Source organism: Streptomyces sp. NBC_00984, assembly GCF_045162475.1.
GTDB lineage: Bacteria > Actinomycetota > Actinomycetes > Streptomycetales > Streptomycetaceae > Streptomyces.
The window spans coordinates 1,433,419-1,548,761 of the sequence record NZ_CP108734.1; the positions used below are offsets into that span (position 1 = coordinate 1,433,419).

Genomic DNA, 115,343 nt, shown 5'->3' on the forward strand with positions numbered 1-115,343 from the left:
GAGGCCCGCCGCAAGGAGCGGACCCGCGAGCGGCGCAGCCGCATCATCACCATCACCGCGTCCGTCGCCGTGGTCGCCGCGCTCGTCGCGGGCGGCGGCTATCTGATGTCCGCCGCCGACGACAAGGAAAAGGCCGAGGTCGAGGCCAAGTCCTCGCCGGTGAAGGGCGAGCGGACCTGGGACAAGCTCACCCAGAACCACGTCGACAAGAAGGTCGACTACCCGATGAACCCGCCGGTCGGCGGCGATCACAACCCGATCTGGATGAACTGCAACGCCGACGTCTACACCAAGGCGATACCGAAGGAGAACGCCGTCCACTCGCTGGAGCACGGAGCGGTCTGGGTCACGTACACGAGCAAGGCGATGCCGGCCGACCTGGAGAAGCTCCGTGAACGGGTCGAATCGACGCCCTACTCGCTGATGAGCCCGGTCGAGGACCAGGCCGCCCCGCTCCTGCTCAGCGCCTGGGGCAAGCAGGTGACGGTGACCGGCGCCGCCGACGCGCGCGTCGGGCAGTTCTTCACCAAGTACGTGCAGGGCCCGCAGACCCCGGAGCCGGGCGCGGCCTGCACGGGCGGGGTCGCCCAGTGACGTCCGCGGTCCGCTCCTCGCGTCCGATGCTGCTGGCCGGCGGTGCGGTGCTGCTGCTGGCGCTGGGCCTGGTCGTGCTCATGCTCGTACGACCGTCCTCGTCCGCGGGCTCCGCCTCCACTGCGGGTTCCGCCTCCGCCGCGGCCGCTCCCTCGGACACATCGGTCGATGTCGGGTTCGCCCGCGACATGTCGATCCACCATCAGCAGGCGGTCGAGATGTCGTTCATCGTCCGGGACCGCACGTCCGACGAGGCGGTGCGCCGACTCGCGTACGACATCATCAACACGCAGGCCAATCAGCGGGGCATGATGCTCGGCTGGCTGGAGATGTGGGGCCGGGCGAAGTCGTCCAGCGCCCCTCCGATGGAGTGGATGGGCCACACCTTCACCCCCAGGGGCGACGGTTCGCTGATGCCCGGCATGGCGACCGACACCGAGCTCGACGCGCTGCGGGCGGCGAAGGGCAAGGACGCCGAGGTGTTGTTCCTGAAGCTGATGACCTCGCACCACCGGGCCGGCGCGGAGATGGCTCAGGCCGCGGCCGGCTCCGCGGACACGGATGCGATCAGGAACCTGGCGGCGGGCATGGTGCGGGGCCAGCAGTCGGAGATCGCGCTCATGGCGGACATGCTGAAGGAGCGCGGCGCGACGGGCTGAGCGCCGGACGTGCCGGCACACGCGCAGGCCGGTGCGCACGCGTGGCCGGCCCGTTCGCGGCGGATTCCGCCGCCGCGAACGGGCCGGCCCCGGTCATGAAACGGCGACCTCCACCCCGCGGGTACCAGCACGGTCCCGCCCGGCAGCCGGAAGTCCAGCGTGATCCGCTGCGCACCGGTCGCCGCCCGGCCGGTCTCGGGCAATGTGCGGGAGTGGTGCGCCGACCGGTTCAGCGCCGACTGGCACGTCGCCGACCGCACGCCGACCCGCGTCGACCCCGTCGGACCGCCGGCCGGCGAGAACCGGGTACTGCGCGGCGGTTCCTACCTGTGCCACAGCTCCTGCTGCACCCGCTACCGGGTCGCGGCCCGCACCTCCAACACCCCGGACAGCACGACGGGCCGAGGCGGATTCCGCTGCGCGCTCCGAGCGGGCCGGGGACACCGCGGAAGGGATCGCACCGGGAGCCGCACAGGGGATCGCATAGGCTCGGCTCCGACATGAAGAGCAACGTCACACCGCTGGGGCCCAAGGCCGACAAGGACACCGTGCGCCGGAGCAACCTCAGCCTGGTGCTGCGGGCCGTCCGCGACGAGGCCGAGGGCGGGGCGACCAGGGCCACGGTCGCCGCGCGGGTGGGACTGACCCGGGCCGCGGTGTCCTCGCTCGTCGAGCAGTTGCTCGGCACCGGATTGCTCACCGAGTCCGGCAAGACCTTCAGCGGACAGGCGGGCCGCCCCGGGACCGCGCTCAAGGTGGCCCGCACCGGGCCCGCCGGGCTCGGCGTGGAGATCAACATCGACTACGTGTCGGTGTGCGTCGTCGACCTGGCGGGCACCGGACGGGTGCGGCTCACCGAGCACCTCGACAACCGCGGCGCACCGCCCGCGGAGGTCCTGGCGCGGGCCGCCGGAATCGCCGCGCGCACCCTGGAGTCGGCGCGCGAGCAGGAACTGTTCCCGGTCGGGGTGGCACTCGCGCTGCCCGGCCTGGTTTCCGGCGGTGCGGTGCGCCAGGCGCCCAACCTGGGCTGGAACCGGGTTCCGGCCGATGAGCTCTTCGCCGCCGCGCTCGCCGCCGAGCGTCCCGGCGGTGCGGCGCTGCCGGTGCGTGCGGAGAACGAGGCCAATCTGGCGGCGCTGGCCGAGCTGTGGTTCGGGGGGCTCGACGCGGTCCGCAGCTTCCTGTACCTCACGGGCGAGATCGGTGTCGGCGGGGCCCTGGTCATCGACGGTGAACTGCTGCGCGGGGCGCATGGCTTCGCCGGCGAGATCGGGCACGTGGTGGTGGACGCCGAGGGGCCGGAGTGCCGGTGCGGCTCGCGCGGTTGTCTGGAGCGGTACGCGGGACAGGCGGCGCTCCTGCGGGCCGCCGGGATCGAGGAGTCGGGCGGCGGAGCCGGCGCGGCCGAGCTGGAACGGCGCGCCCGTGCGGGGGACGAACGGGCGGTGGCCGCCGTCGCGGAGGCGGGCCGGATGCTGGGACGGGTGCTCTCCGGAGCGGTGAATCTGCTCGACCCGGATGCCGTGGTGCTCGGCGGGATCTACCGGAACCTGATGCCGTGGCTCTCGCCGTCCGCCGACGAGGAGCTGACCGGCCGTGTGGTGTCGGGGCTCTGGTCCCCGGGGAGCGGGCGGCTGCGCGCCTCGTCCGTCGCGGGGGACGCGGCACGGGGCGCCGCGGCGCTGGTGTTGACCCGGGTGCTGGCCGACCCGGTGGCGTACGCGGGCCGGCCGACCGGTTCGGCCGGGTGAACGGGTACGGGGCGGCCGGACATCCGGCCGCCCCGTCGCACACCCCTGTGGCGCCATGGCCCCACGGGCCTGTGCCCCGGGCTCAGAGCCTGTCGGGTGACCTCTGACCGGCGGCCACGCCCTGGCACGCACGCTTCCCGCGTTGTCGTCGGTCGCCAACGCTCCGCGCTGACTCCCTCCTCCGCCTTGGAATCGCACGCACCAGACCGCGTCCGCCATCCGATCCGAGGTCACCCGACAGGCTCTCAGCGGACCCCGAGCAGGTGGTCCATCGCCAGCTGGTCCAGGGCTTCGAACGCCATCCCCCGTTCCGCCGCCGCGTCCACGTCGAACTCCTCGAACGCCGACCGGTCGGCCAGCAGCCCCGCCACTCCGTCCTCGGCGGTGGGGCGGGCCAGCTCGTCGAGCCGGGACACGCGCAGCGCCTCCCGCACGGCGGGGTCGGCGCGGAACGCGGCGGCGCGCTCCTTGAGGATCAGATAGTTGCGCATGCAGCCCGCTGCCGACGCCCAGACACCGTCGTGATCCTCGGTCCGCGGTGGCTTGAAGTCGAAGTGCCGCGGGCCCGCGTAGCCGGCCGTCTCCAACAGGTCGACGAGCCAGAACGCCTGGCGCAGATCGCCCGCACCGAAACGCAGGTCCTGGTCGTACTTGATGCCCGACTGACCGTTCAGATCGATGTGGAAGAGCTTGCCCGCCCACAGCGCCTGCGCGATGCCGTGCGGGAAGTTCAGCCCGGCCATCTGCTCGTGCCCGGTCTCCGGGTTGACACCGACCAGTTCCGGTCGTTCCAGTCGCTCGATGAAGGCGAGGGCATGGCCGATGGTCGGCAGCAGGATGTCGCCGCGCGGCTCGTTCGGCTTGGGCTCGATGGCGAACCTCAGGTCGTAGCCCTGCTCGGTGACGTAGTCGCCCAGCAGGTCGAAGGCTTCCTTCATGCGGTCGAGGGCGACCCGGATGTCCTTGGCGGCGCCGGACTCGGAGCCCTCGCGGCCACCCCAGGCGACGTAGGTGGTGGCGCCGAGCTCGACGGCGAGGTCGATGTTGCGGAGGGTCTTGCGCAACGCGTAGCGGCGTACGTCACGGTCGTTGGCGGTGAACGCGCCGTCCTTGAACACCGGGTGGGTGAACAGGTTCGTCGTCGCCATGGGGACGACAAGACCGGCCGCGTCCAGCGCCTGCCGGAACCGCTTCACGATCCCTTCGCGCTCGGTGTCCGTCGAGCCGAACGGAATCAGATCGTCGTCGTGGAAGGTCACACCGTACGCGCCCAGCTCCGCGAGCCGCCGCACGGAGTCGGCCGGGTCGATCGGCGCGCGGGTCGCATCGCCGAACGGGTCGCGCCCCTGCCAGCCCACCGTCCAGAGCCCGAAGGTGAACCGGTCGTCGGGGGTGGGCGTGAAGCGTTCCGTCATCGTCTGGCCGCCTTCGGTGCCGTCGGGCCCAGGACCGATCGAGGCACCCGAGCCTTATTTGTTCAGTGTCATGACTAATGATGCACGGGCCGCGTCCGGCACGTAACCCCTCGCCACGGGCCACTGTCGGGCGGGCACCCGGTGACGTAATTTGTTCTGCGCACGATCAAATCCCGCACCGCACGCAGCACAGGAATGAGGGCGCCATGCAGCCGCGTACCGTCGTCATCGGCGTGGACAGTTCCACCCAGTCCACCAAGGCGGCCTTCGTCGACGCCGCGAGCGGCCGGCTGCTCGCCGTCGGCCGCGCACCGCATGTCGTCAGCGGTACGGCGGGGGCCCGCGAGAGCGACCCGGAGGTGTGGTGGCAGGCGCTGCGCGCCGCCGTCACCGCCGGGCTGAAGGAGTCCGGAGCCGCCGCCTCGGCCGTGACCGGCATCGCGATCGCCGGGCAGCAGCACGGACTGGTCGTCCTCGACCGGTCGGGCCGCCCGCTGCGCCCCGCGATGCTGTGGAACGACACCCGCTCCGCCCCGCAGGCCGCCGCGCTCACCGAGGCGCTCGGCGGCCCGGACGCCTGGACCGCGCGGACCGGATCGGTGCCGGTGGCCGCCGTCACCGCGTCGAAATGGCGCTGGCTGCGGGAGAACGAGCCGGACAACGCCGCCGCGACCGCTGCCGTGCGCCTCCCCCACGACTTCCTGACCGAACGGCTCGCGGGCACCGCCACCACAGACCCCGGCGACGCCTCGGGCACCGGCTGGTACTCCACGGCGTCCGGCGCCTACGACCCCGTGCTCCTCGAACTCCTCGGCCTGGACGCCGCGTTGCTGCCCGAGGTGGCCGGGACCGGCGCGACCCGTGTCGGCTCGCTGACCGCCGAGGCGGCCGACGCGCTCGGCCTGCCCGCCACGATCGCCGTGGCCGCCGGCACCGGGGACAACATGAGCGCCGCCGTCGGCCTCGGACTGGGTGGCGCCGGACTCCTCGACCACCCCGTCCTCAGCCTCGGCACCTCGGGCACGGTCTTCGCAGCCTCCCGGACCCGGCCCGCGTCACCGGCGCTCTCCGGTTTCGCCGCGGCGGACGGTACGTATCTCCCGCTGGCGTGCACCCTCAACTGCACGCTCGCCGTGGACAAGGTCGCCGCACTGCTCGGCCTGGACCGCGACGACACGTCCCCCGGCGGCGAGACGGTGCTCCTCCCCTACCTCGACGGCGAACGCACCCCCGATCTGCCCACCGCCTCCGGACTCCTCACCGGTCTCCGGCACGACACCACGCCCCGGCAACTCCTCGGCGCCGCCTACGAGGGCGCCGTCGTCACCGTACTGCGCGCCCTCGACGAACTGCTGCGGGCCTGCGGCCTCGACCCGGCCGCCCCCGAGGTGGCCGCCCGGCCGCTGCGTCTGATCGGCGGCGGTGCGCAGGGGCGGACCTGGGTGGAGACGGTACGACGGCTCTCCGGCCGCCCCGTGATCGTGCCCGGCAGCGGCGAGCCGGTGGCTCTGGGTGCCGCCGCACTGGCCGCGGCTGCGGCCACCGGCGCCGACCCGGTCGCCGTCGCCGTGGACTGGGGCACCGGCGAGGGCGCCCAACTGCCGCCCGTCCAGCGGGACTCGGCCACCTGGGAACGGGTCGGTTCGGTGCTGGAGCGAGCCTCCGGCCCACTGCTCGGCGGTTTCTGACGGTTCCACGGCCATCCCCGGACCGGTTTGGGGAAGCGAAGCGATCTTCACTACTATCCGGCGATGATCATAAGAAAAAGGCTGACGGTCGGGGTGGGCATCCTGCTCGCCACCCTGACCGCCGGGCTCGGTTCGGCGCTCCCCGCCGCCGCCGACGAAGCCCCCGCCAAAGCCTCCCCCAAGGTCGAGCTGGTGCTCGACGTCAGCGGCTCCATGCGGACCCGTGACATCGACGGCCAGTCCCGGATGACAGCCGCCAAGCAGGCGTTCAACGAGGTCCTGGACGCGGTGCCCGAGCAGGTGGAGCTCGGCATCCGGACGCTCGGCGCCGACTACCCGGGCAACGACCGGAAGGTCGGCTGCAAGGACACCAAGCAGCTCTACCCGGTCGGCCCGCTGGACCGCACCGAGGCGAAGACCGCGGTCGCCACCCTGGCCCCCACCGGCTGGACCCCGATCGGCCCGGCCCTGCTGGGCGCCGCCGACGACCTCGAGGGCGGCGACTCCACCCGCCGGATCGTACTGATCAGTGACGGCGAGGACACCTGCGGGCCGCTCGACCCGTGCGAGGTGGCACGTGACATCGCGGCCCGCGGCATCCACCTCGTCATCGACACCCTGGGCCTGGTGCCCAACGCGAAGATCCGTGAACAGCTGACCTGTATCGCCGAGGCCACCGGCGGCACCTACACCGCGGTCCAGCACACCGATGAACTCTCCGGCCGGGTCAAGCAGTTGGTCGACCGGGCCGCCGAGCCCGTGGTCACCCCCGTGGCGACCGAGGGCGCGGACAGCTGCTCCGACGCACCGCAGCTCAAGGCCGGCCTGTACACCGACCGCGAGAAGTTCGGCGAGCACCGCTGGTACCGCGTCGATGTGCCGCCCGGTCAGGAACTGCGCGCCTCGGTCAGCGTCTTCGCCGACCGTGCCGTGAACAACGACTACGGAGTGCTGCTGCGGGCGCTGACCGTGCACGGCCGGGAAATCGTGCGGGGCTCGGAGTCGGGCACCGGCCGTACGGACGCGATCTCCTCCGGCCTGCGTTACCCGAAGGCCGAGGCGGACGACTCGGACAGCGACGACAAGCCGGCCGCCGAGACCGTGTGCCTCCAGGTCGCCAACTCCTTCTCGGCCCCCGCGTCGGTGAAGACCTCGCCCGGCATGCCGGTCGAGCTGACCGTGGACCTGGTGGACAGCCCGGACGACGCCGCCGATGCCGCCGCGTTCGGTCTCGGCCGCGGCTGGTGGCTGCTGGGCGTGCTGGTCCTCACCGGACTGGTCGCGGGACTGCTCTTCGGCTGGATCTCGCGCTGGCGCGTCGCCGTCTGGAGGACCAACTGATGATGCGTACGACACGTGTACTCGCGGGCGCGCTGCTCGCCGGGCTCGCCCTGCTGACGTCGGCGGGCGCCGCGGCGGCCGACGACCCGTCGGCGAGCCCGAGCCCGAGCGCCTCCGGGGACGGGTCCGGCCCCACCGAGGCCGGCACCACCTTCCGTACGGCGACGGCCGTCCAGCAGAACCAGCGCGCCACCGCCGGGGCGTCCACGGGTGACTACCTGTACTGGGTGTTTCCCGCCGACGCGGGTCAGCGGGCCACCGTCAAGGCGAAGATCACCCTGCCGGAGAGCGCCACCCGGCACGGCGCGTCGACCTGGCAGGTCGATGTGTACGACGGGCTGCGGCGCCGGCAGGCCTGCATGTACGGCCGCCAGACCGGCAAGGCCGGGTCCGACGCGTCGACGGTCGAGCTGACCTGTGTGCTGCGGACCGTCCGTGCCTGGTCCGAGCCGTGGGCCGACGACCCGCTGCCGGGCAGCTACTACGTACGCCTCACGGTCGTCGATCTGCCGTCGGCGGACCTCGGCCTCCCGGTACAGACCGAGGTCGAGATCACAGCGGCCGACCAGGGCGGTGCCGGAGATGTGGACGGCACGCTCGCCAAGCCGTTGGTCCCCGGCGTGTCCTCCGTCGAGCAGGCCTCGGACGGCCCGACGGACGCGGGCGACGACACGACACCGAAGGTCTCGCTCGGCAGTGAGCCCGAGGACGGCTGGGCCTCGGGCTGGTGGACCGACCGCTGGCTGTGGACGGTCGGCGGCGGGGTGCTGGGGTCGCTCGCGGCGCTCTTCGGCTACTCCCTCACCCGCGGCGGCGGCCGCCCGTCCCGGATCCCGCCGGGCGTCTGACCACGCACCTCGCGGGACGGGCTCCGACCAGGGGCCCGGCACACCGCAGGACCCCGCCTGCGGACGGGCCCGGGTTCCGGGCCCGTCCGGAGGCGGCGGACAGTTCCTTCTCCGCCACCCTGCCGCCCGCCCCTGCTCCCCGGACGGCATCGCGCGACTACCCTCGACAACTCACGTACCGCAGAAGGCCGATGACATGTTCCACGGCGGGCGGTACCGCTGAAGTCAGGTCGCCGCGCACCGAATCGGGTGCGCCACAAGGGAGCGGAGACTTTCATGTCCACGGAGACCGGCCAGGCCGTCGATGCCGAGCCGCGGAGCCACAGGATCGTGCCGGGACCGAAGGGGCTGCCGTTCCTCGGGAGCCTGCCGCAGTTCGGGAAGAACCCTCTCGCCTTCTTCGAGCGGCTGCGCTCCCACGGGGACATGGTGGGCTGGCGATTCGGCCCCAACTCCTGTGTGTACATAGCCGATCCGGACTGCATAGGCGAGCTGCTCACCGAGACGGAACGCTCCTTCGACCAGCCGGCCCTGGGTATCGCCTTCCGGACCGTGATGGGCAACGGCGTGGTCGTCGCCCGCGGCACGGACTGGCGACGGAAGCGGTCACTGGTGCAGCCCTCCGTACGGCCCAAGCAGGTGCGGTCGTACGCGGCGACGATGGCGAGCAGCACGGTGGAGCTCGCGGACACCTGGTCGGGTGGTGAACGCATCGACGTCAAGAGGGAGATGGCGGCACTGACGCAGCGGATCGCCGTGCGCACCATCTTCGGCGTCGACACGGCGGCCGACGCGGAGGCTATGGGCCGGGCGATGGATGTGGCGCAGCAGGAGATCGGCAAGGAGTTCGCCGGTATCGGCGCGCTGTTGCCGGACTGGGTGCCGACTCCCGGCCGGGCCAGGATCAAGAAGGCCGCGGCGGTCATCGACGCCGAGGTGGGCCGGGTCGTCGCCCGTCATCGCGACGGCGGGGACGAGCGCCCCGACCTGCTGAGCCGGCTGTTGACCGCGGTGGACGAGACGGGCGCACACCTCACCGACCAGGAGATACGCGACGAGACGGTCACGCTGTACATCGGCGGGCACGAGACGACCAGTTCCACGCTGGTGTGGGCCTGGTATCTGCTGTCCCGCAATCCGCGGGTGCGTGCCGCGCTCACCGAGGAGCTGGACCGGGTGCTCGGTGACCGGGAGCCGGAGTTCGACGACTACGCGCGGCTGACGTACACCCAGTCCGTGGTCAAGGAGACCCTGCGCCTCTACCCGACGATCTGGCTGGTCACCGGTGTCGCGAAGGAGGGTGCGCGGATCGGCGGTGTGCCGATGCCGGAGGGCACCCGGGTGTGGACCAGCCAGTGGGTGACACAACGCGACGCGCGGTGGTTTCCCGAGCCGGAGGAGTTCCGCCCCGAGCGCTGGGATCCGGAGACGGGCGACGACATCGCGGAGTACGCCTGGTTCCCGTTCGGCGGCGGCCCCCGGGTCTGCCTGGGCACCCGGTTCGCCATGGTGGAGGCGGTCCTGATCCTGGCCGTGCTGGCGCGCCGATTCGAGCTGGACGTGGACCCGGGCGTCATCGGTCCGGTGCCGTCGCTGACGCTGCAGCCGGACCGGGAAGTGATGGCGACGATCCGGACACGGTGAGGCACACGGGGCGGGGTGCCGCGCGGTGGGGGCGCCGGTCCCCCCTGGGTCGGGCCCGCGGTCGCGCGAGGCGGGACGGCGCGTCCGGAACCGGGGGACTTTCCCGGGTCCGGACGCGCAACCCGTCCCGGGACCGGACACATGGCCCGTCCCGACACCGGATATGCCGAACCGATATGTCCGATCTGTCGCGGAGATCGGGGCAGGCGGTTCACACTGTCCATGTCGGTCCCACCGGCCGACGGGCCGCCCGGCCGTCTCCGCAGGCTGTCGATCCAACGGGAGAAACACCATGCGTCTCCGCTCCGCTCTCGCCTCCGCGCTCTCCGTCACGGCCACCCTGACACTGACCGGCACCGCGGCGTCGGCAACGACCGGCACCGCGTCCACCGACACCGCGAGCCGCCTCGGAACCTGCCAGGAGAAGGACCTCGACGTGCACGCCGCACCCGGCGGACAGCGGAACGTCGCCCGTATCAGCGTCACCAACAACGGCGACCGGGCCTGTGTGGTGGACCGGGTCCCCACGATCACCTTCAGGGGCCTCGACGGCTCCGCCGAGGCCGTCCCGCCCGCCGGGAGCGGACCCTACGCACTGGCCGGCGGCGAGCGGGCGTACGCCGCCGTGCGCACCGCGGACCCGGCGGCCACCGAAGGCCACGTCGTCGGCAGCCTGTCCGTGGCGGCGGACCCCTCCCATCTGGGCGTCGCCTTCCGCGCGGCCACCGTGGGCATGCCCGAGGGAGTCCACGTATGGGTGCCGGTGACCACCCTGTGGCAGGAATCGCGCGCCGCGGCGGACAGCGCGCTGACGGACGCGCTGGGCTGACGAGCGGGCCCTGCGGACCGGGCGGGTCCTACAGGCCGTAGGACGTGCCGCCGACGGTCCGCCGCGGGTCGGGGGCCGTCGTCGCGCACAGCGGGCCGCCGTCGAAACCGGCGTTGACCAGGGCGGTGGCACGGCCGGCGGAGTCCACCAGCTTCAGGGCGTGCCACCGCGGCAGCCAGAACACCCGTCCGCGGTGCTCCGTGAGCAGTTCCGTGAGGGCTGCCGGAGCATGCGTCCACACCTTCGGCAGGTCCTCGGCGTGGTCGAAGGCGGGGCGCAGCCCGACCCAGCCGTCGGCGCCGACGTCACCGGAGGTGAGCAGGAGTTCCACGGCCTGGCCGGGCTGCTGGTGGCACTTCTTGGCATGGATCCAGTGGACGTGGTGACCGGGGCCGTGGCTGGTGCAGCCGTCATTCTGGATGAGGTGGGGGAGCATGGTTCTCCGCCTTCCCGAGATCATGGACCCCAGGTGCTCTGCCCCGATGGTCCGCTGTTCCCCATACGCCGCGCATGAGGCCGGTCGTCACCCGGAGCACCCGCAGCGGAGCGGGGTGCCGTCCAGTTAGCCGGGGCTGTGCACTGGAACTCATGACCTGCGAGAACTGTATCCCACGAGCGACGGTGCCCGACGGGTGGTCAGTTCTCAGCCGTGCAGCAGGACCGGGAAGGCCGCCATGTCGTTCTGCGTCATCACCGGCAGCCTGCGGACCTGTTCGTCCGCGACGGCCGCCCGCAGCCCGGGGAAGCGCGCGAACAGGGCGGGCAGGGCGATCCCGGCCTCGACCCGGGAGAGCGCCGCCCCGGGGCAGATGTGGGGGCCGTGACCGAAGGTCATGTGGCGGATCGGGGTCGGCCGGGTGATGTCGAAGTCGTCGGCGTCCGTCCCGTGGTGCTCGATGTCACGGCCGATGGCGCGATAGGAGATCACCACTCCTTCGCCCTTCGCGATCACGTCGTCGCCGATCCGGATGTCCTCCGTGGCGAACCGCATCAGCAGATGGGTGGTGGGGGTGTCCCAGCGCAGGGTCTCCTCGATCACCGTCTCCCACGGGATCTCGCCGTCGAGCACCCTGCGCAGTTGGTCGGGGTGGGTGAGCAGGGCGCGTACGGCGTTCAGGATCAGCCCGATGGTGGTCTCGTGACCGGCGGCCACCATCGCCTTGAGATTGCCCACCACCTCTTCCTCGGTGAGCGGTTCGCCGCCCTCCTCGGCGAGGATGAGCGCGCTGGTGAGGTCGTCGGCCGGACGCGCGGTCCTCTCGCGTACGAGAGCGGCGTAGAAGATGTCCAACTCGGCCAGCAGCGCCAGGCGTTCCTCCTGCGGGGTGAGCATGGAGAAGAACGCCTTGTACCGCCGCATCAGCATGGGGTGCTCGGCCTCGTCCACGCCCATCAACATGCCGACGACCCGCATCGGCAGCGGCTGGGCGAACACGGACTTGAGGTCGACCACACCGTTCTCGCTCTTCTCGCCCTGCTCGGCGAGGGCATCGAGCAGTTCCTCGGTGAACTTCTCGATGTCCGGGCGTATCTCCTCCAGCCGGCGCGGCGTGAGTGCCTGGGAGGTCTTGGTGCGCAGCCGCCGGTGCTCGGCACCGTCCACCGTGAACATGGAACGCCCGGCGTCGATCATGCCGATCAGCGGCCACTCGTGCGTGACCTCCCCGCGCTGCCAGAGCCCCCAGGCGTCGAGGTCCTTCACCAGGCGGGGATCGAGGAGCAGTTGACGGGCCAGGGCATGCCGGGTGACGGTCAGGGCCGGAACGCCGAGGAGCTCGATCCTGGCGAGCGGACCGGCGTCACGCAGTCGCGCCGTCTCACCGTCCAGGTCCTGGACCAGCGGATCGATGACGACGGGCCCGCCGCTCGAAGCGGCCTCCCGGGCGGCGGCCTGCGGGCAGTTCAAGACAAGTCTCCTGTCGGGCGTACGGGGGCGAATCGGACGGGCAACGCGGTCATCCCCCGCAGGAAGGCGGACTGGCGCCGGACCAACTCAGGCGCGGGTACGGACAGTTCCAGGTCGGGAAGCCGGTCGAGCAGCACCTCGATCCCGGTGCGGGCGATGATTTCGGCGATCTCCTGCGCGGGGAAGGGGCAGCGGTATTCGCCGTGGCTGAACGCCAGGTGCGCGCTGTTGCCGCGCCGGCCCGACGGTCCTCCCGGTGCGGAGAGATGCTGCCGGATGTGCGGATCGGCGTTGGCGGCGCCCAGGCCCAGCAGCAGCATGTCCCCGGCTCGGATGTTCCGGCCTCCCAGCCGGGTGTCGCGGGCCGCCCAGCGACCGGCGAGGATCTGCGTGGGGCCCTCCTCCCAGAGCACCTCGTTCATGGCTTCGGCGACGCTGTGCCGGCCGCCGGAGAGCGCGACGGCGAACTGGTCGTCGGTGAGCATCAGCCGGAGCGAGTTGCCGATCCAGTCGGCCGTGGTGAGGTGCCCGGCGGCCGTGATGGCCATCAGGTCGAGCACGTACTCCTCGTCGGTGAACTCACCGGGGTACGCCAGCATGCGCGAGGCCACGTCGTTCCCGGGCGCGGCCCGCCGTGCCGCCAGCAGCCGCTGCATGTGTTCGCCGAACCGCAGATGGGCCTCCTGCGCGCCCGGTCCACCGTCGGCCAGATCCCTGAGCACCTCCGCAATCCGCGGCCCGTCCGCATCGGGGAATCCGACCAGACGGGCGAGGACGAGCACCGGCAGCGGCACGGCGAAGTCCGCGATCAGGTCCGCCGTACCGCGGTCGCAGAACCCGTCTACGAGACGGTCGGCCAACTCCTCGCAGGCTGAACGGAGTTCGAAGTGCTCGACCTCCTCCAGCGCGTGCCCGACCATCGCGGCGTGACGCCGGTGCTCGGCCCCGGCGGTGAAGTAGATGGAGGGCATCGGGCGGCCGACCATCGGCAGCAGCGGCCAGTCCTCGGGGATGTTCCCCCACTGGTTCCACAGCCCGACGTCCCTGGGGAACAACTCGCCGTCGCTGGTGACCTGGTGGAGTTCGCGGTAGCCGATGACGAGCCAGGCCGGAATCCCGCCGGGCAGTTCGACGGGTACAACAGGTCCGTGTTCGCTCCGCATGGCGCGGTAGACGACGTGGGGTTCGGTGTGGAACCCGGGCCCGCTGAGCGGCACGGCGGACGTACCGCCACCTGCCGGGCAGCCTCCGGCGGCGGGCGGCGGGGACATGGACTTGCGCTCGGGCACCGCGGATGCGGGCGTCGTCATCGTACGGAATCTCCTGTGACGAAGGCTTCGCTCGTTGCGGTGGTCGGATGATCAACGCGGCTTCACTATAAGGAAATTCAGTGAGCCTTTCGGCACTATTCACGACCAATCTCGCCACTCTTCCGATCTGAAGAGCCCGTTTTCTGAGCATGGCTGATCAAAAGGGCGGGATGCGCCACGCCCCGGTCGCGCAATCCCGCCATGGCGCGGGCGTGCGACACATCGGTGCGGGCAGGCATGGAGCAGCCACCGGAGCGTTGACATGCACCGGTCGCACGGTGAATTCTGATGCGCGAATCTCCCGCATTCCAAGCATGTCTGCGCAGGCATCACCCATTTCACTGTTCGGTACGAACGGAGAACACTCCTTGCGGATCCTTCGGAACAGTCCCAGCCGGACGGCGGTCGGCACGCTGTCGGTGATCGTCCTCGCACTCACCGCCCTGACCGCCCCCGCACCGCAGGCGCACGCCGCGGCCACGCCCTCGGGCACCCTGGACAGCACCACGAAGAACGTGACATGGCAGAGCCCGGTCTACGCCAAGGGGACCGTCGACTCTCCCGCCAAGTGCGGCACGGCCGCCGAGGACCCCGACAACGCGGTCTGCGCCCGGTTCGACCTGACCGTCGACCCGCCCGCGGGTCAGTGGGACGACAACCCCGAGGGCGGCGTCCCCGTCTCCATCCAATGGGAGACGCCCACGGACGACTTCGACATGTACATCTACGACTCGGCCAATAAGCAGGTGGCTTCCAGCGCGGGCACCGCCGACCCCGAGTCCACGGTCATCCCGAAGGCCTCCGGGACCTACCACGTGGTCGTCGTCCCCTACGACGTGCACAACAGCTCCTTCAGCGGAAAGGCCTACCTCCCCGAGGCCACCGAAGCCGGGAACCTCACCGGTTTCAGCGGCTCGCACGGCAGGTACGAGATCGAGGCCGGTGCGCTCAAGGCCCGCGCCGAGTTCTTCACCGACGACACCCTGCGGCTGCAGGCATCCCCGGACGGCGTACTCGCCGACCCGAAGGACAGCCACATGATCCGGCGGCAGCCCACCGCCCAGCCGCACACCAAGTCCTTCGACGCAGGCACCTATTACGGCGTCCGCTCCAAGGGCGTGGTGATGCGCGTCTACAAGAAGCCACTGCGCTTCGGCCTCTACAAGGCCGACAACCGCACGGCCATCTGGCAGGAGGCCGATCCGCTGCGCTGGACCGGCGGCGGCATGCGACAGAGCCTGAAGCGCGGCACCGACGAACAGTTCTTCGGCGGGGGCGAGCAGAACGGCAGCTTCTCGCACCGCGACCAGGTGATGAACGTCGGCAACAGCACCAACTGGAACGAGGGCGGCTACAACAACTCCCAGCCGTTCTACATCTCCACGGCCGGCTACGGCGTCTTCCGCAACACCATGACGCCCGGCATCTACGACTTCGACTCGCCGGTACGGACCGGTCAGCAGGAACGACGCCTGGACGCCTACTACTTCACCGGTGACACCAAGTCGGTCATCGGCAAGTACACCTCCCTGGTGGGCAAGCCGTTCATGCCACCGGTGTACGGTCTGGAGCCCGGCTCCGCCGACTGCTACCTCCACAACGCCAACCGGGGCGAGCGCCACACCCTAGACGCGCTGAAGGTCTCCGACAGCTACGTCGACAACGGGATGCCGCTCGGCTGGATGCTCGTCAACGACGGCTACGGCTGCGGATACGAGAACCTTCCCCAGACGGGTACGGGTCTCAACAAGAACCATGCCCAGCTCGGCCTCTGGACACAGGACGGCCTGCCCGACGAGGCCGAGGAGTCCAAGGCCGGTGTACGCGTCCGCAAGCTGGACGTCGCCTGGGTCGGCGGCGGCTACGGCTTCGCGCTGGACGCCTGCGACCAGGCCAAGGCCGGCATCGAGAACAACAGCGACGCCCGCGGCTTCGTCTGGCTGCCCGTCTCCTGGGCCGGTGCGCAGCGCTGCGGTGTGCTGTGGAGCGGTGACCAGAGCCTGTCCTGGGACTTCATCCGCTGGCAGATCCCGACGTATGCCGGCGCGACGATGTCCGGCATCGCGTACAACACGGGTGACGTCGGCAGCATCTACCGTCACGACCCCAAGATGTACACCCGTGACCTGCAGTGGAAGGCGTTCCTCCCGGCCATCATGACCATGGACGGCTGGGCCAGTGACATCACCACCAAGCAGCCGCACGACCAGCAGCCGTGGCTGGACGGCGAGCCGTACACCTCCATCAACCGCAAGTACCTGCAGCTGAAGGAGCGGCTGCTGCCGTACATGTACACCCTGTCGAAGGAGGCCACGAGGACCGGCGTCGGCGCGGTCCGGCCGCTCTCGCTGGAGTACCCCGACGACCCGGCGACACTCGGCCCGGACGCGAAGTACGAGTTCCTGGCCGGACCCGACTTCCTGGTCGCGCCCGTGTACAGCGACACGGACGTCCGCAACGGCATCTACCTGCCGAAGGGCACCTGGACCGACTACTGGACGGGCAGGACCTACCAGGGCCCGACCACGGTCAACGGGTACAAGGCGCCGCTCGACACCCTGCCGCTCTTCGTCAAGGGCGGGTCGATCGTGCCGATGTGGCCCAAGGGCACCCTGTCCTGGGAGTCCCGGGACAGGACCCGGCTCGGCTACGACATCCACCCGCAGGGCACCACGGACTACACGCTCTACGAGGACGACGGCGTGACGAGGAAGTTCGCGGAGGGGGCCTCGGCCACCCAGCACGTAGAGGTCCAGGCGCCCACCCACGGCAGGAAGGGCAGCACCACCGTCAGGATCGGTGCGAGCGTGGGACGTTACGAGGGCAAGGTGTCCGCCCGCTCGTACGACCTCACCGTGCACGGCGGGAGCGCCCCGTCACAGGTGGTCATGGACCACAGCCGTCTGCACCGGCTGAACTCGGCGGCGGAGCTCGCCGCGGCCGGCTCCGGCTGGTTCACCGACCCGGCGACCGGGGTCACGGAGATCAGGACACCGTCCGTCTCCACCGGGCGCGGCTTCACCGTCGAACTGCGGAAGTAGGCAGCGAGCGCAGCCCAAGCATGCGCAACGGCACATGGCCGGGGGCCGTCTCCGGACGGCCCCCGGTCCGTGCGCCCGGCACGCTACGGCTTGCGCGCGACCGCACCGTAGATCGGCACCGGCTGCGTCTCCACCGGAAGATCGCCGAGGCTGAGTTCCGGATGCCAGTCGACGACCTGGACGAGGCCCGGCTCCACCACTTCCAGCCCGTCGAAGAACCGGCTGACGCCGCGGCGCGACCTCGGTACGAGCGTCACACCGCCCGCCGCGTACGAGGCCACGCCCTTCTCCACACTCTCGGGGTCGAAGTCGCCGGTGAGCTGCGACAGCACGAGGAAACTCCCGGCGGGAAGCCGCTCCACCAGCCGTTCCACCAGGGCGTACGCCCCCTCGCTCCTCCCCGCCCCCTCGCCGTCGCCGTCGCCGACGCCGTCGCCGACGCCGACGAAGTGCAGCAGGGCGATGAGGGAGAGCGCGACGGGCCGGTCGAAGTCGACCACGTCCGCGGCGAGTTCGAGGATCCTCTCCGGCTCCCGCACATCGGCGTCCAGATACGCCGTCACCCCTTCCACGCTCCCGCTCAACAGCGCTTCGGCGTGGGCCAGGACGATGGGGTCGTTGTCCACGTACACGACCCGTGCGTCGGGAGCCGCGCTCTGGACGATCTGGTGCAGGTTGGGCTCGGTGGGTATACCGGAGCCGATGTCGAGGAACTGGCGTATCCCCGCCTCGCCGGCGAGCCAGCGCATCGCACGGTGCATGAACCACCGGTTGTGGCGCGCGATGCGCTTCGTGTCCGGGGAGAGCCCGGCGATCTGTTTGCCGAGCTCCTCGTCGACGGGATAGTTGTCCTTCCCGCCGAGGAACCAGTCGTACACCCGCGCGGGATGCGGCCTCGTGGTGTCGATGCGGTCCGCGCCGGATCCGTACCCTGTCATATGGCACTCCCCCTGGTACTGATCAGCTTCCTGCCTCAGCATCTTGCAGCAATCGCCCGTCCGGCCGCGCGGACATGCGCAGACCGACCGTCGCAGACCGACATCCGTGGCCCGGCAGCCGCAGTCCGGCAGCCGGCGACGGACATCAGGCTCCGGACATCAGGCACCGGACATCAGGATCCGGGCCGCGTCACTCCTTGACGCCAATGCCCCCGAAGGCGTCGACGTCCGCGGACACGGTCGCGCTGTCGGCGTCGGGCCGCCACTCGCTGAGCCGGACGAAGCCGGGGTCCAGGATCCGCAGCCCGTCGAAGAGCGTGACGATCTCGTCGGGCTCGCGCACGTAGTACGGCACCGCGCCACTCTCGATGTATGCCTTCTCCGCGGCGATCATGCCCTCGCTGGTACGCGTACCGTCGTACACCACGAGGCAGCTGCCGGAGGGCAGCCCCGCCATCAGCCGGCCCACCACCTCACGGGCCTTCGAGAAGTCGCCCGCGTGACCGAGTATGCCGAGCAGCATCAGGGCCACGGGCCGTTCGAAGTCGAGCGTCTTCGCCGCCTCGGCAAGGATGGCGTCCGGCTCGTAGAGGTCGGCGTCGATGTAGTCGGTGACTCCCTCGGGGGAACTGGTCAGCAGCGCACGCGCATGCGTCAGCACGAGCGGATCGTTGTCCACGTACACGATGCGCGACTCGGGCGCGAGGTCCTGGGCCACCTGATGGGTGTTGTCCGCGGTGGGCAGGCCGGTCCCGATGTCCAGGAACTGCCGGACACCGTGGTCCTCCACCAGGTGGCCCACCGAACGCCGCAGGAACTGCCGCCCCGCCACCGCCACGTCGACGAGCCCCGGGAAGAACGTCTTGATCTGGTCACCGATCTCACGGTCGACCTCGTAGTTGTCCTTGCCGCCCACGAAGTAGTTCCAGAAGCGGGCGGAATGAGGCCTCGTGGTGTCGATCCGGTCCGATACCCGCTCGGCGTACGGGGTGGCGGACGACTGCTGCTCGCTCATGGAGACCTCCGAACGCGAAAGTGATCAAACTATGGCCTTAACCTACCTGGGCGTCACGAGAGTTATGGCCGCATACGTCACAGAGCATGTCCCGCCCGGTCGGCCCAGGGTTGTTTCCGGGTTGTCCCCCCACTCGAGTCGGGGTTTATCGGGTCGCTCGGACGACGCCGACTCCGTAGGTTCTGAGGTGGAATCGAAGCATCGTTCCCCAACCCACCTTCCGGAGGTTCGCCGGTGACCGCCCCAACGCGTCGACGGACGCGCGCCTTTCGCCCTCTCCTCACGGCCTTCGTGCGGTTCGTCGTGTGCGGTGGCGGAGTCGGGCTGGCATCGAGCGCGGCGGTCGTGCTGCTCGGCGAGCGGATACCGATGGCCATCGCGAACGCACTGGTCACCGTCGTCTCCACGGTCCTCGCCACCGAGCTGCACCGGCGGATCTCCTTCCGGAGCGAGCGCAGGGGGTGGGGGGTGCATCTGCAGTCCGGAGTGACGGTCGCCGTAAGCTACGCGTTCACCACGGGGGCGCTGCTCTGCCTGTTCGCCGTGCGGTCCGATCCCTCGCCCCTGGTCGCGCAGGCGGTCTATCTTTCGGCATCCGCCCTCGCGGGGATCGGACGGTTCGCGTTGTTGCGGGTCGTCGTCTTCGGCGACCGGACCCGAGTCGCCGCGCACGAGGACACGCTGAACAAGTCCACGGTGGCGATGGCTGTGTGACGCCCCCTTGATGGCCGTGCGGCAGGCGTACTGGTTGACTGTCGTGACCGGTCGCGTGGGGCGGCACGGAGCCCGCGGGCGGGCCGGGGCGGACGAGGGGCGTGCGGATGAGGTACGGGCGGGCCGGGTGGGTGCGGGTGCCGGTGGGGGACGACGCGGCGCGGTGGGCGACCCGGGGCACCTGCCTGCGCGTGCTGGTCGTCGTGCACAACGTGACCGCCGCGACCCGGCTGCTCGATGTGCTGCCACTGTTCGACGACGATCTGCGGGTCCAGCTGCTGGTGACCTGTACGGGCTCCTCGGCGTTCGCGGCCGGCACCGCCGAATTGCTGGCCGACACGGGCATCCCGGTGCTGCCGTGGGAGCAGGCGGCCGAGACGCGGGTGGACCTGGTGATCTCCGCCAGCTTCGGCGGTCAACTGGACCTGTTTTCCGGAAAGTTGGCCGTCCTCTCGCATGGTGTTGGATACACTAAGAGGCTGGCAACACCGGACACCGGACACCGGACACCGGACACCGGATCAGGGGCGGGTGCGGTGCCCGCGCCCGTGTTCGGGCTCGCGCCTGCGTGGCTGCTCTCGCCCCAGGGCACTCCCGTCGCGGACGCGCTCGTGCTGTCCCATCCCGAGCAGTACGAACGGTTGCGCGTCGCCTGCCCCGAGGCGGCGCCGACCGCGGTGCTCGCCGGGGACCCCTGCTACGACCGGATCCTCGCGGCACGGCCCTACCGCGAACGCTTCCGCCGTGCGCTGGGGGTCCGGCCGGGACAGCGGCTCGTCCTGCTCAACTCGACCTGGAGCACCGAGTCGCTCTTCGGTGACGGCGGGAAGGCCCCGGACGGCGGCGATGTCGTCGCCGCCCTGCTGGACCGGGTCGCCGACGAATTCCCCGTGGACGAATACCGGTTCGCGGCCGTACTGCACCCCAACATCTGGCACGGGCACGGCCCCGGTCAGATCCGCGCCTGGCTCGATCGCGCACGGCGCGGCGGGATGGCGCTGATCGATCCGCTGCGGGGATGGCGGCAGGCCCTGCTGGCCGCAGATGCCGTGATCGGGGACCACGGATCCGTCACCTTCTACGCCGCCGCCCTCGGCACCCCCGTGCTCCTGGGAGCCGTGCCGCTCGACGCCCTCGACCCCGACGCGCCGATCTCCGCGTTCATGCGGGAGGCACCGCGGCTCGACCCCGACGCGTCCCTGGCGGCACAGATCGAGGAACTCATCGGCCGTCACCGGCCGTTGCCGGGGCCCGCCGAGTTCACCACCTCCGTGCCGGGCGAGTCCGCGGTCCGGCTCCGGCAGCTCTTCTACTCGATGATGGGTGCGCCGGAGCCCGGCCGGCCCGCATCGCTGGAGCCGCTCCCGCTGCCCGGTCACGAGGCCGCGGCGGCCACTGTCCCGTTGCGGGTCCTGTCGCGGGTGCTCGGGCCGGGAGAGGTCGCGATCAGCCGCTGGGCGGGGTCGCGGCCGGAGGCCGGATCGGATCCCGACGGCGAACTGCACATCGCCGTGCACGAGGACACCCGTGATGTGGACCAGTTGGATCTGGCCGATGTCATCTTCCGGGAGGGCGCACCCGACGATCCGCGCTTCGGCTCCCCTTCGGTCTGGACCGCCGAGGTGCTCCGCCGCCACCGGGGATGTTCCCTGGCGGCCTATGTGACCGGCTCGTCCGCGTGCGTGGTCCGGGTACGTGGCGAGGCGCCGCTCCGCCTGGTGGCGGTGCCCGTCACCGATGCGGAAGCCCCGTCCACTGCGGAGGACATGTCCGCCGCGGAGGACATGTCCGCCGCGGAAGACGTGTCCGCCGCGGACCCCGCCGCGTACGCCTCTGCCTTGCACGCCTGGCTGACCACCGGCGGTCACGATCCGGCCACGGCCGGCCGGCGGCTCGCCCGGACGGTGGCCGGCGGACTCACCGTGCGGACGGGTGCCCGGCTCCACCACGTACGGGTCATTCCTCTGGCACCTCCGGAAACAAAGGGGTGAGTGGGCCGGGAACGGGGGTTCACCCGGTGACGCAGGCCTCCCGCATACGCCGGAGATACCGCAGTTGGTACTCCGCGCTCTGCCCGTCGAGTGTCGTGATCGCCGCCTCGATCAGCGGCAGCGCCGCTTCCGCGTTCTCCTCGTCCAGCCGGCTCTCGGCGAGGTCCGCGAGCGTCCGCGCCGTGTTGTACGTATCGCCGCTCGACCGGAAGTACCGCAGGGCGGTCTCCAGCTTCTCCCGGGCCTCCTCCCGCGGCCCGGAACCGCGCAGCGCCCGTCCGCGATGGCGCTCCAGCAGGGCCCGCGCACGCGGCAGGTCGGCGGTCCCCTCGTCCTGATCGCCCATGGTGTCCAGGATGCCGCCCGCCTCGTCGAAGCACTCGTACGCCTCCGGGTACCGCCACTGGCGCAGTCTCAGCAGCCCGAGGAACTCGACGGCCGAGGCATGGCCCCGCTTGTGGCCGGCCGCCTCCTCGGCCCGTGCCGCTGCCCTCGCCTCCGTCTCCGCCTCGTCCCAGCGCTTCAGCTCGGTGAGGGTATGGGCGAGTTGCGCGTGCAGCGCTCCGGCGTCGGGGCTCGTGGGGCGATGGGTGTCGACCAGACGCGCACCGATGCGGAGCGCCGGCAGCAGCATCTCGTGGTGACCCGCCTTGAGCTGCAGCGGCCACAGGGCGCGGCACAGTCGTACGGCGGTGTCCGGGTCGCCGGACTCCTCGGCACAGCGCACCGCCTCGACCAGGTTGCCCGACTCCGCGAGCAGCGCGTCGAGGGCGGCGCCCCGGTCCTCGTACCTCCGCCCGACGCGTTCCTCGGCGGGCGCGGGGACACGCCAGCTCTCCGGGAGCGCCTGGTGGGCGGCCGATGCCGCCAGATCGGTGTAGGCGCTCAGGGTGCGGGCGAGAGCCGCCGAGCACGCCGCGATTCCGTCCTCCCGGATCGCGGCCGCCTCGGCGTGTGCGCGGACCCCGTGGCGGTAGCGGTAGCGTCCGTTGCCGCTCCCGCCGCGCTCCAGGAGCATCCGGTCGGCGAGGTCCTCCAGGGACTCCACCACGGCCTCAGGGTCCTGGCCGGTGGTCCGTGCGGCAGCGGCGGCGTCGAAGACGGGCCAGGCGCGCAGCGCCATCAGCCGGTACAGCCTGGCGGATTCCGGCGCCAGGAGCCGGTAGTTGTCCTCGGCGGCCCCGCGTACCGGGTCGCCGTCCGCCTCGGCACGGCGTGGCGGAGGCGTGGGTGCGGAGAGCTGGTACGCCGCGGCGCGCAGGGCGTACGGTGACCCGCCGCAGCGCCGGAGCAGCGAGGGCAGCGTGGCACGGGCGGCGGCGACCGTGGACTTGTCGGTGATGTCGGTGAGCAGCCGCACCGCGTCCCGGTCCGAGAGCGGACCCACGGGCACACGCACCGCGTCGATGCCGGGGAAGGGGGCACGGGCGACCAGGATGGTGAACACCCCGGGCGCCGGGGTGAGGAACGGCCGCACCTGCGGGGCGGAGTACGCGTGGTCGAGCACGACCAGGAGTCTGCGGTCCGCCACCCGGTCCCGGAAGAACTCGCCGAGCTCATCGGTCCCGGTCGGCATCTCCTCGTCCGGCACCCGCAGTTGACGCAGCAGCGCCCGCAGTACGGTTCCGGCGTCGCGCGCGCCACCGGCGCCTCCGCCGCCGAGGTCGGCGTAGATCTGCCCGTCCGGGAAGAGGCGGGTCGGCTGTGCTCCGAAGTGCACGGCGAGCGTGCTGGAACCCATTCCGTCCGGACCGTGCACCAGTGCGAGCCGGGGCCGTCCGTCCGGGCGGCGGGACGCCTCTCGCCGGAGTCGCCTCATCGCCTCCTTGCGATCCGTGAAGAACCTTATGGAGGCGGGGAGGTCGGACCGCGCGGCTGGGGCCGGGGCAGGGGTGCGGCGCACCCGTGCCGCGAACACGGCCCAGTGTGCGGCGAGTTGCGGATCGGCGCGGATCCGGTCGTGGACCATGCGGGCCACGTCGTCCCGTTCGTCCGGAGCCACGGGGGCGGGGACCTCACGGCCGACGATTCTCCGTACGACACCGCCGGTGGACTCCCAGGCCCATTTGCCGGCCTCGTTGGCCATCCCCGAGCCGACCGCACCGAGTACCGCCGAAATCGCCGCCACCGAAGTGGGATCCAGCATGTCGCGCACTCCTCGTTCCCGGTGTTCCGCGCGGTGCGCCCTCCCCGGCACCGTCGCTGCCACCGTGCGGATCAACGTTAGCGTCAGACGGGTCGATGTCCTCCGGACATCGCGATGGTGATCAACCGGGCCGGCGCGGACCGGCCGTTCACCTGTCCTGAAATGGACCATTCATCGATGTCCGGGCGGATTCGGTGCGTCGGCGCCGCTGTCCTGTCGCCGAGGCCGTCGAACGGGCGTCGAGAGTGTTCACCGGCCGCCACGTGGTGTTGGATATCCTGGCGGTTGTTCCAGGTCATCACGGCGAGCCCCGTCGGCCGTCGGCGCGCGGGCCGGGGGCCCGTCGAGGGGAGAGACTGTGCAGGGAGCAGCCGCTCGCCGGGGTTCGGCCAAGAAGGCCGAGCAGGCTTGGCAGCAGGCGATGGCCCTGTTGCAGCAGGGCGACGAAGCGGCTGCCGCCGAACGGTTCTCGCTCGCCACCGCGCACGATCCGCTGGCCGCCGACGCCTGGCTGGGGCTGCACGCGACCGGGCAGCGTCAGAAGGAGGCGCTGGACGGCATGGTCCGCTCCGCCGGATCGTTCGGCGCCTTGCGTTCGAAGTTCGGAATGCCGCTCCGCTCCCGGTTCCAGCTCGGCCACTACGTCACCTTCCGGCTCGAAAGCACCCGTGACCTCTGGGTGGCGGCCATGACCTCACTGCTGGACGCCGGGAAGCTCGACGAGGCCTGGGCGGGTCTGTCCACGGCACAACTGGACTGCGACGAGACCCGGTTCGTCTGTACGCGGTACGCCTTCCTCAAGGAGGACTGGTCCCTGGTCCTGCGATTCGCCCCGGGGATCCGTGACGCGTTCCTGCACGACGAGGCGCAGTTGTACGTGGGTGCGGCGCTGTTCGCGCAGGGTGTCTGTCACGAGGCGCTGAACGTGCTGGCGGAGTTGCCGAAGAAGCTGGAGTCCGGAAACCGTTTCGACGCGGAGGTCAAGTACTTCATGGGCCGCTCCCTGGAGTCGCTGGGCCGTTCGGAGGAAGCACTGAAGCGGTACCAGTACGCATTCCGGTGTGCGCCGGGCCTCTTCGACGTGGATGTACGGGCCCAGGCGCGTTCCGCGGCTCCGACGGCTTCGTCCGTGGCCGGGACACCTTCCACGCCCTCCCCCGCCCCTTCCGCCCCGTCGCCTGCGGGGACCCCGGAGGTCCGCACGGCCGCGCCCGCCTCCGCACCCACGGCCCCCGAGGCCGCTTCCGGTCCTCAGGAGGGCGACGGGAACGGGCTGTCGCGGGAGGAGATGGCCCGCCTGCTCACGGAGGCCCAGGAAGCGCTGGACGGCATGATCGGTCTGGAGCCGGTGAAGCGGCAGGTCCTCACCCTGATCGCTCAGCTGCGCATGGCGGCGTTCCGGGAGGAACAGGGGCTGCCCAGCGGCGCCCGGCCCCGGCACTTCGTCTTCGCGGGACCGCCCGGCACCGGGAAGACCACCGTCGCCCGCATCATCGGCAAGGTCTTCGCCGGTCTGGGGCTGCTGCGTTCCGGCCATGTCATCGAGGCCCAGCGCGTCGACCTCGTCGGGCAGCACCTCGGATCCACCGCCATCAAGACCAGCAAGGTCATCGACTCCGCCCTGAACGGTGTGCTGTTCATCGACGAGGCGTACGCCCTGTCCAACAGCGGGTACAGCGGTGGCGACGCGTTCGGCGACGAGGCGCTCCAGGTGCTCCTGAAGCGGGCCGAGGACGACCGGGACCGGCTCGTGGTCGTCCTCGCCGGATATCGCGAGGAAATGACCGGTCTGCTCGCCGCCAACCCGGGTCTGGTGTCCCGGTTCAACACCCGCGTCGACTTCCCCTCGTACTCCGCGCCGGAGCTGCTCCTGATCGCCCGGTCCGTCCTGTCCGGCCAGGGCGACGAACCCGACGAGGAAGCCGCAGCCGCACTCGGCGACTTCTTCGCCGCGGCCGTGGACGAGGGCATGGCCGACACGCTGGGCAATGCCCGCTTCGCCCGGGAACTCTGCCAGAAGGCCGCCGCGCAACGGGATCTGCGGCTGTACGCCGAGCACGCGGGCGGCACGACGCCCACCAGGGAGGAGATCGTCACCGTGCTCGCCCAGGACGTGAGGTCGGCCCACCAGGAGCTCATGGAGTCTCACGGGAACCCGGCGTAGGGATCAGGGTGCCTTGAACAGCCCCGGGAAGCGGAGGGCGAGCCAGGGTTTGCGGCCCCGGGCGAACACCTTGCCCCGGGCGATGGCGCCGTAGGGGTCGGTGCGGCCGAGCGCCATCAGGAAGAAGGTGACCGGCTCGATGAGGATGGTGCAGTCCGGGCGGGCCGGCGGTCGAGCAGTGACGGTTGCGGCGCCGTCGGTGAACGTGACACCGAATCGGGCGCCGCCCCACAGGCGGATCGAGTACCCGGCGGTGAGCCGGGCGGTGGCCGCGGCATCGGTGACCCTGGGCATGGCCGTCATCAGGAACGGCAGGGAGAGTGCGACGCGTTCGCGGTCGATCATGTGACGGCGCCCCAGCGCACGGGCGAGGTCGTAGCCGTGGCCGAGCATGTGCGTCAGCAGGTACGAGCCCAGCACCGCCCGGCTCATCGGCCCCAGCGGGGTGAGCACGCTCCCGGCCGCGGTGCTGTCCATGGCCGTAAGGTAGGCGTCCGCGTGCGCCACGATCATCCCGGCGAGCGGCTCGGCGGCCCTCTCCTCGAACCCGGCGAGCGCACGCTCGTTGGCAGCGGCCAGACTCTGCGGCGTGCCGTCCCCGTAGCCGCGTTCCTGCCCCGTCGCGAGGTCGGCCATCAGCTCGTTGGCCTGCGCCAGATGCGCTGCGGCCTCCCCCACCGTCCACTCCGAGCCGGGTACCGGAACGCTTGTGTCGGCAACCCCGCGCAACAGCGCTGCGATTTCCTCGGCGGTGGTCCGTACGGCGTCGCCGAGCCCTTCGGGCAGCGCGTCGAGTGCATCGCGTCCGGTCACCGATTCCATGTTTCTCCCCGCCTCGGCCGAGCCTGCTCGCCTGCTTGCCGGCCTGTTGCCTGCCCGGCTGTTGCCCGCCTGCCTGATGTGAACAGGCCGCCCGCGGTACACAAGACCAGTCGGCGGGGCCTGCGGCAAGAGCCGGCGCCCATTCGTTTCAGCTGCGGCCAGACTGGCGGCAGCCGGTATCTGCCCACGGGTAACTCCCCTTGCTTCGATGGGCGGCACCACTCTCCACCACCTCCCGTACCAGGAGAACCTGTGCCGAATCCCACGACCCGTCGTATCTCCGGCGCAACACTGGCCGCCGCGCTCGCCGCCGCGACGCTGGCCGCCAACGCTCCGCAGGCAATCGGCGGCGGAGACTCCGTCGCTGCGCGTCCTCATGCACAACAGGACGCCTGCGGCAGCGACAGCCGGTCCAACAAGGGTTTCGCCTATACCGAACTGAACGTCCGCGGCGCGCGGGGCCATGTGGTGGGGACCCACACGGAGTCGACCGACTCCGGATGCAAGGCGGGCGAAGCCGTCGCGAAGCGCAACCTCCCGTTCAAGCAGATCGATGCCTTCCTCGACGCCAAGTACATTCCGGCTTCCGAACAGGTCATCGTGGCGGGGGACTTCAACGTCGATTCGCACTCCTCCGAGTACGCGTCGATGCCCGCCGACGCCGGACCGACCGCGGCCGACGCCCGCACCGGGCATGCCAAGCCTGCCGGGTGGACGAACGAGGTGGTCAAGGAGCAGAGCGCACCCTGGACCGTGACCAGTTGGGGCACGAGCTACACCTACCCGGACCTCTCCGACCACTACCCGTTGGTCGCGTCGGCGCGGTAGCTCTCCGAGCCGAACGGGAACCCGGCCGCAGCCTGGCCCCCGTACCGCGCGTCCGGTGTCATGAGTGTGCTCCGTCCGGTCATCTACGATCACCGGGTGTGCGCAAATGTCATAGTCGCCGAAGACGACGAAATGCAGGCCGAACTCGTACGCCGCTACCTGGAGCACGAGGGGCACGCGGTCACGGTCGTCGGTGACGGCCTCGCGGCTCTCGCCGAGGTCCGGCACCGGGAGCCCGATCTGCTGGTGCTCGATGTGATGATGCCGCGGGCCGACGGTCTGGACGTGGTACGTGTGCTGCGCGCCGAGCACCGGGAGCTGCCGGTGCTGATGCTGACGGCCCGCAGCACCGAGGACGATCTGCTGCTGGGGCTGGATCTCGGCGCCGACGACTACATGACCAAGCCGTACAGCCCGCGTGAGTTGATGGCCCGGGTACGGACACTGCTGCGGCGCAGCCGGCGGGGCGGCCAGGACACCGGTCCTGCCGCGGATCAGTCGTTGCGGGTCGGTGCGCTCATCGTCGATCCGGACCGGCACGAGGTGTCCGTCGAGGGCCGGTCCGTGGATTGCACACCCGGTGAGTTCCGGATTCTCGCCGCCATGGCGACCGGGCCCGACCGGGTCTTCACCCGGCAGCAGCTCCTCGAGGAGCTGCACGGATTCGACCGGTACATCAGCTTCCGCACGGTCGACGTGCACATCATGAACCTGCGCAAGAAGATCGAACCCGCACCCCGTCGGCCGGCCCGGCTGCTCACCGTCTTCGGTGTCGGCTACAAGCTGACGGACCCGGCGAGGAATGCTCCGCGTGCGTCGTGAGCAGCGGCGGACCAGGCTTCCGCTCCGCAAGAGTCTGTTCGGCCGTCTGCTGGCGGCGTCCGCCCTGGTCGCCGCCTGTTCGGTGGTCGCCACCGCCTGGCTCGCCGTGCAGACCACCTCCGGCGCCATCAAGCAGGAGCAGGGCCAGAATCTCACCGCTGACGCCCGGATCTACAACACCCTGCTCGGATACGCGGCGGGCCACCCCACCTGGGAGGGCGTCGACAGCACCGTGCGCGACCTGGCGAGGCAGTCCGGCCGGCGGATCACGCTGACCACCGAGCAGCGCCGGCCCCTCGCCGACTCCGCTTCCCTCTCGTCACCGCCCGCGCTGCCGCCCCAGGCTTCGGCGATCGTCGACCCGCTGTCCGTGGACACCGCCCTGTCCCGAACGGCCGATCGGGCGGGTGCCGCGGCCGACCGTGTCGACCCGCGCGCGGTCGGTCCGTTCCGGTTGCCCACCGCCGAACGTACCGCCTTGCAGCGCGCCGCCGATCGGCGCGCGGCGTGCCTCAGCCGCGTCGGGGTCGCGGCGGACGTGGTCCGCGGTCCGAGTGGACGGCCGCGCGTACAGGTCGTGGGCAATGATCCGGACCGGGCTCAGGACACGCGGTGCACGTCCGACGACCTGGACTCCCCGACGGCGACCGAACGAAAGGCGCTGGACGCGCTCAATGGACTCGCCAACGCCTGCCTGAAACGTCAGGACCGCTCGGGCATCCAACTCAATCTGGACCTGTCCTGGGGCGACGGCAACGGGCCGACGGACGCCCCCGTTCCCGCCGTCCGGGTTCCCACCCCCGTACCGAGCGTCCGGACCGGCGAGGACGACCGGGCCGCCGCCTCCTGCGTGGACACGGCGCGCCGGGAACAGCTCAGCTCCTACGTCGCCTCGCCGGCGCTGCTGTTCATCGGCGACGAGGGCGGCACCACCGTTCCCGGCTTCGACCTCTCCCCCGCGAACACCGCGAAGATCGCGGGCGCGGCGGCGCTCGTCCTGGCGCTCACCGTCGGAGCCACGGTGCTTGCCGGGTCCCGGCTCGTGCGGCCGCTGCACGCCCTGACGGGCGCGGCACAACGGATGCGGGACGGGGAGGACTCCGCGCCCGTGCTGGTCGCCGACGACAACGAGATCGGCCGCCTCGCAGCGGCCTTCAACGACATGGCCGACCACCGCGCGCGTCTGGAGGCGCAGCGCAAGGACATGGTCAGCGACGTCGCCCACGAGCTACGGACCCCGCTGAGCAATATCCGGGGCTGGCTGGAGGCGGCGCAGGACGGCCTGGCGGAGCCCGACCCGGCGTTCATCGCCTCGCTGCACACGGAGGCCGTGCAGTTGCAGCACATCATCGACGACCTCCAGGATCTCGCCGCGGCGGACGCGGGGGCGTTGCGTCTGCACCCCGAGCCGGTCCGTATCGAGGATGTCCTCGCACAGGTCGCCGCAGCGCACCAGGGACAGGCCGAAACCGCGGGCGTCGCGCTCTCGGCGCTGCCGGCGGTGGCCGACAGCTCTTCCCCCGTGTTGTGGGCCGACCCGGTCCGGCTGCGCCAGGCGATCGGCAACCTGGTCTCCAACGCCGTACGTCACACCCCGTCGGGCGGACGTGTGACGGTGCGCGCGTACGGCGCGGGGGCATCGACGGACGCGGCGACGGCCGGCGAGGAGAGCGAAGAGGTCGTGGTCGAGGTCGCCGATACGGGCAGCGGCATCTCGGCGGAGAACCTGCCGCATGTCTTCGACCGCTTCTGGCGCGCCGAGAAGTCGCGCAGCCGCCGTACCGGGGGCAGCGGGCTGGGGCTGGCGATCGTACGGAAACTCGTGGAGGCGCACGGGGGATCGGTGAGCGCGGTCAGCGTCGAGGGGCAGGGCTCGGTGTTCACGCTCCGGCTGCCGGCGGATCCGGGAGGTCCGGCGGGTCCGATGGGTCCGGCAGACCCAACGGGTCCGGTCGGCCCGGCGGAATCCCGACCGGAAGAGCCGGACGACAGGGCGACGAAGGGCGCGGACCAGGCCTGATGCGATGACCACAACGTTCTGACAGCTTCTTCATAACTTCACGCCAGCCTGTCGGCATGCCCCGCGCCCGGTGCGAACCAGACACCGGGCACCACCGGGGCCGACCTGGAATGGAGTCATCCCCATGCCCAACCGTCTCCTGCGCACCGCCGTCCTCGCCGCCGTCGCGGCGGGCGCGGTGCTCGTACCGTCCGCCGCGGCCTTCGCCGACTCCGCGCCCTCGCCTTCGGCTCCGTCCGTCGAGCGGTCCGCCGCGCCGGCCCCCGCCAAGAAGCCCACCAGCACTCCCGTACGGGGCTCGCAGCCGGCCGTGACACCCCGTGGGGGTGTGGCCGCCGGCGACAGCCCCGCTCCGGCCGTGGTCGAGGGAAGGAAGGCCGACGGCAAGGCTTCGGCCACCCCCGCTCCGCGCGGTGGCGTCGCCGCGGGCGAGCGGACGGCCGGAACCTCGGGCGACAGCACCACCGCGATCGCCGGATCGGCCGCTGCCGCACTGCTGCTCGCCGGAGCGGGAACCATCGTGCTGCGCCGCCGCTCGGCCGCCCAGCGCAACGGCTGACCAGCCGGACCTCACGGCCGATCCCCGGGGGCCGACCGGCTGCCGAGGCAGTCGCGACGCTCACCGCAGTCGCCCGTCCTTCGTGGCGCCGTCCGTTCCCGGGCGGCGCCACTGCCGATCTCCGCCCAGACCTGGAGCCCCCATGTTCCACACATCGTCTTCGCTCCGACGCGCCGCGCTGCCGCTGCTCGCCTGTCTCTTCCTCGCCGGTTGCTCCTCCGATGCCACGGACGACTCGTCCGCCGCGGGGCCCGGCAGCAGCGCGAGCGCCGCTCTCGACGCTCCGGAGCAGACCGGTTCGAAGGGAGCCGGGAAGGCCGGGGGTTCCCGTTCCTCGGCGGCGGCCCCCGTCCGCGTCAGCATCCCTTCGCTCGGCATCGACAGCGAGCTGATGCGCCTCGGCCTCAACGGGGACGGCACCGTCGAGGTCCCGCCCGCCGACAAGGGCATGACCGCCGGCTGGTACACCGGTGGCGCCACTCCCGGTGAGCCCGGCGCCGCGGTCATCATCGGGCACAACAACACCCGCTTCGGGAAGGCCGTCTTCCACGATCTCAAGAAGATCGGCAAGGGAGCGGACATCGCCGTCAAGAACGACCGCGGCGCGGAACTCCACTTCAGGGTCACCGGCACCGAGACGGTCAGCAAGAAGACCTTCCCGACCGAGAAGGTCTACGGCGCCACCAGGGCACGCGCCCTGCGTCTGATCACCTGCGACGGCGCCTTCGACGCCCAGGGCCACCCGGTGGACAACCTCATCGTGTACGCGAACCGGAGCTGACGGCGGCGCCGAGGACCCGTACCGGCGATGACCTCACCACCGCATGCGGCGACCCCGGAGGCATCCGGAGCGGGCCCGCGCAAGCCCACCGGCTGCCGGCTCCAGGAAAGATCAGGTGCAGCTCTCCGTGGGGGAATCCGCCGGGTTCGGAAGGCGGGCTGAGGATGTCGGCGCACGGTTCAACAAGAGCTGCGACAAGGCGGAGCATCGGCTCGAGGCCGGGGGCGTCGCAGTGCCAAGGCTGCCAGTGCCGCAGGGGCGCCCTTCGGTCCGCGGATGCCCGGGAAGGCGTTGATGTCGACCGCGACGGGCGCCCCCTCGCGGTCCAGCAGGTCGACACCGTAGATGTCCAGGCCGAAGACCTCCCCCGTGCGGAGGGCGAGTTCGGTCCAGGTCTGCGGCAGATCACGGACCAGTGGCGCGGACGGCGTACCGTCCGGCGGTACGCCCACCGGTGCGGGGCGCACCCCCGCGAACACCTCGCCCGCGATCACCCACAGCTTGTGGTCCCAGCCACTGTTCGCGACGAACTCCTGCAGGACGACGGGCTCGTTGGGCCACTTTGCCGCGAGGTCCCGGAGCTCGGCCGAACCGCCCACGCGGGCGACCAGGTCCGCGCGTCGGCTGTGGCGGCTCTTGACCATGAGTGGGAAGCCGCTCTCCGCCGGCTCCGCTCCGTGGACGGCTTCGGACAGCGCGTCCAGGGTCCTTGTCCGGGGCATCGGCAGGCCGGCGCCCTCCGCCACGGCGGCGATCCGGCTCCTGTCCTGGCACAGCTCCGTCGAGGCGGCGGAGTTCAGCACCCGGGCGCCGCGTGCTTCGAGGAAACGGGCCAGCGCCAGAGCCCGGGGGGTATGGGCCTTGAGGAGGTAGACGTCGGCGAGATCGCCCGGGTTCACCAGTTGCGACGGGGACCCGGTTCCGGTGTCCGGGTCCAGGAACGTCACCCGGTGCTTCGCCCGGGTCAGCGCGGAAGAGACTGCGGCGAGCAGTGGATGATCCGGCTTGTCGGTCAGCAGACACACCCTCATATCTGCGCGGCCTCCGGCACGGCTGCCAGCACGTCCGCCTCGGGGCCGGGGACGGGGTGCGGTTGAAGCCGACCATGGGGGATCTGCGGCTGCGCGGGAATGCGCGGGGCGGAGGCGAACACACCCCTCCGGTCGGCGCCGCCCGCCCTGGCCAGGTCGAGGACGGCTCCGGCCAACCTGGATACTGCGTCGGGGACCTGACGGAAACTCGGGAAGTCATTGATGTCGACGATCACGGGACCGTCGGGACCGAGCACCACGTCGATGCCGTACAGATCGAGGCCGAAGACCGCTCCCACCTTCGCCGCCACTGCGGCCACCTCGGCGGGCAGGGGGACGGCTCCCTCGTCGACCGACCCGTCCGGATGGAGCGGCGAACGGCGCAAGGTCGCGTGAAACTCACCCGCGAGACAGTAGACCTTCAGATCGGAGCCCGGATTGGACACATAGGGCTGTGCGATGAGTTGGCCCTCCCCCGCCTGCTCCGCCTCCGCCAGCCGCCCGGGGTCCGCCACGAGCCGCACCCCGCGCCCCGAGCTGCCGTCGGCGGGCTTGACCACCAGAGGAAAGAGCTCGTCGGGAACATCCGCGAACAGCGTGGCCCTCGGCGCCGAATAGGTCACCGGAACCGGTAGCCCGTGCTGTCGAGCGATGACCGATGTGAAGACCTTGTCACGCACCGCGCGGATCGACCGCGCGTCGTTCACCGTGGTCAGGCCCACCGTCGCCGCGGCCTCCAACAAGGTGAGCCCGGGGCCGCCGGACACGGTCTTGAGTACCCAGGCGTCATGGGTTCCCGCCCTCACCTCCTCCGAGATCCGCAGGAGAGAGCCGCCGGGGCGCACCACGTCCACCTGGTGTCCCCACGACGACAGTCGCCGGACCACGTCAAGCGGCATGCCGTCATGCCGGTACAGCTCTTCGACGAGGAAGCAGAGCTTCATCCCAATACCCCTCGGTGCCCCATGCCTGATGAGGGCAGAACGGTGCCTCGCGGTGCTCTTTCGAACACCACCAAAAGGGCAACGCTACGTCACGTCAGCCCCAAAGCAACCGCAGCCGGGGGTTACTGATAGTGCGTTGCCTCACCTGAGGCTCGGGGACGGCCGCGCAGACCCGGCGTCCGTGATTCGCGCGCCCGGTGACTGCCGTCCTTGTCAGAAGAAGACCCCGCACCGCAGCAGCACATTCGCGTACGGCCGTGCCTCCCCCGTCCGCACCACCAGCCGGGCACCCGCCGCGAGTGCCTTCAGCTCCTCGTGGGGTACGTGGGCGAGTTCCGGGAGGCACTCCTCCAGGAGGCGTGCGGCCTCCGGGTTGGCCTCCCGCACCTCGTGCGCCGCTGTCGCGCCCTCCACCACCAGCTCGTCCAGCAGCCCGTCGAGCACCTCGGCGAACGCGGGGACGCCGGCCCGGAAGGCCAGGTCGACGACCCGGGGGCCGGCCGGGATGGGCATGCCCACGTCGCAGATCAGCACTCCGTCGCCGTGGCCCAGTTCGGCCAGTGCTCCGGCGAGGTTGCGGTTGAGAATTCCTGCCTTCTTCACGGGGCCGGGACTTCCCCTGCGGTCGGGGCTTCGCCTGCGGTCGGAAGTTCCTCTGCCGTCGGGAAGGAAGCCTGTGCGCCCTGCCTGGTGACTGCGGCCGCGCCCACCCGCACGGCGAACGCAGCGGCTTCGGCGAGTTCCTCGCCCAGGCCGAGCCGCCAGGCCAGGGCGGCCGTGAACGCGTCGCCGGCCCCGGTCGTGTCCACGGCTGCGACCTCGATGCCCGGTACGGGTACGGCATCGCCCGAGCGGCGGTCCGCGACGAGCGCCCCCGCCGCCCCCAGCGTGATCACGACCGAACGCGGGCCGAACGCGAGCAGTGCCCGCGCCCACTCCTGGGGCGTGCTGCCTGCGGCCTCGCCCAGCATGTAGCGCGCTTCGTGCTCGTTGACCACCAGCGGGTCACAGGCTGCCAGCACATGGCCGGGCAGGGGCGCGGGCGGTGACGGGTTCAGCACCAGCCGGGTACCGGGTGACATCGCACCGGCCACCTCCGCGACGGTCTCCAACGGGATCTCCAGCTGTACGGAGACGACCCGGGCCGCACCGAACAGGGGGCCGGCCGCCCGGATGTCCTCCGGGGTGAGGCGGGCATTGGCCCCCGGAGACACCACGATGCTGTTGTCACCCGAGGGGTCCACGGTGATCAGCGCCACGCCGGTGGGCGCCCCGCCCACGAGGACGCCGGCGGTGTCGACGCCCGCCGCCCGTTGTGCATCCAGCAGCAGGCGGCCATGCGCGTCGTCACCGACCCGGGCCAGCAGGGCCGTACGGGCTCCGAGGCGGGCGGCGGCGACTGCCTGGTTTCCGCCCTTGCCGCCCGGGTGGACGGCGAGATCGGAGCCGAGCACGGTCTCGCCGGGTGCGGGGCGACGTTCGACACCGACGACCAGGTCGGCGTTGGCGGAGCCCACGACCAGCAGGTCGTACCGGTCGTGCTCGTGGTCGCTCTCGTGCATGGTTCCTGCTTTCCGTGGTCAGGCGTTGCTCGGGTCGGGCCCGGTCCCGTTCAGGCGCACCGGGTCCCGTTCGGTCGCGCTCAGGAGAAGTCGGCGACGTTGCTCTTGGTGACGACCTTGACCGGCACCTTCACCGTGCTGTCGATCTTCTTGCCCTCTGCCGCCTTCACCGCGTTCTGTACGGCGATCCTGCCCAGCTCCTTCGGCTGCTGTGCCACGGACGCGTACAGCGTGCCTGCTGCAACCGCCTTCAGGCCGTCCGGAGTTCCGTCGAATCCGACGACGGACACCGACTTTCCCGCCTTGCTGCCGAGTGCCTTGACCGCACCGAGCGCCATCTCGTCGTTCTCGGCGAAGACACCGGTGATACCGGGGTGGGACTGGAGCAGGTTGGTCATGACGTCCAGACCCTTCGTGCGGTCGAAGTCCGCCGGCTGCTCGGCCACGACCTTGATGCCCGGATACGCCTTGAGGCCTTCCGCGAAGCCGGCGCCGCGCTCGCGACTGGCCGAGGTGCCGGCCGTCCCCTGCAGGATGGCGATGCTGCCCTTGCCCCCGAGCTTGTCGGCCAGTGCCTTGGCGGCGAGCCTGCCGCCCGCGACGTTGTCGGACGCCACGAGCGTCGCGGTCCGTGCCTTGTTGACGCCTCGGTCGGCGGCGATCACCGGGATGTCCGCCTTGTTGGCGCCCTGGACGGCAGGGCCCGCCGCATCCGAGTCCACCGGATTGACGATGATCGACTTCATGCCCGAACTCGTGAAGTTCTGGAGCTGGTTGGCCTGCTGCGAGGCGTCGTTCTGCGCGTCGGTGACGGTGAGGTCGACCCCGGCCGCCTTCGCCTCCGCCTGCGCGCCCGCCTTCATCTGTACGAAGAAGGGGTTGTTGAGCGTGGAAAGCGACATTCCCACCTTGGTGTTGCCGCCGGAGGAGCCGGAGTTGAAGTAGGACACCCCGCCCACGACGACGGCCACACACAGGGCGGCGACAGCGAACTTGACCGCTCCCGCTCCCTTGCGCCCGGATCCCGGCGAGCCCTGCGCGGCGGACGAACCGCCCGGTGCGGCGGCTCCGGAACCGGCCTTGCGGCGGAGTGTGTCCAGCAGCACCGCGAGCGCGATGACGACACCGATGACGACCTGCTGCCAGAACGCGGAGACGGAGAGGAGGTTCAGCCCGTTGCGCAGGACGGCGAGGATGAGTGCGCCGATCAGGGTCCCGGACGCCTTGCCGACACCGCCGGCGAGGCTGGCGCCGCCGATGACCACTGCGGCGATCGCGTCGAGTTCGTAACCCTGCGCGGCCTGCGGCTGCGCGGAGGTCAGCCGGGAGGCGAGGACGATGCCCGCGACCGCGGCGAAGAGGCCGGACAGGGCGTAGATGGCCAGCTTCTGCCGCTTGACGCGCAGTCCGGAGAGCCGGGCCGCCTCCTCGTTGCCGCCGATCGCGTACATCGAACGGCCGATGTAGGTACGGGCCAGGATCAGCGCCGCGATCAGTCCCATCACAATCATCACGAGCACCGGGACGGGCAGCCAGCCACCGAGCGTGTCGCCGAGCACGGAGACCGAGCCGGGGAAGTCGATCGGCTTGCCCTGGGAGATGACCAGGGACAGACCGCGCGCGATCGACAGCATCGCCAGCGTCGCGATGAACGGCGGCAGTTTGCCGTACGAGACGAGCGCCCCGTTGACGAAGCCGCACGCGATGCCGGTGGCCGCGGCGAGGATGAGGGCCAGCCAGACCGGCACCCCCTCCGAGGTCGCCGTCCAGGCGAGAACGGTCGCCGAGAGCGCGGCGACCGAGCCCACGGAGAGGTCGATGCCCGCCGAGACGATCACGAAGGTGACACCGAACGCGAGGATCGCGGTGACGGCGGCCTGCACACCGATGTTCAGCAGGTTCTGGGTGGTCAGGAAGTCGCTGGAGAGCAGCGACATCGCCACCAGCAGTACGACCAGGGCGCTGAGCGCACCGTTGTCGAGCAGGAGCCGGCGGACCGTGTGCCCTGCGGCGCCACTGGCGCCCGTATTGCTCTTGAGCGTGTCAGTGGCCACGAGGGCTCTCCTCTTCGTTCGCAGTCGGATCTGCTGCCGCAGTTGTCGTGGGGGGTGTTGTGGGGGGTGTTGTGGGGGACGCGCTGACGGCGAGGGCCATCACGGCGTCCTGGGTCGCTTCGTGCGCGGGGAGCTCCCCCGCGATCCGGCCCTGGGACATGACCAGCACCCGGTCGCTCATGCCGAGGACTTCGGGCAGGTCGCTGGAGATCATCAGAACCGCGTGGCCCGATGCCGTGAGTTCGTTGATGAGCTGGTAGATCTCGACCTTGGCGCCGACGTCGATACCGCGGGTCGGTTCGTCGAGGATCAGCACTCTGGTGTCGGCGAGCAGCCACTTGCCGATGACGACCTTCTGCTGGTTGCCACCGGAGAGCGTGCGGACATGCTGGCCGAGACCCGCCATCCGTACGCCGAGTTGTTCGGCGATCCGGGCGGCGGCCACGCGCTGCCCCTTGAGGTCCACGAGTCCGGATCGGCTGGCCGAGCGCAGGGTGACCAGGCCGAGGTTCTCCTGCACCGAGGCGTCGAGCACCAGGCCCTGCCCCTTGCGGTCCTCGGGTACGAGGCCGATTCCGGCGCCCATCGCCGCGGTGACGTCGTGCCTGGCCAGCCGCTCGCCGAGCACGTCGACGGTGCCGCCGTCGTAGGGGTCGGCGCCGAAGACGGCACGTGCGACCTCGGTGCGCCCGGCGCCGACGAGGCCGGCGAGACCGACCACCTCTCCGGCCCGCACCTCGAAGCTGATGTCGTGGAACACGCCGTTGCGGGTCAGGCCGCGCACGGACAGCAACGGGCTGCCGGTTTCGGGGCGTTCGCGGGGGTACTGCTGGTCGATGCTGCGTCCCACCATCAGCTGGACGAGTTCCGCCTCGGGGGTCGACGCGGGCACCTGGTCGATGCTCCGGCCGTCGCGCAGCACCGTGACCCGGTCACCGAGCGCCGCGATCTCCTCCAGGTGATGGGTGATGAAGACGACCCCGACTCCGTCCGCACGCAGCTGCCGCACGATCCGGAAGAGCTTGTCGACCTCCTCCGAGGTGAGGACCGCGGTCGGCTCGTCCATGATCAGGACGCGGGCGTCCAGGCTGAGCGCCTTGGCGATCTCCACCATCTGCAGCCGGGCGATGCCCAGTTCGCGGATCTTGGCCTTCGGTGAGACATGCAGACCGACGCGGCGCAGGAGCACCTCGGCGTCCGCCTCCATGCGACGCCGGTCGATCATCCCGAAGCGGCGCGGCTGTCGGCCGAGGAAGATGTTCTCGGCGACGGTGAGGTCGGGTACCAGGTTGAACTCCTGGTAGATCGTGGCGATTCCCAGCCGTTCGGCGTCCTGTGCGCCGTGGATACGGACCTCGCGCCCCTGGGCGAAGATCCGGCCGCTGTCCGGGCGGTAGGCACCGGAGAGCATTTTGATGAGCGTGCTCTTGCCGGCTCCGTTCTCGCCGAGCAGGACATGTACTTCGCCGCTGCGCAGGTCGAAGTCCACGCTGTCCAGCGCGACCACACCGGGGAAGGTCTTGCGTACGCCTTCGATGCGCAGCAACTCGTCCGGACTGCTCACAAGTTGCTCCTCTGGTCCGAAGCGGGCTCGCCGCAGGAACGGCGTACGACGAGGCGGGCGGGAAGGGTGACGGACTGCGGGGACCGGCCCTCGACGATGTCGACCAGTGCGCGAACGGCGGCACGGCCGAGGTCGCCGGTCGGCTGGGCGATCGCCGTGATCGGCGGGTCGGTGTGGACGAACCACGGGATGTCGTCGAAGGCGGCGAGTCCGATGTCCTGCGGGACGCGCAGTCCGGCCGCGCGGATGGCGTCCAGCGCGCCGAGCGCCATCAGGTTGTCGGCGGCGAACACGACCTCGGGCGGTTCGGGGAGCGCCAGGAAGCGCTCGGTGACGCGTCGGCCGCTGTCCGCCTGGAAGTCGCCCTGGCCGATGTAGACGTCGGGCAGGGTGAGTTCGTAGGCGCACAGCGCCTCGCGGAAGGCCTCGACGCGCTCGTTGCCCGTGGTGGTGGCCGCGGGGCCGGCGATGATGGCAAGTCTGCGGCGGCCCAGCGCGTGCAGATGGGCGACCAGGTCCCGGATCGCGCGGCGGCCGTCGGCGCGTACGACGGGGACGTCGACGCCGGGCATCCAGCGGTCCACGAAGACCATCGGGGTGCCGTCGCGTGCCACATCCGCCATCAGCGGGGAGTCGCCGTCCGCGGGAGAGACGAGAAGCCCGTCGATCCTTCGGTCGAGGAGCGTGCGGACGTGGTGGTCCTGCAGCTCCGGCCGCTCGTCGGCGTTGCCGATGATGACGCTGTAGCCGAGGGCTCGGGCCTCCTCCTCGACGAAGCGGGCCAGTTCGGTGAAGTACGGGTTCAGCACATCGCTGATGACCAGGCCGAGGGTGCGCGTCTGATCGGTGCGCAGCGAGCGGGCGACGGCGTTGGGCCGGTAGCCGAGGGCGTCGACGGCGGCGAGTACGCGGGTCCGCGCGTCCGGGCTGACGGACGGATGGCTGTTGAGAACACGGGAGACCGTGGCGACAGAGACTCCCGCCTGGGCCGCGACGTCCTTGATGCTCGTCATGTCCGGACCACCTCCTTGTGGTTTCCGTACGCCTCGAAACCAGCGGATCACAGCCGTGGAATCGATTACACGGATGATTGGAAACGATTACATGGCCGGAAACAAGACCCCACCAGCCGTCCGAGACCGGATCGTAACGAGTGGGGACGGAACGGAGGTGAGGCGTGCTCCGGGCACACGAGCGGGGACGCCGTGTCACGTTCGACATCCGGGCAGCAGCCCCGGCGGCGGCAGCGACCGCACCGTCCCGGGGAGGGCAGGGGCAGCCCCCGCCGCTCAGTTGCCGCAATGCCGATGACCGCCCGATCCGGCTCGCCCGGCGGCGGAATGTGCACCTCGGGCGCGAGGCCCGTGCCCCAGGAGCTGCTGAGGACCACGGCCGGCTCGACGATGTTGTGGCGCACCACGTCCGGGTCGGGAGTGCTGCAGCAACTGGCCAAAGGCCGCTCTGAGCCAATGGCCTCGGGTTCGGCGGCCTCGTTCCGCGTGGCCGTTGGTCACGTGCTCGATCGCACCGCTGCCCGGAAACGCAGAAGACCCCAGGTGAACTGGGGTCTCAACTGGTAGAACTGGTGTCCGAGGGGGGACTTGAACCCCCACGCCCGATAAAGGGCACTAGCACCTCAAGCTAGCGCGTCTGCCATTCCGCCACCCGGACCAGGTGGTCGGCCCCGGTTTCCCGCGGCGACATGGAAAACAATACCAGGGGTTCGGGGTGGCTCTCACCCGCGTTTCCCGTGGTCAGTGCGGTGCGGCGGATACGCCCGGCGCGATCCTGTACCGCTTCACCCACCCCGGCCACGACCCGTAGTCACGCTCGTACACATAGTGCGGGGCGGCGCGGCAGTCACGGCATCAGACATTGATCCGGGAAGCCCGCCCTCCAGGGCCGGGCGCCTCCGCTCGACCTCCATCCCGGTCGACAGCGCGACGCCGGGACGACCACCACTCCCGGTCGCATCGATGGCGAAAATGCCGCACACCCCCTGGACACCACCCGACGGATGCGGGATAAGAAAATTCATACAGCATTCGTCGACTGCATACAATCCATCCCCTCGACTACCGCACGGCGGTGACCTGTCGCAGCGAAGGTCGAGCGTTCTTGTCGTCTGCCAGAAGGACGTCAGTGGGTTGTGCCATGAGCTCTGTCAGTAGCCAGGGGTGTCGTCGGCGTCGGTGACGCGAAGGCTGTACCGGACGTCGTCGGCCAGGACGGCGGTCCCGCCCTCTGCGCGGACCAGGAGCCCGGCATCGAGCAGGCCGGTGGCGGTGACCGCCTACTTTTCGCCGGGCGTGTGCCGACGCGTGACCCGACGGCACACCAGGAATGCGATCGCGACGACCACCAGGTACAGCGGTACGAGCAGCACCGCGTCACCGGACGTCTGCTCCACCGTCACGCCCGCGTGGCGGTCCTCGCCCTGCAGCATGATGCGGTTCACGGTCAGGACGGTCAGGTGCGTGCCGATCGCCGCCCACAGCGGGGCGTGACCCACGGCCGCACGGGCGGCGATCAGGGTCAGGCTGAAGACCGTCAGGAGGATGAGGTAATCGACCGGGTGCTGCCCCTCCGGGGCGATGCCGATGTGGCCCGGCTCGTCACCGGCCAGCCGGGCGATGCCAACCGTCACCAGCGTCGAGGTGCCCGGTACGAGCAGGAAGACCGCCGTGGTGCCGAACGCCGCCCGTGCGGGCCCGAACCGTCTGCGCAGCGATGTCCACGTGTAGCCGCGCAGCGTCGTCTCCTCGGGCAAGGCTTCAAGCAGGAACGCGACGGCGGCGTTGGTGACGAGAAAGTCAACCAGAGTGACGAGGTCCAGCTCCTGCCAGACGAGTAACCCCACGGCCGTGCCCGCGCCCAGGACCAGCGCCGCTGCCGCGGCCGTCACGCCAACGCCGGTGAGGAACGCCCGTAGGCTCGCGCCCGGACTACCGAAGCCGACCGTCCGGGGGTGTGACAGACGCAGGACAAACGGCACGGCCACGACGGTGACGAGACCCGCAGCGATCAGCCGGGCGGCCGAGCCACTGGCTCCGGTGGCGTCCGCCAGTACGGGTCCGAGGCCGTTGCCGACACCGAGCGCCACCGCCATGATCAGGCCGCCAGCCAACGCGCGGCCCATGGCCCCGGCGGTCGTGGGCGCGAGTGCGGGTGCGGGTTGTCGTATGTGTAGCTCGGTCATAGCGCTCCTGGTGACGGTAGGGCCGACTCCTATCGACAACCCCGTGTGCTTTCCAGGCTCGCCCGACCACCAGTCAGGGGCGTCGTACGCGCGGACGACCTCCCTGTACATCCTTCGGCGCAGTGGACGATAGGGGTCGACTGGTCGTTGGCCACCGGCTCCGGCTCCGGGAACACCCAGAGGCTGAGTGCCCGCGTGCATGCGACTGCCGCTCCACCGCCTGGGCGATCGACGGGGCAATGCGGCTCGGAGGATGGTCCACGCTCTTTAACCACGGAACCGGCAACTCGTACGTGAGGGCGGGGAGCGTGACGGCCCCCGCCTTCACCCCGTACGAGGCACTGACACTTCCCGTGGCAGAGCGACTGACATTCCCGTGGCAGACGACAGCAGCGAAGGCTGAGCGTTCTCATCGAACAGTGATTGCCATCGGGTCAGCGCGGTCGGCGGCCATGGCCTATGCGCACTCGGGCGAGGCGGTCGCCGGTGCTGGACGAGCCGTTCAATGCGGCCGCCGCCGGGAGTGGCGCCGATCCAGCCCGGCAGCGCGCCGGCGGTCCGTCGGCCCCGGCGTCAACTCCGGCTCAGCCGCTGCACGATGGCCTCCAGCACCTTATCCAGCGCCGTCTCGTGCGTCCGCCTCCGAGGCCGGGCCAGCCCCACCCGGCTCGGTAAGACCCCGCAGACCGGACGGAACACTACGTCCGGGTGGGAGTAGAAACGGGCCGCCGACGCCGGGCGCTCTTCGGTGACGGTGCGTTCTCCCTGACCGGCTGGGACTTCGAGAAGCTGGTCCGCTACAACCTCCCGTTCGTCGGGATCGTCGGCAACAACTCCTCGATGAACCAGATCCGTTACGGCCAGAAGGCCAAGTACGGGGAGGCGCGCGAGCGGGTCGGCAACACTCTCGGCGATGTCCACTACGACAAGTTCGCCCAGATGCTGGGCGGTTACGGCGAAGAGGTCCGCGACCCCGCCGACATCGCCCCGGCGCTACGACGCGCCCGCGAGTCGGGGCTGCCGTCGCTGATCAACGTCTGGATCGACCCCGACGCACGCCTACGCCCCCGGAACGATGAACCAGGCCATGTGCAAGTAGCAGTCACAGAGGAGCCGTTGGCATGACCAAAGCTCTTGAGGGCGTGCGCGTCCTCGACATGACGCACGTACAGTCCGGTCCCTCTGCCACCCAGCTGCTCGCCCGGATCGGCCGGACGTGGTGAAGCTGGAGGCCCCGAGCGGCGACATCACCCGTAAACAGCTGCGCGATCTGCCGGATGTCGACTCCCTCTACTTCACGATGCTCAACTGCAACAAGCGGAGCATCACTCTCAACGTCAAGAGCGAGCACGGGAAGGAGATCCTCACCGAGCTGATCCGCCGCAGCGATGTGATGGTGGAGAACTTCGGCCCCGGCGCCGTCGACCGGATGGGGTTCACCTGGGAGCGGATCCAGGAGATCGATCCGCGCATCGTCTACGCCTCCATCAAGGGTGTCGGTGAGGGCCCGTACACCGGGTTCAAGACGTACGAGGTGGCCGCCCAGGCCATGGGCGGCTCGATGTCCACCACCGGATTCGCGGACGGTCCGCCGCTCGCCACCGGGGCGCAGATCGGTGACTCGGGGACCGGGATCCACGCGGTAGCGGGATCCACGCGGTAGCGGGCATTCTGGCCGCGCTGTTCCAGCGCGGGAACACCGGACGCGGGCAGCGCGTCAACGTCGCCATGCAGCATGCGGTGCTCAATCTGTGCCGGGTGAAGCTGCGCGATCAACAGCGTCCGACACACGGTCCATTGGCCGAGTGCCCCAACGAGGACTTCCGTGAAGAGGTGCCGCGCAGTGGCAATGCCAGCGGCGGTGGACAGCCGGGGTGGGCGGTGAAGTGCGCGCCCGGCGGTCCCAACGCTGAAGCAGCCGGGACATCCACGCATACGCGGCACGGCCCCGGATCGGGTACCGGTCGGCCGGGAAGCCGCCTGAGCCCTCTCCGCGGATACCAACGCCGACGGCCCTCCACGCCCTTTGCGAGGAGGGTCATCGTGCGTGCGGTGGGCTAGGGTCTTTCGTTTGGATCCGGCCTGATCCAAACGAGAGACCCTAGCAGCCCTTGCGGCGCAGTGTGTGCAGGTAGGCGGCCGAGCGGCGGGCCGTGGTGAAGGAGTCGACGATCGGCTGGTCGTGCTCCACCTGCCAGTGGTGGTCACGGCGGCCGCCGTGGGTCCTGGTGACGGCACCGAGGAACTTCTTGTAGTCGATGTCGCCGTCCCCGACGTCCACCATGCGGTATCCGTCGCGGGCCGCGATGTCGTGCTCGCCGTCCTTGACGTGGAAGAGCGGGTAGCGGTCGGGCTGCTTCAGTACGTAGTGCAACGGGTCGAAGGTGTCGGGGGTGCCGTCGGCCCGCTTGCCGAACCGGAACTGGCCGACGTAGGCCCAGTAGATGTCCATCTCCAGGAAGACCAGATCGGGGTCGGTCTCGGCGAGCAGTACGTCGTAGAGGCGGACATCGGGCCGGTCGGTGGCGAAGGAGAACTCCTCGGCGTGGTTGTGCTGGTAGAACTTCATGCCGCGTGCCCTGGCCGCGGCGCCATAGGTGTTGAAGTCCGCGGCGGCGCGCTTCCAGGCGTCGACCGTCGATCCGTAGCGGAACGGTCCCGAGGCGGTGCCGACATGCTTGAGGCCGAGGGCCTGGGCGTCGTCGAGGACCTTGGTGAGGTTCTGCGCGAAGGTGTAGGCATTCGGGTTGTTGTCCTCGTAGTAGCCGACGTGACTGCCGATGCCCTTGAGCCCGTGGTCGCGGGTGAGCTGCTTGAGCTGGGCGAGGGTGATGGCACCGGCCGAACCCTGGGTGTAGCCGGCGTACTCGACCTCGTCGTAGCCGTACGCCTCCAGTTCGGCGAAGACCTTGTCGAAGCCGAGGGTCGAGACCTTGTCGCGGAGGGTGTAGAGCTGGATTCCGAGACGGCCGGGCGGCAGCAGAGGGTCGCCCTGGGGCCTGCCCTGGGCGGTGGCGGCGGGGGCCGCGGCGCCGAGGAGGGCTGCTGCGGTGGCTCCGGCGGCCACGCCGAGCATGGAGCGCCGGCTGAGCTTGTGGGCGAGTTCGGCGTCGACGGGGGTGCGGCGGCTCATGGGGGAACTCCTTCTGGGGGCGGGACGTTGTCAGTGCAGTCCGGCAAGCTCGAGGAGCAAGGACTTCACTTCGGTGGCCCGGACGGGGCCGGTGAACGCGTGGGGGGTGGAGCACAGGATGAGCGGACCTTCTTCGTCGCTCTGCGGAAGGCGGCCGTGGCTGCCGCGAATAGGTGACGGGTCCAGGGGTACGACCGCCATGCGGTAGCGCATGCCGAGCTTCTTGCGGGCGACGGCCGTGGCCGCCTTGACGCGGACGTAGGGGTCCTGGGGGTCCAGGAAGAGTTCGACGGGGTCGTAGCCCGGTTTGCGGTGGATCTCGACGAGCTGCGCGAAGTCGGGCGCTCGGGCGTCGTCGAGCCAGTAGTAGTACGTGAACCAGGCATCCGGGTCCGCGACGGCGACCAGCTCGCCGGAGCGCGGATGATCGAGGCCGTGTGCCTTCTTGCCCTCGTCGTCGAGGAGCTGCTCGATGCCCTTGACGTCCCGGAGGGCTTCGCGGGTCGCTTCGAGGTCCTCGGGGCGGCGTACGTAGATGTGGGCGAGTTGGTGGTCGGCGACGGCGAAGGCGCGGGAAGCCATCGGGTCGAGGTATTCCATGCCGTCCTGGGTGTGGACCTCCAGGAGTCCGGCGCGACGCAGGGCCCGGTTGATGTCCACGGGCCGGTCGACACGGGTGATGCCGTATTCGGAGAGGGCGACGACGGTGCGGCCCTCGCGGCGGGCGTCGTCCAGGAGGGGGGCCATGGCGCGGTCGAGTTCGGCCGCGGCCCGGTAGGAGCGCGGGTCGTCGGGGCCGTAGCGCTGGAGGTCGTAGTCGAGGTGCGGGAGGTAGCACAGGGCCAGGTCGGGGTGGCGGGTGTCGAGAATGTGCCGGGTCGCGTCGATGATCCACTGCGAGGAGACAAGGTCCGCGCCGGGGCCCCAGAAGTGGAAGAGGGGGAATGTGCCGAATTTCTCGGTGAGTTCGTCGTGCAGGGCGGGCGGCCGGGTGTAGCAGTCGGGTTCCTTGCGGCCGTCGGCGTAGTAGACGGGGCGCGGGGTGACGGTGAGGTCGGTGTCGGCGCCCATCGCGTACCACCAGCAGATGTTGGCGACCGTGTAGCCGGGGTGGGCACGTCGGGCGGCGTCCCAGAGTTTGTCGCCCGCGACCAGTCCGTTGTGCTGGCGCCAGAGCAGGACGTCGCCTAGTTCGCGGAAGTACCAGCCGTTGGCGACGATGCCGTGTTCGGCGGGGGTGGTGCCGGTGAGGAAGGTGGACTGGGCCGCGCAGGTGACGGCCGGGAGGACGGTGCCGAGGGGCGCGTGGGTGCCGGACTGCCCCAGGGCCTTCAGGTGCGGCATGTGGTCGAGGAGCCGTGGAGTGAGGCCGACGACGTCGATGACGAGGAGGGGGTGGGGAGTCATGGGCCCGGTGGGCTGCTCGGCTGTGGTCACGGGAGCTCCTTGAGGCCGAGGTCGACCAGGAGGTCGCGGGCGAGGGTGAGTTCGGCGGCGATGCCGTCGGCGAGCTGGGTGCGGGTCCGGGGGCGCAGCGCGGCCGGGAGCGCCTGCCAGGTGTACGTCTCGACCTCCAGGTGCCTGGTGAGGGGCCGTGCCCCGCCCACCAGTCGGGTCAGTGCGGAACGGAGCACGGGAAGAGTGGAGGTGAGCGGTGGTGCGGGAGGTGCGTGCAGGGGGACGTGGAAGTGGGAGCGCCAGGGGGCTCCGTCCGGCAGGGACCGGCCGGTGACGGCCTCGCCGAGGTCGTCGGTGCCGCGCAGCCCGGCGGCGGTGCCGGTGCGGGTCTGGTGCAGGAAGCGGGGCTCGGCGAAGGCGGCGAGTGCGGCGCGCACCTCGGGGAGGTGGGGGTGTTCGGCGTGCAGGGCGGCGGAGAGCTGTGCCTTGGCGATCGGGATGCCCGCCGCGTCGAGCGCGTCGACCGCGGTGTCGGGATCCTCGAAGGAGGTGGCCAGGTGGCAGGTGTCGATGCAGATGCCGATGCGTGGGTGTCCGACGGCGGTGAGGGGTGCGATGGCGTCGGCGGTGGTCTCGACCGTGCAGCCCGGCTCGGGTTCGAGGCCGATACGGATGGACTTGCCGGTGAGTTCGGCGAGTGCGTCGAGGCGTTCGCCGAGGGTGGTGAGCGCGGCGTGTGCCGCTCGGGCCGCCTCCGGGTCCGAGTCGAAGGGGGTGCGCCAGGCGATCGGGAGGGTGGAGATGGTTCCTTCGGTGGCGTCGTCGGGGAGCAGGCCGGCCAGCAGCCGGGCGAGGTCGGTGGTGTGGGCGAGCCGCTCCGGATCCGTCCAGTCGGGCTTGTACACGCGGTACTTGACCTCGTCGGCGCCGAATCCCTCGTACGGGAAGCCGTTGAGAGTGACGACCTCCAGGCCGCGGCGGTCCAGTTCGGCGTGGAGGGACCGCAGCTCGGCGGGGTCGTTGACCAGGGTGCGGGCCGCGTCCCTGGCGAGCCAGAGGCCGATGCCGAGCCGGTCGCGGCCGAGGCGTCTGCGGACCGGTTCGCAGTGGTCGCGCAGTTGGGCGCGGACGCCGTCGAGCGTCTCGGCGGGGTGGACGTTGGTGCAGTACGAGAGGTGGACGGTGGAGCCGTCGGGGTGGCGGAAGCGCATCGCCTCACTCCCCGCCGCGCAGGATGGAGTTGCCTTCGTGGAGGGGTTCCGGCGGGGCGATGCCGAGCTGGAGCCGACCGCTCTGTCCGTAGAAGGCGACGGGGTTGCGCCAGAGCACCTGGTCGACGTCGTCGTCGCTGAATCCGGCGGCGAGCATCGCGTCGCCCACCTTGCGGGTCTTGAGCGGATCGCTTCTGCCCCAGTCGGCGGCCGAGTTGACCAGGACCTTCTCGGTGCCGTGGAACCTGAGGATCGCGATCATGCGGTCCTCGTCCATCTTGGTGTCGGGGTAGATGGAGAATCCGGCCCAGCAGCCGCTGTCCAGGGCGTCCTTCACGGTGGTCTCGTTGAGGTGGTCGAGCAGGACCCGCTCCGGGGAGAGGTGGGATTCGCGGATGACGTCGAGGGTGCGGTGCAGCCCGGCGAGCTTGTCCCGGTGCGGGGTGTGCACGAGGGCGGGCAGGCCGTGGTCGGCGGCGAGCTGGAGCTGGGCGGCCAGAGCGGTGTCCTCGGCCGGGGTCATGGAGTCGTAGCCGATCTCGCCGACGGCGACCACCGAGTCCTTGACGAGATAGCGGGGCAGGGCGTCCAGGACGGGGACGCAGCGCGGGTCGTTCGCCTCCTTGGGGTTGAGGGCGAGCGTGCAGTGGTGGGCGATGCCGTACTGGGCGGCACGGAAGGGTTCCCAGCCGAGCAGGGCATCGAAGTAGTCGAAGAAGCTGGCGGGCGAGGTGCGGGGTTGGCCGAGCCAGAAGGAGGGTTCGACGAGGGCGCGGACCCCCGCGTCGTACATCGCCCGGTAGTCGTCCGTGGTGCGGGAGGTCATATGGATGTGCGGGTCGAAGATGCGCATCAGGACTCCTCCGTAGGGGCGGCGGCACCGGGGGTGGTGAGTTCGAGGACGCGGGTGAGATCGGCGGGGACACTGCGGCCCGCCGCGATGCGTTCGGCGGCGAAGTCGCCGAGCATGCGGGCGAGTTCGGCGTCGCCGCGCGCGCGTCGGGCCAGTCCGTCGACGGCATCCACGGGGACCTCGGTGAAGAGGCACTTGAGAATGGCGTGGCGCCAGCTGTGCGGATCGAGATGGGTGGCGGCGTACGGGCCGACGGCAGCGGCAATCAGCCGGGTGTCGTTGGTGCGCAGGGCGTCCTCGACGACGGGAAGGGCGGTGGGGCCGAGGCCGAGGCGGTGCAGGGTGAGCAGGACGGCACGCCGTTCGGCGGCCGTGCCCTGCTCGTACAGCCTGGTCAGGGCGGGCAGCGCGGCATGGGCTTCGACGAGCAGCAGGGCGCGTACGGAATCGGCGTGTTCGAGTCCGCAGTGCCGGCCGGCCGCGGCGTACCGCAGTTCCCACGGCGGGGCGGCGTACGGTCCGCCGGGCTGTTCGGTCTCCTGGTGGGCGGCGGCGTGCTCCGCCTCGGCCAGGGCCTCGTCGAGCCAGGCGCGCGCGGCTCCGCCCAGCCGTGCGTCGAGCTCCTTGCGGGTCAGCAGCGGGGGGTTCGTCGGGGACATCGGCATGGCGTCGCTCCCTTCGGCGGTTCAGCGGCTCGACGGACTGTGCTGCGTCGGACTGTGGTGCGACGGGCTGTGGCCGGACGGACCGTGCTTGCGAAGAAACTCGATGGAGGTGCGGGCGAGTTCGGGGCCGGCGTGCGAGTGGCGGGGCAGTTCGACGACGGTGAGGCCGCGGTATCCGGTGTCGGAGAGGGTGTCGAGTGCTTCGAGTACGGGCGGGAAGTCGATCTCGCCCTCGCCGAACGGGAGGTGTTCATGGACGTCGCGGCGCATGTCCTCGATCTGGACGTGGCGCAGCCAGGGCGCGGCGTCGTGGATGCAGTCGACGGGCAGGGCGGGCTCCAGGCACTGGCAGTGACCGATGTCGAGGGTGAGCCCGAGCGGTGGCGGATCTCCGCTGAGGACCCGCAGGTGGTGGAAGTCGGCGAGGTTGGCGAGGAGGTGTCCGGGCTCGGGTTCGATCGCCAGGGGAATGCCGGAGCGGTCGGCGGCCTCCAGGACCGGGGCGAGGGAGCCGGTGAGCCGCTGCCAGGCGGTGTCGGGGGTGGTGTCCGGTGGGGTGATGCCGCTGAAGCAGTGCACAGCGTGGGCGCCGAGGTCGGCGGCGATGCCGACGGCCCGGACGAGCAGCCGGGTGCGGGCCGCGCGGGCCTCCGGGTCCGGATCGAGGAGGGACGGGCCGTGCTTGCGGCGCGGGTCGAGGACGTAGCGGGCACCGGTCTCGACCGTGACGCCGAGCCCCAGCTCCTGGAGCCTCGACGCCACGTGTCGGGTGCGGGTGGCGATGTCCGGGGCGAGGGGGTCGAGGTGCATGTGGTCGAGGGTCAGGCCGACCCCGTCGTACCCGAGGTCGGCGAGGAGTCCGAGGGCGTCGTCCAGGCGGAGGTCGGTGAGCCCATTGGTGCCGTAGCCGTAGCGAATCGTCATGTCGGGCTCACCTTCCGGGCGAGGGTGCGGGCGATCGGTACGAGTCCCATGACGGCGAGCCCCGTGCCGACCGCTCCCGCGCGGGCGGCGAGGGCGGCCTGGAGCGGGATCATCGCCCGGATGCCGCCGCCGACGGCGCGCTGGGTGAGCGGCGGGGACGGGTTGAGCGCGGCGTGGAGGAGGGGGACCGCGGCGGTCCGGAAGTAGGAGCCGGTGAGCGCGGTGCGCACGAGACCGGGGGCGGCGGGGGCGAGGGGCGTCGGTGAACGGAGCGAGGGGTGCGGGCGGGGCGACTCGTCCTGGCTGCCGCTCCCCGTGCACGGGTCCGCCCCCTGGGCTCCGCACCGCCCGCGCTGCTCGTGCACGGCCGCCGCGCCCAGTGCGGCCACGGCCGCGAGCGCGGCGAGGGGTGCGGTGGTGGATCCGCCGTGCGCCTCGTGCCGGGAGACGGCGGTGACGGCGTAGGTGTGCGCGCCCAGCAGGCCGGCGGCCGGAAGGGCCGCGCGGACGGAGCCGCGCCCAGCCGATTCCGGCCCGGCGGCGGCTCCCGGGCCGGGGACGGTTCCCGAACCCGCCCGCGCCCCCATGGCCCGCTTCGCCGCCCCGGTTGCGGTGGCCCCGAGCAGCAGGTCCAGGCCGCGTGCCGCCGCCATCGCGGCCGGCCCGGCCGGGGTGTGCTTCAACCGGAGGTCGTACGCCCACACGGTCGCCGCCAGCCCCGTGGCCACCGCGAGGGCCGGGCGGCCGGCCCCGGCGGCGAGGCCCAGCCCCGCGGCCGTCAGCGCGCCCGCCGCCGCGAGGGCCGCACCGGGTGCGATCCGGCCCGAGGGGATCGGCCGGTGCGGGCGGTCGATGGCGTCCTCCTCGCGGTCGGCCCAGTCGTTGAGCGCCATGCCCGCCTCGTACAGGCAGAGCGAGGCGCCGACGGCGAGCACGGTTCCGCGGTCGGGACGCCGGCCGCTCGCCGCCGCCCCGGCGAGCGCGTCGCCGGGGACGGTGAAGAGGGCGGACACCCGTAGCAGTTCCGCCCAGGCGCGTATCGTCACCGTTCCCCCCGCAGCGTCTCGGCGAAGGCGAGCAGCGCCAGGTACTGCTCGAAGAGCGCGGCCGGGCCGCCGTCCGGGTCCTTGAAGTAGAAGCCGAGCTGGGGCAGGGGGCCGCTCACGCCCTGCTCGTGGGCGCGGGCCACCAGCCTGGCCAGGTCCAGGACCAGGGGCGCGGCCAGTGCGGAGTCGCAGCCCTGCCAGGTGGTCTGGAGCACCATCCGCGCACCGAGGAACCCGTCGAACGCGATGTGGTCCCAGGCGGTCTTCCAGTCGCCGAGGGCCGGTACGTCGTCGATGTGGACCTCGCCCTCGGGGGCCGTGCCCAGGGTGTCGGCGAGGACGCGTTCCTTGCCGGCGTTCTTGGCGGCCGCCGCGCCCGGGTCGGCCAGCGCCGCTCCGTCCCCGCCGCCGAGCAGGTTGGTGCCCGACCAGGCCCGTACGGGCAGGGCGCGTTGCACGAACATCGGGGCGAGTACGGAGCGGAGCAGCGTCTGGCCGGTCTTGCCGTCGCGGCCCGCGTGAGGAAGTCCGCAGGCCGCGACGGCGTCCTGGAGGGCGGGGGTGCGCAGCCCGGTGGAGGGGGTGAAGTTGATGTAGGGGCAGCCGGCCCTCAGTGCCGCCGCCGCGTAGAGCGAGCTGGCGGGCAGCCTCTGTTCGCCGGGGGCCGGGACGGGTTCCGTGGACGCCACGTTGATGACGACCGTCCTGGCCAGGTCGTGCCGGTGTCCGAAGTCGGTGAGGTCGGCGGCGAACGCGGTGATGAGTTCCTCGTCGCCTCGGGTGTCGCCGGGCAACGGTCCGCCGGGCCGTATCTCCGCGTCCGCGGCGGCCAGTTCGGCGTGCACCGCCGAGGGCAGACCGTGCGGCAGCACTCCACCGGCCGCCAGTGCCTCGGCCCGCTTGGGCAGCGGGCAGCCTGCGGTGTCGTGTCCGCCGAAGACCAGTGAGGTGAGTGCGGGCAGCCCGCTGTCGGTGAAGGGTGGGGTCTCGGTGACCATGCCTGCCGCCGGGTGGAGCCCTGCCGCGACCGCCGCGCACCCTGCGGTGGCGGTGGTGGCGACGGAGCCGCGTGCTCCGATGAACCAGACTCCGGTACGTACGGCGGGTGCTGACACGGACTGCCTCCCTGGCTGGGGGTGCTGGCTGGGCAGAGCGGGTGGCGCTGTGCGACGGGGGGACGGGATCGGGCGGGGACGGCGGGCGGGGGCGGTGTGTTCTCTCCCCCGCCCGCCGTCGCAGCGGTGGGCGCCCTACGCCGAGGGCAGTTCCTTCAGCTGGATGTTGCGGAACGACACATGGTCGTCGGCACCGTGGTTCTGGATGCCGATGTAGCCGCTCTTCAGGCTCCGTACCGGATCGGTGTTGGTGAAGTCGTTGATCTTCACCCCGTTGAGGAAGACCTGGAGACGTTCGCCCTGGACCTTGATCTCGTAGCTGTTCCACTGGCCGGGCGGGCGCAGGACCTGGTCACGGGCCTTGGCGTTCGCGGCCTTGAAGGTGTAGATCGAACCCGTAGTGCGGTCGGGCGCGTCGCTGGCGTCGATCTGGACCTCGTAGCCGTTGTTCACCGCGGACCAGGGGTCGTCGGACTCCGGGAAGCCGACGAAGACACCGGAGTTGTCGTCGCCCTGCATCTTCCAGTCGAGCTTGAGCGAGTACGAGCTCAGCTCCTTGGCCTGGTAGGTGAGCAGACCCATGCCGCCCTGGGAGCGGAGTTCACCGTCGACGACGTCGAACGTGCCGGGGCCCGCCTGCTTCCAGCCTTCGAGCGTCTTGCCGTTGAAGATCGACCGGTAGCCGGTGTCGGGCCTGCAGTCGGCCTTCACCTGGCCGGCCGCGTACCGCATGCCGCCGAGGAGCAGCTTGCGGAAGTCCGGTTCGGCGTAGGACTCCTTGGTGTGGCCGAGGCCGGTGTAGAAGGAACGGCCGCCCTGGTAGGTCTGGCACCAGGTGATGGGGTGGTCGCCCTTCATGGTGCCGCCGGTGTAGGTCGTCTCGTCGAGTGTGGCGAGGACCTTCGCCTGACCTCGGGGATTCGTGCGGTAGTTGTACCACTCGTCGGTGCGGTTCCACTCGTCGCCGAGGTCTGCGGTGGCCGGATGCTTGTGGTCCTCGATCCGGACGGTGGCGGGCTGGATGGCGGGGTGCGAGGAGAAGTACGCCCCGACGAGTCCGCCGTAGAACGCCCAGTCGTACTCGGTGTCCGCCGCCGCGTGGACGCCCATGTAGCCGCCGCCGGTGGCCACATAGTTCTCGAAGGCCTTCTGCTGGTCGGCGTTGAGCACGTCACCGGTCGTCGAGAGGAAGACGACGGCGTCGTAGCGGGCCAGGTTGCTGGTGGTGAACTGGCCGGCCGTCTCCGTGGCGTCGACGGTGATGTTGCTGTCCTTGCCGAGTTCCTTGAGCGCCGCGATGCCGTCCGGAATCGCGTCGTGGCGGAAACCGGCCGTCTTCGAGAAGACCAGGACCCGCTTGGCGGTCTTGTCGGGGGCGCTGTTGGAGAGCCCGAAGTCGTCGATGTCGAAGAGCGCTCCGTCACCTCCCTTGAAGACCAGGAAGAGTTCGGTGGACTTCTTCGGGACTCCGCGCAGCGGTACGTCGATGTCCTGGAAGTTGTCCCAGGCACCGGTCACCGGGACGGGTGCGGAGCCGAGGATCTTGCCGGTCGCCGAACCGGTGCGGACTTCGAGGAAGCCGCCGGCGCCGCCGGAGGAGATCCGGGCGGTCAGCTTGGTGGAACCGGCCAGGAGGTACGGCTTGAAGGAGATCCAGTCGTCGTTGTGGATGTCGCCGACCGTCTTGCCGCCGTGGGCGGTCGCCTTGTTCTGCGGGGCGACGCCGTGGGAGTCGCCGTAGTGCTCGGCCTGCCGGTGGCGCGGCTGGAGTTCGGCCTGGTCGTGGCCGGACAGGGATGCCTGGCCGCCTCCCCCGCCGTCCGTGTACGAGGCGTCGATGACGCCGAAGATGTTGGCGTTGGGGTCGTGTCCGCCGTCCATCTCGGTCTTGATGGTGCCGGTGCAGCCGTGCGCCGAGGTGATGGGGTGGCCGTGGCTGTCGTGTCCGAGGATGAAGCGGACCTCGATCTTCGAGCAGTCGATGGTTCCGTCCTCGGGATCGGTGACGGTCACCTTGAACGGGATCTCGTCGCCGAAGGAGAACAGCTGCCCGTCACCGGGGAGTTCCAGCTCGACCTTGGGAGCGGTGTTGCCGACCGTCACATGGACGTTCGCCGAGCCGGTGCGGCCGGTGGGGTCCGTGGCGGTGACGGTGGCGGTGTAGGTGCCGTTCTTCTTGTACGTGTACGTGGGGTTGGCGGCGGTCGATGTGCCGCCGTCACCGAAGTCCCAGCTGTAGCTGAGCGTGTCGCCGTCGGCGTCGGTGGTTCCGGCCGAGGAGAAGGCGACCTTGAGCGGTGCGGTGCCCGAGGTCTTGTTGGAGGTCGCCTCGGCGATCGGGGAGCGTCCGCCGGTGGCGTTCTCGATGCGGTAGAGCGCCGAGTTCTGGTCGCCGCCGAAGTAGCCGGTCCCGTAGTCCAGGACGTAGAGCGCGCCGTCGGGGCCGAACGTCATGTCCATCACCTGGGTTCCCGACCACGGGAAGGCGTTGATGGACTTCACCGTGCCATCGGTGTCCTGGTCGATGCGCTTGATCCAGCGTCGGCCGAACTCACCGGCGAAGAAGTTGCCGTCGTAGGCCTCGGGGAACTTCACGGGCGAGTCGAGGGCGGCGTCGTAGTGGTAGACCGGTCCGCCCATAGGGGACTCGGAGCCGCTGCCGAACTCGGGCACGGACCCGCCGTCGTACGGGATCCAGGCGGGCTGGGACGGCGGCAGGTCGACCAGCCCGGTGTTGTACCGGGAGGTGTTCTTGGGTGCGGCGCAGTCGAAGGTCGCGCCGGAGGTCTTGGTCGCGAAGTCGTAGTCGACGAACGGGTCGTTCTTGCCCGTGCAGAACGGCCAGCCGAAGTTGCCGGCCTTGGTGACGCGGGCGAACTCGACCTGGCCGCCCGGTCCGCGCTTGGGGTCGGCCGCACCGGCGTCGGGCCCGTAGTCACCGACGTACACGGTGCCGGTGGGCTTGTCGACGGTGAAGCGGAAGGGGTTGCGGAAGCCCATCGCGTAGATCTCGGGGCGGGTCTTGTCCGTGCCCGGGGCGAAGAGATTGCCTTCGGGGACGGTGTACGTGCCGTCGTCGGCGACCTTGATGCGGAGGATCTTGCCGCGCAGGTCGTTGGTGTTCCCGGAGGTGCGGCGGGCGTCGAACGCGGGGTTGCGGTCGGGCCGGTCGTCGATCGGGGTGTAGCCGTCGGAGGCGAAGGGGTTGGAGTCGTCGCCGGTCGACAGGTACAGGTTGCCCTGCGCATCGAAGTCGATGTCGCCGCCCACGTGGCAGCAGATGCCGCGCGAGGTCGGGATGTCGAGGACCTTCTTCTCGCTGGCGGTGTCGAGCGTGCCGTCCTCCTTGAGGACGAAGCGCGAGAGCCGGTTCACTCCGTCGAACTTGGCGAAGTCGGCGGCGGTGCCGTTCTCGGGGGCGTCGCCGGACGGAGTGTCCAGCGGGGGCGCGTAGTAGAGGTAGATCGCCCGGTTCTTGCTGAAGTCCGGGTCGATGCCGACGCCCTGGAGGCCCTCCTCGTCGTGGGAGTAGACGGGGAGGACACCGGCGAGGGTGGTGTCGCCGCCGCTGTCGGTGAGCCACAGCTCGCCGCCGCGCGCGGTGTGCAGGATGCTGCGGTCGGGGAGCACCGCCAGTGTCATGGGTTCGCCGGTCTCGGCCACTCCCTTGGCGAGGGTGACCTGCTGGAATTCCTCGGCCGCCGCGTCGGTGGCGGCCGGCGAGGACGGCCCCGCCGCTGCTCCGGGCGTGGCGCCCAGGGCCAGGGTGGCCGCGGCGAGCAGGCCGCCGGTGAGCAGTGCGAGGGATTTGCGGACGCGGAGCCGTGTTCTGCTCCTGCCGGTTGGGGTTCTGTGCACGAGTGTCCTCCGGAGAGTGCCGGTTGTACGGGCGGGGTGCTGCCGTGCCGTTCTGCGCGGGGACTGCCGCGCGGGTCGTCCGGGGTGTGTGGGACACCGGCGACCCGAGTCATGTCATGTACACGTTCTGGACCGTAGACCTGTTCGTCCGGGACGGAAAGTCCTTGCGCAGCGGTCCGCTCGAACTTTTTCCTGCGCCAGGACAAAGCGGGGCGAGGGCAGGGGTGGGTGCGGGACAGCCGCGAAGCTCTCGCCCCCGGCCCGTCCCGGCCCGGACCGGGGGCCCGCACCGTCCCCGGCGGGAGACCGTCAGTCCCCGCCCCCGAACGCCGCGTCGAACGATGCCGACGGCGGATCGAAGTCGTACCGCTTCAGCGTGGCCAGCGCCTCCGGCGCACCCGCCAGCCGGTCCATCCCTGCGTCCTCCCACTCCACGGAGACGGGTCCCTCGTAGCCGATGGACCGGAGCATCCGGAAGACGTCCTCCCAGGGCACGTCGCCGTGCCCGGCAGAGACGAAGTCCCAGCCGCGCCGCGGATCGCCCCAGGGCAGATGCGAGCCGAGCCGGCCGTTGCGGCCGTCGAGGCGCTTGCGTGCCTCCTTGCAGTCCACGTGGTAGATCCGGTCCCGGAAGTCGTACAGGAAGCTCACCGGGTCCAGGTCCTGCCAGACGAAGTGACTCGGGTCGAAGTTCAGCCCGAACGCCGCCCGGTGCCCGACGGCCTCCAGTGCGCGGTGCGTGGTCCAGTAGTCGTACGCGATCTCGCTGGGGTGCACCTCATGGGCGAACCGCACGCCCTCCGCGTCGAAGACGTCCAGGATCGGGTTCCAGCGCTCGGCGAAGTCCTCGTAACCCCGCTCGATCATGTGCGGCGGAACCGGCGGGAACATCGCGACCAGGTGCCAGATCGACGAGCCGGTGAAACCGATGACGGTACGCACCCCGAAGGCGGCGGCCGCCCGCGCGGTGTCCTTGAGCTCCTCGGCGGCCCGGCGGCGGACCCCTTCGGGCTCGCCGTCGCCCCAGATCCGCGCGGGCAGGATCCCCCGGTGCCGCTCGTCGATCGGGTCGTCGCACACGGCCTGGCCGACGAGGTGGTTGGAGACCGCCCAGCATTTCAGCCCGTACTTGTCGAGCAGCTGCCGCCGGCCGTCCAGATAGCCGGGTTCGGACAGCGCCTTGTCGACCTCGAAGTGATCGCCCCAGCAGGCGAGTTCGAGCCCGTCGTAGCCGAAGTCCCGGGCGAGCCGGCAGACCTCCTCCAGCGGCAGGTCGGCCCACTGGCCGGTGAAGAGTGTGAAGGGACGGGGCATGAGCGGGACCTCCTAGAGAACCACGGGGGTGTGTACGGAGTTCTTCTCGGCGCTCTCCTCCACCGCTGCGAGCACCCGCTGCACCTGCAGCCCGTCGGCGAACGACGGTGCGGGGGCGGCCCCTTCGGCGATCATCCGCACCAGGTCGCGGGCCTGGTGGACGAAGGTGTGCTCGTAGCCGAGGGCGTGGCCCGGCGGCCACCACGCCTCCAGGTAGGGGTGTTGGGGTTCGGTGACGAGGACGCGCCGGAATCCCGCCGTGGCAGCGGGTTCCGTGTGGTCGTGGAAGGACAGTTCGTTGAGCCGTTCCAAATCGAAGGCGAGCGAGCCGCGCTCCCCGTTGATCTCCAGCCGCAGTGCGTTCTTCCGCCCGGCCGCCATCCGGGTCGCCTCGAAGGAGGCCAGCGCCCCGGAGGCGAGCCGGCCGGTGAACAGGGCCGCGTCGTCGACGGTCACCGCTCCTCGCGTGCCTGTGTCCGCCGCCCCGGAGAGCCCGGCCGCCGGGCCCGTGAGCCGCGGCCGTTCGCGTACGAACGTCTCGCTGACCGCCGACACCCCGACCAGTGGCTCCCCCGCCAGATACTGGGCCAGGTCGACGATGTGCGCGCCCAGGTCGCCGAGCGCGCCCGAACCGGCGCGTTCCCGCTCCAGCCGCCAGGTGAGCGGTGATTCGGGGTCGACGAGCCAGTCCTGGAGGTAGGCGGCGCGGACATGCCGCAGGGTGCCGATCCGGCCCTCGGCGACCAGCTGTCGGGCGTAGGTGATCGCGGGCACCCTGCGGTAGTTGAAGCCCACCATCGCGACCTGGCCGCGGGCCGCGGCGTGCTCGGCGGCCTCGGTCATCGCCTCCGCCTCGGCGACCGTGTTGGCGAGCGGCTTCTCGCACAGCACGTGTTTTCCCGCCTCCAGGGCGGCGATGGCGATCTCGGCGTGGCTGTCGCCGGGGGTGCAGATGTCGACGAGTTGCACATCGTCCCGGGCAATGAGGGCGCGCCAGTCGGTCTCGGCCGCCGCCCAGCCGTGGCGGGCGGCCGCCGCGTCGACCGCCGCCCGGTCGCGTCCGCAGATCGCGGCGAGAGCCGGTCTCATCGGCAGGTCGAAGACGTGTCCCGCGGTGCGCCAGCCCTGTGAGTGGGCGGCGCCCATGAACGCGTATCCGACCATGCCGACCCCGAGCACCGGCACACTCGTCGCCGGCCGGTGCGTCGGCGGCGCTGCGGCCTCCTGATCCGTCTCTTCCCTACGGGCCATCCGGGCTTCCTCCTCGTCGGTCGTTCGATGGGTGCGGCAGAAGGGTCAGCACCCTCCCGCGGGGCTGATCAGCTGAAGCCCGTCGGCAGGTACTGGTCGACGTTCTCCTTGGTGACCACGGCCGAGTAGAGGGTGAGACCGGTCGGAATCTCCAGCTCGGCCAGGCCGCCGACCCCCTTGCCCTGGGCCAGTGCACGGGCCAGGTCGATGGCGGACGCGGCCATCGTCGGCGGGTAGAGAACGGTGGCCTTCAAGACGCTGTTGTCGGCCTTGATGGCGTCCATCGCGGACTTGGCCCCGGCCCCGCCGACCATCAGGAACTCGTCACGGCCGGCCTGCTGGATGGCGCGCAGCGCGCCCACGCCCTGGTCGTCGTCGTGGTTCCACACGGCGTCGATCCTCTTTTGCGCCTGGAGGAGCTGGGCCATCTTGGCCTGGCCCGACTCGACGGTGAAGTCGGCGGCCTGACGGGCCACCAGCTCGACGTTGGAGTAGTTCTTCAGCGCGTCGGCGAAGCCCTGGCTGCGCTGCTTGGTGAGCTCCAGGTTGTCGATGCCCGCCAGCTCGACGACCTTGGCGCCCGACTTGCCCTTGAGCTGCTCGCCGATGTAGGTACCGGCGTTGAGGCCCATGCCGTAGTTGTCGCCGCCGACCCAGCAGCGGTAGGCCTGCGGAGAGGCGAAGATCCGGTCCAGGTTGACGACGGGGATGCCCGCCCGCATGGCTTCCAGACCGACCTGGGTGAGCGCCTTGCCGTCGGCCGGGAGGATGACGAGGACGTCGACCTTCTTGTTGATGAGGGTCTTTACCTGGCCGATCTGGGCGGCGGTGTCATTGGAGCCCTCGGTGGTCTCCAGCGTCACCTCGGAGTACTTGGCCGCCCGTGACTTGGCGTTCTCGTTGATCGCGTTGAGCCAGCCGTGGTCGGCCTGCGGACCCGCGAAGCCGATGGTGACGGGCTTGCCGGGCTTGTCGTCGGCGGCGGGTCCGGTGCTCTTGGCGGTGTCCTCGGTCTTGGGGTCGTTGCTGGTGCAGGCGGTGAGCAGGGCACCTGCGGAGACGGCTGCGGTGCCGAGGAGCAGTCGTCTGCGGCTGGTTTCTGGCATGGCTGTCAAACCCTTCATCCGGTGCGTGACATGTCACATGGGGCGAACGGGGCGGTGGGAGGGATGCGGAGCGTCAGGTCTCCCCGTGCGCCGAGGTGCGGCGCTGGACCAGGACGGCGGCGACGATGATCGCGCCCTTGGCGATCTGCTGGACGTCGCTCTGCAGATTGTTGAGCGCGAAGATGTTGGTGATGGTGGTGAAGACCAGGACACCGAGTACGGAGCCGACGATGGTGCCGCGCCCGCCGCTGAGCAGGGTGCCACCGATGATCGCGGCCGCGATGGCGTCGAGCTCGTACAGATTGCCGTTGGTGTTCTGTCCCGAACCGGACAGGATGATCAGCATGAAGGCGGCGATGCCGCAGCACAGCCCGGAGAGCAGATAGAGGCAGAGCCGCTGGCGCCGTACGTCGATGCCGGCCAGCCTGGCCGCTTCCGCGTTGCCGCCGACCGCGAGCGTGCGCCGTCCGAAGGTCGTACGGTTCAGCACCAGCCAGCCGATGACAGTGACCGCCGCGAACATCATGACCAGGGGCGGGATGCCGAGGACGTAGGAGTCGGGCAGGCCCAGGTCGAGGACCGACTTGACGGTGACGATCTGGGTCTTGCCGTCGGTGATCTGGAGGGCGAGCCCGCGGGCCGAGGCGAGCATGGCCAGTGTCGCGATGAACGGCACCATCCGCCCGTATGCGATGAGCAGCCCGTTCACCAGCCCGGCGGCGAGTCCGACGATCACCGCGGTGAACAGGATCCCCGCGAAGCCGTACTCCTGGGTGGCGACCGTGGTCGCCCAGACCGAGGCGAGCGCGACCATCGCACCGACCGAGAGATCGATTCCGCCACTGGTGATGACGAAGGTCATCCCGACGGTGACGACACCGATGACGGACGCCTGGGTCAGGATCAGCTGAAGGTTCCCGGTGTCCAGGAAGGCGTCGGGCTCGGTGAATCCGCCGACGGCGACCAGTACGGCGAGGACGCCGAGGAGCGAGAGGTTGCGGACGTCCAGGCGCGGGCCGGAGGTGCGCGCGGGGCCGTCCTTCTTCCGGGGCTCGGAGACCGGGGCGGGGTCGGCCCCCTTGTCCGGCCCGCCCTGCTGCGCCGAGGAGACGGACTGCGTCATGACGTAGGGCTCCCTTCCATCACTAGGTCGAGTACGCGGTGCTCGTCGAGCTCCCGGGCGTCCGCCGTGTGCACGACGCGGCCCTCGCGGAGCACCAGCACCCGGTCGGCGAGGCCCAGCACTTCGGGCACCTCGCTGGAGACGAGCAGGACGGCGAGGCCTTCGTCGGCCAGCCGGCGGATCACGGCGTACAGCTCGGCGCGGGCGCCGACGTCGACACCGCGGGTCGGTTCGTCGAGCAGCAGGACCCGGCAGCCGCGCAGCAGCCAGCGGGCCAGGACCGCCTTCTGCTGGTTGCCGCCGGAGAGCGTGCGGACGGGGGTGTCCGGGTTGTCGGGGCGCAGCGAGAGCTCGCGGGTGGCTTCGCGGGCCGCCCGGCGTTCGGCGCCGCGGTCGATCCAGCCGGCCCTGGAGAAGCGGGACATCGAGGAGACGGAGACATTGCGGGTGACGGATTCGAGCATCAGCAGGGCCTGTGCCTTGCGTTCCTCGGGGGCGAGGCCGATTCCGGCGGCGACGGCCGCGCGGACGCTGCCGGGCCGCAGCTGCTTGCCGGCCACGGTCACCCGCCCGGCGCTCGGCCTGCGGGCGCCGTAGACGGTCTCCAGGATCTCGGAGCGCCCCGATCCGACGAGTCCGGCCAGACCCACGATCTCCCCGGGCCTCAACTCCAGGGCCACCGGGGCGAATTCGCCCTTCCGGGCCAGTCCTTCGATCTTCAGGACGGGCTCCGCAGCGGTCGTTCCCGCACGGTCCGTGGTGCGTGGCGGGAAGACGTACTCGACATTGCGGCCGGTCATCATGGCAACGATGTCGCGTGTCGGTGTGGACTCGGCGGGCAGCCCGACGGCCACGGCGCGGCCGTCCTTGAGCACGGTCACCCGGTCGCCGATCCGGCGGATCTCCTCCAGGCGGTGCGAGATGTAGACGACGGCGACGCCGTCGGCGGTGAGTGCGGCGACGATGCGGAAGAGGTTGTCGACCTCGTCCGGGTCGAGTGCGGCGGACGGCTCGTCCATGACGATGAGCCGTACGTCGTGCGAGAGCGCCCGTGCCATGGAGACGATCTGCTGCTGGGCGGCGGACAGGTCGCCGACCGGGCGGGTCGGGTCGATCTCCGGGTGGCCGAGCCGCTTCAGCAGCGCCGCGGCGGAGGTGCGGCCCTCGCGGGTGCGGACGACGAAGCGGGCGGTGGTTGGTTCGTGGCCGAGGAAGATGTTCTCGGCCACCGAGAGGCCCTCGACCAGGTCGAGTTCCTGGTAGATCGTGGCGATGCCCAGCCGCATGGCGGCGATGGGCGACTTCAGCGCGGCCGGTTCGCCGCGCCAGGTGATCTGGCCGCCGTCGGGCTGGTGGGCCCCGGCGAGCACCTTGATGAGGGTGGACTTGCCGGCGCCGTTCTGCCCGAGGAGACAGTGGACTTCGCCGGCCTGGACCTCCAGGTCCACGCCGTCGAGGGCGCGCACTCCGGGGAACGACTTGGTGATGCCGGACATGGTGAGCAGGGGCGGTTCTGGTGCCATGACGAATCCCCTCGGCAAGTGGGGTCTCCCCTGCCCGAGCGCAGCGTGGAGCTTGGGGAGGGCCGGTGAGCGGGCAGGGCTGTACCAGGTGCGGTGGTGCGGGTGTTTCCGGCGCTCCCGGTGTTTCCGGGGTGCGCCCGTGTGCGGCCGGTCCGAGGTCAGGCCGGTGAGAAGAGGTGGTTGCTGATGAGCCGGGCGGCGCCGATCACTCCGGCGGCCGGTCCCAACTCGCCCAGCACGATGGGCAGATTGCCGGTGGCCAGTGGCAGCGACTGGCGGTAGACCTGGGTCCGGACACTGGCGAGGAGCGTGTGGCCGAGGCCGGTCACACCGCCGCCGATCACCACCAGGCCGGGATTGAAGAAGCTGACGAGTCCCGCGATGACCTGGCCGACCCGGTTGCCGCCTTCGCGGATCAGGTCGAGCGAGGTGGCGTCACCGGCCGCCGCGGCGGCGGCCACATCGGCGGCGGTGAGTTTCCCGGCGGCCTCCAGCCGGCCGGCGAGCTCCGCCGACCGTCCGGTGCGCGCCGCGTCCTCGGCGTCGCGGGCGAGCGCGGCACCGCTGAAGTGTGCCTCCAGGCAGCCCCGGTTGCCGCAGGCGCAGGCGCGGCCCTCTGGTTCCACCTGGATATGGCCGATGTCTCCGGCGCTGCCCGTCGTACCGCGGTGGACCTCGCCGCCGACGACTATGCCGCAGCCGATTCCGGTGCCGATCTTGACACAGAGGAAGTCGCCCACAGAGCGTGCGACGCCCGCGTGCTGCTCCCCCATCGCCATCAGGTTCACATCGTTGTCGACCATGACGGGGCAGCCCAGTTCCTGGCTGAGCGCCTCGCGGACCGGGAAGCCGTCCCAGCCGGGCATGATCGGCGGTGCGACCGGTACGCCTTCGGGGAAACGGACCGGTCCGGGTACGCCGATGCCGGCACCGTCGAAACCCTCGGCGAGTCCCGAGGCCCGGAGCTTGGCCGCCATGGACAGCACCTGCTCGAAGACGGCGACGGGGCCTTCGCGTACGTCCATCGGGTGGTTGAGGTGTCCCAGGACCTCCAACTCTGCGTTGGTGACGGCCACATCGACGGATGTGGCACCGATGTCGACGCCGAGGAACCGCAGTTGTGGTGCGAGCCGGATGTTGTGCGAGCGGCGCCCGCCGCGGGATGCGGCGAGGCCGTCGGCCACGACCAGCCCGGTCTCCAGCAGTCTGTCGACCTCGACGGCGAGCTTGGAGCGGGAAAGATCGACCTGATCCCCCAGCTGTGCCCGTGAGTTGGGCCCGCCGTCGCGCAACAGCCGCAGCAGTCGCGCCTGATGCGCATTCGCGGGTCGTGCCGTCATACGTCTCACGCGCCCCTCCCCGCCACATCGGCCTGTCCGTCGGGCTTTCGAGGGGAACGTAGCAGCGGTTGCCGGGAGTGGGAAGAAGTTGCGCAGGAATCCACTACAACTTTCTCCACACCGAGGACAAAGCCGGTCGGTCGCGTCACCTGCCGGGCGCCGCAACGGGCCGGCCGCTGGGGGCCGGCCGGTTCAGCGCAGGATTCCGGCCTGCCGGGCGGCCCGCAGCCAGGACGGGAACTCCGACAGGACCCTGTCGTACAGCTCCTGGTCGGAGATCCTCTCGATGTCGTCGACAGCGAAGAAGCCGACGTTGTCGACCCGCCGGCCCGGCATGGTGTCGAAGCGTTCCAGCACACCGTATTGAGAACTGCCGAGTCCGACGAACTGCCAGAACACGGGCTCCTCGGCGGCGGCCCGCAACTCCTGCTCGATCTCCTGGTTGCGGTGCACACCACCGTCCGAGAAGAACAGGACCAGCGTCGGGTCGGGCACCGGGTGAGCGCGCACGAAGGCCCGCACCTCGGCGATGACCTTCTGTTCCTCGTTCTGGATACCGACCGCACGCATGTCGATCTGACCGGGGACCAGCCCCCTGGGCGGCTTCCGGCGCCCGAAGCCGTAGGTCTGCCCCACGCGCACGTGCAGCCTGAGCCACTCGGGCAGGTCGCCCACGGCGAGGTCGGGCAGCCGGGCCGGATTGCTGGCGAACGTCCACGCCTGCATCTCGCCGTCGTCGTCGAGCTGCGCCGCGACGGCCACCATCCGCTCGGTGACACCCGCCACCGTGCCCCGCCGGTAGAGACCGCCCATCGAACCCGATGCGTCGAGGACGAGGACGACGCGTGCGCGCAACTCCGGTACGCCGTGTTTGCTCAGGCTGACCAGGACCTGCTGCTTGCGCAGCGACAGGCGCTCGCGCATCTCCATGGGCAGGTTCTCCTCGCCCTTGGTGAGCCGGGGGCGGGATCCGCCTCCGGCGTGTACCGGCGAGGCGTCGGGCGAAGGTGCCGGGGCAGGGTTCGGAACCGTCACGGGCCGGGATCCGGACCCGGCCGCGGGCTGTTCCTCGTCGACGCTGATCCCGAAGTCGGTCGCCAGTCCCGCCAGCCCGCTGGCGTAACCCTGGCCGACCGCACGGAACTTCCAGCCGCCGTCGCGACGGTAGAGCTCGCCGCCGACCAGCGCGGTCTCCGTCGCGGCGGCGATGTCGAAGCGTGCCAGTTCGGCACCGGACGCCGAGTCGAGCAACCGCAGGCACAGCCCCGGCACCTGACCGAACGTGCCGCCGTCGGCGGACGCACAGAGCGCGACGCGCTCGACGTCCGGCCCCAGCGCACCCAGGTGGACGTCCAGGGAGTCGCTGCCGGGCCGTTTGCCGACGTGACTCACCGCGCCCGAAGCGTGCCGCGGCTGGTTGTAGAAGACGAAGTCCTCATCGGACCGCACCCGCCCGCCGCGGGTCAGCAGCAGTGCGGAAGCATCCACATCGGGCACTCCGGACCCTGCCGACCAGTCAAGTACGGCCCTGACCGCGGAAGCCGCGACCGGCACGTTGGCACCTTTGCTCAGTATCGTCACACCAGCAAGTCTGCCCGCTGTCCGGCACCCCCGGGCCGACGGCCCCGCGGCTCCCCTCGGTCGGGGCCGACGAGCGGTGCCCCACGTACTCCACGCACCGTCCGGCCTCACTGCTGTCTCGCACCGGGCACGGCCGGATCGCGACCTACCGCGCCTCACGCCCTGTCCGCACCCTTTGACCATGGGGGTTACCGGAACACCGCGGACCGCTGAGGAATGGACCGAACTCCAACACTCGACCGATCACGAACAGGGCCTCCGGGACGGGGCGGTCCCCGGCCCGGAACCCGCACCCGACTGCCCGGACTGCGGGCTCGCCGTCGACATCCGCCCCACCCACTACCGGTGGTGGGTCCGTCTCGAACCCGAAGGGCCCGCGCCGCTCCTGGCACACGACGTGCCGCCCGGACAGCGGTGGCACCTCGACCGGGACGGCACGGTGTGGAACGCGCAGGACCGGGAACCGGGCCCCGGGGAGTGGTGCAGGATCAGCCACCACCTCGTCTGCCCCCGCCGGGGCCGGCCCTGATCCGGCCTGATCCGGCCTGATCCGGACGACAGAACCTAGCTCTCCCCGCGCTGGTGGTACGTCTTGCGCGTGTGTTCCGTGTGGGACCGCATGATCTCCGTGGCCCGCTGTCCGTCGCGCGAGGAGATCGCCGCGATGAGCGAGCGGTGCTCGATCCAGGACTGGATGCCGCGCCGGCGGGCCACCGGGGTGTAGTACCAGCGGACCCTGCGGTCCACCTGGCCGGCGAGCTCGGAGAGGACGACGTTGCCCGCCAGCTGCATGACCTTGGCGTGGAAGGCCGCGTTGGTGGCGACCGCCAGGTCCACGTCGTCGTCGGCGACGGCCTGCTCGCCCTTGGTGCAGAGCTCCTCCAGCGCGGCGATGCCGACGGTGCCGGAGTTGGCCGCGGCGAGACGTGCCGCCTCGGCCTCCAGAACGGTGCGGACCGAGAGCAGCTGGTCCGCCTCCTCCTCCGTGGGCTCGTGCACAAACGCGCCCTGGGCGGGCCGGAGATCGACCCAGCCCTCGGTGTTCAGCCTCTGCAGCGCCTCGCGCACCGGCTGACGGGACACCCCGAGAAGGCCTGCCAGCTCGCTCTCGACCAGGTGCTGGCCGGGACGGAGCGCACGCGTCGTTATGAGTTCGAGCAGCGCCTCATACACGCGTTCGCGCAGCGGGCCGGGCCGTTCCAGCCTCGGCACAGCCCCTTGCGGCAGTCCTGCGGACAACATCGCGGTCCCCCTCCGGCCGACGAGCAGCGATTGCCTATCGTCTACAGTCTACCGAGCGCAGGGCCCCTCAGGGGCAGCGGATCACCTGACCCGCGTACGAAAGATTCCCGCCGAAGCCGAAGAGCAGCACCGGCGCACCGCTGTGGACCTCGCCGCGTTCCACCAGTTTGGACAGAGCCATCGGGATCGAGGCCGCGGACGTATTGCCGGAGTCCACGACGTCCCTGGCGATGACCGCGTTGACCGCGCCGATCTTCCTGGCCACGGGCTCGATGATCCTCAGGTTGGCCTGGTGCAGCACCACCGCCCCGAGCTCCTCGGGCGTCACACCGGCCTTCTCGCACACCTTGCGGGCGATGGGCGGCAACTGCGTGGTGGCCCAGCGGTAGACGGACTGCCCTTCCTGCGCGAAGCGCGGCGGCGTCCCCTCGATCCGTACCGCGTTCCCCATCTCCGGCACCGAACCCCACAGGACCGGACCGATCCCGGGCCGGTCACCCCCGTCCGGTTCCGCCACCACGACCGCCGCACCGGCTCCGTCGCCGAGCAGGACGCAGGTGCTGCGGTCGGTCCAGTCGGCGATGTCCGCCATCTTGTCGGCGCCGATGACCAGGACGCGCTCGGCGGCGCCGGCCCGGATCGCGTGGTCGGCGGTGGCGAGGGCGTGGGTGAAGCCGGAGCAGACCACGTTGATGTCCATCACGGCGGGCGAACCCATCCCGAGCCGGGCGGCGACGCGCGCCGACATGCTCGGCGAGCGGTCGATCGCGGTCGAGGTGGCGACCAGGACCAGATCGACCTCGGCCGGCTGGAGCCCCGCCGCGGCCAGCGCCTTGGCCCCCGCGTGCGCGGCCATCTCGTCCACCGGCTCGTCCGGCCCCCCGACATGACGGGTCCTGATGCCGACGCGACTGGTGATCCACTCGTCGCTGGTATCGACCATGGCCGCCAGATCGTCGTTGGTGAGCACTTTCGCGGGCTGATAGTGGCCGAGCGCCACGACACGTGAGCCGGTCATGTACGGGGTCCCCTCGCTACGTATGGCAGGAACCATCCAGTCTTGGTCGCTACCGCCCGGTACACGGGCACGTGTTCCCACAGGAATAGCGCCCGGGTGTTGGAGGCTTGACCACAGCATTGACGCGCAGAAAGCATTCTGTAGACAATATTCTGTCGACTTGACATGGTTTTCCACGCCTCGCCCGATCCGGTCCGTACCGGACAATGGGATCCCCGGAGGCCGGTTCGGCTTCCCCCACGTACAGAATCGGGTTTAACCGCTATGGGACGGGTCACCGAGCGTCGCCGCACCATCCGCATCCGGGACGGGGCCGTCTCCACCCGCCCGGACACGCTCGTCGCCGAGGAGCCCCTGGAGATCCGGCTGAACGGCAAGCCGCTCGCCATCACAATGCGCACGCCGGGTGACGACTTCGCACTGGCGGCGGGGTTCCTGGTGAGCGAGGGCGTCATCGGTGACGGCTCCGAGGTGCAGTCGATCGTCTACTGCGCCGGAGCGACCGCCGACGGCGTCAACACGTACAACGTGGTGGACGTGAAGCTCGCGCCCGGTGTCCCGGTCCCCGACATCACGCTCGAACGCAATGTGTACACCACCTCGTCCTGCGGGCTGTGCGGCAAGGCGAGTCTCGACGCGGTACGCACCACGACCCGGCACCCGGTCGCCGACGCTCCCCCGCTGCGGGTCGGGCCCGCCCTGCTCGCCGCCCTCCCCGACCGGCTGCGCGCCGCACAGCGGGTCTTCGACCGGACCGGGGGGTTGCACGCGGCGGCGCTGTTCTCCGAGACGGGCGAGCTGCTCGACATCCGCGAGGACGTCGGCCGGCACAACGCGGTCGACAAACTGGTCGGCCGGGCCCTGACCGACCACCGGCTGCCGCTGTCCCGGGCCATTCTGCTGGTGTCGGGACGGGCCTCGTTCGAGCTGGCCCAGAAAGCGGTGATGGCCGGGATCCCGATGCTCGCGGCGGTCTCCGCACCCTCGTCCCTCGCCGTCGATCTGGCGGCCGAGGCCGGACTGACCCTGGTCGGCTTCCTGCGGGGTCCTTCGATGAACGTGTACGCGGGCGAGCACCGGATCGCCCTGGAGGCGACGGTCGGGCAGGACTGAGGCGCCCCGCGTCCGGCCGGCGAGGAGCGCCCCCGCGCCGGCCGGTCCCCGCTCAGCCCACCGCGGCGGGCTCCCGCGACACCGCACCGCTCGCCGGACTCTCCTCCTGCGCATCGCGCGAGCGGCGCTTGGCGATCACGGCGCACACCATCAGCTGCATCTGGTGGAAGAGCATCAGCGGCAGCACGGCGAGGGAAGCCTGCGCCCCGAACAACACGCTCGCCATGGGCAGCCCCGAGGCCAGGCTCTTCTTCGAACCGGCGAACTGGATGGTGATCCGGTCCTCGCGGTCGAAGCCGAGCCGCTTCGCCCCGTACCAGGTCAGCGCGAGCATCAGGGCGAGCAGCAGCACTTCGGCGCCGAGCAGCGCCCCGAGCCGGGCCGGGGTGAGCTGGTGCCAGATGCCCGCGACCATGCCCTCGCTGAAGGCCGTGTAGACGACGAGCAGGATCGAGCCGCGGTCGACATGGCCGAGGACCTTCTTGTGACGGGCGATGAAGCCACCGATCCAGCGGCGCAGCAACTGCCCGGCGACGAACGGCAGCAGCAGCTGGACCCCGATCTTCAGCAGCGCGTCCGCGGAGAATCCGCCCCCGCTGTTGCCGAGCAGGCCGGCGGCGAGCAGCGGAGTGAGGAAGATCCCGGCGATCGAGGAGAAGGAGCCCGCGCAGATCGCCGCGGGCACGTTGCCGCGGGCGATCGAGGTGAAGGCGATCGACGACTGGATGGTCGACGGGACGAGGCAGAGGAAGAGGAAGCCGCTGTAGAGCTGCGGCGTCAGGACGTACGGGACCAGCCCCCTGCCGGCCAGCCCGAGCAGCGGGAACGCCACGAAGGTGCAGATCAGCACGGTGAGGTGGAGCCGCCAGTGCCTGAGCCCGTCCAGCGCCTCGGCGGTGGAGAGCCGCGCACCGTACAGGAAGAAGAGGAAGGCGACCGCTCCGGTGGAGGCACCGCCCGCCACATCCGCGGCGGTCCCCGACGCGGGCAGTATCGCCGCGAGCACGACGGTGCCGATCAGCGTCAGGATGTACGGGTCGAGCGGCAGCCAGGACGGCAGCTTCGGGGTACGGCGGCTCATGTGCTCCACATGTTCTCTTGGTTCCGGTCGTGCCCGCTCCATGCTGCTCCCGATCGGCGCGATCGGGAATCCCGTACACCGCTCTCACTGTCATCACGGCCCGCGATAGCCTGGCGCCATGTACGACCCCGCACAGCTGCGTACCTTTCTCGCCGTCGCCCAGACGCTGAGTTTCACCCGGGCCGCCCGTCGGCTGGGGGTGCGGCAGTCCACGGTGAGCCAGCATGTGCGGCGCCTGGAGGACGCGGCGGGGCGGCAGTTGTTCGCCCGGGACACGCACCGGGTCGACCTCACCGTGGACGGCGAGGCCATGCTCGGCTTCGCCCGGACGATACTCGCGGCCCATGAGCGGGCCGCGGCCTTCTTCACCGGCACCCGGTTGCGCGGGCGGCTGCGGTTCGGGGTCTCCGAGGACTTCGTGCTGACCCGGCTGCCGGAGATCCTGGAGTCGTTCCGCCGCGACCACCCGGAGGTCGAGCTGGAGCTGACGGTGGAGCTCTCCGGGACACTGCATCAGCGCCTCGCGGCCGGCCGGCTCGATCTGGTGCTCGCCAAGCGGCGCGCCGGTGACACACACGGCGAGCTGGTCTGGCAGGACGCGCTGGCCTGGATCGGCGCGCCGCAGTTGCGGATCGACCCGGACCGTCCGGTGCCGCTGATCCTCTTTCCGCCACCGGGCATCACCCGGGCCCGCGCCCTGGAGGTCCTGGAGGAGCACGGCCGGTCCTGGCGGGTCGCCTGCACGAGCACCAGTCTGAGCGGGCTGATCGCGGCGGCCCACGCGGGGCTGGGCGTGATGGCCCACAGCCGGGGATTGATCCCGCCGGGCCTGGCGCCGGTGCCGGCCAGGGCGGGTCTGCCGGACCTGGGCGGTGTGGATTTCGTCCTGTCGCACGGCCGCCGTCGCGACGGGGCGCACGAGGCCGCGGACGCGCTGGCGACAGCGATCCTGGCGGGCGGCGACCGGCTGATCCGCGGCGTCGGCACGATCGGTTCGGTCAACGGCCGGGACAGCGCCTGACCGCCTGCGCGTACGGAAAGCACGGGCGGCGGCGATTGCGCCTCCGGCCCGTCCGATTCGAGTGAATCCGGGTGGATCCGCTCGTATGCCCCGGAGCGGCAGTGGCAGCGGCGTACAGATTCGGTGGAGATTCCGGCGCCCGCCGGTTACCCCGCGTTCCCAGCCACGCCCGAGCCTTGCCCATCTGGCCGGATTTCGGTGGCTGACCAGTGCATATGCCACATTGTCCACCGGTACGGGGCCCTCCCGCCGCGCCGCCCGGTGGGGTAGCGTCACGGCGCTGTGCGGAGCGCCACAAGGAGCAGGTCATTGCGCGAGTTCACTGTCCCACCCATGGCGGCCGCGCCCCTCGTGGGCGGCCTGGCCGACATCGTGTTCGACCGTGCCGAGGAGGACCCGCACCGGGTCGCGCTCGGCCGCAAGGACGCGAGCGGAAACTGGCGGGATGTCACCGCTGCGGTCTTCCGCGACGAGGTGCTGGCGCTCGCCAAGGGGCTGATCGCCCATGGCGTCAGGTTCGGCGACCGGGTGGCCCTGATGTCGCGTACGCGCTACGAGTGGACGCTCTTCGACCTCGCGCTGTGGACGGTCGGCGCCCAGTCCGTACCCGTCTATCCGACGTCCTCGGCCGAGCAGGTGCTGTGGATGCTGCACGACGCCGAGGTGTCCGCCGTCCTGGTCGAGCACGAGGACCATGCGATGACGATCGCCTCGGTGATCGACCGGCTGCCGGGACTCAAGCGGCTCTGGCAGCTGGACGCCGGTGCGGTGACCGAGCTGATCGACGCGGGGGCGGACGTCGAGGACGAGGTGGTGCACCGCCACCGCCGCGCGGTGACGCCCGAGTCCGTGGCCACGGTCATCTACACCTCGGGGACCACGGGACGCCCCAAGGGCTGTGTGCTCACGCACGCCAATTTCATGTTCGAGACGGACACCATGGTCGCCCGCTGGAAGTCGGTCTTCCGCTCCAGGCCGGGCGACGAGGCGGCGACCCTGCTCTTCCTGCCGCTGGCCCATGTCTTCGGCCGGATGGTCGAGGTCGCCGCGATCCGCGGCCGGGTGAAGCTGGGCCACCAGCCGGAGCTGTCGGCCAAGGCACTGATGCCGGACCTGGTGTCGTTCCGGCCGACCTTCATCCTGGCGGTTCCGTACATCTTCGAGAAGGTCTTCAACGCCGCCCGGCGCAAGGCAGAGGCAGAGGGCCGGATCGGGCCGTTCGACAAGGCCGTGGACATCGCGGTGAAGTACGCCGAGGCGCTGGAGGCGCGGGCGTTCGGGACCGGTCCGGGGCCGTCCGCCGGGCTGCGGATGCAGCACCAGTTCTTCGACAAGGTCGTGTACAGGAAGGTACGCGAGGCGATGGGCGGCCGGATCCGGCACGCCATGTCGGGCGGTTCGGGGATGGAGCGCCGGCTCGGGCTGTTCTTCGAGGGCGCGGGCGTCACGGTGTACGAGGGGTACGGGCTGACGGAGTCGACCGCGGCTGCCACGGCCAACCCGCCGGAACGCACCAGGTACGGCACGGTCGGGCTGCCGATCCCGGGGACGACCGTGCACATCGCCGAGGACGGTGAGGTGTGGGTGCACGGCGGCAATGTGTTCGGTGGCTATCTCGGCGCCCCGCAGGCCACCGAGGCGGTGCTGCGCGAGGGCTGGCTGGCCACCGGGGATCTGGGCTCGCTCGACGAGGCCGGATATCTGACGATCACCGGGCGGAAGAAGGAGATCCTGGTGACGTCGGGCGGCAAGAGCGTGGCGCCGGCGGGCCTGGAGGAGCGGGTGCGGGCGCATCCGCTGGTCGCGCAGTGCATCGTGGTCGGCAACGACCGGCCGTACATCGCGGCCCTGGTCACGGTCGACCAGGAGTCGGTGGACCACTGGCTCGCGATGCAGGGGCGGACGCCGCTGAAGCCGGAGGAGCTGGTGCGCGATCCGGACCTGGAGATGGAGGTCCGGCGGGCGGTGGTGGCCGCCAACACGGCGGTCTCGCAGGCGGAGTCGATCCGGACGTTCCGGATCCTGGCGCACCCCTTCAGCGAGGAGCACGGTCTGCTCACCCCGTCGCTGAAGCTGAAGCGCAGGGCGATCGAGACGGCGTACGCGGCGGAGGTCGACGCGCTGTACCGCTGAGGCACCGGGGTGCCCCGGCGGTACAGCACACACGACGCTACTTCTCAAACAAGCTAGGGCGTGTTTGAGAAGTGGCGTCGTCCGCCCGGAGGGCGGGTCTCGCGGGGTCCGGCGCGTGCGATCGCAAGGCGCCGGAGTGCCTCGTAGCGGAGCTACCAGGGCATTTCGGCAACGCGGCGAGCGTGCGTGTCAGACCCCGCGAGACAGACGGGACTCCTCAAACACGCCCTAGGTGATCGAGACCCGGAACAGCTTGTCCGAGCCGTCGGGTTCGTTCCCCTTGTTGTCGCAGTTGGTGGTGGAGAGCCAGAGCTGGTCCTGGCCGGGCACCTTGGTGACGGTGCGCAGCCTGCCGTACGTACCGACGTAGTACGCGCTCGGTGTGCCGAGCTCCTCGGTGTCACCGGTGATCGGCACCCGCCACAGCCGTTCGCCCTTCAGGGCGGCCATGTAGATGACGTTGCGGACGATGGCGATCCCGCTGGGCGAGGCCTCGGAGATGTTCCAGGTCTTCTTGGGATTGGTCATGCCGGAGGTGGTGCAGGTGCCCTCGCAGACGGGCCAGCCGTAGTTCTTGCCCGGCTTGATGAGGTTGAGCTCGTCCTTCTTGCTGTCGCCGAACTCCGCCTCCCACAGCCGGCCGTTGCGGTCGAAGGCGAGACCCTGCGGGTTGCGGTGCCCGTAGCTGTAGACGTAGTTGCCGAACGGGTTGCCGGGGGCGGCCTTGCCGTCCGTCGTCATCCGCAGGATCTTGCCGTTCAGCGAGTTCTTGTCCTGGGCGAGGTCGGGGCTCTGCGCCTCGCCGGTCGACACGTACAGGTAGCCGTCGGGGCCGAACAGCAGCCGTCCGCCGTTGTGGTATCTGCTCTTCTTGATCCCCTGGAGCAGGACCGTGTAGCCGCTGAGCGAGCTGCCGTCGTAGGTCATGCGTGCGACGCGGTTGCCCTCGGACGCGGTGTGCATGAAGTACACGTAGTGGTTGGAGGACCACTTCGGGTCGACGGCGACGCCGAGCAGACCGCCCTCGCCGTCGGTCGTGACGGCGTTGGGCACGGTCCCGACCTGGGTCCTGGTGCCGTCGGGGGTGGCCTTGAGGACCTTGAAGCTGTCCCGTTCGGTCACCAGCGCGCTCTTGCCGTCGGGCATCCAGTAGGTGCCCCAGGGGATGGACCAGCCGCCGGAGACGGTGGCGATGCCGGACGGCACACCGCCGTCGGTGGCGCAGTCCGGAGTGGTGAAGGTGACCGTGTTGCTCGGCGGCGAGGCGTTGCCCGCCGCGTCCTTGGCGACGACGTCCAGGGTGTACGGGCTGGCGCAGGCGAGCCCGGTGAGCGTGGTCGTGGTGGCCGGTGGCGTGCCGGTCACGGTCTTGTAGACGGTGCTGCCGCTGCGTACCTCGTAGGCGGTGACGGCCTTGTCGTCCGTCGACGCCCCCCAGCTCAGGGCGACGCTGTTGGCGGTGAGGCCCGAGGTGGACAGGGTGCCGGGTGCGGAGGGTGCGGTGGTGTCGGAACTGCGCTGGGTGGTGCAGTCCACGATCGGGCTGACCGACGACACATTGCCGGCCGCGTCACGCGCGAACACGGAGAGGTTGTACGTGGTGCCGGGGGTGAGTCCGGTCAGGTTCTTCGTGGTGGCGGTGCCCGGTGCCTCGCCGAACTTGTTGCCGTGTTCGTAGATGTCGTACGCGGCGACACCCACGTTGTCCGTGGCGGCGCCCCAGTTGAGCGCGAGGCTGTTCTCGGTGATGTCCGAACAGCTGGGCGCCGTGGGTGCGGTGGGCGCCTCGGTGTCCGACGAGGTGACCGTGACGTCGAGGTAGTCGAGGTTGGGCAGTCCGTTGGCCGTCGTGGACGTCAGCCGGATCTTGTTGCTGCCCGCCTTGACCGGGGTGGTCAGGGTGGACGTGGCCCAGGTGTTCCAGTCGGTGGTGGCGTTGAAGGCGCGGGCGGCCGAGACGACCGTGCCGCCCACGGCGACATCGGCGGGCCGGGCGTCCGCCGTGCCGTTGGAGTAGCGGATGGCGATCTTTCCGGTGCCGGCGGAGGCCGCGGTGACGGTGAACTCCACATAGCTGCCGACGACATTGTCGCCGTTGACGAATCCGGTGCCCGAGTAGCCGGAGTGGTTGGACTCGGCGGCGCCCTCGACGATCGTCGCGGCCTCCGCCTCGTACCGGGTGGCGGCCGCGGAGGCCGACTGCGGGACGGCCTGCACCAGCGCGGTACAGAGCAGCACGGCCGTGAGCGCGGCCAATCTTCCTCGTGACGTGGTGAGCGTTCCGGTCTGCATCTGAACCTCCGTCAGGGAACCCAGTAGTTACCGGATGCGACGATCATCGACTGGAGCTGGACGCTCCCGCCGTAGTAGAGATCCGGGTCGATCGACGTGGTGGCGAGCTTGTTCCAGAGCGCGTCGAGCCAGGCCTGGGAGCCGGAGTCGGTCAGCGCGGTCACGGCGAACGGGGCGGTGAACGCCATGTCGTTGCCGCTGTCGAACACCGAACCGTTCAGGTGGTAGCCGCTGGCTATCTTGTCCGGGTCGCCGCCCGTCTTGGTCTTGATCCAGGAGTTGAGCTTGCGGGCCGAGACGAGCGAGGCACTGTCCCCGCTGGTGACGGCGTCGGCGCCGATGCGCCACGGGTCGCGGCAGGCGTTCCAGGAGTAGTCGCCGTCGTTGGCGCTTTCGAGCACCTCGCCCGGGGCGGGCTTGGCCGTGGTGTTGGTGTTGACGACGAAGTCCGCCAACAGCCCTGTGCCGGAGGCGTACTTGGACTGCTGCGAGGTGATCAGGTTCTGGTGTGCCGTGCGCACGGTGTCCCAGGTGCTGTCACCGGTGGCGGTCCTGAACGCGCGGAAGTGGTCGATCATCCAGTCCGAGGAGCGGGTCATCCAGTAGTGGGACTCGCCCGAGTCCGACCAGTCGCCGAACAGCATCAGGTGCGTGGTCGGGTTGACCTCGCTCTTCTTGATGGCGTTGATGTGCTTGACCGCGAGGTCCTTGTAGTCGTACGTGCCGGTGGAGCCCCACTGCTTGTCGGCGAGGAGCAGCCCGTAGGCGACGTCCAGGTCCCCGTCGGTCGCCGAGTCGGAGCCGTCGACGCTCTTGCAGGAGGCATCCTGTTCGGCGGCGAGGAGGTTGGCGTTGTTCACCGAGGGGTGCGCGAGCATGTACTTGACCATGCCGTCGAAGACGGTCTTCGCGTCCGGGTCGGCCCCCGCCATGGTCGCGGTGACGACCATTCCGTAGCCCTGGGCCTCGGCGACGTAGGGGTGGTCGGCGTCCGGCGAGATCACCTGGTACCAGCCGTTGCCGCAGTTCTTCTTGACGAACGCGGACTTCCAGGCGTTGTACGTCTTGATCACGGCCTGGTCGAGTGCCGACTGCGAGCCGGACGGCTTCAGCATCCCTGCGGCGTAGGGGCGGGTGTGGCTGCCGAAGGGCACCGCGGGACCGCCGCTGGCGGGAATCGCGGTGTCGAGGTAGTCGAGGTTGGGACCGCCGCCGGCCGTGGTCGCGGTGGCCCGGACGGTGTTGGTTCCGGCGGCGAGCCGCGCGCTGATGGTCTTCGTCGCCCAGGTGTCCCAGGAACCGGTCCCGCCGAACGAGACGCCGGAGGCGACGACCGTACCGTTGACACTGATGTCCAGCGGGCGGTCGGTGGTGGTTCCGTTGGCGTAGCGGATGGCCAGCGAGTCGCTGCCCGCGGTGGCGTTCACCGTGAACTCCACAGAGGATCCGGCCACATTGGTGTAGTCGACGAAGCCGGTGCCGGAGTAGCCGGTGTGGTTCGTCGCAGCGGCCGCCTGGGAGAGCTTCGCGCCCTCCGCCTCGTAGCGGGTGTCCGCCGCGGCGGCCGACGGAGCGCCGAGCAGTGGCAGCAGCAGTCCGGCGGCGGCGAGTGCCGCTCCGCCGAGGGTCAGTCTGCTCGTGGTGGTACGCATGGGATCTCCTCAGCCCTTGTACTGGACGACGATCTTGGTGAATTCGTACGGGGACTGGGACACCCCGCTGCAGGCGTCCCCGTCGCTGCCGGAGCCGCAGGCCCGGTCCCGGTTGACGGACCAGAAGGCGTAGCGCGCGATGTGGTGCTGCTGCGCGTAGCCGAGGATCGTCCTGAAGTCCGTGGTGGTGACGGTCTCGTCCGTCTCGTCCGTCTTCCCGTTCATCGAGGAGACCCCGATGTGCCGGTAGGCGGCGTCGTCGCTGTAGCCGTAGGCACTCTTCACCGCGGACTTCAGCCCGTCGAGCGCGCCGACCGTGGCCGCGCCCATCGTGCCGGTGTGCCCGCCGAAGTCGAAGGGCATGATGACCCAGCCGTCGTTGTCGAGCCCCGCGGCGGCGCCCCGCTTGATGAGGTCCTTGCCGGTGGCGTCGGGACCGGTCGGGGTGGTCCCCATGGTCACGTACGTCACGATGCCCGGGTTGGCGTTCTTGACGATCTTCAGGGCGTCGACCACCCGCTGCCGCACGGTGGCGTTGGAGAACTCGGTGTCCTCGATGTCGATGTCCAGCGCCTTGAGGTGGTAGGCGTTGATCACCTTCTGGTAGGCCCCGGCCAGCGCGGAGGCGCTGGTGCACTTCTGGCCGAGCTTGTTGCCGCTCCAGCCGCCCACCGAGACGACGATGTCGCCACCGGCCGCCCGGATGGCGTCGATGGCGGCCGCGTCCGAGCCACCGGTCAGCGGCCGGTCCCCGTCCCACTTCGGGTTGCAGGTGCCGTCCGAGAGGATGAACGCGAGCGTGAACCACTTCACGCCGGTGGCCGCCATCACATCGGCCGGTTTCTGCGGGCTTCCCCAGCCGAGGTATTCGTACGGGGCCGCGGCCATGGCGCCGGGACCCGCGGCGGTCGTTCTGCCGGTCGGGGAGTCGTACGCGTCGGTGGCCTCGTGCGCGTTCGTGGCGGCGTAGGCCTTCGGGAGGTGGCCCAGCAGGGGCAGGAGCAGACAGCTGAGGCCGGCGACGACGGCCACCAGGCGGTGTGGGGGTGCGGCAGGGTGCACGGATGATCCCTTCCGGTTCGGTGTTAGGAAAGGTTCCTAACCGACACTGCATAGGATTCCCTGCGGAGCTTTCTGTCAATGCCCCGCGTGGGCCCAAATCTCGGGCGGAGCAGGCGGGTTGGGCGGAGCATGGGCAGCCCTCCGGGGCGACGGGCGCATGCATGCCCCGCCGCCCCGGCCGTGCGGGGGCGCACCTCCTCCGACTCCTCAGACCAGTTGGTACCCCCGCATCCGGGTGAGGAGGAGATGGGTGTCCTGCAGCGATCCCGAAGTGTCGCCGAGCGACCGGTAGATGCCCCACTTGGGCCGGACCCGGTCGGCGAGAAGGGTGTCGACGCCGGATTTCGACCTGTCGATGACGGTGGTGGCCCCGTCCTTCAGGATCCAGCGGACCGAGCCCGACGCACCGTCACCGATCGTGATCCGGAAGTCGACGTCGATCCACTTGTTCTGCAGCGGCACGAGGTCGGTGCGGCCGACGAGGATGTCGGCGATGGCCAGCTTGAGCTCGATGGTCTGCACACCGTTCACCCGGCGCAGGGACTGCACGACGATCGGCGAGGTGCCGGTGCCCGGCTGCTTCATCTGCATGATGTGCGTGAAGCTGGTGGTCGCCTTCAGCGAGCCGGGGATGTACATGCGGTACGTGACCCGCCAGGTCTCTCCGGGCAGCCACTTGAGGTACGAACTGCCGCTGGTGCGCAGCCCGGTCACCTCTTGACGCTGACGGTCCGTCGAGGTGTCCCGGTCGACGGTGTGCATGGTGAACCGGAAGTTGTCGCCCTCGGTGCGGATGTGCGGCTGCCCCGCCGGATGGGAATCGGCCCGGTCGTCCTCGATGGTCTCGAAGGCGCCGAGTCCGGCGTCGCTCGCCGAGGGCGACCAGCGTAATTTCCAGCTCGCCGCGTGCGCGGTGGCGGGAAGGCCGGCGGTGGCGGCGACGGCGCCGCCGATCGCCGCACCGAGCAGCGCCCGCCTGGAAGGGTTCGTCACGTCGACCTCGCTCGGAGTCGTTCGTTCGTCATCTCGGGGTCATGCGTTCACAAGAGTGTCCGTTGTTCAGTGACGTGCTCCAGGGTTGCGTGCCGACGGAACCCGGTCAATGGCCCGGACGGAAGAGGCCGGCGAGGGGCCGCGGAACGCAGGGCGGCAGGGGAATGCACGGGGACTGTTGATCGTTGCCCATGGGAGTACCAACCGACGACGTAAGGATCGACCGCTCGTGAGCCAGGTCCCCTCCATCACCCTCAACAATGGCGTCGAGATGCCGCAGCTCGGTTTCGGTGTCTGGCAGGTGCCGGACGACGAGGCCGCGAAGGCGGTCGCCACAGCCATCGAGTCCGGGTACCGGAGCATCGACACCGCCGCGATCTACGAGAACGAGCAGGGCACCGGCCGGGCGATCGCGGCCTCCGGTGTCGCCCGCGAGGAACTGTTCGTCACCACGAAGCTGTGGAACTCCGAGCAGGGCTACGACTCGACCCTGCGCGCCTTCGACGCCTCGCTCGACAAGCTGGGGCTCGACTACGTCGACCTGTATCTGATCCACTGGCCGGTGCCGGCCAAGGACGCGTACATCGACACGTACAAGGCCTTCGAGAAGATCCGGTCCGACGGCCGCGCCAGGGCCATCGGTGTCTCGAACTTCCTCCCCGAGCACCTGGAGCGTCTGCTCGGCGAGACCTCCGTGGTCCCGGCGATCAACCAGATCGAGCTCCACCCCCAGCTCCAGCAGGCCGAGTCGCGCGCCTTCCATGCCAAGCACGGCATCGCCACGGAGGCCTGGTCGCCGCTGGGTCAGGGCAAGGGTCTCCTGGAGGTCCCGACGGTCGTCGCGATTGCCCGGAAGCATGGCCGCACGGCGGCCCAGGTGGTGCTCCGCTGGCACATCCAGACCGGCAACGTGGTGATCCCGAAGTCCGTGACGCCGTCGCGCATCGTGGAGAACCTCGATGTGTTCGGCTTCGATCTGGACGCCGACGACCTGGCCGCGTTCGCCGCGCTGGACGAGGGCAAGCGTCTCGGCCCGAACCCCGGCGAGTTCAACCTCGGCGCCTGAGCCCTGCTCTCGCGCCGTTGACGCACACGGACCGCCGCCCGGCTGCCGAGCCGGGCGGCGGTCCGCTCCGCAGGAAGGAACCGGAACAGCAGCGGGCACACCGCGCCCGTCGTCGCGGCTGATCGTTACCGGCTGCGCAATGTGGGCAGCTGCCTGCTGCTGGAGGTGTACGGCTCCGCCAAGGACGGTGGCGCCCAGGGATGGCCGATCGAGCGGCACCCGGAAGCGCCGGGAGTGGTGACGCCGGTCGGCTTCGCCGGCGGGCGCGTCCTGGAAGTCGCCGACGGCAGTACGGCGGACGGTGCCCGTGTCCAGCAATGGGAGGACACCGACTCCCCGGCCAGTGATGGCAGTTGGAGCCGGTGCGGGACACCCCGGGGCATGGGCCGTACACAGGCCGGCATGGGGATGCGTCGGATGCGTGCGGACCAGAATTCAAGTGGTCCTTCGACGCCGTGCCGCACGGGCCGTCACTCACTTGGGCCAAGACGGCCCGCCGACCTCCTGGCGGCCGGGACATGGGCGGCGTCTGCCACGCCGTCGCCACGTTCTGCCGCCCGGTCGCCGGGCCCCGCCGAGGGCGGCGCGCCGAGAACGAATCCGGAAGCCGAATCCCGGAACCGGAGCCCGGAACCGAACCACGGAACCAAACCCCGGAACCGGAGCCCGGAACCGAAGCCCGAACCAAACCCCGGAACCGGAGCCCGCGCCGAAGCCCGGAACCGAACCACGGAACCAAACCCCGGAACCGGAGCCCGGTAGCCACGTGCGGCGCGGCTGTTCCGGTCGGCTGGCAGCGCCTCACCGTCCGGCTTAATATGGGCTGGCAGGTGTTTGAGCCTGCCAGTCGTCGTTCAGGTGCGGGTATCCGACCGGATCACTCCGGTCGGATACCCTGACTGGAGCCCCGGCCCGATTACGGCGGGCCGGGGTTCACGTCAACCGAGGAACTCGGTCACCAGTCGCGGCCACCGTTGTCACGGCCTTCGTCGAAGTGGCGCTCGATCACTCGGAAGCTGCCCACCACTCCGTTCTTGACCCAGACGCCGCCCTTGACGTGGCCCGGGAACACCCCGTCGCTGGAGCTGAACGGACCGACGGTGGCGATGGGGGCGCCGTTGTCGCAGGTGGCCCCACGGAAGACCTCGACGGCCCGACGGCTGTCGTTGCGGACGTTGAGACTCTTGGAGCCGAGGCCGCTGACCACGGTCACGCAGCCGCCCATCTCGTCGGAGTACGTCCGCTCGTTGATGTGGATGCGACCCCTGTAGTGCTCACGGCCGCCCTCGTTGTGGCCACGGCCCTCTTCGCGGCCACCGCCCTCGCGGCCACCGCCCTCGTTGCCCTTGCCCTCGTTGCCCTTGCCGACGTCGCCGCCGTCGAGAGCCGAACCGGGAGCGGACTGCTGGACGGCCTGGGTTGCCTGAACCGGCTCGGAGGTGGCAGCCGAGGCGTAGGTGATGCCAGTGGCGGCCAGGGCTGCAGCGGCCGCGACGGCGGCCGTAACGATGGTGGAACGGGTAACCATGACGCTTCTCCTGTCTCAGAAAGGTCGGCTGATCAGTCGACCCGTGAATGAACGTACGCATGAACCTCATACGTGTCATATCGGACACGTCGAAGGTCGACGCCTACACCCCGGTCGAGTTATATGAAATACGCCAAATGCTATTTTCACATGATTAGATGAGATACCAATTGCCTTTATTTATGGGTGAATTGATCTGCAATTAGCCTGCCCGGGGGACTTCCTGATGGCTACTCACCCTGGTGGCAGCGTGTCTTTTCTTGACACGGCCCGAGCAGCGGCCTGAGCCCGCGCATACCGGTCATCCGCGGCCCTGTCCGCGCTTCGCCGACACGGGGTCCGCAGCCCCTTCCACGGCGCCGCCGCACGGCGGCGCGTGTTGGCCGACTCGCGCCGGATGAGCTGGAAAGAGCTGGTCAGCGGGCGGTCAGCCGTCCAGCCGGCGCCTGAGGCCTGGGATCTTTCGTTCGGATCGGGCAGGACCAGGGAGCGGGATCCGGTGTCGTGCGTCGCAAGACGGAGGAGGGAGTCGACGCGGCCCGTCGGCGACTGACGACGACGCGCCGAGGCGCGACACCGGGGCACGCGAGCCCTGCAGGATCCGAACGAGAGGCCCCAGGTGTGCTCACCGGGGCACCCCGAGCAGGGCGAGCAGCAGCGAGGACAGCGGATCGACCTCGACGTGCCGGCCGTCACCGGTCGCATCGCGGTGGCGCAGCGCCGCCATGCCGCCCGCGGCCGCGTGGCGGTCCGGTGAGCACGTCGACGAGCGCCACACCCGTCTGACGGGCCGTCCCGGTGCGGGCCCCGCAGCGCTCATCAGCCCGCCGACCGCTTGCAGCAGCAGGTCAGAGCCTGGCAGCGCGGCGCCTTCGCCGACTCCGAACCCGGTCACCGAGCAGTGGACGATGCCAGGGTTGAGCGCCTGGGCGTGCGCGCAGGAGAGTCCGTATTCGTCCATCGCGCCGGGGCGGAAGCCACGACACCCGACAGGAAGCCGGGAACGGGGGTGTGCACCGGGTCACCGTCCCGAATCCGCTTCTGAGACGGGGAAGTTGACGGGCGTTGCTTGAGTGACCGGCCCGGTCAGTGCCGTGCCCTGCTCCCGATCGTGGTCGGCGAGCGGGACGATCAGCCGCTTCACGCAGGCACGCCGCCCGGCGGCGGTGCCTGGCAGCCTCAGGCCAGTGGTCAGGAGCAGCTCGACGCCGCCGAGCCAGGGGTGGGACCGGCCAGTTCGATGCTGTGCGCCCACACCGCCTCGCGGTCCGGCGCAGCGCGGCCCGCGGGCACGGTCAGCCGGAGCTCGCGACGCCGGGTCAGCCGGTCCAGGGGTACGCCCGCCGGTGCCCTCCCGCTCCCGCACTCCGGCCCGCCGTGTCCCGGGAACCCAGCAGGTCGGCGCGGGTGGACCGGATACAGGCCGGGCTCCCGCCGGCTCTCCAGCCCCGTCGCCCCCGTCAGCCCCGTCGGCCCAGGTGCACGGTACGCGCCGAAAGCAGGAACACATCGGGGCGCCGACGCAGCCCGGCCGGGTCGTCGGGGTCGAGCAGCCGGTCGAGTACGGCGATGTCCTCGGCCGTGAGCTCCTCCTCGAACATCTGGCGCCGGCGGGCGAACTCGGTGACGACATGGTCCCGGGCCTCGTCGGAGAGCGGTGCCGGAAGGTCGAGCAGGAAGCTGCGGGTGCCCTGCGGGGCCAGTCCCACCGCGGTGAAGAGGGCGCTCCAGTCCTCGGTCTCCCGCTTGGTGCCGGGCAGCGCCGTCCGCATGTCCTCGAACCGGTCCGCGTTGATCGCTTCGAGCCTGGCCTCCAGACCGGGCCGCCCGATGCCGATGTCGCGCGGAAGCCGGCGGGGCTGCAGTCCGCCCTCGACCAGGGCCACGGTCCCGCCGGGGCGCAGCAGTGCGGCGAATCCGGCCAGGACGGCGCACTGGTCGCCCATGTGGTGCAGGGCGTTGCCCGCCCAGATCAGGTCCGCCTCCCCCAGCCCGTCGAGACCCTCGGCGATGTCGGCCCGGTGTGTGCGGACCCGGTCGCCGAGACCGAGGCGTTCGGCGTGGTTCCGGGTGCGTTCCAGGAGTGCCGGGGTGCCGTCGACGGCGACGACCTCCGCGTCGGGGAACATCTCGGCGAGCAGGCAGGTGATCACACCCGGTCCGCTGCCGATGTCGAGCACCCGGCGCACCTTCGGGGCCGTGGGCAGCCCGGCGATCCAGCGGGCCGCCTCCTCGTACTGCGGACGACTGACCTCGGCCTCCTGCTCCAGCATCGGCCCCATCACGTCCCAGTCGATGTCACCGGCGTCCTGATGGTGGCCATGAGTGGTGTCGTGGTGGCCGCCGTGGGCCGGGTCCGGGTGGCGGGGGGCGTGAGCGGTGTTCTGGTGGTGACCATGTCCGGTGTGAGTGCTCATGGGGACCAAGCCTCACCACGGATCGACCTCACGGCAAGTTTTGTTGCCGTTTCAGCAAGTCGCCATCCGGCCGATGCCGCCCGCCCGGCACCCGTCCGACTTCAGGACACATCTCACCCAATGGCCACCTGCATATTGCCGGTACGCCGCCGGGCCCATAACTTGCGTTTATGGAGCTGGAGTTGCGCCATCTGCGAACCGTACGCGCCATCGCCGACACCGGGAGCCTGACCAAGGCGGCCGCGACTCTCGGGCTCGCCCAGCCCGCGTTGAGCGCGCAGCTGCGAAGGATCGAGAAGGCGCTCGGCGGCCCGCTCTTCGACCGGGACCACACCGGCGCCCGGCCCACGCTCCTCGGCGAGCTGGTACTCGAACGGGCCCGGGTGGTGCTGCCCGCCGTGAGCGAACTCCAGGCGGAGGCGGTGCGGTTCGCCAACGCCTGGGGGACGATGGAGCGCTTCCGGCTGGGCGGCACGCACGGCCCGCTGCTGGGCGGCCTCGTGGACCGCCTGGTCACCGCGTATCCGACCGCACCCGTGTCGACGTACACCTCCTGGTCGGTGTCCGAGATCGCCGCCCAACTCGTGGACGGACGCCTCGACTTCGCGCTCATCGGGGCCTGCGGGGAGAGCCTGCCACCCGCCAACGACCGGCTGACCTGGCAGGTGATCGGCGTCGATCCGGTCTTCGTGATGCTGCCGGACTCCCACCCGCTCGCCGGTGAACGGGAACTCGACCTCGCCGCACTGGCGGACGAGTGCTGGGCGAACGTGCCGGGCGACGGCTGTTTCGCCGACTGTTTCGTCGGCGCCTGTGCGCGGGCCGGGTTCAGCCCGGTCTCGGTGTATGAGACGGACACGGCTTCCGTCGTCCATCTGGTGCAGGTGGGGCGGGCGGTCGGACTGTGCCGGGCGACGTTTCCGCCGACCCCGGGGCTGGTGACGCGGCCGATCGCCGGCTCGCCGCTGAGCTGGCGCCATCTGCTGGGCTGGCATCCGCGTTCGGCGGCGGCCGACGCTGCGGTGGGCGCGGTGAGCGGACACACGCGGACGGCGTACGCGGAAGCGGTGAAGCGCAGCGAGAGCTATACGCGCTGGCTCGCCACGCATCCACGGTTCGGCGCCGCGATGTGACACGCGCGCGATGTGACACGTCACCGCGTGTGCGCCGTCCTGAGCGACGCGGCCATGTGACATGGCGCGCGCCGCCGCGGCTACCGCACGCCGTGCCCGGGGGCGATCGCCGCCACCCGCGCGGCCAGGTTCAGATCGTGCTCGGTGACCGCGCCGCCCGCGTCGTGCGTGTTCACGGACAGGGACACGGTGTTGTAGCCGAGGGTCAGATCGGAGTGGTGGTTCAGTTCGTCCTGGATCGCGGCGACATGCGCGGTCAGCCCGAGGGCGGCGAAGTGGGTGTGGAGCCGGTAGGTGCAGGTGATCCGGTCACCCTCCAGCGACCAGCCGGGCAGTCCGCCCAGACGGTCCTCGATCTCTTTCCGTGACAGCGGTGCGGCAGGCATACGGCGACTCCCTCATCGGCGATCGGTGCCGGTCGGCGGTGCCGGTGACGTTACGGTCTGGGTATGACAACTGTCGCGCTTGACACGGGGGTAGGACCGCTCCTGCGCAGCTGGCGGGAGCAGCGCCGGATCAGCCAGTTGGAGCTGGCGCTCCGTGCCGATTCCTCGGCCCGGCACATCTCCTTCATCGAGACGGGCCGCTCCCGCCCCAGCGAGGAGATGGTCCTGCGGCTGGCCGAGCATCTCGAGGTCCCGGTCAGAGAACGCAACGCCCTCCTGGTGGTGGCCGGTTACGCGCCCCGCTACGCACAGACCGCGCTCGACGACCCGGCACTGGACGCGCTGCGCGAGGGGATGGAGCGGCTGCTCCAGGCGTACGACCCGTATCCGGCGCTGGTCGTCGACGGTACGTACAACGTGGTGGCGGCCAATCGGGGTATGGCGACGCTGATGGAGGGGGTGGCCGAACATCTGCTCGTACCGCCGTTGAACGCCATGCGGCTCACCCTGCACCCGGAGGGTCTCGCCCCGCGCATCCGCAATCTGCGGGAGTGGCGTGCCGATCTGCTGGACCAGATGGAGCGCCAGATCGCCCTGGCCCGTTCGGCGGAGCTGCGTGAGCTGTACGAGGAGGTCGCGGGCTATCCCGTACCGGAAGGCACCGGCCCCGGGCCCGTTGCGTCGCTGCCCTTCGCGCTGCCCCTGCTGATCGAGCACGAAGGGCGGGTGCTCTCCTTCGTCTGCTCCATCGCGACGTTCAATACGCCGATGGATGTGACGGTGGCCGAGCTGGCGATCGAGACGCTGCTGCCCGCCGACCGGGCCACCGCCGACCATCTGCGGTCCCTCGTTCCCTGACGGCCTTCCGGACAGGTCCGCGGTCGGCGGGGTGGGGCCGTCGTACCGTGCGTCGGTGACCGCGGCGGACATCGTGCCTGGTGGGGGCAGCGGTCGTCAGCAGCGCGGTCGAGCCGAGCACGCACAGGACCAGGCCGATGACGAGGGTGCCCTTCTCCGACCACCGTTCGGCCACGCGGCCGGCGGCGAAGCCCGAACACCATGAATCCGAGGGGGTTCAGGCCGAACGTGAACGAGTAGCCCCGCGGTGAGAAGGCCGCAGATGCCCTGCAGGACGTGGGTGGCGCCGCTGAGGTGGGCCCCTCGGCCTCGACCGGCTGACCCCCGGCCGTGGCCATCGACCGCCCCGTCAGTCGACGGTCAGGACGATCTTTCCGTGGGCCCGGTGCGAACGCAGGCGTTCCAGGGATCTCCGCGCCCTCGCCGCCGGTGGCCTTCGGTACGGCTTCCGTGAGGTCCTGTTCGGCCGTCGCCACCACGGTGTCCGCGCCGGCGCGCTTGAGCAGGTCCGCCCCGGCGGTCGTGCGGGTGGTGGCGATCAGCTGCCCGGCGCCGAGGGTCCTGGCGATCCGGAGGCCGATGAGGCCGATGCCCGAGGTCGCGCCGGTGATCAGCACCGACCGGCCCGGCCGGAAGCCGCCGGCCATGAGGGCGGCGTGCTCGGTGAGCAGACCGGTGGGCAGCGCATGCCTCCTGCCCGGGGCCGGCCCGTGCCGGCCCCGGGCCGCTGGCTGCGGGGCTGCCGGCTGTCCGGCTACCGGCTGCGGCTGCGGCTGCGGCTGCGGGGGCCGTTGTACTGCTCGTCGGTGACCTTCTCCAGCCAGGTGGTCTCCGGCCGGTCGTCGCCCGGGGCAGTGCCGTCCCACAGCGCGAGGTGCTGCATGAAGCGGTCCTCGGTGGCGCCGTGCCAGTGCTCCTCGCCGGGCGGGCAGGTGACGGTCTCGCCGGGGTGGGTCTCGTAGACCGTGCCGTCGCGGGTGCCGATCAGCGCGATCCCGGCGACGACGTGCAGGGTCTGCCCTACGGCGTGGTGGTGCCAGGCGGTGCGGGCGCCCGGGGAGAACCACACCATGTTGGCGCGCAGACGGGACGGCTCCTGGCCGGCGTGGATGACGTCGAACCAGACGTCTCCGTCGAACCAGTCCTCGGGGCCCTTGCCGGCGGGCCGGGCCTTGACGAATTCCACGGGTCCTCCTCGCATGAGGTGTGGGTGCGGGTGTGGGTGTGAGCGGGCTGTGTGGCGTTGCGATGCATTGCTTTGTGTTGCGTTGTGTTCGGCCGCCTGTCAGGCGGCGTCGCCGTGGGCAAGGCCCGAGCCCAGGGCGCGGGACGCACCGGCCTGTTCGGTGATCTCCTTGCCCTTGGCCTCGGCGGTGGGGATGGCGTCGTCGCCGGCGACGAACCGCAAGGGCGGTTCCTCCAGATCGACGACCTTCAGCAGGGCGTCGGCGAGCTTGACCGGATCGCCGGCCTGCCGGCCGTTCATCGACTGCCACATCGCCTTGGTGGACTTCGTCCACTCGGCGTAGTCGTCGATGGACAGCTCCGCCCAACTGGTGGAGGCGTCCACGAGCAGCTCGGTGCGGAAGAAGCCGGGCTCGACGATCGTGGTGCGGATGCCGTACGGCTCGACGTCGAAGCGCAGGGATTCCATCCAGCCCTCGACAGCGAGCTTGGACGCCGCGTAGGCGACGCAGAACTCCTGGCCGACCAGGCCGGCGATCGAGGAGATCGTGACGACGTGACCGGCGCGCTGCTTGCGCATGACCGGCAGAACGGCGCGGGTGACGTTCATCGGGCCGAACAGGTTCGTCTCGATCTGGGCCCGCATCTGGGCGTCGGAGATCTCCTCGAAGTAGCCGGCCTGGAAGCCGGCGGCGTTGTTGATCAGTACGTCGATCCGGCCGAATCCGGCCACTGCGGCGTCGACGGCCATGCGTGCGGCGTCCGGACTGGTGATGTCAAGGGCGGTGACCAGCAGGTTTCCCTGCTCGCCCTCACCGCCACGCCCGCCGTCGTCCTCGGCCGACGGATGGACATCATCGCCTGGAACCAGCTGGCCGCCGCCCTCGTCACGGACTTCGCGGACTCTGTACGCCGACTGGGAGAAGGTCGCCCGCACGGCCGTCGCGCAGTTCCGCATGGAGGCCGCCAAATACCCCGACGACCCCCGGCTCACCGCGCTGGTGGGAGAACTGTCCGTCCAGGACGCGGACTTCCGCCAGTGGTGGGCCGCCCATCACGTCGCTGCCCTCGCGATCGGTTCCAAGACCCTTCACCACCCCGTCGTCGGCGAGCTGTCCCTCGACTGGGACACCCTGACCGCCAGCACCGACCCCGATCAGCAGCTCGTCATCTGGACCGCCGCGGCCGGCACCCCCACCCACGACCGACTGCGGATCCTCGCCTCCTGGGCCGCCGACCAGCGCCTTTCAGCCGCCCCTTCGGAGTGAGAGCGCGGGCAGGGTGCGTGGCCGGTCAGCGGCCCGCTGGTCAGCCGGATCAGGAGAGTGGCGCCCGGTGAAGCGTGCGGAGGGAATCCGCCGTGTCGGTCCCGGAGCCGGTGCGGCCGTGGGGCATGCCTCGGGGTGTACGTGGCCGAACCCGGCCCCCCCGACCACGACGCCATGGTCCTGCTCGACATGACCGGCCCCGAGCCGGCGCTCGAAGCAGACTCCGAGCGCCGGAACTGATCCGGAGCAGGCCCTTTCCAGACCCTAGACGCGTGCTCCGTTGTCGAGCGGATCCCGGCGTGCCGCCTTCGTACCGGACCGGCGTCCCGGTGACCGCTTGCGGGCGGGCGGCGGGGCCTTGCTGCTCCGCTCCAGGACGAGGGCGGCCGGCACGGCGGTCAGCACCGAGGAGTACGTGCCGACGCAGATGCCGATCAGCAGGGCGAGGGCGAAGTCCGCGAGGGAGTCCCCGCCCAGCACGGCGAGCGCGACGAGGATGAAGAGCGCGCCCATTCCGGTGTTGACCGTGCGCGGGACGGTCTGGAGAACGGCCCGGTCGGCGATGGTGGCCAGAGGTACGCGCCGGGCCTTCGCCCAGAGTTCCCGTACCCGGTCGAAGACCACCACCGAGTCGTTGACGGAGTATCCGATGACGGTGAGGAGTGCGGCCAGGAAGATGCCGTCGACGGTGCGGCCGAGCCAGGCGAAGGCGCCGACCAGGATGATCACGTCGTGGACCAGCGCCCCGACCGAGGCCACGGCGAACGTCCAGCGGAACCGGACCGCCAGATAGGCCAGTTGCACGAGCACGGCAATACCCAGCGCGATCAGGGCATTGCGCCGCAGTTCGTCGCCGAGGCTGGGGCCGATCAGCTCGTCGCGGACCTTGGTGGTCGTGCCGCCCTCCGCCGCGAGGGCGGCGCGCAGGGCGTGTTCGCCGTCGTTGTCGAGTTCGCCGGTCCGTACGGAGATGTCGCCCGCACCGGCCGTGGTGACCTCGGCGTCGCCGAAGCCCGCGCCGGCCAGGGCGGAGCGGGCCCGCTCCACGTCGACCGGTCGGCTCGTCGAGTACTCGACGAGCCGACCGCCGGTGAACTCGACGCCCAGGTTGACACCGCGCACGACGATCCCGAGGACGGCCACGGCGACCAGTGCGGTGGAGACCATCAGCCAGCGGCTCGGAAACCGCATCAGCCGGATATCGCGGCGGGTCAGCCAGGTACGTACCCTGCCGGGGAACGCGATGCCGTTGACGCCCCGGTAGTCGCTGACGAACCGGGAGCCCGCCGCGATCTCGGTGAGTGCGCGGGCGATGACGAGCGCGGAGAACATGGAGGCGATCACGCCGATGGCGAGGGTGACGCCGAATCCCTTCACCGGTCCGGAGCCGAGGAAGAAGAGCAGCCCGGCCGCGATCAGCGTCGTCACGTTGGAATCGGCGACGGCGCTCCAGGCGCCCCGGAATCCGGCGGTCAGCGAGGAGCGCAGGGAGCGGCCCGGATGCTGTGCGTGTTCCTCCCTGGCCCGTTCGAAGACCAGCACATTGGCGTCGACCGCCATCCCGATGGCCAGGACGAATCCGGCGAGGCCGGGCAGGGTGAGGGTGACGCCGAGGCCCACCAGGGCCGCGTAGGAGATCAGTCCGTAGGCGGCGAGCGCGACGGCGGCGAGCGCGCCGAAGAGCCGGTAGACGACGGTGATGAAGAGTGCGGTGGCCGCGGCGCCGATGAGGGCGGCGCGGGCGCTGGCGTCGATGGCTGCCGCGCCAAGCGTCGGTCCCACGGTCCGCTGCTCGACGATCTCGACGGGGAGCGGCAGGGCGCCGCCCTTGATCAGGAGGGCCAGTTCGCGGGCCTCGTCCGCGCTGAACGATCCGGTGATCTGGGTGGAGCCGGAGGGCAGGCCGGCGTTGCAGCCGACCGACGGGGAGACCTGCGGCGAGGAGATGATCTGCTCGTCGAGGACGATGGCGACGCGGCGCCGGTCGTCCTGGACCGGGTGGCAGGCGGCTTCGCCGGTCAGCCTGGTCCAGTCCCGGCCGGCCTGCTTGTGGAAGTCGAGGGACACGGTCCAGCCGGCGCCCTGCTGGGCATCGAACGCGGCGGCGGCGTCCTTGACGCCCGCGCCGGAGAGCCGCGCCGGGCCGAGATCGAGGGCGCGCCCCTGTTCGTCGGGGAGGGTCGGCCCCGCTTCGGCCCTGCCCTCGTCCCCGCTGTCCGGGCCCTGGACGGCATGGAAGCTGAGCTGAGCCGTTCTGCCGATGACCTCCGCGGCCTTGCGCGGGTCCTGGACGTCCGGGAGTTCGACGATGATCCGGTCCTCGCCGGAGCGGGTCAGGGTGGGTTCGGCGACGCCGAGCGAGTCGATGCGCTGGCGCAGCACTTCGAGTGTGCGGTCGGTGCTCTCCCGGTCCGCCTTCGCGGTGTCCGAGTCCTTGGCCTGGAGCACCATTCTGGTGCCGCCCTGAAGGTCGAGGCCGAGTCTGGGTGACATGGTCAGCGTGATGAGCACGGAGACGAGCAGCACGGCCGCAGCCAGCACCGCTCGCACCGTGGTGGCGCGAGTCATGGGTTTCCTCCGAGGGGGCGCCGGGCGCCCTCACCTCGGCAAGGGCGGCACGGCGGCTCTGTGGGACGGGACCGGTGGCAGGACCGGTGGCCGGTGAACGGCCGTCCGTGGAGGCCCGCGTACGCCGGGGAGCGCGACGCGCGACTGGTCGGTGGCACGAAGGAGCGCGGCGGGGGCCGGGCGGTGGGCGCGGTGCGGAGCGTGGATGCCGGGCGCGCCGGCCGGCAGGACGTCGGGGCCGGGCGGCGGGAGGTGGTGCGCGGTGCGGGCCTGGTCGGTGCCGGCCCGGGGCTGGGGCACGGGTGCGGTCTGCGGCCGGTAGCGGTGGTGGTGGTCGGTCGCCGCGGCCGTGCGGGTGCGCCGGGAGTCGTGGACGGTGCCCGCGCGGGCGGTCCGGTCGGTGTGCGGGGTGGGCTGGTGGGCGCCGGGTGAGTACGCGGCGGAGGGCGGCACCCCGGCGAACGGCCGGGCGGGGAGCGCGGATCCGGCGGCTGCGGGGGTGCCGCCGACGACGGTGAGGACGGCGAGCAGGAGCGCGGCGAGGACCAGGCGGGCCGCCCGCCCGGTACCGCGGTGTGCCGGGGCGCCCGGCCGTGCCCCTCGGGGCGCGTTCCCCGGGGGCGGCCCCGGGAGGGGGGTCACCCGGTTCGGCCGGTCAGGGCCGGTGCCGCGCCGGCCTGGCGGAGTACGGAGCCGAGCACCATCCCGGCGCCGCGTACGACCGCGGTCGCCGGGGCGTCGGCGAGACGTACCGGGACCCCGAGGCGGACCGCGATCCGGTTGGTGATGTCGGGGCGGGTGGCACCGCCCCCGATGAGCAACGGGCCCTTGCGCAGGGCCCCGAGGACGGCGCCGTGCCGGTCCTGCTTCCACATCTCCATGATCATGTCCAGGACGGTGCGGACGACGGCGGTGGGCGGCTGCGCCGGGCCGAGGTCGCCCAGCCCCGTCTCGGCCTGGCGGGCGTCGCGGACCTGCCCGTCGACGAGCAGGGTCGTCTCGGTCAGTCCCGCGCCGATGTCGACGACGAGCAGCGGGCCGCCGTCCCGCGGTCCGGCGTATGCGGCGGCGGCCCTCGCGCTGTCGAGGGCGATGACGGTCGTCGGCCCCAGGGCGGCGATCAATTCCCTCGCCGCGGCGCGGTGCCGGGCCCCGGCGAGGACGGGGTGGCTGAGGACGATCACGGTGCCGGTGCGGTCCGCGCCCAGTGCCGTGTCGGCGATACGGCCGAGCATCCGGCCGCAGGATTCGGGGTCGACGATGCGCCCCCGCCGGACCGGGCCGCCGTGCGCGGACCCCGTACCGAAGTCGCCGCAGATGTCGGTGTCGGCCATGAGGCCGTGTCCGGGCACCCAGACGCGGGTGCGGGAGCTGCCGAGATCGAGGGCGAGGCCACGGGTGACGCCCTTGTGGCCCTGACGGACGGACGGACCGAGTCGTCGTCCGTCGTGCAAAGAACGCATCGCCCCTCCCCCCGGCCCGCCACCGCGGCCGCGCACACACCCATGAACCCGCTGATAGCGAGGCATGGCCGAGCCCTCACTATGCAATAGGGAGGCAAAGAAAGCCACTCCCAGGCAAAATCCAAGGGCTCGGCCGCTGGGGCCTGTCCGGCGGACCGGGGTCGGACAGGCCCCGGGCGGCCTCCGTCGTGCCTCAGACCTCCGACGGCAGGAACACGGCGACCAGTTCGGCGAACTCGTCCGGCGCGGCGATCCGGACGCCGAGGTCCTCCGCCTTGGTGCGCTTGGATCCGGCCTTCTCCCCGGCGACCAGGAGCGAGGTGCGCTTGGAGACGCTGGACGAGGACTTCCCGCCGGCCCGCTCGATCAGCTCGTTCATCTCGTTCCGCGAGAGCTTCTCCAGGGCGCCGGTCATGGCTCCGGTGACCACCACGGTCATCCCGTCCAGCGGCAGACCGGTGCCTTCCCCGTCCGCGGCGGCGGCCGCATCCCCGCCCTCCTCCCCCGGCGGGGGCGGCGGCGTGGCGCCGGGCTCCGTCATGTTGACCCCGGCGGCCACCAGCTTCTCGATCAGCGGGGCCAGGTCCACCAGCTCCGCGACGACGCCCGCGGCCTTCTCCTTGCCGATGCCGTCGACCCGCTGGAGCTCCTCGGCGTCGGCCGCCCTGATGCGGTCCATGTCCGCGAAGTACCGGGCGATCCGCCGCGACATGGAGCGCCCGGTGCCGCGTACCCCCAGCGCGCAGAAGACCCGGGAGAGCGGCTGGGTCCGTGCCGTCCCGATGGCGGACAGGAGATTGTCGGTGCTGGTCTCGCCCATCCGCTCCAGGCCGAGCAACTGCTCGCGGTCGAGGGTGAAGAGGTCGGCGAAGTCGGTCACCAGACCGGCGTCGACGAGCTGGACGACGCGGGTCCCGCCGAGGCCCTCGATGTCGAGCTGGTCGCGGCCCGCCGCGTACGAGATGGAGGCGACGAGCCGGCAGTCGCGGCCCCGGACACAGCGCCAGCGCTGCTCGCTGGTGTCTATCTCGGAGCCGCACTGCGGGCATGCCTCGGGGAAGTCGATCGGCTTCTCGTCACCGGTCCGCAGATGGGCGACGGGGGCCTCGATACGGGGAATGATGTCGCCCGCCTTGTAGACCATCACCCGGTCGCCCAGGCGCAGATCGCGGCGGGTGATGTCGGCGGGGTTGTGCAGTGTGGCGTAGCTGACGGTCGAGCCGTCGATCTCGACCGGCTCCAGCACGGCGCGCGGCGCGATGATGCCGGTCCGCCCCACGTTCCATTCGACGCCGAGGAGCCGGGTGACCTTCTCGACGGCCGGGAGCTTGTGGGCGATGGCCCAGCGCGGCGCCCTGCTCCCGGATCCGGCCTCGCGCTGATCGGCCGCGAGATCGGCCTTGATCACGATGCCGTCGATGCCGAACGGCAACGAGGCGCGCAGGGCGGCGACTTCCTCGACCCTGCTCTGCACCTCCTCGACGGTGGTGACGGTGCGCGGCGCCACGTCCGTGTCCGCCGCGGTGTGCACGCCGAGCCGGGCGACGTGGGCGAGGACCTCGCTGTGCGGGAGTTCGGCGAGGGTGTCGGCCAGCTCGCCGGAGTCGGGCAGCGGCAGGGCGCCGTAGGCGAAGAACGTCATCTCCACCGTGTACGCGCGGTCCTTGGCGCGGAGGGTGCCCGCCGCGCCGTTCCTCGGGTTGGCGAAGGGGGCGCCGCCGTGTTCGGTGCGCACGGCGTTGGCCTGCTCGAACTGCTCGGTCGTCATGAGGATCTCACCGCGCATCTCGATCGTCACCGGTTCGGCGAGCTGCTCGGGCAGGCCCACCACGGTGCCGATCGCATGCGAGACGTCCTCGCCCGCGGTGCCGTCGCCGCGGGTGATCAGCTGCTCCAGGCGGCCCGCCCGGTAGCGCGCCGCGACGGCCAGTCCGTCGAGCTTGGGCTCCACGCTCCATGCCGCGACGGGCCGGCCGATCCGGCGTTCCAGCGATGCCGTCCAGGTGACGAACTGTTCGGCCGAGAACACATTGTCCAGCGACAGCATCGGCACCGTGTGCGGCACGTCGCCGGTCGCGGCGCCGCCCGCCACCTTGCCGGTCGGGGAGGCGTCCAGCACCTCCTGCGGGTGCTCCTGCTCGTAGGCCGCGACCCCCCGCACCAGCCGGTCGTAGGCGTCGTCGTCGAGCGTGCTCTCGCCCGTGGCGTAGTACGCGGCGGCGGCCTGCGACGCTTCTTCGACCGCGGCGGCGTAGGCGGCGCTATCGGCGAGCACAACAGCTGAGTTCGTCATGCCCCCATCCTGCCGCCCACCACTGACAACGCCCCTCAGAGGCTGTCGGGTGACCTCGGACCGGGCGGCCACGCCCTGGCACGCGCGCTTCCCGCGTTGTCGTCGGTCGACGACGCTCCGCGTCGCCTCCCTCCTCCGCCTTGGAATCGCACGCACCAGACCGCGTCCGCTTTTCCGATCCGAGGTCACCCGACAGCCCCTCAGCCGGCCGCCTGGACCGTGCCGTCCACTTCGTCCGCGCCACCCACCGCACCGGGCGCCGACAGCGGGATCTGCGGACCGGGACACTCCCGCAGCCAGCGCCGCAGCACCGTGTGCACCTGTTCGGCACCGACCAGCTCCGTGTCCGGTGCCACCGGCGCGGACAGAGCGGCCGGCCACAGCAGGAACGGGCGGGACTGCTCGCCGCCCAGACCGCCGTGCGAGCCGATCTGCTCCTCGAAGGCGTGCACACAGCCCGTGGTGCCGTCGTACATCGAGTTGACCATGATGTCGGCGACGTGCGGGAACGTGTCCGTCCGCCGCACCGCCGCAGCCGCGCCGGGGCCGAACGGGGCCAGCGGACCTTCCCCGTCGACCAGCTCCGAGACCGGGATCTCCGTTCCGCCGCGGCCCAGCACCACCGATCCGTGGCGCTCGCTGCGGACCAGCAGGAAGCCGATGCCGGGGTGGTTGGCGAGGGTGCCGAGCAGGGCGGGGTGGCTGCGGTCGAGCTGTTCGCGCGAGGCGCGTCCCCCGATGTCGGGGAAGGAGATCAGGCCGAGGTTCCCGGAGGCGAGGACCACGGGGTCGGACGGCTTCGCGAGGTGTTCCGCCGCGCCCTCGTCGACCGGCCGGTGCAGGGCGATCCGTACCGCGTCACGCGCCTCCGAGGCGCTGCGGGTGCGCTGCGCCCGTCGGGGCACGGGCAGCCCGCAGCCCGCCCGCACCAGGTCCTTGAGGGTCAGCCCGTACGCCCCGGCGAAGGTCTCCCCGGGGCTCTGTCCGTGGTCGGAGAGCAGCACGATCCGGTAGGTGCGCGGGGTGTGCTCGGCGACCTTGGCGATCAGCGCGAGCGAGCGGTCCAGGCGCGCGAGCACCTTCTCCGCGTCGCGGCTGTTCGGTCCGGAGTGGTGCGCCACCTCGTCGTAGGCGACCAGGTCGGCGTAGACGGCGGTGCGGCCGGCGAACATGTCCCCGATGACGGCGGCGACCACCACATCGCGTTCGACGACGGTCGCGAAGGCCCGGATGAAGGGGTACAGCCCGCCCCGCTTGATCCTGGGCGTGACCTTCCGCATCCGCGCCCGGGTCGACTGGCCGATCTCGCGGCAGACCTCGGCGACGAACGACAGCGCGGTGCGTACGGCGTTGGCCGGGTCGGAGAAGTACGCGAAGTACCCGGCCCTGGAGCGGCGGCCCTTGCCGAACCGGGCCGCCATGGACAGGACGAGCGCCAGCTGGTCGGCGCCGCCGCTGAAGAGGTTGCCGCGGCTGGCGCCGTCCAGCGTGAGCAGCCCGCCGTCGTGGGTGCGCGCGATGGCTCTGCGCTGGAGTTCGAGGGCGCTCGCGGGTCTGCTGGAGACCATGACGTCGCCGGTCTCCTTCTCGTACCAGCGGAAGGCGGGGACGTCGTGGTTGCTGCCGTGCAGGATGCCGAGCTGGCTGGCCCCGGTCTGGCTGGACCAGTCGGTGCGCCACGGGGTGAGCCGGTGCCCCTCCTTGTCCGCCAGCCACTGCGCGACGGTCGGCATCAGGCCCTCGTCGGCGGCGCGGGCGAGCACATCATGGCCGACGCCGTCGAGCTGGATGAAGACGGTGCCCGGCGGTCCGCTGCGCCCGCTGTCCGCACCGCTGCGCCGTCGGCGGCGGACGGCCAGCCGGGAGAGCCTGCGCCGGTAGGCGTTGTCGTCGCGGACGGCGAGCGCGGTGGAGGTCGCCGAGGCGACGGCGGACATCACGGCCGCGACGACGACGGCCGTCTGCGGGTCGGCGGCACCGCGACCGTCCGGGATGAGCCGCAGGGCGAGCAGCAGCAGCGAGCCGTTCAGGAAGAAGACGAGCAGCCCGAGCACCAGCGCGGGCACGATGAGCAGCGCCCTCACCAGGACGGGCCAGACCAGTGCGGAGAGCAGACCGAACGCGCCGGCACCCCAGGCCGCGGTGAACGCGGTCTTGGTTATGCTGTCGCCGTCGTCCGACTGGAGCTGGAAGTCCGGCAGAATCCCGGCGAGCGCCAGCATCGTGAGCGTCGAGACCGCCCACACCAGGACCACTCGCATCAGGGCGCTGCCGGCTGTTCGCCATCGCCCGTCGTCCACGCCGTTCCACCTCACATCCGGACCCCGCCGTTCCGGGCCCTGGCCCCCCAGCTTTCCACAGTGGGCCCGCGGGCCACCGGCCACAGCGGTCGGCGGTCGGGTCAGCAGCCGTCGTAACCGGCGGTCGGCATGGAGAGTCTGCGGTGCACGCTCGCCTTCGTACGGGCGTTGTACGGCGGCTCGTCCAGCCCCGCGATCTCCAGCCGCACGCCGCGCCGCTCGCACTCCGCGGCGAACTCCGGCACCGAGGTGAGCGCCCGCGCCAGCACGCGGTCGTGGGCGGCGACGAACAGTTCGACGTCGCCGCTCTCGACATCGGTCCACAGGGCGTGGTGGTCGGGGCGCAGTCCGTAGAGCCGCAGCTGCCGGGTGACGACGTATCCCTTGTCCGCGGCCCAGCGGGCGCACATGTCGTGCTGGCTGCGGGTGTCCACGAGGAACGGATCGCTGTCGAGCTCTTCGAGCGGTGTGAGGCTGGCGATGGCCGCCACCCGTACGTCCGTCACGTCCCCCATGGCCGTCCCCCCGTGTTAGGGCCTCTCGTTTGAATCATGCCGGGCTCCTGGGGCCTGGCACGCACTCCCCCAAGGCCTTAAGGGCCAGGGGGACCCCCCTCCGCGTTGTCGTCGGTCGCCGACGCTCCGCGTCGACTCCCTCCTCCGCCTTGCGGTCGCACGCACCAGACCCCACTCCCTGATACGGCCTGATCCAAACAAAAGACCCCGGGCGTACCGGCGACCCTACCGTCCGGACCCCCGCGCAAGAAGGCGCGTTCCGGGAGGGCGGGAGTGCGGAGCACGGGCCCGGAACACCTGTGCGCCCCTGACCCGGCTCAGCCCTTAGGCTCGATGCCGGGGCCGGAACCGAGGAGCCCGGGAACGAGGAGGCGTCGCGTGCCGGTGGAAGTCACCTGGTGGGGTCATGCCACCTGCACCATCGAGGACTCCGGGGTCCGGGTGCTGACCGATCCGCTCTTCGCGCGGCGCTTCGCGCATCTGCGCCGCCGGCGGGGTGAGCTGCCCGGCCCCGAGGCGGCGGTCGCCGATGTCGTGCTGGTCTCGCATCTGCACTCCGACCATCTGCATCTGCCGTCCCTGGCGAGGCTCGCCCCCGGCAGCAGGCTGGTCGTGCCGCTGGGTGCGGTGCGCTCCGTGCCGGGGCTGCGGGTGCTGCGCTCGGCACGCGGGCTGCGGATCACCGAGGTGGCCCCGGGCGACGAGGTCCGGGTCGGCGAGGTGCGGGTGAGGGCGGTTCCGGCGATGCACGACGGCAGGCGCCTGCCGATGGGCCCGCAGCGCTCCCCCGCGCTCGGCTTCGTGGTCGAGGGCGAGGCGCGGACGTACTTCGCCGGTGACACGGGGCTCTTCGACGACATGGCGCAGGCGGTCGGCCCGGTGGACGTGGCGCTGCTGCCGGTGGGCGGCTGGGGCCCGTATCTGGGCCACAGCCATCTGGACGCGGGCCGGGCGGCGCAGGCGCTGGCCCGGCTGGCGCCGCGGTCGGCCGTGCCGGTGCACTACGGCACGTACTGGCCGATCGGCATGGACGGGATCAGGCCGCACGAGTTCCACTCACCGGGTGACGAGTTCGTCCGCAAGGCGGCGCTGCTGGCGCCGGAGGTGTCCGTGCACCGGCTGTCCCACGGTGAGCATGTGCGGCCGGAGGCCGCCAGGTGATACAGCAGGTCGTGGGGCAGCTGCCCCCGGAGTCGACGCAGCAGGCGGTCGGCTATCCGTCCCTGTTCCTGCTGGTGGCACTGGGTGCGCTGGTGCCGGTGGTGCCGACGGGTGCGCTGGTGAGTTCGGCCGCGGTGGTGGCGCTGCACCAGTCGTCGCCGTTCTCGCTGCTGATCGCCTTCGCGGTGGCCTCGGCCGCGGCGTTCCTCGGGGACATCTGCCTGTACTGGCTCGGTCAGCGCGGAGTGCGGTCGAAGAACGGTTCGAAGTGGCTGCGGACGATCCGCGACCGGGCCGCCCCGGAGCGGCTGGCGCAGGCCCAGCAGAAGCTGGACGAGCACGGTGCGGCGGTGCTGGTGCTGTCCAGGCTGGTGCCCGCGGGGCGGATCCCGGTGATGCTGGCCTGCCTGCTGGGCCGGATGCCGCTGCGCCGGTTCGCCCGTGGCGATGTGCCGGCCTGTCTGGCGTGGGCGGCGACGTACCAGCTGATCGGCATTCTGGGCGGTTCGCTCTTCCCCGAGCCGTGGCAGGGAGTGGTCGCGGCGGTGGGTCTGACGCTGCTGATCAGCGGGCTGCCCGCGGTGTGGCGGAAGGCGCGGGCCCGGTTCAGCCACTGATCGTGCGGGGTGCCGGCTCCAGTACGCGCGAGGCACCGATCGGCAGGTCCCAGAGCAGTGCCCGGGGGTGTCCGGCCCGCTGCCAGGCGGTGCGCAGCCGGGTCAGCGGTTCGAGTACGGGTTCCGCGGAGAGCAGGAAGGTGGCCCAGTGCATCGGCGCCATCGCGCGGGCGCCGAGATCCTCGTAGGCCTGCACGGCCTGCTCGGGATCGGTGTGCACGTCGCCGAGCCACCAGCGCGGTTCGTACGCCCCGATCGGCAGGAGGGTCAGGTCGATCCCGGGGTACCGGCTGCCGATCTCGCCGAACCAGTGCCCGTACCCGGTGTCCCCGGCGAAGTGGATCCGCTGTCCGCCGGGGCCGGGGGTGCCGATGATCCAGCCGCCCCACAGGGAGTGGCAGGTGTCGGTGAGGGTGCGCTTGGACCAGTGGTGGGCCGGTACGAAGTCGAAGCGGACCCTGTCGAGCTCGGCCGATTCCCACCAGTCGAGTTCGGTGACGCAGGTGAAGCGGCGACGGCGGCACCAGCGGCCGAGCCCGGCGGGGACGAAGATCGGGGTGTCCTTGGGCAGTCTGCGCAGGGTGGGGGCGTCGAGGTGGTCGTAGTGGTTGTGGCTGATGACGACGGCGTCCACGGGCGGCAGGTCCTCCCAGCGGACACCGACCGGCGTGATCCTGGCCGGCGTCCCGAGGATGCGGCGGGACCAGACGGGGTCGGTGAGGACGGTCAGCCCGCCGGTGCGGATGATCCAGCTGGCGTGCCCGGCCCAGGTGAGGGACGTGCTGCCGGTGGGGACGGCCGGCAGGGGTTCGGGGGCGTAGGGGAGGCGGTGGACGTCGCGCAGTCCTTCCGCGTTGGGCCGCAGGGCGTGCTCACGGGCCAGCCGGGACATGCTCATGACACTCGGTAGCGGCGCGGTGAGCCGGTCGGCGAAGCTCCTGGGCCAGACCCGGACCTCGCCGAGCGGGCGCGGTCCGACGATCCTGCCGCGAGATACGTGGAGCGGCTGCGTGGTCCCGGTGCGGGAGCGCTCGGTCTGTTCCGTCATCCAGAGACTCCCGTCTCGCAGTTCCTCATCGGAGTTCGTCGAGGGCCGTTCCGAAAATGCTCAGGGCTTCGGCCACATGCGGCAATTCCAGGGGCGCCACAGCGGTGAGGGACTCCATCTGCTGTTCCGGGGTCGACCCGAGCAGCGTCCCGGTGCCCAGCCGTACGCGCAGCGCCCCCAGTTCGTCGCCGAACCGGTGCCCGCCCGGCGTCGGTGCGCCGAGACGTTCCGTCAGGTACTCCTCCAGCTCCAGCGAGTCCGTGACACCGCGGCCCGCCAGCCGTGATCTGAGCGGGCCGAGATCGGCGTAGAGATGCCGGCCCGCCTGCGGGGGCCTGGCCAGCGCGCCCGACGCCAGGACCGCGCGGTGGGCCGCGGCGGCGACCCGGGCCTGGAGCGCGGCGGCCCGGCGGACCCGGTCCGTCACGGCGTCCGGTTCGCGCAGCGCGTGGGCCGCGGCCATGGCGACCGGCCGCGCGACGAGCGCGCCGAGCGCGGTGAGGATGTCGAGCGTACGGGCGTGGCGCACCGCCGCCCGTTCGGTGTCCGGGAACCGGGCGACCGCGACCGGCCAGGCCGACGGGGTCAGCGCACCGGCGAGATCGCAGACGACCGTGACATCGTCGGGGCACATCTCGGCCGGGCTGAGCAGGACCGTGTCGTGCGGCCGGTGCAGGGTGTCGCGCCAGGTCTCGTCGCTGATGACGTGCAGCCCCTCGGCGACCGCCGCCTCGCACGCCTCGCGCACCAGCTCCGGCGGGGCGACGGTGGCGGTCGGGTCGTCGACGACGGAGATCAGCAGCAGCCGGGGCCTGCCGCCCTCGGCGCGCACCCTCCGCACGGTCTCCAGGAGCGCGTACGGATCGGGTACGCCACCGCACTCGGCCGGGGTCGGCACATGGTAGGCGGGCCTGCCGAGCAGCCGGGCCTGCGGGATCCAGGTGGCCGGGCAGGGGCGCGGCATGAGCACGTCGCCGCCGTGCGCGGCGATCAGCGCGAGCAGCAGCGGGGAGGCGCCCGGGGCCGCGGCGACGTGCTCCGGGCCGCCGCGGAGTCCGCGCCGCTCCCAGTAGGCGGTCGCGGCCTCGCGCAGGGCCTCGCTGCCACCGGTCGGCTCGGGTTCGCTGCGGCCCGCCGCCGAGGCGAGCACCTCGGCGAGTTCGGGCAGCACGGGCAGACCGGGGTCCGGGGCGGGCGGCCCGTACCGGACGGGGCCCCGGTCCTCGCGTACGGAGCGCGCGCCGCCCTCCGTACGTCCGGCCCGCTCGGTCCGCTGCCGCGCCATCCGGGCCTCCTTCGCCGCCGCCCCGTCGCCCTGTCGCGTCGTCTCGCACTCAGGGCCCTTTATACGAGGGTTCGACCGACCGCGCCCGCCGACGGAACGGCGGGCGCGGCGGTGACCGGCAGGTGAGGCGGGATCAGCCCGCGAAGGCCGCCTGGGGCATTCCGCGCCCCGCGTCCGGCAGCACCAGCAGCGATCCGGACAGCGGGTGCGGGGCGGCGAGCCCCGTGCGGGCCGTCGAGATGTAGAGGTCGCTCAGGTCGCTGCCGCCGAAGGCGCAGGCGGTCGGGCGCCGTACCGGCAGTGCGACGATCCGGTCCAGGGCGCCGTCGGCCGTGTACCGGCGCACCGCCGCACCGTCCCACAGGGCGACCCAGACGGCACCTCCGGCGTCGACCGTCAGCCCGTCGGGGAATCCCGCGCCGTCCTCGACGGTGGCGAACGGGCGCCGGTTCACGGCGTGTTCGCCGTCGAAGTCGAAGACGTCGATCCGGCGCGTGGGTGTGTCGATGAAGTACATCAGCCGGCCGTCCGGGCTCCACCCGATGCCGTTGGAGCATGCCACGGCGGGCAGCACGGGGGTCACCGCGCCGTCGGCCGCGACGCGGGTGAGGCTGCCTCCGTCGGCGGCTCCGTCGTAGCGCATGGTGCCCGCCCACAGTGCCCCGTCCGGCGCGACCGCCGCGTCGTTGCCGCGCCGGCCCGGCTCCGGGTCGTGGACCAGCCAGCGGAAGGCGCCGTCCGGGTCGTACAGGCCGATGCCGTCGCGCAGATTGACCACGAGTCCGCCGCCGGTGCGCGGCTTGGCCGCCCCGACGTGCTGTTCGGTCGCCATCACCGTGCGGCGGCCGCTCACCGGGTCGTAGGTGTGCACGCGCGCGGAGACGATGTCGACCCAGATCAGCCGGCCGGCGACCGGGTCCCAGGTCGGGCCCTCGCCGAGTTCGGCCTGCTCATGTACGGCCACGTCCAGATACGGTGCGTTCACTTCTGCCTCTCGTGACCGGAATATCGAACCCACACTAATGGCCCGACAACGCCACCCGGCCGCGGGTGACCTCAGGCGCGGCGGCCGAGCAGTGCGAGCAGCCGCGTCTGCGGGTCGGCGTCCGCCGCGGTGTCGAGGGGTGCGGCGAACAGACCGCTCTGCGAGAGGTCCTTCGCGTACGGTCCGACCTCGCGACGCGCGAACTCGACCAGCCGGGCGGGCAGCCGCTCGTCGGCACCGATCGCCCGGGACAGGTCCCAGCCGTGGACCACGGCGTCGGCCACCATCTGCGCGCAGTAGGCGTCGGCGGCGCTGTCCCCGTACGAGAGGTTCACCGTCCGCCCCAGGGCGCCCGGCGCCTCGAACGCCCTGCGCGCCCCGTCCGCCGCCCGGTCCCAGGCGGTCACGGGGTCGTCGCCCAGCACATCGCCGTCGAAGGCGTCACCGACATCGGTGACGGTGCGGCCCCCGGTGACCAGCGGCACCACCCAGAGCTGTTCGGAGGTGAGATGGGCGACCAGCTCACGGACGGTCCACTCGGTGCACGGAGTCGGTGCGGACCACTGGTCCTCGCGCACCGCGCGCACCCGGTCGGTGAAGAGCCGGAGCGCCTCGCCGTGGCGGTCGAGGAGTTCACTTGCGGAGACGGATGCCATGCGTTCACTCTCCCCGGCCCGGAGCCGGGACGCGAACGCAACTCGTCCGCATAGCAAGACGCGCATCTCATCATTCGACACCGCGGCGTACGGTGACGGTACCGATCAGCGCTTCGCGGCTCACGTCTCCGTCGCATCCCGAGACGTTTCCAGCCGCGTTCCGAGAAAGGATGCACGGCCATGCCGAAGGAGACCGCCGTCTACACCCACGGCCACCACGAGGCGGTGCTGCGCTCGCACCGATGGCGCACCGCCGCCAATTCCGCGGCCTATCTGATCGACGAGCTCCGCCCCGGCCTGACCGTGCTGGACATCGGTTGCGGCCCCGGCACCATCACCGCGGACCTGGCCGCGCTGGTCGCTCCCGGCCGGGTGACCGCCGTCGACATCACCGAGGAGATCCTGTCCCAGGCGGCGGGCGTCGCGGCCGAACGCGGGCTGGACAACGTCGAGTTCACCACCGCCGACGTGCACGCCCTGGACTTTCCCGACGACTCCTTCGATGTCGTCCATGCCCACCAGGTGCTCCAGCACGTGGGCGACCCGGTGCAGGCACTGCGCGAGATGCGACGCGTCTGCCGCCCCGGCGGCGTCGTCGCGGCCCGCGACAGCGACTACGCGGCGATGGCCTGGTACCCGGAGGTTCCCGGCCTGGACGGCTGGCTGGACCTGTACCGCCGGGTCGCCCGAGCCAACGGCGGCGAGCCGGACGCGGGCCGCCGGCTGCTCTCCTGGGCCCGCCGGGCCGGCTTCACCGACATCACCCCGACCGCCGCCAACTGGTGTTTCGCCACCCCGGAGAGCAGGGCCTGGTGGAGCGGCATGTGGGCGGACCGCACGGTCGGCCCGGCGTACGCGGAGATGGCCACCGCCGGCGGCCGTGCCGGCGCCGAGGACTTGGCGGGGATCGCCGCCGCGTGGCGCGAGTGGGGCACGCGGGACGACGCCTGGTTCATGGTCCCGCACGGCGAGGTGCTCTGCCGGGCCTGAGAGCCTGTCGGGTGACCTCGGATCGGAAAAGCGGACGCGGTCTGGTGCGTGCGATTCCAAGGCGGAGGAGGGAGTCAACGCGGAGCGTTGGCGACCGACGACAACGCGGGAAGCGTGCATGCCAGGGCGTGGCCGCCCGGTCGGAGGTCACCCGACAGACTCAGAGCCTGTCGGGTGACCTCGGATCGGATAGCGGACGCGGTCTGGTGCGTGCGATTCCAAGGCGGAGGAGGGAGTCAACGCGGAGCGTTGGCGACCGACGACAACGCGGGAAGCGTGCATGCCAGGGCGTGGCCGCCCGGTCGGAGGTCACCCGACAGGCTCAGAGCCCGCGGCGGACTCCGCGGCCCTCCCGGCGGCCGTGACCGCGGGCTCCGCCACACCCCTCCCCGAATCGATCACGCGCCGATGTGCCGCCAACTACCCTTGTGCGCATGGACATTCTGGGAACCACGCTCCGCATCTGCGTCGACGACCTGGAGGCCGCGGTGGCCTTCTACGAGGACCTCACGGGCAGCTCGGCGCTCCGCTTCGAGCGCGGCGGGGTCTCGGTCGCCGCGATCAGCTGCTTCCTCCTGATGAGCGGCCCGGAGGCGGAGCTGGAGATCCTGCGCAAGGTGACGGCGACGATCGCGGTCAAGGACATCGACGACGCGCACGCCACCCTCGCCCGCGTCGGTGCCCGGATCCTCGCCGGGCCGGTACCGACGCCGGTCGGCCGCAACCTGATCGCCGTGCACCCGGACGGTTCGGTCTTCGAGTACGTCGACCGGACCCTGCCGTCCGGACCGGGCCGCTGAGAGCGGACCCGGACCGGCGCGGGCAAGGGCGGCCGGGGCGGACAGTCCCCCTCAACTCTTGGGGCGCATCCGGTAGTTGTACGCATCGGGCAACGGTTCGTCCGTGAGCATGGCCCATACCTCGTCCAGGATCTCCGCGCCCTCGCGCAGATCCTCGACCTCGAAGCCCTCGTCGAAGACGGTCCGGGCGGCGGTCAGGTCGCCCTCGGCGATCAGCAGCCGTGCCTCCAGCAGGCGGAACCGGCCACGCTGCCGGACCGCCGGAGGCAGGGCGGCCCATACGGCCCGGACCGCTGCCGGGCGCCCGGCCGTCAGCAGCGCTTCCATCGCCTCCCGGCCCAGCGCCGCCGTGGCCGCCGTCCAGGCCTCGCCGTCGTCGCGGCGTTCCGCGCACAGGTCGTCGAACGCCTCGCCGTAGAGGTCCGCGGCCCGGTCCCACTGGCAGCCCTCTTCGGCGGCGACGGCGAGGCACCGCAGCAGCGGCCAGCGCGAGGGGGCGAGAGCCAGTCCGCGCTCCCAGCTGCGGACCGCCTGGGCGCGGTCACCGGCGTGCCACTGGGCGACGCCCAGGTGGTACTCGGTGAGGGGTTCGGCGGGAGCCGTCTCCAGCATGTCGCGCCAGTGCGGGGAGACCAGGGAGGGGCCGGGCGGGATCGCCCCGCTCGGCTCGGGAAAGGTGCCCTGGTCCAGCAACTCCAGCCAGGACCGCTGCTGTTCACCGAGGGTGGCGTCGGCGAACGGTGTGCCGGGAAGCTCGTACTTGCCCCGCCGGACCTCCAGCGCGCCCCAGCCCGAGCCGGTGGCGAGCGACTCGCCGGGTTCGGTGTCGGCGCAGGGGCGCCAGGCGGCGTAGGCGGCCTCGACGTCGGTGCGCGACAGCGCCTCGGCGAGCCGCTGTTCGGTCTCGGCGCGGGCCGCCGCCCAGTCCTCGCCGTGCACGGCGAGCGGGTCCGCGGACAGCGGCCCGTACGACTCCAGCCAGCTGAACTCGGCACCCGGTTCGAGGGGGACGTGCTCCAGCTGGGTGCGGGCCAGTCCGGCCTGGATCTCGGCGTATCCGACGGTGCCGGGCTCGGTGAGCCACTCCTGCCAGCGCCGCCCGCCCGCGCCGCTGCCCCAGAGGAACAGCTTCCGGCCGCGCAGCAGGTCGGTCGACGTCTGGACGAGCCCGTGGCCGTCCTGGTCGAGCGAGGCTATCCAGCGGCGGGCGCCGTCGGGCACCTCGTAGAAGTAGTCGGCGGGGAAGTCGCCGCGCAGCGGGTACGTACGGTCGACGGAGCCGGCCACGGGCACCGGAACCCGGGTCAGGGTCCGTTGGTACCCGAAGTGCCACGCCTCGTCGGCGGGGGCCAGGACGCGGGTGCGTTCGCCCTCGGGCACGGCGATGTTGGACCACCAGTACACGGGTGCGGTGTGCTCGTGGGGATTGCGGATCCGTACGCCGACGTGCAGGAAGTCGGAGTCCTCGGGCAGCCAGAGATCCACCTGGAACGGCAGGTCGCGCAGCCGCTCCCACTCCCAGAGGCGGACCATCTCGCCCCCGTCGGGCGCGGGCACGCGGGCCGCGTGGAGCGGGGCGCAGGACAGCGTGGTGTGGCCCGTGGCGCCGATGTTCCACTCGATGCCGCCGGAGAACCAGGCGCCGTTGAGCGCGAAGTCGGCGGGCTGGAACACGGGGTTGGTGTAGAGCAGTTCGCGGCCGGTCGGCTTGTGGTGGAGGGAGTGGATGCGGCCGCCGAGTCCGGGCAGGACGGTGGCCCGCAGCCGGTCGTTCTCGATGACGATCGCGTCGAGTCCGGTGGGGGTGCGCTCACGCCGGTACCCGTCGAGGATGCGCACCGGCAGCACGGTGGCCAGTGGCCGATAGCCGATCTGGCGTGCCATGTCACGTGGCAGTGCGGCCCGGTCGCGTTCGTCGACCACATGCATCTCGTCGAGCGCCCGCAGCGCGGGCAGCGGATTCTCCGGGCCCAGTGGTGCGGCGGGCAGAGTCAGTACAGCGCGTCGTACGGTCGTGGCCAAGGCAACCTCACTCCCTCGCACGGGCCGCCGCAGGTCCGGGCGCCCCCGATGACCATGGAACACGCTGGACAACGCCCCGGCCAGGGGCATTGCCGCCAGACTTCGGCAAAGACCGCAGGGACGGCCCGCGGCCCGCCTCCGGTGCCGCCCGATAATTCGGATGCGACCCGCCCGTGCCGCCGTAACCTTGGCCCCCGACGGTTCAAGAGCAGTGGCCGATGCGGCACACACGTACGGAACGCGGAGCGGGACACGATGAGCACGCAGCACACCTACCGAGTGATCGTGCGCGGCACCTGGGACGGCCTGACGGACGGGGCCCGCGACCGGCTGCTGTCCGAAGTGGACGCACACGGCCTGAGCGCGATGCAGTTCACCGAGGAGGGCTCGCTCGCGTACGACCGTGTGCTCAAGCACTTCAGCTTCCGGTACGAGGTCGTCTCCGACGCCGACGACGGCGAGGAGATGGCGGCCGCCATCGCCGAGGACCGCGCGGAGACCTACCTGAACGAACAGGGCTACGGCCATGGCGCGCTGCGGTCCACGGTGACCGACATGGACACGATGAAGATCAACCACAAGGGCCGGCGCGGCTCGGGGGCGGCGTAGCGGGTGTGACGCGGTGAGCGCCTCTCGACGTGGCGGAAACAGCCTGGCCGGAATGGACCGTCACACGGCGCGAACGCCTGCCGTTCACTGGGTGGAAGTGGTACGGCGGACGAGAGGTGCTCACAGTGCGGCGAACCCTGAGGCGCCTGTTACTCATGGCCGGGACCGGCCTCGCGGCCCTCGCGGTGGCGGCCGTGCACAGCCTCACCGCCCCGCCGCTCGCCGTCGTCGTGTACGCCGATGTCGTCATCGGTCTGTGCTGGCTCGTCGCCGCCTTCCTGCTCCTTCGCGGCCACCGGTCCCCGGACTCGCCCGGCGACAACGCCCCTGGTCCCCGCCACCACCGCGCCGTACGGTTTTCCACCGACGGTGAGCCGGTCGCCCGTTCCCACTGGAACAGCCGCCACCGCTACTGATCCGGCCAAACTCCCGGTACACCGAGGTTCTTCGGTCCGCGCTCTGCGACCATGACCGACGACCACCCCTGCCGAGGAGCGCAGTGTGACCAAGGTGACCAAGCCCCACGTGAGTTCGGCCGTCATGACCCACCCCGTACGCCTCGCTCAGGCCCAGGACCTCGCCGACCGGCTGCGGCTCGACGGCCTCGCCCTCGACCCTGCCCCGGAGGGACCGCCCTCCGCCCTGCGCACCGCCCTCGTCGCCTGGTCGGCTGCAGGCCCGGAGGCCAGCCACCACCTCGTCGTCCAGGACGACGTCGACGCCCCCGCCGAGCTCCTGGAGATCGTCACCCGGGCCGCCACCCGGTTCCCCGACGAGGCACTGGTCTTCTACACCAACTGGCACGCGCGCAACGGTGCCGCCGCCCGCCTCGCCGCCCTCGCCGGTGCCTCCTGGGTACGGGCCGTCCCCGACGAGTTCACGCCGTCCCTCGCCGTCTGCCTGCCGGCGAAGAGCGCCGCCGCCTTCCGCGCGTACGCCCGTGACAGCGCCGAACGCCATGACGACGAACTGCTCTCCGTTTTCTTCCGCGGACACGGCCGGATGAGCCTGCTCGCCGTACCGAACATCGTCGAGCACATCGGGACGACCAGCATCAACGACCATGCCGCCCAGGGCATCCGTCTCGCCGTCTGTCCCACCCCCGCCTCGGACGCCGTGCCCCTGCTGGACCGGGGCCGCGTACTGGAGGAGCCGGGCTGGATCCCGTACATGCGGTACGGCGAGGGCTACATCCGGCTCGTCGGACAGGAGCACGGCGCCGACGGCGGGCGCGGCCACCACCGCTGGCGGGACGCCCTGCCCGCGACCGGCCTCACGGAGGACACGGTCCGCGCCGCGCGGGCCGCGCATCTGCCGGAGGACCTCGGGGCCGAGGTGGCCCGGACCTTCGGCCGCGCGTTCGCGAAGGAGCTGTGGACCCACTGCCTGCTGCTCGGACGGCAGGCGGCGCACGCCTCCCGCGGTCTGGGACCGCTGCCGGGCAGCGTGCCCGCGGACGCACTCGACCGGTTGCGGCACTCCGCCGTCGCCACTGCCGGACCCGCCGGACTCCCGCCCGAACGCCGCCCCGAGGCGGGCCCGGACGAGGTCCGCGCGATGGCCGCGTTCGCGTGGACCGCTGTCCACGCGGGAGAAGGTCTCGCCTAACCGGCTCGTCGGCCCCCGGTCCGGTGCGTGATCCATACTCCGGGCTCCCAGTACGCGGCCAGGTCCCGCGCCCGGTCGACACGGAGCGGCGCGAGGCCGCCGGGGAAGACGTACTCCCCGTCCTCCGGGAAGGCGAGGCCCGTCCAGCTCTCCCACTCGGCGACCGTCCCCGTGATCCGGGAGGAACGCCCGGACGCCGCCGCGAGGGTGCCGCCCGCACCCACCTGGGTCCGGATCCATGGGTCGAACGGGGTCCCGTCGTCCCGGGTCCACGCCGCGTACCGCTCGATCGGCACCAGCGGATACCGCTCCTTCCAGGTGGGACGCACCGGTACCAGGACCGTCGCGAGACCGGCGCGCCGTGCCGTGTCCGACATCGCGTCGAGCAGCACCTTGGACAGCCCCCGGCCCTGATGGTCCTCGGCGACCTCGATGCCCAGCGCGCACAGCGCGTCCGGGGCGCGCCCGGCGTCGCGGTCCGCGAAGGCCCGCGCGATCGAGTCGTCCAGGCCCGGACCGAGGTCCGCCGCGGTGCCGTCCCAGGTGCGGGGCAGCGAGCGGCCGGCGCCGGCGATCGTGTCGTGCTCGTCGTCGTACAGGACGAACTGGAACTCCGGGAAGTCGTCGAACAGCCGGTTCCAGTAGTCGCCGTTGATGTCTCCGTGCAGGTTGTACTCGGGCACCACGCCGGCGAACCGCTCGGGGATGCGGTCCCACAGCTCGGGCCGTTCCGAGTGACGAACCAGTTCCAGGGCCATGGAACCTCCTTACCGGGTGGGGACCTCGACGTCCCAGACGACGACGATCGGAAGACCGTCCCAGGCGGCACGGGCCGCGTCCGCGATGAACTCCTCGTATCCGCCGGGCGCGAGACGCCCGTTGAACAACGGCTCGTGGCAGCCGCGCACCCGCAGCCCCGCGCGCCCGAACGCCTCCAGGTAGCGGCCGGGCAGATGGACGTGGTTGCGGACGAAGGCGAGCTTCTCGGAGCCGTGCACGAAGAGACACTGTCCCTGGAGCGCGATCACGAACGGGTGCATGTCCGTGACGACGATCCGCCCGCCCGGCCGGACCACCCGGGCCAGCTCCGCCACGGCGGGGGCGAGGTCCGGAAGGTGCGTCATGGCCAGCGAGCAGGCGGCGAGATCGACGGAGTCGTCGTCGAGCGGCAGACTTTCCAGGTGTCCCACGCGGTACTCGGCGCCCGGGGTGCGTTCGCGGGCCTTCTCGATCATGTGCGGCGACTGGTCGACGCCGATCACGCGGTGCCCCCGAGCGGTCAGCTCCCGGGTCTGCCGGCCTGTGCCGCAGGCGGCGTCCAGCGCCGTTCCGGGTGCGAGGCCGTCCAGGATCGTGCGGACGACCGGTTCCTCCACCTCGATGTACGAGCTGGGCAGCGAGTCGTACACCGCCGACCAGGACGCATAGCCCGCCGCCGCGTCGAGCTCGCTGACCAGGGCCCCGCCGTCCGGAAGCTTCTCCTCGTCGAGGGCGAAGCGGCGTATGTCGGCCACCCGCTCCCGGAGGAACGCCTCGTCACCGTCCACGGCGTGGCGCAGCAGCGCGAGCCCCTCGATCCCCAGCACCAGTTCCCGTACACGGAATTCACCGCGGAATTCATCGCTCATGCGAGCCCCTCACCGGTCGACGGACGGCCGCGCCTTTTCCGGATTCCCCCTACCCGGGAGAAGGGACAGAGATTCTCGCCCCACCCGCCGTGTCCGAAAACAGAGGATGGAATGGCCGGTTGACGGCACCGTTGTCGTCCGCACGGCGGCTGCCTAGCATGAGCGGCATGATTGAGGGATATCTCGGGCGTGAAAGCGTCACCGTCGGCGGGGAAGTGACACTCCATGTCTCCACCGACGCCCCCCGGTTCCGTCTTCGTTTCTACCGGCTCGGCAGGGAACTCATACCCGTCGGGGAATCCAAGGATTATCCGGGCACCCAGCACACCCCACCCGACCATCCCGGCGGATTACCCGGGCGCGCTTCGCCCGCCGACGACTGGAATTGGCCGCCGCTCGCCCTTCCCGTACCGGAGGACTGGCAGCCGGGAATCCATCTGGTCGAATTCGTCGAATGCGGCCCGGACCGCCCCGGGAATCCTCCGCTCCTCGGCACGGAGCAGCTCGAAGGGCATGGCCGGGAGTTCTTCGTCGTACGCCCCCGCGTCCCCGGCAGCCGCTCCCGCATCCTCTACAAGAAGTCCGCCTTCACCCGGCACGCCTACAACCGCTCCGACCGGCCCGGTCTGGAACGTGCCGTCAGCCTCTACGACCACCCCGTCCACCGGGCCGGCGGCGACGGTGAACCCCGAGGTCACAAGGTCAGCCTCCACCGCCCGGGGGGCGTTGTCGACCTCGCCTACTGGGATGCGCCCTTCATCGCCTGGCTGGAACGCCACGGCTACCCCGTCGAGTACTGCACCGACCTCGATCTGCACGAGGACGCCGGTCTGCTCTCCTCGTACGACCTCCTCCTCAGCGTCGGCCACGACGAATACTGGAGCGCGGCGATGCGCACCCACGCGGAGCGATTCGTCCGCGACGGCGGGAACATCGCCTTTCTCAGTGCCAACACCTGCTGGTGGCGGGTGCACCCGACTGACGGGAACACCGCTTTCGTCTCCGACACCGATCATCACGTCGGCGAGGAATATCCTCATCTGCCCGCCACCGACCAGTGGTGGGCGCCCGTGCCCGACGGGGTCGGCAGGCCGGAGAACACACTGACCGGAGTGAGTTTCCGAAACGGTGGAATGTGGCCCGCCACTGAATGGCCCGGTGACCGCCCCCGCTTCGGATACACCGTGCAGCACGCGGATCACTGGGTCTACGAAGGCACCGGATTGCGCGACGGATCCGACGGGGGAACCCCGGACCGGCTGGGAGCCGGTACACCTCTCATCGGATACGAATGCGACGGCGCCGCGTTCTCCTACGACACGGACGGAATCGCCCGCGCGACCGGAGAGGACGGAACTCCGGACTCCTTCCTCATTCTCGGAATTCACATCCTCGAACCGGTGCACGAGGATTTCCATCACTTCAAGTGGGGACATTGGAACGGCCCCGTGCGCGAACCGACCATCAGCAGCCCCCGCGCCGCCACCATGGGCCTCTACACCGCCGGCGGCACCGTCTTCGCCGCGGGCACCACGGACTGGCCCGTGGTCTGCGGAAACGAACAGGACCCGGCCGTCGTCCGCGTCACCCGGAACGTCCTCGACCGTCTCCGCCACCGGAGTCCGCTGCCGGGATGAGCTCGTGCAGACCGGTGATCCGCGCCGCCCCCTCCGGCAGGGGCGGCGCGACACCTTCCACCGCCCGGTCGGGCCGCCACAGGTGCACCGCCCGCATCCCCGCCGCCAGCGGACCGAGCACGTCGGGCACCCACATGTCCCCGACGAACAGCACCCGGTCCGCCGGCAGCGCGCAACGCTCCACCAGCGTGCGGTAGATCAGCGGATGCGGCTTGCGGGCCCCCGCCCGCGCGGAGCCCACCACCACGTCCACGGCCCCGCCGATCCCCACCGCCGCGACGCACTCCTCCAGATTCCAGAACCAGTTGGAGCACACCCCGATCAGCAGACCCCGTGCCCGCAGCTCCGCGAGCACCCCGGGCACGTCCGGGTACAGGTCGAGCCGGACCGCCTTCATCGCCCGGTCGAGCTCGGCGACCAGACCGCCGAGCTCGGCCTCCGGCACACCGCAGGTCCGCGCACGGCGCCGCAGCCGGTCGCGCTCCCACGTCACGTACGCCGTCTCGTCGACCGAGTGCGTCGCGTGCTCCTCGCCCTCGCCGGGGCCCACCGACCACTGGTCACCCCAGAGTTCGCCCTGGGCCGCCAGGCCCCGGCGGGCGAAGATGCCGCGGTGGTCCGGCGGCAGCGGCTCCACCATCCGTACGAGCGTCCCGTAGAAGTCGAGGACGACCGCGCCGATCTTGTCCGTCACCACCACGGGATTCGCCTAGAACCGGCCGTACCGGTGCGGGAAGTAGTCCTCCAGGGTGCCGTCCCGCTCGATGTCGACGGTCGCACAGTGCAGCCCGCCGCCGAACGGCCCGACCGCCCGGAACGGCACTGGCACGATCTCGAACCCGTACGAGGACAGCTGCTCGGCCAGCCGCACCTCCTTCTCCTCCACGCACAGCGTGTTCTGGTCGAGGTTCAGCATGTTCCCGGCGAGCCACGGACTGCAGAAGGACAGCTTCGGCGGATGATCCCAGCTGGCCGGCTGCACTGCCTCCACGATCTCCCAGTCGTTGAGCTTGAAGAACTCCATCAGCTCGGCGTCCGCGAGTCGCTCCCCGCAGTGCAGCACGAGGCCCGGCCGCAGCGGCACCCAGGTCGCGTCGATGTGCAGCGGATGTGTGTTGGTCGAGGTCACCGCGTGCACCCGGTGGTCGGGGAAGTGGCGGCGCAGCCACTCGTAGCCGCTCCTGTTGGTGACGAACGACAGCTGCACGAAGAGGTCCTTGCCGAACCGTGCCACGTCCGCGGCGTCGAAGAGCGGCTCCGCCTCGGTGAGCACCAGGTCGTAGTCGCGGACCCGGGCCAGCTGCTCCTCGGTCGGCAGGTCGTTGTACGTGTCCCAGAACCCGGTCTTGTAGGAGGCGTCGGTGAGCCGCGGCTTGGGCGCGGCCTCCCAGCGCATCCGGTCGTCGGCGTCGAACAGGCCCTGGAGCACCGGCCGGTAGCACAGGTACTCGAACCAGCGGCTGCGGTACGACATGGTCGCTTCGAGGACCTCGTTGCCGACCGTGAGCAGCAGGTCCCGGGGCGGCATGCAGCCGAACATCGAGTCGTGCGTCCACTCCGGCGTGGACACCTCCCGGGCGAAGTCGATCGGGGTGGGACGGTCCACCCGGATGCCGCGCCGCCGCAGCATGTCCGAGAAGTCGTCGAGCTGCTGCTCGGCCTCGGCCACCATGTCCGCCGGCATGGGGCCGTACGTCCCCAGCGGGAAGCCGTCGTCGGGGTAGTCGCGGCGCACCGCGTGTTCGGGGGCCTGCACCACGGTGCCCTCCGCACGGCCGACGATCACATGCCGCAGGGGGTCCCAGCCGTTCCAGGCATTGACCCGTACGGGGCGCTCGGAGCCGGCGGGGGTGGAGGTGTCGGACACGGTGGTCCTCTGCTCGGTCACGTACAAGCCCTTCGATCGGGGTCGTGGAGTGCCGCAGGGGCCAAAACTGCGGGTACCGCACCATCACCGTCAAGAGCCACTCGGCTACCCATCGTGCCATTCGCGTCAACGTGGCTTGACTACGGCCCCCATTCCTCGGTCACCGCATGGCATCGGCCCAGCGCAGCACGGGAACGCTGGGCCCTTCGCGGGAAGCAC

At 71.1% G+C, this 115,343-nt stretch carries 91 protein-coding genes, 1 tRNA gene, 8 pseudogenes and 1 riboswitch (1 of these 101 running past the window's edge); of the genes and pseudogenes, 37 read left to right on the plus strand and 63 right to left on the minus strand.

Annotation, left to right across the window (positions count from 1 at the left end):
• The 4 genes and pseudogenes from OG520_RS06105 to OG520_RS06120 form a co-directional block, all read left to right on the plus strand.
• On the plus strand, positions 1-594 hold the 3' portion of the coding sequence (locus tag OG520_RS06105) for a DUF3105 domain-containing protein (RefSeq protein WP_406012458.1). The gene continues 57 nt to the left of window position 1, outside the view; only the last 594 of its 651 coding nucleotides appear in the window; the start codon falls outside the window, past its left edge; the stop codon is at positions 592-594.
• Complete coding sequence (locus OG520_RS06110) at positions 591-1,253, plus strand: DUF305 domain-containing protein (RefSeq protein WP_406012459.1); 663 nt, start codon at positions 591-593, stop codon at positions 1,251-1,253. Before OG520_RS06105 ends, OG520_RS06110 begins: the two co-directional genes overlap by 4 nt.
• A 192-nt stretch (positions 1,254-1,445) precedes the next feature.
• Positions 1,446-1,757: pseudogene (locus tag OG520_RS06115) on the plus strand (formylglycine-generating enzyme family protein); the annotation flags it as partial.
• Complete coding sequence (locus OG520_RS06120) at positions 1,754-3,007, plus strand: ROK family protein (RefSeq protein ID WP_399329753.1); 1,254 nt, start codon at positions 1,754-1,756, stop codon at positions 3,005-3,007. The pseudogene OG520_RS06115 and the gene OG520_RS06120, both read left to right, overlap by 4 nt.
• A 245-nt stretch (positions 3,008-3,252) precedes the next feature.
• Here the strand turns inward: OG520_RS06120 and xylA are convergent, their stop codons facing one another.
• Positions 3,253-4,422, minus strand: a complete 1,170-nt coding sequence (gene xylA, locus OG520_RS06125; RefSeq protein WP_399329754.1) for a xylose isomerase — start codon at positions 4,420-4,422, stop codon at positions 3,253-3,255.
• Between the two features lie 206 nt (positions 4,423-4,628).
• Here xylA and xylB point away from each other — a divergent pair, with 206 nt between their 5' ends.
• The 5 genes from xylB to OG520_RS06150 all read left to right on the plus strand — a co-directional run bounded on the left by xylB (position 4,629) and on the right by OG520_RS06150 (position 10,772).
• Positions 4,629-6,110, plus strand: coding sequence for a xylulokinase (xylB, locus tag OG520_RS06130; RefSeq protein ID WP_406012460.1), 1,482 nt, complete (start codon positions 4,629-4,631; stop codon positions 6,108-6,110).
• 63 nt (positions 6,111-6,173) lie between these two features.
• Positions 6,174-7,451: a VWA domain-containing protein gene (locus tag OG520_RS06135; protein ID WP_399329756.1), complete on the plus strand. Its 1,278-nt coding sequence runs from the start codon at positions 6,174-6,176 to the stop codon at positions 7,449-7,451.
• 2 nt (positions 7,452-7,453) lie between these two features.
• Positions 7,454-8,299, plus strand: a complete 846-nt coding sequence (locus OG520_RS06140) for a hypothetical protein (protein ID WP_406012461.1) — start codon at positions 7,454-7,456, stop codon at positions 8,297-8,299.
• Between the two features lie 276 nt (positions 8,300-8,575).
• A complete protein-coding gene (locus OG520_RS06145) occupies positions 8,576-9,943 on the plus strand; it encodes a cytochrome P450 (RefSeq protein WP_399329757.1) in 1,368 nt (455 codons plus the stop codon).
• Positions 9,944-10,235: 292 nt separating this feature from the next.
• Positions 10,236-10,772 (plus strand): DUF4232 domain-containing protein, encoded by a 537-nt coding sequence (locus OG520_RS06150; RefSeq protein ID WP_399329758.1) that lies wholly within the window; start codon positions 10,236-10,238, stop codon positions 10,770-10,772.
• 28 nt (positions 10,773-10,800) lie between these two features.
• Here OG520_RS06150 and OG520_RS06155 read toward each other — a convergent pair whose 3' ends face one another.
• From OG520_RS06155 to OG520_RS06165, 3 genes are all read right to left on the minus strand, one after another.
• Positions 10,801-11,208, minus strand: coding sequence for a hypothetical protein (locus OG520_RS06155; RefSeq protein WP_406012462.1), 408 nt, complete (start codon positions 11,206-11,208; stop codon positions 10,801-10,803).
• A 48-nt stretch (positions 11,209-11,256) separates the two neighbouring features.
• Positions 11,257-11,366, minus strand: a riboswitch (SAM riboswitch).
• 49 nt (positions 11,367-11,415) lie between these two features.
• Positions 11,416-12,678, minus strand: coding sequence for a cytochrome P450 (locus OG520_RS06160; RefSeq protein WP_406012463.1), 1,263 nt, complete (start codon positions 12,676-12,678; stop codon positions 11,416-11,418).
• Positions 12,675-13,988 carry a cytochrome P450 gene (locus OG520_RS06165; RefSeq protein ID WP_406012464.1) on the minus strand — a complete coding sequence of 438 codons (1,314 nt, stop codon included), beginning with the start codon at positions 13,986-13,988 and terminating at the stop codon, positions 12,675-12,677. Before OG520_RS06165 ends, OG520_RS06160 begins: the two co-directional genes overlap by 4 nt.
• Positions 13,989-14,356: 368 nt before the next feature.
• Between OG520_RS06165 and OG520_RS06170 the strand changes: the two genes are divergently transcribed.
• On the plus strand, positions 14,357-17,029 hold the full coding sequence (locus OG520_RS06170; RefSeq protein WP_406012465.1) for a TIM-barrel domain-containing protein: 2,673 nt from the start codon (positions 14,357-14,359) through the stop codon (positions 17,027-17,029).
• Between the two features lie 83 nt (positions 17,030-17,112).
• Here the strand turns inward: OG520_RS06170 and OG520_RS06175 are convergent, their stop codons facing one another.
• Together OG520_RS06175 and OG520_RS06180 are read right to left on the minus strand one after the other, a co-directional pair.
• Positions 17,113-17,967 carry an SAM-dependent methyltransferase gene (locus OG520_RS06175; protein WP_406012466.1) on the minus strand — a complete coding sequence of 285 codons (855 nt, stop codon included), beginning with the start codon at positions 17,965-17,967 and terminating at the stop codon, positions 17,113-17,115.
• Between the two features lie 190 nt (positions 17,968-18,157).
• On the minus strand, positions 18,158-18,982 hold the full coding sequence (locus OG520_RS06180) for an SAM-dependent methyltransferase (protein ID WP_406012467.1): 825 nt from the start codon (positions 18,980-18,982) through the stop codon (positions 18,158-18,160).
• Positions 18,983-19,273: 291 nt separating this feature from the next.
• Here OG520_RS06180 and OG520_RS06185 point away from each other — a divergent pair, with 291 nt between their 5' ends.
• Together OG520_RS06185 and OG520_RS06190 are read left to right on the plus strand one after the other, a co-directional pair.
• The gene (locus OG520_RS06185; protein WP_406012468.1) at positions 19,274-19,696 is read left to right on the plus strand and encodes a GtrA family protein; all 423 of its coding nucleotides are present in this window, start codon (positions 19,274-19,276) and stop codon (positions 19,694-19,696) included.
• A 107-nt stretch (positions 19,697-19,803) separates the two neighbouring features.
• The gene (locus tag OG520_RS06190) at positions 19,804-21,687 is read left to right on the plus strand and encodes a hypothetical protein (RefSeq protein ID WP_406012469.1); all 1,884 of its coding nucleotides are present in this window, start codon (positions 19,804-19,806) and stop codon (positions 21,685-21,687) included.
• A 19-nt stretch (positions 21,688-21,706) separates the two neighbouring features.
• Here OG520_RS06190 and OG520_RS06195 read toward each other — a convergent pair whose 3' ends face one another.
• Both OG520_RS06195 and OG520_RS06200 read right to left on the minus strand, forming a co-directional pair.
• On the minus strand, positions 21,707-23,833 hold the full coding sequence (locus OG520_RS06195) for a tetratricopeptide repeat protein (protein ID WP_406012470.1): 2,127 nt from the start codon (positions 23,831-23,833) through the stop codon (positions 21,707-21,709).
• An 83-nt stretch (positions 23,834-23,916) separates the two neighbouring features.
• Positions 23,917-24,132, minus strand: a complete 216-nt coding sequence (locus OG520_RS06200; protein ID WP_399329768.1) for a hypothetical protein — start codon at positions 24,130-24,132, stop codon at positions 23,917-23,919.
• Between the two features lie 59 nt (positions 24,133-24,191).
• On the opposite strand from OG520_RS06200, the gene OG520_RS06205 reads away from it, so the two are divergent.
• Complete coding sequence (locus OG520_RS06205) at positions 24,192-25,997, plus strand: AAA family ATPase (RefSeq protein ID WP_406012471.1); 1,806 nt, start codon at positions 24,192-24,194, stop codon at positions 25,995-25,997.
• Positions 25,998-26,000: 3 nt separating this feature from the next.
• On the opposite strand, the gene OG520_RS06210 is transcribed toward OG520_RS06205, so the two are convergent.
• Positions 26,001-26,819, minus strand: coding sequence for a maleylpyruvate isomerase family mycothiol-dependent enzyme (locus tag OG520_RS06210; protein ID WP_406012472.1), 819 nt, complete (start codon positions 26,817-26,819; stop codon positions 26,001-26,003).
• 384 nt (positions 26,820-27,203) lie between these two features.
• On the opposite strand from OG520_RS06210, the pseudogene OG520_RS06215 reads away from it, so the two are divergent.
• The 5 genes and pseudogenes from OG520_RS06215 to OG520_RS06235 all read left to right on the plus strand — a co-directional run.
• Positions 27,204-27,647, plus strand: a pseudogene (locus OG520_RS06215) (endonuclease/exonuclease/phosphatase family protein); the annotation flags it as partial.
• A 60-nt stretch (positions 27,648-27,707) separates the two neighbouring features.
• Entirely contained in the window at positions 27,708-28,469 is a 762-nt protein-coding gene (locus OG520_RS06220; RefSeq protein WP_399329771.1) for a response regulator transcription factor, read from the plus strand.
• Positions 28,450-30,489, plus strand: coding sequence for a sensor histidine kinase (locus OG520_RS06225; RefSeq protein WP_399329772.1), 2,040 nt, complete (start codon positions 28,450-28,452; stop codon positions 30,487-30,489). The genes OG520_RS06220 and OG520_RS06225 overlap by 20 nt, the downstream gene beginning before the upstream one ends.
• Positions 30,490-30,613: 124 nt before the next feature.
• On the plus strand, positions 30,614-31,048 hold the full coding sequence (locus OG520_RS06230) for a hypothetical protein (protein WP_406012473.1): 435 nt from the start codon (positions 30,614-30,616) through the stop codon (positions 31,046-31,048).
• 142 nt (positions 31,049-31,190) lie between these two features.
• Positions 31,191-31,829 carry a class F sortase gene (locus tag OG520_RS06235; RefSeq protein WP_399329774.1) on the plus strand — a complete coding sequence of 213 codons (639 nt, stop codon included), beginning with the start codon at positions 31,191-31,193 and terminating at the stop codon, positions 31,827-31,829.
• A gap of 179 nt (positions 31,830-32,008) precedes the next feature.
• On the opposite strand, the gene OG520_RS06240 is transcribed toward OG520_RS06235, so the two are convergent.
• The 9 genes from OG520_RS06240 to OG520_RS06280 form a co-directional block, all read right to left on the minus strand.
• On the minus strand, positions 32,009-32,860 hold the full coding sequence (locus OG520_RS06240; RefSeq protein ID WP_406012474.1) for a RimK family alpha-L-glutamate ligase: 852 nt from the start codon (positions 32,858-32,860) through the stop codon (positions 32,009-32,011).
• Positions 32,857-33,804 (minus strand): RimK family alpha-L-glutamate ligase, encoded by a 948-nt coding sequence (locus OG520_RS06245; protein ID WP_399329776.1) that lies wholly within the window; start codon positions 33,802-33,804, stop codon positions 32,857-32,859. The genes OG520_RS06240 and OG520_RS06245 overlap by 4 nt, the downstream gene beginning before the upstream one ends.
• A gap of 213 nt (positions 33,805-34,017) precedes the next feature.
• Positions 34,018-34,407 carry a D-ribose pyranase gene (rbsD, locus tag OG520_RS06250; protein ID WP_406012475.1) on the minus strand — a complete coding sequence of 130 codons (390 nt, stop codon included), beginning with the start codon at positions 34,405-34,407 and terminating at the stop codon, positions 34,018-34,020.
• Positions 34,404-35,366 (minus strand): ribokinase, encoded by a 963-nt coding sequence (locus OG520_RS06255; protein WP_406012476.1) that lies wholly within the window; start codon positions 35,364-35,366, stop codon positions 34,404-34,406. Before OG520_RS06255 ends, rbsD begins: the two co-directional genes overlap by 4 nt.
• An 80-nt stretch (positions 35,367-35,446) precedes the next feature.
• Positions 35,447-37,420 carry a substrate-binding domain-containing protein gene (locus tag OG520_RS06260; protein WP_406012477.1) on the minus strand — a complete coding sequence of 658 codons (1,974 nt, stop codon included), beginning with the start codon at positions 37,418-37,420 and terminating at the stop codon, positions 35,447-35,449.
• Entirely contained in the window at positions 37,410-38,984 is a 1,575-nt protein-coding gene (locus OG520_RS06265; RefSeq protein WP_406012478.1) for a sugar ABC transporter ATP-binding protein, read from the minus strand. The genes OG520_RS06260 and OG520_RS06265 overlap by 11 nt, the downstream gene beginning before the upstream one ends.
• Complete coding sequence (locus OG520_RS06270; protein ID WP_389976194.1) at positions 38,981-39,997, minus strand: LacI family DNA-binding transcriptional regulator; 1,017 nt, start codon at positions 39,995-39,997, stop codon at positions 38,981-38,983. The genes OG520_RS06265 and OG520_RS06270 overlap by 4 nt, the downstream gene beginning before the upstream one ends.
• A 570-nt stretch (positions 39,998-40,567) precedes the next feature.
• Positions 40,568-40,655, minus strand: a tRNA-Leu gene (locus tag OG520_RS06275).
• Positions 40,656-41,277: 622 nt separating this feature from the next.
• Positions 41,278-42,183 carry a type II CAAX prenyl endopeptidase Rce1 family protein gene (locus OG520_RS06280; protein ID WP_406012479.1) on the minus strand — a complete coding sequence of 302 codons (906 nt, stop codon included), beginning with the start codon at positions 42,181-42,183 and terminating at the stop codon, positions 41,278-41,280.
• A 738-nt stretch (positions 42,184-42,921) separates the two neighbouring features.
• On the opposite strand from OG520_RS06280, the pseudogene OG520_RS06285 reads away from it, so the two are divergent.
• A pseudogene (locus OG520_RS06285) lies at positions 42,922-43,282 on the plus strand (thiamine pyrophosphate-dependent enzyme); the annotation flags it as partial.
• Between the two features lie 22 nt (positions 43,283-43,304).
• Positions 43,305-44,091 (plus strand): annotated as a pseudogene (locus OG520_RS06290) (CoA transferase); the annotation flags it as partial.
• Positions 44,092-44,284: 193 nt separating this feature from the next.
• On the opposite strand, the gene OG520_RS06295 reads toward OG520_RS06290, so the two are convergent.
• The 16 genes from OG520_RS06295 to OG520_RS06370 form a co-directional block, all read right to left on the minus strand.
• On the minus strand, positions 44,285-45,316 hold the full coding sequence (locus tag OG520_RS06295; RefSeq protein ID WP_406012480.1) for a sugar phosphate isomerase/epimerase family protein: 1,032 nt from the start codon (positions 45,314-45,316) through the stop codon (positions 44,285-44,287).
• Between the two features lie 30 nt (positions 45,317-45,346).
• A complete protein-coding gene (locus OG520_RS06300) occupies positions 45,347-46,723 on the minus strand; it encodes a nucleotide pyrophosphatase/phosphodiesterase family protein (protein ID WP_399329860.1) in 1,377 nt (458 codons plus the stop codon).
• Positions 46,724-46,749: 26 nt separating this feature from the next.
• Entirely contained in the window at positions 46,750-47,925 is a 1,176-nt protein-coding gene (gene eboE, locus OG520_RS06305) for a metabolite traffic protein EboE (RefSeq protein ID WP_399329784.1), read from the minus strand.
• A 4-nt stretch (positions 47,926-47,929) separates the two neighbouring features.
• Entirely contained in the window at positions 47,930-48,778 is an 849-nt protein-coding gene (locus OG520_RS06310) for a TatD family hydrolase (protein WP_406012481.1), read from the minus strand.
• The gene (locus OG520_RS06315) at positions 48,778-49,443 is read right to left on the minus strand and encodes an EboA domain-containing protein (RefSeq protein ID WP_406012482.1); all 666 of its coding nucleotides are present in this window, start codon (positions 49,441-49,443) and stop codon (positions 48,778-48,780) included. Before OG520_RS06315 ends, OG520_RS06310 begins: the two co-directional genes overlap by 1 nt.
• Before the next feature lie 21 nt (positions 49,444-49,464).
• Entirely contained in the window at positions 49,465-50,367 is a 903-nt protein-coding gene (locus OG520_RS06320) for a sugar phosphate isomerase/epimerase family protein (RefSeq protein ID WP_406012483.1), read from the minus strand.
• A complete protein-coding gene (locus tag OG520_RS06325) occupies positions 50,364-51,407 on the minus strand; it encodes an SCO3242 family prenyltransferase (RefSeq protein ID WP_406016429.1) in 1,044 nt (347 codons plus the stop codon). The genes OG520_RS06320 and OG520_RS06325 overlap by 4 nt, the downstream gene beginning before the upstream one ends.
• A gap of 2 nt (positions 51,408-51,409) precedes the next feature.
• A complete protein-coding gene (locus OG520_RS06330; RefSeq protein WP_406012484.1) occupies positions 51,410-52,528 on the minus strand; it encodes an inositol-3-phosphate synthase in 1,119 nt (372 codons plus the stop codon).
• Between the two features lie 135 nt (positions 52,529-52,663).
• The gene (locus OG520_RS06335) at positions 52,664-56,386 is read right to left on the minus strand and encodes a ThuA domain-containing protein (RefSeq protein ID WP_406012485.1); all 3,723 of its coding nucleotides are present in this window, start codon (positions 56,384-56,386) and stop codon (positions 52,664-52,666) included.
• A 309-nt stretch (positions 56,387-56,695) separates the two neighbouring features.
• On the minus strand, positions 56,696-57,700 hold the full coding sequence (locus tag OG520_RS06340; protein WP_266429372.1) for a sugar phosphate isomerase/epimerase: 1,005 nt from the start codon (positions 57,698-57,700) through the stop codon (positions 56,696-56,698).
• Positions 57,701-57,712: 12 nt separating this feature from the next.
• Positions 57,713-58,951 (minus strand): Gfo/Idh/MocA family protein, encoded by a 1,239-nt coding sequence (locus tag OG520_RS06345; protein ID WP_406012486.1) that lies wholly within the window; start codon positions 58,949-58,951, stop codon positions 57,713-57,715.
• A 68-nt stretch (positions 58,952-59,019) separates the two neighbouring features.
• Positions 59,020-60,057, minus strand: coding sequence for a substrate-binding domain-containing protein (locus tag OG520_RS06350; RefSeq protein ID WP_406012487.1), 1,038 nt, complete (start codon positions 60,055-60,057; stop codon positions 59,020-59,022).
• A 73-nt stretch (positions 60,058-60,130) separates the two neighbouring features.
• Positions 60,131-61,180 (minus strand): ABC transporter permease, encoded by a 1,050-nt coding sequence (locus OG520_RS06355; protein WP_406012488.1) that lies wholly within the window; start codon positions 61,178-61,180, stop codon positions 60,131-60,133.
• Complete coding sequence (locus tag OG520_RS06360; protein ID WP_406012489.1) at positions 61,177-62,703, minus strand: sugar ABC transporter ATP-binding protein; 1,527 nt, start codon at positions 62,701-62,703, stop codon at positions 61,177-61,179. Before OG520_RS06360 ends, OG520_RS06355 begins: the two co-directional genes overlap by 4 nt.
• A gap of 158 nt (positions 62,704-62,861) precedes the next feature.
• Entirely contained in the window at positions 62,862-64,043 is a 1,182-nt protein-coding gene (locus tag OG520_RS06365) for an ROK family protein (RefSeq protein ID WP_406016430.1), read from the minus strand.
• Between the two features lie 192 nt (positions 64,044-64,235).
• Positions 64,236-65,624 carry a VWA domain-containing protein gene (locus OG520_RS06370; protein WP_406012490.1) on the minus strand — a complete coding sequence of 463 codons (1,389 nt, stop codon included), beginning with the start codon at positions 65,622-65,624 and terminating at the stop codon, positions 64,236-64,238.
• Positions 65,625-65,805: 181 nt separating this feature from the next.
• Here OG520_RS06370 and OG520_RS06375 point away from each other — a divergent pair, with 181 nt between their 5' ends.
• Positions 65,806-66,153 (plus strand): DUF6083 domain-containing protein, encoded by a 348-nt coding sequence (locus OG520_RS06375; RefSeq protein ID WP_399329796.1) that lies wholly within the window; start codon positions 65,806-65,808, stop codon positions 66,151-66,153.
• Between the two features lie 35 nt (positions 66,154-66,188).
• Here the strand turns inward: OG520_RS06375 and OG520_RS06380 are convergent, their stop codons facing one another.
• Positions 66,189-66,866: a GntR family transcriptional regulator gene (locus OG520_RS06380; protein WP_406012491.1), complete on the minus strand. Its 678-nt coding sequence runs from the start codon at positions 66,864-66,866 to the stop codon at positions 66,189-66,191.
• 67 nt (positions 66,867-66,933) lie between these two features.
• Positions 66,934-67,884, minus strand: coding sequence for a beta-ketoacyl-ACP synthase III (locus OG520_RS06385; protein ID WP_406012492.1), 951 nt, complete (start codon positions 67,882-67,884; stop codon positions 66,934-66,936).
• Positions 67,885-68,148: 264 nt separating this feature from the next.
• Between OG520_RS06385 and fdhD the strand changes: the two genes are divergently transcribed.
• The gene (fdhD, locus tag OG520_RS06390) at positions 68,149-68,997 is read left to right on the plus strand and encodes a formate dehydrogenase accessory sulfurtransferase FdhD (RefSeq protein WP_399329799.1); all 849 of its coding nucleotides are present in this window, start codon (positions 68,149-68,151) and stop codon (positions 68,995-68,997) included.
• A 52-nt stretch (positions 68,998-69,049) separates the two neighbouring features.
• Here the strand turns inward: fdhD and OG520_RS06395 are convergent, their stop codons facing one another.
• Positions 69,050-70,078 (minus strand): bile acid:sodium symporter family protein, encoded by a 1,029-nt coding sequence (locus OG520_RS06395; RefSeq protein WP_406012493.1) that lies wholly within the window; start codon positions 70,076-70,078, stop codon positions 69,050-69,052.
• Between the two features lie 118 nt (positions 70,079-70,196).
• On the opposite strand from OG520_RS06395, the gene OG520_RS06400 reads away from it, so the two are divergent.
• Positions 70,197-71,099: a LysR substrate-binding domain-containing protein gene (locus OG520_RS06400; RefSeq protein WP_406012494.1), complete on the plus strand. Its 903-nt coding sequence runs from the start codon at positions 70,197-70,199 to the stop codon at positions 71,097-71,099.
• 333 nt (positions 71,100-71,432) lie between these two features.
• Complete coding sequence (locus OG520_RS06405) at positions 71,433-73,232, plus strand: AMP-dependent synthetase/ligase (RefSeq protein WP_406012495.1); 1,800 nt, start codon at positions 71,433-71,435, stop codon at positions 73,230-73,232.
• Positions 73,233-73,460: 228 nt separating this feature from the next.
• On the opposite strand, the gene OG520_RS06410 is transcribed toward OG520_RS06405, so the two are convergent.
• The 4 genes from OG520_RS06410 to OG520_RS06425 all read right to left on the minus strand — a co-directional run bounded on the left by OG520_RS06410 (position 73,461) and on the right by OG520_RS06425 (position 79,231).
• Positions 73,461-75,524: a PQQ-dependent sugar dehydrogenase gene (locus OG520_RS06410; RefSeq protein WP_406012496.1), complete on the minus strand. Its 2,064-nt coding sequence runs from the start codon at positions 75,522-75,524 to the stop codon at positions 73,461-73,463.
• Between the two features lie 11 nt (positions 75,525-75,535).
• Positions 75,536-77,176 (minus strand): glycosyl hydrolase family 8, encoded by a 1,641-nt coding sequence (locus OG520_RS06415; RefSeq protein ID WP_406012497.1) that lies wholly within the window; start codon positions 77,174-77,176, stop codon positions 75,536-75,538.
• Between the two features lie 9 nt (positions 77,177-77,185).
• Positions 77,186-78,238 carry a chitinase gene (locus OG520_RS06420; RefSeq protein WP_406012498.1) on the minus strand — a complete coding sequence of 351 codons (1,053 nt, stop codon included), beginning with the start codon at positions 78,236-78,238 and terminating at the stop codon, positions 77,186-77,188.
• Between the two features lie 207 nt (positions 78,239-78,445).
• A complete protein-coding gene (locus tag OG520_RS06425; protein WP_406012499.1) occupies positions 78,446-79,231 on the minus strand; it encodes a Tat pathway signal sequence domain protein in 786 nt (261 codons plus the stop codon).
• Positions 79,232-79,460: 229 nt separating this feature from the next.
• Here OG520_RS06425 and OG520_RS06430 point away from each other — a divergent pair, with 229 nt between their 5' ends.
• Positions 79,461-80,297, plus strand: a complete 837-nt coding sequence (locus tag OG520_RS06430; protein WP_406012500.1) for an aldo/keto reductase — start codon at positions 79,461-79,463, stop codon at positions 80,295-80,297.
• 132 nt (positions 80,298-80,429) lie between these two features.
• A pseudogene (locus OG520_RS06435) lies at positions 80,430-80,662 on the plus strand (RICIN domain-containing protein); the annotation flags it as partial.
• Between the two features lie 590 nt (positions 80,663-81,252).
• Here OG520_RS06435 and OG520_RS06440 read toward each other — a convergent pair.
• From OG520_RS06440 to OG520_RS06450, 3 genes and pseudogenes are all read right to left on the minus strand, one after another.
• Positions 81,253-81,825 (minus strand): hypothetical protein, encoded by a 573-nt coding sequence (locus OG520_RS06440; protein ID WP_406012501.1) that lies wholly within the window; start codon positions 81,823-81,825, stop codon positions 81,253-81,255.
• A gap of 625 nt (positions 81,826-82,450) precedes the next feature.
• Positions 82,451-82,795, minus strand: a pseudogene (locus OG520_RS06445) (CoA transferase); the annotation flags it as partial.
• 490 nt (positions 82,796-83,285) lie between these two features.
• Positions 83,286-84,242, minus strand: coding sequence for a class I SAM-dependent methyltransferase (locus OG520_RS06450; RefSeq protein ID WP_399329809.1), 957 nt, complete (start codon positions 84,240-84,242; stop codon positions 83,286-83,288).
• Positions 84,243-84,412: 170 nt separating this feature from the next.
• Here OG520_RS06450 and OG520_RS06455 point away from each other — a divergent pair, with 170 nt between their 5' ends.
• Positions 84,413-85,375 carry a LysR family transcriptional regulator gene (locus tag OG520_RS06455; RefSeq protein ID WP_406012502.1) on the plus strand — a complete coding sequence of 321 codons (963 nt, stop codon included), beginning with the start codon at positions 84,413-84,415 and terminating at the stop codon, positions 85,373-85,375.
• 80 nt (positions 85,376-85,455) lie between these two features.
• On the opposite strand, the gene OG520_RS06460 is transcribed toward OG520_RS06455, so the two are convergent.
• Positions 85,456-85,761: a 4a-hydroxytetrahydrobiopterin dehydratase gene (locus tag OG520_RS06460; RefSeq protein WP_399329811.1), complete on the minus strand. Its 306-nt coding sequence runs from the start codon at positions 85,759-85,761 to the stop codon at positions 85,456-85,458.
• Positions 85,762-85,824: 63 nt separating this feature from the next.
• Here OG520_RS06460 and OG520_RS06465 point away from each other — a divergent pair, with 63 nt between their 5' ends.
• Positions 85,825-86,619: a helix-turn-helix domain-containing protein gene (locus tag OG520_RS06465; protein ID WP_406012503.1), complete on the plus strand. Its 795-nt coding sequence runs from the start codon at positions 85,825-85,827 to the stop codon at positions 86,617-86,619.
• A 422-nt stretch (positions 86,620-87,041) separates the two neighbouring features.
• Here OG520_RS06465 and OG520_RS06470 read toward each other — a convergent pair.
• The 3 genes and pseudogenes from OG520_RS06470 to OG520_RS06480 form a co-directional block, all read right to left on the minus strand.
• Positions 87,042-87,266: pseudogene (locus OG520_RS06470) on the minus strand (zinc-binding dehydrogenase); the annotation flags it as partial.
• 107 nt (positions 87,267-87,373) lie between these two features.
• Positions 87,374-87,805 carry a cupin domain-containing protein gene (locus OG520_RS06475; protein WP_406012504.1) on the minus strand — a complete coding sequence of 144 codons (432 nt, stop codon included), beginning with the start codon at positions 87,803-87,805 and terminating at the stop codon, positions 87,374-87,376.
• 99 nt (positions 87,806-87,904) lie between these two features.
• Positions 87,905-88,555: an SDR family NAD(P)-dependent oxidoreductase gene (locus tag OG520_RS06480; RefSeq protein ID WP_406012505.1), complete on the minus strand. Its 651-nt coding sequence runs from the start codon at positions 88,553-88,555 to the stop codon at positions 87,905-87,907.
• A gap of 60 nt (positions 88,556-88,615) precedes the next feature.
• Here OG520_RS06480 and OG520_RS06485 point away from each other — a divergent pair.
• A pseudogene (locus tag OG520_RS06485) lies at positions 88,616-89,072 on the plus strand (transcriptional regulator); the annotation flags it as partial.
• A gap of 264 nt (positions 89,073-89,336) precedes the next feature.
• Here OG520_RS06485 and secD read toward each other — a convergent pair.
• From secD to OG520_RS06515, 6 genes are all read right to left on the minus strand, one after another.
• A complete protein-coding gene (gene secD / locus OG520_RS06490; protein WP_406012506.1) occupies positions 89,337-91,640 on the minus strand; it encodes a protein translocase subunit SecD in 2,304 nt (767 codons plus the stop codon).
• A gap of 30 nt (positions 91,641-91,670) precedes the next feature.
• On the minus strand, positions 91,671-92,282 hold the full coding sequence (locus tag OG520_RS06495) for a hypothetical protein (RefSeq protein ID WP_406012507.1): 612 nt from the start codon (positions 92,280-92,282) through the stop codon (positions 91,671-91,673).
• On the minus strand, positions 92,279-93,103 hold the full coding sequence (locus OG520_RS06500; protein WP_406012508.1) for a rod shape-determining protein MreC: 825 nt from the start codon (positions 93,101-93,103) through the stop codon (positions 92,279-92,281). The genes OG520_RS06495 and OG520_RS06500 overlap by 4 nt, the downstream gene beginning before the upstream one ends.
• A gap of 193 nt (positions 93,104-93,296) precedes the next feature.
• Positions 93,297-95,396: an NAD-dependent DNA ligase LigA gene (gene ligA / locus OG520_RS06505; protein ID WP_406012509.1), complete on the minus strand. Its 2,100-nt coding sequence runs from the start codon at positions 95,394-95,396 to the stop codon at positions 93,297-93,299.
• Positions 95,397-95,596: 200 nt separating this feature from the next.
• Positions 95,597-97,657 (minus strand): phage holin family protein, encoded by a 2,061-nt coding sequence (locus OG520_RS06510; protein ID WP_406016431.1) that lies wholly within the window; start codon positions 97,655-97,657, stop codon positions 95,597-95,599.
• Positions 97,658-97,797: 140 nt separating this feature from the next.
• Positions 97,798-98,211 (minus strand): hypothetical protein, encoded by a 414-nt coding sequence (locus OG520_RS06515; protein ID WP_399329819.1) that lies wholly within the window; start codon positions 98,209-98,211, stop codon positions 97,798-97,800.
• Between the two features lie 378 nt (positions 98,212-98,589).
• On the opposite strand from OG520_RS06515, the gene OG520_RS06520 reads away from it, so the two are divergent.
• Complete coding sequence (locus OG520_RS06520) at positions 98,590-99,372, plus strand: MBL fold metallo-hydrolase (RefSeq protein WP_399329820.1); 783 nt, start codon at positions 98,590-98,592, stop codon at positions 99,370-99,372.
• Positions 99,369-99,989: a DedA family protein gene (locus tag OG520_RS06525; RefSeq protein ID WP_406012510.1), complete on the plus strand. Its 621-nt coding sequence runs from the start codon at positions 99,369-99,371 to the stop codon at positions 99,987-99,989. Before OG520_RS06520 ends, OG520_RS06525 begins: the two co-directional genes overlap by 4 nt.
• Here OG520_RS06525 and OG520_RS06530 read toward each other — a convergent pair.
• From OG520_RS06530 to OG520_RS06545, 4 genes are all read right to left on the minus strand, one after another.
• Positions 99,979-101,037, minus strand: a complete 1,059-nt coding sequence (locus OG520_RS06530; protein WP_406012511.1) for an MBL fold metallo-hydrolase — start codon at positions 101,035-101,037, stop codon at positions 99,979-99,981. The genes OG520_RS06525 and OG520_RS06530 overlap by 11 nt on opposite strands.
• A 25-nt stretch (positions 101,038-101,062) precedes the next feature.
• Positions 101,063-102,322: an aminotransferase class I/II-fold pyridoxal phosphate-dependent enzyme gene (locus OG520_RS06535; RefSeq protein ID WP_406012512.1), complete on the minus strand. Its 1,260-nt coding sequence runs from the start codon at positions 102,320-102,322 to the stop codon at positions 101,063-101,065.
• A gap of 133 nt (positions 102,323-102,455) precedes the next feature.
• The gene (locus OG520_RS06540; RefSeq protein WP_406012513.1) at positions 102,456-103,307 is read right to left on the minus strand and encodes an SMP-30/gluconolactonase/LRE family protein; all 852 of its coding nucleotides are present in this window, start codon (positions 103,305-103,307) and stop codon (positions 102,456-102,458) included.
• A gap of 71 nt (positions 103,308-103,378) precedes the next feature.
• Entirely contained in the window at positions 103,379-103,963 is a 585-nt protein-coding gene (locus tag OG520_RS06545) for a TIGR03086 family metal-binding protein (RefSeq protein ID WP_406012514.1), read from the minus strand.
• Positions 103,964-104,143: 180 nt separating this feature from the next.
• Between OG520_RS06545 and OG520_RS06550 the strand changes: the two genes are divergently transcribed.
• Together OG520_RS06550 and OG520_RS06555 are read left to right on the plus strand one after the other, a co-directional pair.
• Entirely contained in the window at positions 104,144-104,953 is an 810-nt protein-coding gene (locus OG520_RS06550; RefSeq protein WP_406012515.1) for a methyltransferase domain-containing protein, read from the plus strand.
• A 434-nt stretch (positions 104,954-105,387) separates the two neighbouring features.
• Entirely contained in the window at positions 105,388-105,753 is a 366-nt protein-coding gene (locus OG520_RS06555) for a VOC family protein (protein WP_406012516.1), read from the plus strand.
• Between the two features lie 51 nt (positions 105,754-105,804).
• Here the strand turns inward: OG520_RS06555 and OG520_RS06560 are convergent, their stop codons facing one another.
• The gene (locus OG520_RS06560; RefSeq protein ID WP_406012517.1) at positions 105,805-107,775 is read right to left on the minus strand and encodes a DUF5107 domain-containing protein; all 1,971 of its coding nucleotides are present in this window, start codon (positions 107,773-107,775) and stop codon (positions 105,805-105,807) included.
• 255 nt (positions 107,776-108,030) lie between these two features.
• Between OG520_RS06560 and OG520_RS06565 the strand changes: the two genes are divergently transcribed.
• The 3 genes from OG520_RS06565 to OG520_RS06575 all read left to right on the plus strand — a co-directional run bounded on the left by OG520_RS06565 (position 108,031) and on the right by OG520_RS06575 (position 109,992).
• On the plus strand, positions 108,031-108,384 hold the full coding sequence (locus OG520_RS06565; RefSeq protein ID WP_266429264.1) for a DUF6204 family protein: 354 nt from the start codon (positions 108,031-108,033) through the stop codon (positions 108,382-108,384).
• A 155-nt stretch (positions 108,385-108,539) separates the two neighbouring features.
• A complete protein-coding gene (locus tag OG520_RS06570) occupies positions 108,540-108,800 on the plus strand; it encodes a hypothetical protein (protein WP_399329828.1) in 261 nt (86 codons plus the stop codon).
• A gap of 85 nt (positions 108,801-108,885) precedes the next feature.
• Positions 108,886-109,992: a hypothetical protein gene (locus OG520_RS06575; RefSeq protein WP_406012518.1), complete on the plus strand. Its 1,107-nt coding sequence runs from the start codon at positions 108,886-108,888 to the stop codon at positions 109,990-109,992.
• Here the strand turns inward: OG520_RS06575 and OG520_RS06580 are convergent.
• Together OG520_RS06580 and OG520_RS06585 are read right to left on the minus strand one after the other, a co-directional pair.
• Complete coding sequence (locus OG520_RS06580; RefSeq protein WP_406012519.1) at positions 109,989-110,750, minus strand: GNAT family N-acetyltransferase; 762 nt, start codon at positions 110,748-110,750, stop codon at positions 109,989-109,991. The two genes, OG520_RS06575 and OG520_RS06580, sit on opposite strands and share 4 nt — an antisense overlap.
• 9 nt (positions 110,751-110,759) lie before the next feature.
• Positions 110,760-111,620, minus strand: a complete 861-nt coding sequence (locus OG520_RS06585; RefSeq protein WP_406012520.1) for a class I SAM-dependent methyltransferase — start codon at positions 111,618-111,620, stop codon at positions 110,760-110,762.
• A 167-nt stretch (positions 111,621-111,787) separates the two neighbouring features.
• On the opposite strand from OG520_RS06585, the gene OG520_RS06590 reads away from it, so the two are divergent.
• Positions 111,788-113,257, plus strand: a complete 1,470-nt coding sequence (locus OG520_RS06590; protein ID WP_406012521.1) for a N,N-dimethylformamidase beta subunit family domain-containing protein — start codon at positions 111,788-111,790, stop codon at positions 113,255-113,257.
• Here the strand turns inward: OG520_RS06590 and OG520_RS06595 are convergent.
• Positions 113,205-113,957, minus strand: coding sequence for an HAD family hydrolase (locus OG520_RS06595; RefSeq protein ID WP_399329833.1), 753 nt, complete (start codon positions 113,955-113,957; stop codon positions 113,205-113,207). The two genes, OG520_RS06590 and OG520_RS06595, sit on opposite strands and share 53 nt — an antisense overlap.
• A gap of 9 nt (positions 113,958-113,966) precedes the next feature.
• A complete protein-coding gene (locus OG520_RS06600; protein WP_399329834.1) occupies positions 113,967-115,145 on the minus strand; it encodes a serine/threonine protein kinase in 1,179 nt (392 codons plus the stop codon).
• Positions 115,146-115,343 lie beyond the last annotated feature (198 nt).

What these genes read in the sequence shown, in the direction of transcription:
- OG520_RS06140 (WP_406012461.1), top strand. Translation starts at nt 7,454, where the DNA reads ATGCGTACGACACGTGTACTCGCGGGCGCGCTGCTCGCCGGGCTCGCC.
- OG520_RS06120 (WP_399329753.1), top strand. Translation starts at nt 1,754, where the DNA reads ATGAAGAGCAACGTCACACCGCTGGGGCCCAAGGCCGACAAGGACACC.
- OG520_RS06410 (WP_406012496.1), bottom strand. Translation starts at nt 75,524, where the DNA reads ATGCAGACCGGAACGCTCACCACGTCACGAGGAAGATTGGCCGCGCTC.
- OG520_RS06440 (WP_406012501.1), bottom strand. Translation starts at nt 81,825, where the DNA reads ATGGTTACCCGTTCCACCATCGTTACGGCCGCCGTCGCGGCCGCTGCA.
- OG520_RS06235 (WP_399329774.1), top strand. Translation starts at nt 31,191, where the DNA reads ATGTTCCACACATCGTCTTCGCTCCGACGCGCCGCGCTGCCGCTGCTC.
- xylA (WP_399329754.1), bottom strand. Translation starts at nt 4,422, where the DNA reads ATGACGGAACGCTTCACGCCCACCCCCGACGACCGGTTCACCTTCGGG.
- OG520_RS06210 (WP_406012472.1), bottom strand. Translation starts at nt 26,819, where the DNA reads ATGGAATCGGTGACCGGACGCGATGCACTCGACGCGCTGCCCGAAGGG.
- OG520_RS06530 (WP_406012511.1), bottom strand. Translation starts at nt 101,037, where the DNA reads ATGACGGAACAGACCGAGCGCTCCCGCACCGGGACCACGCAGCCGCTC.
- OG520_RS06450 (WP_399329809.1), bottom strand. Translation starts at nt 84,242, where the DNA reads ATGAGCACTCACACCGGACATGGTCACCACCAGAACACCGCTCACGCC.
- OG520_RS06225 (WP_399329772.1), top strand. Translation starts at nt 28,450, where the DNA reads ATGCTCCGCGTGCGTCGTGAGCAGCGGCGGACCAGGCTTCCGCTCCGC.
- secD (WP_406012506.1), bottom strand. Translation starts at nt 91,640, where the DNA reads ATGACTCGCGCCACCACGGTGCGAGCGGTGCTGGCTGCGGCCGTGCTG.
- OG520_RS06245 (WP_399329776.1), bottom strand. Translation starts at nt 33,804, where the DNA reads ATGAAGCTCTGCTTCCTCGTCGAAGAGCTGTACCGGCATGACGGCATG.
- OG520_RS06315 (WP_406012482.1), bottom strand. Translation starts at nt 49,443, where the DNA reads ATGCCGATGTCCCCGACGAACCCCCCGCTGCTGACCCGCAAGGAGCTC.
- OG520_RS06145 (WP_399329757.1), top strand. Translation starts at nt 8,576, where the DNA reads ATGTCCACGGAGACCGGCCAGGCCGTCGATGCCGAGCCGCGGAGCCAC.
- OG520_RS06280 (WP_406012479.1), bottom strand. Translation starts at nt 42,183, where the DNA reads ATGACCGAGCTACACATACGACAACCCGCACCCGCACTCGCGCCCACG.
- OG520_RS06150 (WP_399329758.1), top strand. Translation starts at nt 10,236, where the DNA reads ATGCGTCTCCGCTCCGCTCTCGCCTCCGCGCTCTCCGTCACGGCCACC.
- OG520_RS06345 (WP_406012486.1), bottom strand. Translation starts at nt 58,951, where the DNA reads ATGGCCCGTAGGGAAGAGACGGATCAGGAGGCCGCAGCGCCGCCGACG.
- OG520_RS06175 (WP_406012466.1), bottom strand. Translation starts at nt 17,967, where the DNA reads ATGACAGGGTACGGATCCGGCGCGGACCGCATCGACACCACGAGGCCG.
- OG520_RS06190 (WP_406012469.1), top strand. Translation starts at nt 19,804, where the DNA reads ATGAGGTACGGGCGGGCCGGGTGGGTGCGGGTGCCGGTGGGGGACGAC.
- OG520_RS06480 (WP_406012505.1), bottom strand. Translation starts at nt 88,555, where the DNA reads ATGGCCGTCGACGCCGCAGTGGCCGGATTCGGCCGGATCGACGTACTG.
- OG520_RS06255 (WP_406012476.1), bottom strand. Translation starts at nt 35,366, where the DNA reads ATGCACGAGAGCGACCACGAGCACGACCGGTACGACCTGCTGGTCGTG.
- OG520_RS06360 (WP_406012489.1), bottom strand. Translation starts at nt 62,703, where the DNA reads ATGGCACCAGAACCGCCCCTGCTCACCATGTCCGGCATCACCAAGTCG.
- OG520_RS06295 (WP_406012480.1), bottom strand. Translation starts at nt 45,316, where the DNA reads ATGAGCCGCCGCACCCCCGTCGACGCCGAACTCGCCCACAAGCTCAGC.
- OG520_RS06535 (WP_406012512.1), bottom strand. Translation starts at nt 102,322, where the DNA reads ATGGCGCGGCAGCGGACCGAGCGGGCCGGACGTACGGAGGGCGGCGCG.
- OG520_RS06545 (WP_406012514.1), bottom strand. Translation starts at nt 103,963, where the DNA reads ATGGCATCCGTCTCCGCAAGTGAACTCCTCGACCGCCACGGCGAGGCG.
- ligA (WP_406012509.1), bottom strand. Translation starts at nt 95,396, where the DNA reads ATGACGAACTCAGCTGTTGTGCTCGCCGATAGCGCCGCCTACGCCGCC.
- OG520_RS06380 (WP_406012491.1), bottom strand. Translation starts at nt 66,866, where the DNA reads ATGTTGTCCGCAGGACTGCCGCAAGGGGCTGTGCCGAGGCTGGAACGG.
- OG520_RS06375 (WP_399329796.1), top strand. Translation starts at nt 65,806, where the DNA reads ATGGGGGTTACCGGAACACCGCGGACCGCTGAGGAATGGACCGAACTC.
- OG520_RS06230 (WP_406012473.1), top strand. Translation starts at nt 30,614, where the DNA reads ATGCCCAACCGTCTCCTGCGCACCGCCGTCCTCGCCGCCGTCGCGGCG.
- OG520_RS06415 (WP_406012497.1), bottom strand. Translation starts at nt 77,176, where the DNA reads ATGCGTACCACCACGAGCAGACTGACCCTCGGCGGAGCGGCACTCGCC.
- xylB (WP_406012460.1), top strand. Translation starts at nt 4,629, where the DNA reads ATGCAGCCGCGTACCGTCGTCATCGGCGTGGACAGTTCCACCCAGTCC.
- OG520_RS06460 (WP_399329811.1), bottom strand. Translation starts at nt 85,761, where the DNA reads ATGCCTGCCGCACCGCTGTCACGGAAAGAGATCGAGGACCGTCTGGGC.
- OG520_RS06220 (WP_399329771.1), top strand. Translation starts at nt 27,708, where the DNA reads ATGAGTGTGCTCCGTCCGGTCATCTACGATCACCGGGTGTGCGCAAAT.
- OG520_RS06200 (WP_399329768.1), bottom strand. Translation starts at nt 24,132, where the DNA reads ATGACCTGGAACAACCGCCAGGATATCCAACACCACGTGGCGGCCGGT.
- fdhD (WP_399329799.1), top strand. Translation starts at nt 68,149, where the DNA reads ATGGGACGGGTCACCGAGCGTCGCCGCACCATCCGCATCCGGGACGGG.
- OG520_RS06355 (WP_406012488.1), bottom strand. Translation starts at nt 61,180, where the DNA reads ATGACGCAGTCCGTCTCCTCGGCGCAGCAGGGCGGGCCGGACAAGGGG.
- OG520_RS06180 (WP_406012467.1), bottom strand. Translation starts at nt 18,982, where the DNA reads ATGAGCGAGCAGCAGTCGTCCGCCACCCCGTACGCCGAGCGGGTATCG.
- OG520_RS06515 (WP_399329819.1), bottom strand. Translation starts at nt 98,211, where the DNA reads ATGGGGGACGTGACGGACGTACGGGTGGCGGCCATCGCCAGCCTCACA.
- eboE (WP_399329784.1), bottom strand. Translation starts at nt 47,925, where the DNA reads ATGCGCTTCCGCCACCCCGACGGCTCCACCGTCCACCTCTCGTACTGC.
- OG520_RS06570 (WP_399329828.1), top strand. Translation starts at nt 108,540, where the DNA reads ATGGCCGGGACCGGCCTCGCGGCCCTCGCGGTGGCGGCCGTGCACAGC.
- OG520_RS06350 (WP_406012487.1), bottom strand. Translation starts at nt 60,057, where the DNA reads ATGCCAGAAACCAGCCGCAGACGACTGCTCCTCGGCACCGCAGCCGTC.
- OG520_RS06155 (WP_406012462.1), bottom strand. Translation starts at nt 11,208, where the DNA reads ATGCTCCCCCACCTCATCCAGAATGACGGCTGCACCAGCCACGGCCCC.
- OG520_RS06365 (WP_406016430.1), bottom strand. Translation starts at nt 64,043, where the DNA reads ATGACGGCACGACCCGCGAATGCGCATCAGGCGCGACTGCTGCGGCTG.
- OG520_RS06310 (WP_406012481.1), bottom strand. Translation starts at nt 48,778, where the DNA reads ATGCGCATCTTCGACCCGCACATCCATATGACCTCCCGCACCACGGAC.
- OG520_RS06195 (WP_406012470.1), bottom strand. Translation starts at nt 23,833, where the DNA reads ATGCTGGATCCCACTTCGGTGGCGGCGATTTCGGCGGTACTCGGTGCG.
- OG520_RS06580 (WP_406012519.1), bottom strand. Translation starts at nt 110,750, where the DNA reads ATGGCCCTGGAACTGGTTCGTCACTCGGAACGGCCCGAGCTGTGGGAC.
- OG520_RS06340 (WP_266429372.1), bottom strand. Translation starts at nt 57,700, where the DNA reads ATGCCCCGTCCCTTCACACTCTTCACCGGCCAGTGGGCCGACCTGCCG.
- OG520_RS06510 (WP_406016431.1), bottom strand. Translation starts at nt 97,657, where the DNA reads ATGCGAGTGGTCCTGGTGTGGGCGGTCTCGACGCTCACGATGCTGGCG.
- OG520_RS06590 (WP_406012521.1), top strand. Translation starts at nt 111,788, where the DNA reads ATGATTGAGGGATATCTCGGGCGTGAAAGCGTCACCGTCGGCGGGGAA.
- OG520_RS06135 (WP_399329756.1), top strand. Translation starts at nt 6,174, where the DNA reads ATGATCATAAGAAAAAGGCTGACGGTCGGGGTGGGCATCCTGCTCGCC.
- OG520_RS06165 (WP_406012464.1), bottom strand. Translation starts at nt 13,988, where the DNA reads ATGACGACGCCCGCATCCGCGGTGCCCGAGCGCAAGTCCATGTCCCCG.
- OG520_RS06320 (WP_406012483.1), bottom strand. Translation starts at nt 50,367, where the DNA reads ATGACGATTCGCTACGGCTACGGCACCAATGGGCTCACCGACCTCCGC.
- OG520_RS06565 (WP_266429264.1), top strand. Translation starts at nt 108,031, where the DNA reads ATGAGCACGCAGCACACCTACCGAGTGATCGTGCGCGGCACCTGGGAC.
- OG520_RS06585 (WP_406012520.1), bottom strand. Translation starts at nt 111,620, where the DNA reads ATGAGCGATGAATTCCGCGGTGAATTCCGTGTACGGGAACTGGTGCTG.
- OG520_RS06405 (WP_406012495.1), top strand. Translation starts at nt 71,433, where the DNA reads ATGGCGGCCGCGCCCCTCGTGGGCGGCCTGGCCGACATCGTGTTCGAC.
- OG520_RS06385 (WP_406012492.1), bottom strand. Translation starts at nt 67,884, where the DNA reads ATGACCGGCTCACGTGTCGTGGCGCTCGGCCACTATCAGCCCGCGAAA.
- OG520_RS06400 (WP_406012494.1), top strand. Translation starts at nt 70,197, where the DNA reads ATGTACGACCCCGCACAGCTGCGTACCTTTCTCGCCGTCGCCCAGACG.
- OG520_RS06455 (WP_406012502.1), top strand. Translation starts at nt 84,413, where the DNA reads ATGGAGCTGGAGTTGCGCCATCTGCGAACCGTACGCGCCATCGCCGAC.
- OG520_RS06300 (WP_399329860.1), bottom strand. Translation starts at nt 46,723, where the DNA reads ATGACTCCCCACCCCCTCCTCGTCATCGACGTCGTCGGCCTCACTCCA.
- OG520_RS06555 (WP_406012516.1), top strand. Translation starts at nt 105,388, where the DNA reads ATGGACATTCTGGGAACCACGCTCCGCATCTGCGTCGACGACCTGGAG.
- OG520_RS06270 (WP_389976194.1), bottom strand. Translation starts at nt 39,997, where the DNA reads ATGACGAGCATCAAGGACGTCGCGGCCCAGGCGGGAGTCTCTGTCGCC.
- OG520_RS06395 (WP_406012493.1), bottom strand. Translation starts at nt 70,078, where the DNA reads ATGAGCCGCCGTACCCCGAAGCTGCCGTCCTGGCTGCCGCTCGACCCG.
- OG520_RS06550 (WP_406012515.1), top strand. Translation starts at nt 104,144, where the DNA reads ATGCCGAAGGAGACCGCCGTCTACACCCACGGCCACCACGAGGCGGTG.
- OG520_RS06240 (WP_406012474.1), bottom strand. Translation starts at nt 32,860, where the DNA reads ATGAGGGTGTGTCTGCTGACCGACAAGCCGGATCATCCACTGCTCGCC.
- OG520_RS06465 (WP_406012503.1), top strand. Translation starts at nt 85,825, where the DNA reads ATGACAACTGTCGCGCTTGACACGGGGGTAGGACCGCTCCTGCGCAGC.
- OG520_RS06500 (WP_406012508.1), bottom strand. Translation starts at nt 93,103, where the DNA reads ATGCGTTCTTTGCACGACGGACGACGACTCGGTCCGTCCGTCCGTCAG.